The 112,529-nt window shown below is 62.4% G+C and carries 116 protein-coding genes and 2 pseudogenes (2 of these 118 only partly in view); 91 read left to right on the top strand and 27 right to left on the bottom strand.

Annotated elements, in window-relative coordinates; genetic code table 11:
* The 30 genes from LPA36_RS14570 to LPA36_RS14715 form a co-directional block, all read left to right on the top strand.
* Window positions 1-118: the end of a hypothetical protein gene (locus LPA36_RS14570; RefSeq protein ID WP_228877680.1), read on the top strand. 350 nt of this gene lie to the left of the window's left edge; only the last 118 of its 468 coding nucleotides appear in the window; its start codon lies off the left edge, out of view; the stop codon is at window positions 116-118.
* 7 nt (window positions 119-125) lie between these two features.
* The gene (locus tag LPA36_RS14575; protein ID WP_228877681.1) at window positions 126-449 is read left to right on the top strand and encodes a hypothetical protein; all 324 of its coding nucleotides are present in this window, start codon (window positions 126-128) and stop codon (window positions 447-449) included.
* A 77-nt stretch (window positions 450-526) separates the two neighbouring features.
* Complete coding sequence (locus tag LPA36_RS14580; protein WP_228877683.1) at window positions 527-700, top strand: hypothetical protein; 174 nt, start codon at window positions 527-529, stop codon at window positions 698-700.
* Complete coding sequence (locus LPA36_RS14585) at window positions 697-909, top strand: hypothetical protein (RefSeq protein WP_228877684.1); 213 nt, start codon at window positions 697-699, stop codon at window positions 907-909. Before LPA36_RS14580 ends, LPA36_RS14585 begins: the two co-directional genes overlap by 4 nt.
* Window positions 906-1,370 carry a hypothetical protein gene (locus tag LPA36_RS14590; RefSeq protein ID WP_228877685.1) on the top strand — a complete coding sequence of 155 codons (465 nt, stop codon included), beginning with the start codon at window positions 906-908 and terminating at the stop codon, window positions 1,368-1,370. Before LPA36_RS14585 ends, LPA36_RS14590 begins: the two co-directional genes overlap by 4 nt.
* Window positions 1,370-1,555 carry a hypothetical protein gene (locus LPA36_RS14595; RefSeq protein ID WP_228877686.1) on the top strand — a complete coding sequence of 62 codons (186 nt, stop codon included), beginning with the start codon at window positions 1,370-1,372 and terminating at the stop codon, window positions 1,553-1,555. Before LPA36_RS14590 ends, LPA36_RS14595 begins: the two co-directional genes overlap by 1 nt.
* Complete coding sequence (locus LPA36_RS14600) at window positions 1,555-1,929, top strand: helix-turn-helix domain-containing protein (protein WP_228877689.1); 375 nt, start codon at window positions 1,555-1,557, stop codon at window positions 1,927-1,929. Before LPA36_RS14595 ends, LPA36_RS14600 begins: the two co-directional genes overlap by 1 nt.
* A complete protein-coding gene (locus LPA36_RS14605) occupies window positions 1,907-3,244 on the top strand; it encodes a hypothetical protein (RefSeq protein WP_228877691.1) in 1,338 nt (445 codons plus the stop codon). The genes LPA36_RS14600 and LPA36_RS14605 overlap by 23 nt, the downstream gene beginning before the upstream one ends.
* Window positions 3,245-3,247: 3 nt before the next feature.
* Window positions 3,248-5,434: a portal protein gene (locus tag LPA36_RS14610; protein ID WP_228877693.1), complete on the top strand. Its 2,187-nt coding sequence runs from the start codon at window positions 3,248-3,250 to the stop codon at window positions 5,432-5,434.
* Between the two features lie 12 nt (window positions 5,435-5,446).
* Complete coding sequence (locus tag LPA36_RS14615) at window positions 5,447-6,163, top strand: hypothetical protein (protein ID WP_228877695.1); 717 nt, start codon at window positions 5,447-5,449, stop codon at window positions 6,161-6,163.
* 177 nt (window positions 6,164-6,340) lie between these two features.
* Window positions 6,341-7,543, top strand: a complete 1,203-nt coding sequence (locus LPA36_RS14620; RefSeq protein ID WP_228877697.1) for a P22 phage major capsid protein family protein — start codon at window positions 6,341-6,343, stop codon at window positions 7,541-7,543.
* 64 nt (window positions 7,544-7,607) lie between these two features.
* A complete protein-coding gene (locus LPA36_RS14625) occupies window positions 7,608-7,877 on the top strand; it encodes a hypothetical protein (RefSeq protein ID WP_228877699.1) in 270 nt (89 codons plus the stop codon).
* Window positions 7,878-7,890: 13 nt separating this feature from the next.
* Window positions 7,891-8,292 carry a hypothetical protein gene (locus tag LPA36_RS14630; RefSeq protein ID WP_228877700.1) on the top strand — a complete coding sequence of 134 codons (402 nt, stop codon included), beginning with the start codon at window positions 7,891-7,893 and terminating at the stop codon, window positions 8,290-8,292.
* A 1-nt stretch (window position 8,293) separates the two neighbouring features.
* Window positions 8,294-9,040 carry a hypothetical protein gene (locus tag LPA36_RS14635; protein ID WP_228877702.1) on the top strand — a complete coding sequence of 249 codons (747 nt, stop codon included), beginning with the start codon at window positions 8,294-8,296 and terminating at the stop codon, window positions 9,038-9,040.
* Window positions 9,037-10,464, top strand: coding sequence for a hypothetical protein (locus tag LPA36_RS14640; protein ID WP_228877703.1), 1,428 nt, complete (start codon window positions 9,037-9,039; stop codon window positions 10,462-10,464). Before LPA36_RS14635 ends, LPA36_RS14640 begins: the two co-directional genes overlap by 4 nt.
* Before the next feature lie 2 nt (window positions 10,465-10,466).
* The gene (locus tag LPA36_RS14645) at window positions 10,467-10,991 is read left to right on the top strand and encodes a hypothetical protein (RefSeq protein WP_228877705.1); all 525 of its coding nucleotides are present in this window, start codon (window positions 10,467-10,469) and stop codon (window positions 10,989-10,991) included.
* 3 nt (window positions 10,992-10,994) lie between these two features.
* Entirely contained in the window at window positions 10,995-11,336 is a 342-nt protein-coding gene (locus LPA36_RS14650; RefSeq protein WP_228877707.1) for a hypothetical protein, read from the top strand.
* Between the two features lie 3 nt (window positions 11,337-11,339).
* Window positions 11,340-11,681: a hypothetical protein gene (locus LPA36_RS14655; protein WP_228877708.1), complete on the top strand. Its 342-nt coding sequence runs from the start codon at window positions 11,340-11,342 to the stop codon at window positions 11,679-11,681.
* Window positions 11,681-12,241 (top strand): aspartyl/asparaginyl beta-hydroxylase domain-containing protein, encoded by a 561-nt coding sequence (locus tag LPA36_RS14660; RefSeq protein WP_228877710.1) that lies wholly within the window; start codon window positions 11,681-11,683, stop codon window positions 12,239-12,241. The genes LPA36_RS14655 and LPA36_RS14660 overlap by 1 nt, the downstream gene beginning before the upstream one ends.
* On the top strand, window positions 12,238-12,765 hold the full coding sequence (locus LPA36_RS14665; RefSeq protein ID WP_228877712.1) for a hypothetical protein: 528 nt from the start codon (window positions 12,238-12,240) through the stop codon (window positions 12,763-12,765). Before LPA36_RS14660 ends, LPA36_RS14665 begins: the two co-directional genes overlap by 4 nt.
* Before the next feature lie 3 nt (window positions 12,766-12,768).
* Complete coding sequence (locus tag LPA36_RS14670; protein ID WP_228877714.1) at window positions 12,769-13,536, top strand: hypothetical protein; 768 nt, start codon at window positions 12,769-12,771, stop codon at window positions 13,534-13,536.
* Between the two features lie 117 nt (window positions 13,537-13,653).
* Complete coding sequence (locus LPA36_RS14675; RefSeq protein WP_228877715.1) at window positions 13,654-15,105, top strand: hypothetical protein; 1,452 nt, start codon at window positions 13,654-13,656, stop codon at window positions 15,103-15,105.
* Entirely contained in the window at window positions 15,102-17,501 is a 2,400-nt protein-coding gene (locus LPA36_RS14680) for a lytic transglycosylase domain-containing protein (RefSeq protein WP_228877717.1), read from the top strand. The genes LPA36_RS14675 and LPA36_RS14680 overlap by 4 nt, the downstream gene beginning before the upstream one ends.
* A gap of 194 nt (window positions 17,502-17,695) precedes the next feature.
* A complete protein-coding gene (locus LPA36_RS14685) occupies window positions 17,696-19,687 on the top strand; it encodes a glycosyl hydrolase family 28-related protein (RefSeq protein WP_228877719.1) in 1,992 nt (663 codons plus the stop codon).
* A gap of 20 nt (window positions 19,688-19,707) precedes the next feature.
* Window positions 19,708-19,896 carry a hypothetical protein gene (locus tag LPA36_RS14690; RefSeq protein ID WP_228877720.1) on the top strand — a complete coding sequence of 63 codons (189 nt, stop codon included), beginning with the start codon at window positions 19,708-19,710 and terminating at the stop codon, window positions 19,894-19,896.
* On the top strand, window positions 19,889-20,371 hold the full coding sequence (locus LPA36_RS14695) for a glycoside hydrolase family 108 protein (protein WP_228877722.1): 483 nt from the start codon (window positions 19,889-19,891) through the stop codon (window positions 20,369-20,371). Before LPA36_RS14690 ends, LPA36_RS14695 begins: the two co-directional genes overlap by 8 nt.
* Entirely contained in the window at window positions 20,368-20,943 is a 576-nt protein-coding gene (locus LPA36_RS14700; protein WP_228877724.1) for a hypothetical protein, read from the top strand. Before LPA36_RS14695 ends, LPA36_RS14700 begins: the two co-directional genes overlap by 4 nt.
* Window positions 20,940-21,164, top strand: coding sequence for a hypothetical protein (locus LPA36_RS14705; RefSeq protein WP_228877726.1), 225 nt, complete (start codon window positions 20,940-20,942; stop codon window positions 21,162-21,164). The genes LPA36_RS14700 and LPA36_RS14705 overlap by 4 nt, the downstream gene beginning before the upstream one ends.
* 2 nt (window positions 21,165-21,166) lie before the next feature.
* Window positions 21,167-21,853, top strand: a complete 687-nt coding sequence (locus LPA36_RS14710; RefSeq protein ID WP_228877727.1) for a hypothetical protein — start codon at window positions 21,167-21,169, stop codon at window positions 21,851-21,853.
* Between the two features lie 37 nt (window positions 21,854-21,890).
* On the top strand, window positions 21,891-23,714 hold the full coding sequence (locus LPA36_RS14715) for a hypothetical protein (RefSeq protein WP_228877730.1): 1,824 nt from the start codon (window positions 21,891-21,893) through the stop codon (window positions 23,712-23,714).
* A 3-nt stretch (window positions 23,715-23,717) separates the two neighbouring features.
* Here the strand turns inward: LPA36_RS14715 and LPA36_RS14720 are convergent, their stop codons facing one another.
* Window positions 23,718-23,855: a hypothetical protein gene (locus tag LPA36_RS14720; protein ID WP_228877732.1), complete on the bottom strand. Its 138-nt coding sequence runs from the start codon at window positions 23,853-23,855 to the stop codon at window positions 23,718-23,720.
* A 317-nt stretch (window positions 23,856-24,172) separates the two neighbouring features.
* Here LPA36_RS14720 and LPA36_RS14725 point away from each other — a divergent pair, with 317 nt between their 5' ends.
* The 12 genes from LPA36_RS14725 (at window position 24,173) to LPA36_RS14780 (ending at window position 33,734) form a co-directional block, all read left to right on the top strand.
* Window positions 24,173-25,420: a tyrosine-type recombinase/integrase gene (locus LPA36_RS14725; RefSeq protein ID WP_228877734.1), complete on the top strand. Its 1,248-nt coding sequence runs from the start codon at window positions 24,173-24,175 to the stop codon at window positions 25,418-25,420.
* The gene (locus LPA36_RS14730) at window positions 25,417-26,040 is read left to right on the top strand and encodes a hypothetical protein (RefSeq protein WP_228877739.1); all 624 of its coding nucleotides are present in this window, start codon (window positions 25,417-25,419) and stop codon (window positions 26,038-26,040) included. The genes LPA36_RS14725 and LPA36_RS14730 overlap by 4 nt, the downstream gene beginning before the upstream one ends.
* Before the next feature lie 147 nt (window positions 26,041-26,187).
* On the top strand, window positions 26,188-26,460 hold the full coding sequence (locus tag LPA36_RS14735) for a hypothetical protein (protein ID WP_228877742.1): 273 nt from the start codon (window positions 26,188-26,190) through the stop codon (window positions 26,458-26,460).
* A 42-nt stretch (window positions 26,461-26,502) separates the two neighbouring features.
* Window positions 26,503-27,267, top strand: coding sequence for a helix-turn-helix domain-containing protein (locus tag LPA36_RS14740; RefSeq protein WP_228877744.1), 765 nt, complete (start codon window positions 26,503-26,505; stop codon window positions 27,265-27,267).
* Window positions 27,264-27,608: a hypothetical protein gene (locus tag LPA36_RS14745; protein WP_228877745.1), complete on the top strand. Its 345-nt coding sequence runs from the start codon at window positions 27,264-27,266 to the stop codon at window positions 27,606-27,608. The genes LPA36_RS14740 and LPA36_RS14745 overlap by 4 nt, the downstream gene beginning before the upstream one ends.
* 12 nt (window positions 27,609-27,620) lie before the next feature.
* A complete protein-coding gene (locus tag LPA36_RS14750; protein ID WP_228877746.1) occupies window positions 27,621-28,223 on the top strand; it encodes a hypothetical protein in 603 nt (200 codons plus the stop codon).
* A gap of 62 nt (window positions 28,224-28,285) precedes the next feature.
* Window positions 28,286-28,534 carry a hypothetical protein gene (locus LPA36_RS14755; protein WP_228877747.1) on the top strand — a complete coding sequence of 83 codons (249 nt, stop codon included), beginning with the start codon at window positions 28,286-28,288 and terminating at the stop codon, window positions 28,532-28,534.
* Between the two features lie 40 nt (window positions 28,535-28,574).
* Window positions 28,575-30,788, top strand: a complete 2,214-nt coding sequence (locus tag LPA36_RS14760; protein ID WP_228877750.1) for a tape measure protein — start codon at window positions 28,575-28,577, stop codon at window positions 30,786-30,788.
* A complete protein-coding gene (locus LPA36_RS14765) occupies window positions 30,785-31,153 on the top strand; it encodes a hypothetical protein (RefSeq protein WP_228877753.1) in 369 nt (122 codons plus the stop codon). Before LPA36_RS14760 ends, LPA36_RS14765 begins: the two co-directional genes overlap by 4 nt.
* A 116-nt stretch (window positions 31,154-31,269) precedes the next feature.
* Window positions 31,270-31,500, top strand: a complete 231-nt coding sequence (locus tag LPA36_RS14770; protein ID WP_228877756.1) for a hypothetical protein — start codon at window positions 31,270-31,272, stop codon at window positions 31,498-31,500.
* Entirely contained in the window at window positions 31,494-32,843 is a 1,350-nt protein-coding gene (locus tag LPA36_RS14775; protein WP_228877759.1) for a phage major capsid family protein, read from the top strand. The genes LPA36_RS14770 and LPA36_RS14775 overlap by 7 nt, the downstream gene beginning before the upstream one ends.
* Before the next feature lie 468 nt (window positions 32,844-33,311).
* The gene (locus LPA36_RS14780; RefSeq protein ID WP_228877762.1) at window positions 33,312-33,734 is read left to right on the top strand and encodes a hypothetical protein; all 423 of its coding nucleotides are present in this window, start codon (window positions 33,312-33,314) and stop codon (window positions 33,732-33,734) included.
* A 136-nt stretch (window positions 33,735-33,870) separates the two neighbouring features.
* Here the strand turns inward: LPA36_RS14780 and LPA36_RS29600 are convergent, their stop codons facing one another.
* The gene (locus LPA36_RS29600; RefSeq protein ID WP_407674285.1) at window positions 33,871-34,101 is read right to left on the bottom strand and encodes a helix-turn-helix transcriptional regulator; all 231 of its coding nucleotides are present in this window, start codon (window positions 34,099-34,101) and stop codon (window positions 33,871-33,873) included.
* A gap of 427 nt (window positions 34,102-34,528) precedes the next feature.
* Complete coding sequence (locus LPA36_RS14785; protein ID WP_228877766.1) at window positions 34,529-35,323, bottom strand: TetR/AcrR family transcriptional regulator; 795 nt, start codon at window positions 35,321-35,323, stop codon at window positions 34,529-34,531.
* Here LPA36_RS14785 and LPA36_RS14790 point away from each other — a divergent pair.
* From LPA36_RS14790 to fabI, 14 genes are all read left to right on the top strand, one after another.
* Entirely contained in the window at window positions 35,322-36,233 is a 912-nt protein-coding gene (locus tag LPA36_RS14790; RefSeq protein WP_228877769.1) for a TauD/TfdA dioxygenase family protein, read from the top strand. The two genes, LPA36_RS14785 and LPA36_RS14790, sit on opposite strands and share 2 nt — an antisense overlap.
* Window positions 36,234-36,268: 35 nt before the next feature.
* On the top strand, window positions 36,269-37,702 hold the full coding sequence (locus tag LPA36_RS14795) for a coniferyl aldehyde dehydrogenase (RefSeq protein ID WP_324250941.1): 1,434 nt from the start codon (window positions 36,269-36,271) through the stop codon (window positions 37,700-37,702).
* 63 nt (window positions 37,703-37,765) lie between these two features.
* Window positions 37,766-39,052 carry an MFS transporter gene (locus LPA36_RS14800; protein ID WP_228877772.1) on the top strand — a complete coding sequence of 429 codons (1,287 nt, stop codon included), beginning with the start codon at window positions 37,766-37,768 and terminating at the stop codon, window positions 39,050-39,052.
* 84 nt (window positions 39,053-39,136) lie between these two features.
* Window positions 39,137-40,279, top strand: coding sequence for a porin (locus tag LPA36_RS14805; protein ID WP_228877773.1), 1,143 nt, complete (start codon window positions 39,137-39,139; stop codon window positions 40,277-40,279).
* 56 nt (window positions 40,280-40,335) lie between these two features.
* A complete protein-coding gene (locus LPA36_RS14810) occupies window positions 40,336-41,982 on the top strand; it encodes an acyl-CoA dehydrogenase family protein (protein ID WP_228877774.1) in 1,647 nt (548 codons plus the stop codon).
* Window positions 41,983-42,009: 27 nt separating this feature from the next.
* Window positions 42,010-43,527 (top strand): class I adenylate-forming enzyme family protein, encoded by a 1,518-nt coding sequence (locus LPA36_RS14815; RefSeq protein WP_228877775.1) that lies wholly within the window; start codon window positions 42,010-42,012, stop codon window positions 43,525-43,527.
* 347 nt (window positions 43,528-43,874) lie between these two features.
* Window positions 43,875-44,948: a PAS domain-containing sensor histidine kinase gene (locus LPA36_RS14820; protein WP_228877778.1), complete on the top strand. Its 1,074-nt coding sequence runs from the start codon at window positions 43,875-43,877 to the stop codon at window positions 44,946-44,948.
* Window positions 44,945-45,592 carry a response regulator gene (locus LPA36_RS14825; RefSeq protein ID WP_228877782.1) on the top strand — a complete coding sequence of 216 codons (648 nt, stop codon included), beginning with the start codon at window positions 44,945-44,947 and terminating at the stop codon, window positions 45,590-45,592. The genes LPA36_RS14820 and LPA36_RS14825 overlap by 4 nt, the downstream gene beginning before the upstream one ends.
* 209 nt (window positions 45,593-45,801) lie before the next feature.
* Complete coding sequence (locus tag LPA36_RS14830) at window positions 45,802-47,073, top strand: amidohydrolase family protein (protein ID WP_228877785.1); 1,272 nt, start codon at window positions 45,802-45,804, stop codon at window positions 47,071-47,073.
* 27 nt (window positions 47,074-47,100) lie between these two features.
* Complete coding sequence (locus LPA36_RS14835; protein ID WP_228877786.1) at window positions 47,101-47,640, top strand: DUF1097 domain-containing protein; 540 nt, start codon at window positions 47,101-47,103, stop codon at window positions 47,638-47,640.
* A 69-nt stretch (window positions 47,641-47,709) separates the two neighbouring features.
* The gene (gene ggt, locus LPA36_RS14840) at window positions 47,710-49,416 is read left to right on the top strand and encodes a gamma-glutamyltransferase (protein ID WP_228877788.1); all 1,707 of its coding nucleotides are present in this window, start codon (window positions 47,710-47,712) and stop codon (window positions 49,414-49,416) included.
* A gap of 648 nt (window positions 49,417-50,064) precedes the next feature.
* Entirely contained in the window at window positions 50,065-51,063 is a 999-nt protein-coding gene (locus LPA36_RS14845) for a phosphate acetyltransferase (RefSeq protein WP_267478607.1), read from the top strand.
* A gap of 4 nt (window positions 51,064-51,067) precedes the next feature.
* Window positions 51,068-52,258, top strand: a complete 1,191-nt coding sequence (locus LPA36_RS14850; protein ID WP_228877791.1) for an acetate/propionate family kinase — start codon at window positions 51,068-51,070, stop codon at window positions 52,256-52,258.
* A 60-nt stretch (window positions 52,259-52,318) separates the two neighbouring features.
* Complete coding sequence (gene fabI, locus LPA36_RS14855; RefSeq protein WP_228877794.1) at window positions 52,319-53,101, top strand: enoyl-ACP reductase FabI; 783 nt, start codon at window positions 52,319-52,321, stop codon at window positions 53,099-53,101.
* A 111-nt stretch (window positions 53,102-53,212) separates the two neighbouring features.
* Here fabI and aspT read toward each other — a convergent pair whose 3' ends face one another.
* On the bottom strand, window positions 53,213-54,904 hold the full coding sequence (gene aspT, locus LPA36_RS14860; protein WP_228877796.1) for an aspartate-alanine antiporter: 1,692 nt from the start codon (window positions 54,902-54,904) through the stop codon (window positions 53,213-53,215).
* 468 nt (window positions 54,905-55,372) lie between these two features.
* On the opposite strand from aspT, the gene LPA36_RS14865 reads away from it, so the two are divergent.
* Window positions 55,373-55,906, top strand: coding sequence for an RrF2 family transcriptional regulator (locus LPA36_RS14865; RefSeq protein WP_228877799.1), 534 nt, complete (start codon window positions 55,373-55,375; stop codon window positions 55,904-55,906).
* Between the two features lie 137 nt (window positions 55,907-56,043).
* Here LPA36_RS14865 and LPA36_RS14870 read toward each other — a convergent pair whose 3' ends face one another.
* The 3 genes from LPA36_RS14870 to LPA36_RS14880 all read right to left on the bottom strand — a co-directional run bounded on the left by LPA36_RS14870 (window position 56,044) and on the right by LPA36_RS14880 (window position 58,033).
* Window positions 56,044-56,529: a DUF3331 domain-containing protein gene (locus LPA36_RS14870; protein WP_228877800.1), complete on the bottom strand. Its 486-nt coding sequence runs from the start codon at window positions 56,527-56,529 to the stop codon at window positions 56,044-56,046.
* Window positions 56,530-56,766: 237 nt separating this feature from the next.
* Entirely contained in the window at window positions 56,767-57,141 is a 375-nt protein-coding gene (locus tag LPA36_RS14875; RefSeq protein ID WP_407674294.1) for a cupin domain-containing protein, read from the bottom strand.
* A 244-nt stretch (window positions 57,142-57,385) separates the two neighbouring features.
* Window positions 57,386-58,033, bottom strand: coding sequence for an FMN-dependent NADH-azoreductase (locus LPA36_RS14880; RefSeq protein ID WP_228877804.1), 648 nt, complete (start codon window positions 58,031-58,033; stop codon window positions 57,386-57,388).
* A 498-nt stretch (window positions 58,034-58,531) separates the two neighbouring features.
* Between LPA36_RS14880 and LPA36_RS14885 the strand changes: the two genes are divergently transcribed.
* The 5 genes from LPA36_RS14885 to LPA36_RS14905 all read left to right on the top strand — a co-directional run bounded on the left by LPA36_RS14885 (window position 58,532) and on the right by LPA36_RS14905 (window position 63,182).
* Window positions 58,532-59,782, top strand: a complete 1,251-nt coding sequence (locus LPA36_RS14885; RefSeq protein ID WP_228877825.1) for a YbfB/YjiJ family MFS transporter — start codon at window positions 58,532-58,534, stop codon at window positions 59,780-59,782.
* A gap of 225 nt (window positions 59,783-60,007) precedes the next feature.
* A complete protein-coding gene (locus LPA36_RS14890; protein ID WP_407674286.1) occupies window positions 60,008-60,436 on the top strand; it encodes a cupin domain-containing protein in 429 nt (142 codons plus the stop codon).
* A gap of 61 nt (window positions 60,437-60,497) precedes the next feature.
* Window positions 60,498-61,238: an NAD-dependent epimerase/dehydratase family protein gene (locus LPA36_RS14895; RefSeq protein WP_228877828.1), complete on the top strand. Its 741-nt coding sequence runs from the start codon at window positions 60,498-60,500 to the stop codon at window positions 61,236-61,238.
* Window positions 61,239-61,287: 49 nt separating this feature from the next.
* A complete protein-coding gene (locus LPA36_RS14900; RefSeq protein ID WP_228877831.1) occupies window positions 61,288-62,076 on the top strand; it encodes an SDR family NAD(P)-dependent oxidoreductase in 789 nt (262 codons plus the stop codon).
* 164 nt (window positions 62,077-62,240) lie between these two features.
* Window positions 62,241-63,182, top strand: a complete 942-nt coding sequence (locus LPA36_RS14905) for a recombination-associated protein RdgC (RefSeq protein ID WP_228877835.1) — start codon at window positions 62,241-62,243, stop codon at window positions 63,180-63,182.
* 47 nt (window positions 63,183-63,229) lie between these two features.
* Here LPA36_RS14905 and LPA36_RS14910 read toward each other — a convergent pair whose 3' ends face one another.
* Complete coding sequence (locus LPA36_RS14910) at window positions 63,230-64,210, bottom strand: aldo/keto reductase (RefSeq protein WP_407674288.1); 981 nt, start codon at window positions 64,208-64,210, stop codon at window positions 63,230-63,232.
* Window positions 64,211-64,634, bottom strand: a pseudogene (locus LPA36_RS14915) (cupin domain-containing protein).
* 268 nt (window positions 64,635-64,902) lie between these two features.
* On the opposite strand from LPA36_RS14915, the gene ahpC reads away from it, so the two are divergent.
* The gene (ahpC, locus tag LPA36_RS14920) at window positions 64,903-65,466 is read left to right on the top strand and encodes an alkyl hydroperoxide reductase subunit C (RefSeq protein WP_090533782.1); all 564 of its coding nucleotides are present in this window, start codon (window positions 64,903-64,905) and stop codon (window positions 65,464-65,466) included.
* 165 nt (window positions 65,467-65,631) lie between these two features.
* Entirely contained in the window at window positions 65,632-67,224 is a 1,593-nt protein-coding gene (ahpF, locus tag LPA36_RS14925) for an alkyl hydroperoxide reductase subunit F (protein WP_228877837.1), read from the top strand.
* A 163-nt stretch (window positions 67,225-67,387) separates the two neighbouring features.
* On the opposite strand, the gene LPA36_RS14930 is transcribed toward ahpF, so the two are convergent.
* The 3 genes from LPA36_RS14930 to LPA36_RS14940 all read right to left on the bottom strand — a co-directional run bounded on the left by LPA36_RS14930 (window position 67,388) and on the right by LPA36_RS14940 (window position 69,765).
* Window positions 67,388-67,630, bottom strand: coding sequence for a hypothetical protein (locus LPA36_RS14930; protein ID WP_228877839.1), 243 nt, complete (start codon window positions 67,628-67,630; stop codon window positions 67,388-67,390).
* Window positions 67,631-68,487: 857 nt separating this feature from the next.
* Window positions 68,488-68,691, bottom strand: coding sequence for a hypothetical protein (locus tag LPA36_RS14935; RefSeq protein ID WP_228877841.1), 204 nt, complete (start codon window positions 68,689-68,691; stop codon window positions 68,488-68,490).
* A 51-nt stretch (window positions 68,692-68,742) separates the two neighbouring features.
* On the bottom strand, window positions 68,743-69,765 hold the full coding sequence (locus LPA36_RS14940; protein ID WP_228877844.1) for a ParA family protein: 1,023 nt from the start codon (window positions 69,763-69,765) through the stop codon (window positions 68,743-68,745).
* A 678-nt stretch (window positions 69,766-70,443) separates the two neighbouring features.
* On the opposite strand from LPA36_RS14940, the gene LPA36_RS14950 reads away from it, so the two are divergent.
* The 5 genes from LPA36_RS14950 to LPA36_RS14970 all read left to right on the top strand — a co-directional run bounded on the left by LPA36_RS14950 (window position 70,444) and on the right by LPA36_RS14970 (window position 73,026).
* Window positions 70,444-70,644, top strand: a complete 201-nt coding sequence (locus LPA36_RS14950) for a BrnA antitoxin family protein (protein WP_228877846.1) — start codon at window positions 70,444-70,446, stop codon at window positions 70,642-70,644.
* Window positions 70,641-71,156, top strand: a complete 516-nt coding sequence (locus tag LPA36_RS14955; RefSeq protein WP_228877849.1) for a CC0125/CC1285 family lipoprotein — start codon at window positions 70,641-70,643, stop codon at window positions 71,154-71,156. Before LPA36_RS14950 ends, LPA36_RS14955 begins: the two co-directional genes overlap by 4 nt.
* Window positions 71,157-71,224: 68 nt before the next feature.
* Complete coding sequence (locus LPA36_RS14960) at window positions 71,225-71,482, top strand: hypothetical protein (RefSeq protein WP_228877851.1); 258 nt, start codon at window positions 71,225-71,227, stop codon at window positions 71,480-71,482.
* Window positions 71,483-71,605: 123 nt separating this feature from the next.
* Window positions 71,606-71,908 (top strand): hypothetical protein, encoded by a 303-nt coding sequence (locus tag LPA36_RS14965; RefSeq protein ID WP_228877853.1) that lies wholly within the window; start codon window positions 71,606-71,608, stop codon window positions 71,906-71,908.
* A 374-nt stretch (window positions 71,909-72,282) separates the two neighbouring features.
* A complete protein-coding gene (locus LPA36_RS14970) occupies window positions 72,283-73,026 on the top strand; it encodes an SDR family NAD(P)-dependent oxidoreductase (RefSeq protein ID WP_228877855.1) in 744 nt (247 codons plus the stop codon).
* Between the two features lie 223 nt (window positions 73,027-73,249).
* On the opposite strand, the gene LPA36_RS14975 is transcribed toward LPA36_RS14970, so the two are convergent.
* From LPA36_RS14975 to LPA36_RS14985, 3 genes are all read right to left on the bottom strand, one after another.
* Window positions 73,250-75,355: a 2Fe-2S iron-sulfur cluster-binding protein gene (locus LPA36_RS14975; RefSeq protein WP_228877858.1), complete on the bottom strand. Its 2,106-nt coding sequence runs from the start codon at window positions 75,353-75,355 to the stop codon at window positions 73,250-73,252.
* Window positions 75,356-75,418: 63 nt separating this feature from the next.
* A complete protein-coding gene (locus tag LPA36_RS14980) occupies window positions 75,419-76,039 on the bottom strand; it encodes a glutathione S-transferase family protein (protein ID WP_228877860.1) in 621 nt (206 codons plus the stop codon).
* Between the two features lie 172 nt (window positions 76,040-76,211).
* Entirely contained in the window at window positions 76,212-77,114 is a 903-nt protein-coding gene (locus tag LPA36_RS14985; protein WP_228877862.1) for a LysR family transcriptional regulator, read from the bottom strand.
* Between the two features lie 191 nt (window positions 77,115-77,305).
* Between LPA36_RS14985 and LPA36_RS14990 the strand changes: the two genes are divergently transcribed.
* The 3 genes from LPA36_RS14990 to LPA36_RS15000 all read left to right on the top strand — a co-directional run bounded on the left by LPA36_RS14990 (window position 77,306) and on the right by LPA36_RS15000 (window position 78,524).
* On the top strand, window positions 77,306-77,698 hold the full coding sequence (locus LPA36_RS14990) for a hypothetical protein (protein ID WP_228877864.1): 393 nt from the start codon (window positions 77,306-77,308) through the stop codon (window positions 77,696-77,698).
* A gap of 46 nt (window positions 77,699-77,744) precedes the next feature.
* On the top strand, window positions 77,745-78,125 hold the full coding sequence (locus LPA36_RS14995) for a DUF5594 family protein (RefSeq protein ID WP_228877866.1): 381 nt from the start codon (window positions 77,745-77,747) through the stop codon (window positions 78,123-78,125).
* Window positions 78,126-78,215: 90 nt separating this feature from the next.
* Entirely contained in the window at window positions 78,216-78,524 is a 309-nt protein-coding gene (locus LPA36_RS15000) for a hypothetical protein (RefSeq protein WP_228877871.1), read from the top strand.
* A 140-nt stretch (window positions 78,525-78,664) separates the two neighbouring features.
* Here the strand turns inward: LPA36_RS15000 and LPA36_RS15005 are convergent, their stop codons facing one another.
* The 3 genes and pseudogenes from LPA36_RS15005 to LPA36_RS29605 form a co-directional block, all read right to left on the bottom strand.
* The gene (locus tag LPA36_RS15005) at window positions 78,665-79,420 is read right to left on the bottom strand and encodes an SDR family oxidoreductase (protein ID WP_228877872.1); all 756 of its coding nucleotides are present in this window, start codon (window positions 79,418-79,420) and stop codon (window positions 78,665-78,667) included.
* Window positions 79,417-81,594, bottom strand: a complete 2,178-nt coding sequence (locus LPA36_RS15010; protein WP_228877873.1) for a malate synthase G — start codon at window positions 81,592-81,594, stop codon at window positions 79,417-79,419. Before LPA36_RS15010 ends, LPA36_RS15005 begins: the two co-directional genes overlap by 4 nt.
* Window positions 81,591-81,800, bottom strand: a pseudogene (locus LPA36_RS29605) (hypothetical protein); the annotation flags it as partial. The pseudogene LPA36_RS29605 and the gene LPA36_RS15010, both read right to left, overlap by 4 nt.
* A gap of 302 nt (window positions 81,801-82,102) precedes the next feature.
* Between LPA36_RS29605 and LPA36_RS15020 the strand changes: the two are divergent.
* The 3 genes from LPA36_RS15020 (at window position 82,103) to mctP (ending at window position 84,484) form a co-directional block, all read left to right on the top strand.
* A complete protein-coding gene (locus tag LPA36_RS15020; protein WP_228877875.1) occupies window positions 82,103-82,564 on the top strand; it encodes a DUF4126 domain-containing protein in 462 nt (153 codons plus the stop codon).
* A 232-nt stretch (window positions 82,565-82,796) separates the two neighbouring features.
* On the top strand, window positions 82,797-82,994 hold the full coding sequence (locus LPA36_RS15025) for a DUF3311 domain-containing protein (protein ID WP_228877876.1): 198 nt from the start codon (window positions 82,797-82,799) through the stop codon (window positions 82,992-82,994).
* Window positions 82,991-84,484 (top strand): monocarboxylate uptake permease MctP, encoded by a 1,494-nt coding sequence (gene mctP / locus LPA36_RS15030; protein ID WP_228877878.1) that lies wholly within the window; start codon window positions 82,991-82,993, stop codon window positions 84,482-84,484. Before LPA36_RS15025 ends, mctP begins: the two co-directional genes overlap by 4 nt.
* Before the next feature lie 87 nt (window positions 84,485-84,571).
* On the opposite strand, the gene LPA36_RS15035 is transcribed toward mctP, so the two are convergent.
* Entirely contained in the window at window positions 84,572-84,958 is a 387-nt protein-coding gene (locus LPA36_RS15035) for a YybH family protein (protein ID WP_228877881.1), read from the bottom strand.
* Between the two features lie 350 nt (window positions 84,959-85,308).
* On the opposite strand from LPA36_RS15035, the gene LPA36_RS15040 reads away from it, so the two are divergent.
* Complete coding sequence (locus LPA36_RS15040) at window positions 85,309-85,509, top strand: hypothetical protein (protein ID WP_228877884.1); 201 nt, start codon at window positions 85,309-85,311, stop codon at window positions 85,507-85,509.
* A 281-nt stretch (window positions 85,510-85,790) separates the two neighbouring features.
* On the opposite strand, the gene LPA36_RS15045 is transcribed toward LPA36_RS15040, so the two are convergent.
* The 3 genes from LPA36_RS15045 to LPA36_RS15055 form a co-directional block, all read right to left on the bottom strand.
* Window positions 85,791-85,952 (bottom strand): DUF1328 family protein, encoded by a 162-nt coding sequence (locus tag LPA36_RS15045; protein WP_074284759.1) that lies wholly within the window; start codon window positions 85,950-85,952, stop codon window positions 85,791-85,793.
* Between the two features lie 230 nt (window positions 85,953-86,182).
* On the bottom strand, window positions 86,183-87,541 hold the full coding sequence (locus LPA36_RS15050) for a sensor domain-containing diguanylate cyclase (protein ID WP_228877886.1): 1,359 nt from the start codon (window positions 87,539-87,541) through the stop codon (window positions 86,183-86,185).
* Window positions 87,542-87,626: 85 nt separating this feature from the next.
* On the bottom strand, window positions 87,627-88,040 hold the full coding sequence (locus LPA36_RS15055; RefSeq protein WP_228877889.1) for a diacylglycerol kinase: 414 nt from the start codon (window positions 88,038-88,040) through the stop codon (window positions 87,627-87,629).
* A 379-nt stretch (window positions 88,041-88,419) separates the two neighbouring features.
* Between LPA36_RS15055 and bcsB the strand changes: the two genes are divergently transcribed.
* From bcsB to LPA36_RS15100, 9 genes are read left to right on the top strand one after another with little or no spacing between them, the layout of a single operon-like run.
* Window positions 88,420-90,759: a cellulose biosynthesis cyclic di-GMP-binding regulatory protein BcsB gene (gene bcsB / locus LPA36_RS15060; protein WP_228877892.1), complete on the top strand. Its 2,340-nt coding sequence runs from the start codon at window positions 88,420-88,422 to the stop codon at window positions 90,757-90,759.
* Window positions 90,760-90,762: 3 nt separating this feature from the next.
* A complete protein-coding gene (gene bcsZ / locus LPA36_RS15065; protein WP_228877894.1) occupies window positions 90,763-91,992 on the top strand; it encodes a cellulose synthase complex periplasmic endoglucanase BcsZ in 1,230 nt (409 codons plus the stop codon).
* Entirely contained in the window at window positions 91,989-95,885 is a 3,897-nt protein-coding gene (locus LPA36_RS15070; RefSeq protein ID WP_228877895.1) for a cellulose synthase subunit BcsC-related outer membrane protein, read from the top strand. The genes bcsZ and LPA36_RS15070 overlap by 4 nt, the downstream gene beginning before the upstream one ends.
* A 53-nt stretch (window positions 95,886-95,938) precedes the next feature.
* Window positions 95,939-97,861: a cellulose biosynthesis protein BcsE gene (gene bcsE, locus LPA36_RS15075; RefSeq protein WP_228877896.1), complete on the top strand. Its 1,923-nt coding sequence runs from the start codon at window positions 95,939-95,941 to the stop codon at window positions 97,859-97,861.
* Window positions 97,861-98,067: a hypothetical protein gene (locus tag LPA36_RS15080; protein WP_407674289.1), complete on the top strand. Its 207-nt coding sequence runs from the start codon at window positions 97,861-97,863 to the stop codon at window positions 98,065-98,067. Before bcsE ends, LPA36_RS15080 begins: the two co-directional genes overlap by 1 nt.
* Entirely contained in the window at window positions 98,064-98,846 is a 783-nt protein-coding gene (gene bcsQ, locus LPA36_RS15085) for a cellulose biosynthesis protein BcsQ (RefSeq protein ID WP_228877902.1), read from the top strand. The genes LPA36_RS15080 and bcsQ overlap by 4 nt, the downstream gene beginning before the upstream one ends.
* Window positions 98,843-101,398, top strand: a complete 2,556-nt coding sequence (bcsA, locus tag LPA36_RS15090) for a UDP-forming cellulose synthase catalytic subunit (protein ID WP_228877906.1) — start codon at window positions 98,843-98,845, stop codon at window positions 101,396-101,398. The genes bcsQ and bcsA overlap by 4 nt, the downstream gene beginning before the upstream one ends.
* A 53-nt stretch (window positions 101,399-101,451) precedes the next feature.
* A complete protein-coding gene (bcsG, locus tag LPA36_RS15095) occupies window positions 101,452-103,002 on the top strand; it encodes a cellulose biosynthesis protein BcsG (protein WP_228877910.1) in 1,551 nt (516 codons plus the stop codon).
* Window positions 102,999-103,226, top strand: coding sequence for a hypothetical protein (locus tag LPA36_RS15100; RefSeq protein WP_228878883.1), 228 nt, complete (start codon window positions 102,999-103,001; stop codon window positions 103,224-103,226). The genes bcsG and LPA36_RS15100 overlap by 4 nt, the downstream gene beginning before the upstream one ends.
* 16 nt (window positions 103,227-103,242) lie before the next feature.
* Here LPA36_RS15100 and LPA36_RS15105 read toward each other — a convergent pair whose 3' ends face one another.
* Window positions 103,243-103,863, bottom strand: coding sequence for a LysE/ArgO family amino acid transporter (locus LPA36_RS15105; protein ID WP_228877914.1), 621 nt, complete (start codon window positions 103,861-103,863; stop codon window positions 103,243-103,245).
* 98 nt (window positions 103,864-103,961) lie between these two features.
* On the opposite strand from LPA36_RS15105, the gene LPA36_RS15110 reads away from it, so the two are divergent.
* Window positions 103,962-104,855, top strand: a complete 894-nt coding sequence (locus LPA36_RS15110; RefSeq protein ID WP_228877917.1) for a LysR family transcriptional regulator ArgP — start codon at window positions 103,962-103,964, stop codon at window positions 104,853-104,855.
* A 48-nt stretch (window positions 104,856-104,903) separates the two neighbouring features.
* Here LPA36_RS15110 and LPA36_RS15115 read toward each other — a convergent pair whose 3' ends face one another.
* Both LPA36_RS15115 and LPA36_RS15120 read right to left on the bottom strand, forming a co-directional pair.
* Window positions 104,904-106,148 carry an MFS transporter gene (locus LPA36_RS15115; RefSeq protein WP_228877920.1) on the bottom strand — a complete coding sequence of 415 codons (1,245 nt, stop codon included), beginning with the start codon at window positions 106,146-106,148 and terminating at the stop codon, window positions 104,904-104,906.
* Window positions 106,145-107,197 (bottom strand): PRC-barrel domain-containing protein, encoded by a 1,053-nt coding sequence (locus LPA36_RS15120; protein ID WP_228877922.1) that lies wholly within the window; start codon window positions 107,195-107,197, stop codon window positions 106,145-106,147. Before LPA36_RS15120 ends, LPA36_RS15115 begins: the two co-directional genes overlap by 4 nt.
* A 553-nt stretch (window positions 107,198-107,750) precedes the next feature.
* Between LPA36_RS15120 and LPA36_RS15125 the strand changes: the two genes are divergently transcribed.
* The 4 genes from LPA36_RS15125 (at window position 107,751) to LPA36_RS15140 (ending at window position 110,844) form a co-directional block, all read left to right on the top strand.
* Window positions 107,751-109,133, top strand: a complete 1,383-nt coding sequence (locus tag LPA36_RS15125; RefSeq protein WP_228877925.1) for an NCS2 family permease — start codon at window positions 107,751-107,753, stop codon at window positions 109,131-109,133.
* A gap of 155 nt (window positions 109,134-109,288) precedes the next feature.
* A complete protein-coding gene (locus tag LPA36_RS15130) occupies window positions 109,289-109,708 on the top strand; it encodes an ArsR/SmtB family transcription factor (protein WP_228877928.1) in 420 nt (139 codons plus the stop codon).
* Complete coding sequence (locus LPA36_RS15135; protein WP_228877931.1) at window positions 109,618-110,046, top strand: SRPBCC family protein; 429 nt, start codon at window positions 109,618-109,620, stop codon at window positions 110,044-110,046. The genes LPA36_RS15130 and LPA36_RS15135 overlap by 91 nt, the downstream gene beginning before the upstream one ends.
* Window positions 110,047-110,073: 27 nt before the next feature.
* Window positions 110,074-110,844, top strand: a complete 771-nt coding sequence (locus LPA36_RS15140; RefSeq protein WP_228877937.1) for a DUF899 domain-containing protein — start codon at window positions 110,074-110,076, stop codon at window positions 110,842-110,844.
* Between the two features lie 68 nt (window positions 110,845-110,912).
* Here LPA36_RS15140 and LPA36_RS15145 read toward each other — a convergent pair whose 3' ends face one another.
* Together LPA36_RS15145 and LPA36_RS15150 are read right to left on the bottom strand one after the other, a co-directional pair.
* The gene (locus tag LPA36_RS15145) at window positions 110,913-111,095 is read right to left on the bottom strand and encodes a hypothetical protein (protein WP_228877939.1); all 183 of its coding nucleotides are present in this window, start codon (window positions 111,093-111,095) and stop codon (window positions 110,913-110,915) included.
* 135 nt (window positions 111,096-111,230) lie between these two features.
* Window positions 111,231-112,133 carry an NAD-dependent epimerase/dehydratase family protein gene (locus tag LPA36_RS15150; protein WP_228877941.1) on the bottom strand — a complete coding sequence of 301 codons (903 nt, stop codon included), beginning with the start codon at window positions 112,131-112,133 and terminating at the stop codon, window positions 111,231-111,233.
* A 373-nt stretch (window positions 112,134-112,506) separates the two neighbouring features.
* Between LPA36_RS15150 and hutH the strand changes: the two genes are divergently transcribed.
* Window positions 112,507-112,529, top strand: the start of a protein-coding gene (hutH, locus tag LPA36_RS15155) for a histidine ammonia-lyase (protein WP_228878838.1). The gene runs 1,501 nt beyond the window's last position; the window shows 23 of its 1,524 coding nt (coding positions 1-23); the start codon lies at window positions 112,507-112,509; its stop codon lies off the right edge, out of view.

Here is a 112,529-nt window from a genome sequence, read left to right on the forward strand (position 1 = left end):
GGCTGAGCATCCCCACACCACCATCCTGCGCCGCCTCACCACCACGCTACGCCGTAAGTGGAACATGTTCGACGGCGAGCTTGAGGCGATCATCAAGGACGCGGAAAGCCATCTCTGAGGTCACCATGCGCGCCCGCAAAGTCAAACTGCCTCTCACTCTCGACACCCTGCGATTCCTGCTGGGTGGCAAGCGTCCGTACACGTTGGGCGAACTCGGTCTTTCATTCGGTGAGGATTTGCAGGAGGTGGAAGAGCTTTTGCGGGCGGGCGTGGCGCTGGGTGCTTTGACGTACTACCCGGCGTCACGCAAGAGCGAGGCGCGCTACGCGGCGAACGTCTGGTATCGCGAAGAGCGCGCAGCTCGACGCGAGCCGATTCAACCCGAAGGCGAACTGCGATACGACCTGTTTGTGCACGCGCGCCTCGCTCGATTCGCACGTCGCAGTTGATGCTATTTACTCCGGGCATAGCATCGCCCGTAACCGCCAATCGGCGGATTTCTTCTTTTTCCCCTTGGAGAGCAGCTATGTCCGGCTTGAAAGACGGTTCGAACATGAAAGTCGCGACGGGCTGCGCCCATGCATCGCGTACGGCCAAGGCAGGCAGTTTCCACGGTGGCAAGCCCCCCTCAGGCCCGAAGACAGAGCCGACGCTGACGAATGGCATCCGCACGCCGAAAGAGCGCGGAACGTCGAAGTGAGCAAGCTCACGACCAAGGCGCGCAAGAGCATGCCGAAGTCGGAGTTCGGCGAACCGGGCAAGCGCGCTTATCCGATGCCCGATAAGAGTCACGCACGTAATGCCAAATCCCGCGCAAGCGAGATGGAGCATAAAGGCAAGCTCTCTGCGTCATCCAAGGCGAAGATTGATCGAAAAGCGGACAGCATTCTCGGGAAGAAAAAGAAATGAGCCAAGGCGCGTCGTTCCAGTTCGTCGATCCCACGGGATTCGCTCGGCAATTGCAGGGGCAGTTCATAGCTGGGAAATACGCGGCGGTCACTCTCAATTCCGCATCCGGAACGACGCCTCAGACCGTTTTGACAGTGCCAGCAGGAAAGTACGGATTCATCTGGGGTGTCCAAATCACGACCGACCCCATCGCGACGATTTCTTCTGCGGGGATGTTGAACACGGCGCTTAACACCGTGAATGGTGGAGAAACGGTTGCACTTCTCCGAGGCTATTTCCCGTCTACGCCTGCATCTCCCACTCAGCCTACTGTCCTGCGCCAGACGAGCGCCCCCGGTGCTTTCTTCGCATGCGCACAACCCGGCGACACGATCCAGTGCGCCAACAGCGTAGCGCTCACGGCCGGCTCGATTCGCGTGAGCTTCAACTACGGCTTCTCTAACGTTCCGATTGGCAACTGATGAAGCAAAACAGCCTCGAACATCGCGTACGCCGTCGTTCGGAGATCAGCGAGTTCATGGGCGCTGATCTCGATACGCTGCTCGAGCAGGAAGCCAAACAGGCTGCCGCGCGCATGGCCTGCAATGCCATTCTCTGGCACGTGGTGAAGAACCGGGCAAGCGCTGGCGACATCCGGGGGCGGTGATGGCCGGCCGCCCGTCCAAGTTCAAGCCCGAATACGTTGAGCAGGCGCGCAATTACTGCCTCCTCGGGGCGACGGACGACGATCTCGCCAAGTTCTTCGGCGTCTCCCGAGCGACCATCAGCACTTGGAAAACCGAATACCCGGAATTTACCGCGGCGCTCGCGCACGGTAAGGACGCGGCGGACGCCAGGGTGATCGGCTCGCTCTACGACAACGCACTGGGCGGCAATGTGACCGCGCAGATCTTCTGGCTGAAGAACCGGCGTTCGTGGAAGGACCGGATAGACGCGGAAGTGAGCGGCAAGGATGGCGCGCCATTCATCGTTGAAATCGTCAAATTCGGGGGCAGCGATGGCAAAGATCCGTCTGCCTAACGAATGGCAACCGCGCCCATATCAGCGCGCCGCTTGGGATTACCTTGAACGCGGCGGCAAGCATGCGGAATTGATCTGGTGTCGTCGAGCCGGAAAAGACGAAACGGCGTTGCATAGAACGGCCGTGGCGTCCTTCGAGCGCATCGGAACCTACTGGCATATGCTTCCGATGGCCGCACAGGCGCGCAAGGCGATCTGGAACGCCGTGAACCCACGTACCGGAAAGAAACGGATTGACGAAGCCTTCCCGGAAGCGATCCGACGCAAGAAGAACGATCAGGAGATGTACATCGAGTTCGTCAATGGCTCGACGTGGCAGGTTCTCGGGTCGGACAACTACAACGCGATGGTGGGTGCGCCTCCGGTGGGCATCGTCTATTCCGAATGGGCGCTGTCGAATCCTGCATCGAAGGCATACCTTCGCCCGATCATTGCCGAGAACAACGGCTGGCAGATCTTCATCACCACGCCGCGTGGCAAGAACCACGCGCACACCACCTATCAGGGCGCCAAGAGCGATCCCGATGCGTTCGCACAGATCCTCACGGCCGTCGACACAGGCCAGTATGACGCCGAGAAGTTGATCAAGCTGCGTGCCGAGTACGTGCGCGATTTCGGCGAAGCAATGGGCAATGCGCTGTTCGATCAGGAATTCATGTGCTCGTTCGAGTCGCCGATTCTGGGCGCCGTCTATGCACGCGAGATCCGCGACGCGGCACAACGCGTTATGCGCGTGCCGTACGACCCAAGCAAGCCGGTTCATATATTCTGGGACTTGGGGCGCGCCGACAAGACAGCGATCTGGTTCGCGCAGCTCGGGCCGTTCGAATACCGCGTCATCGACTATCTGGAAGGCGTAGGTAAGCATATCGGCGAATACATCCCGGATTTGCAGGCGAAGCGCTATGTCTTCGGCGATTGCTGGCTGCCGCACGATGCGAATAACGAATTGCTGGCGTCTCAGCGCACGGTGGCGCAGCAACTGCGCGATGCCGGGTTCAAGGTGCGGACCGTGCCGAAAACATCGATCGATACGCGAATCGAGGCCGCACGCCTCATGTTCCCGCTGATCTATTTCGACGAACAGAAGTGTGCCGTGGGGCTCGACGCGCTCAATAACTATCGCTATGCGGTCGACGAAGAGACGAAGCAGTTCAGCACGGAACCGTTGCATGACTGGGCATCTCACGCAGCAGATGCTTTCGGGTACATGGCGATTGCGTTGCGCGAACCCAAGCCGCAGAAGCTTCAGCAGCCGAAGAATCCTCGAACAATGATCAATCCGGGAAGAATCGCCCCGGGCTACTGGATGTGAGCCATGGCCGAACGAAAACAAGAGATCATCAAGCGCGCGCACGACCGGTTCAAAAGTTGCATCTCGTGGGAATCCGATGCGCGAGGCCGTTTCAAGGACGATATCCGCTTCCTGTACGCCGATCCTGACAATCAGGAGCAGTGGCCGGCGCAGACGCGCGCGCAACGCCAGTTGTCCGGTCAGCCGATGGTGACGATCAACAAGACGCACACGCACTGGCTGCATGTGGTCAATTACGGCAAGGAAAACAAGCCGTCGATCCAGATCACTGCGACCGGCGAGGAATCGACCTACGAATCCGCGCAGATCTTCAGCCAGGTCGTGCGTCGCATCGAGTACATTTCGAACGCGCAGGCTGCTTACAAGAAAGCGATGGAGTTTCAGGTCGGCGGCGGCATTGGCTACTGGCGCATCGTGTCCGATTACGTCGACGACGATAGCTTCGATCAGGATCTTTTCATCCGAGAAGTGCAGGATCCGCTCTCGATCTACATGGATCCGCACATGAAGAAGACGGACGGGTCTGATGCCCGTTTTGCCTTCATCTTCGACGACATGCCGAAGGATCAGGCCGAAAAGAAATATGGCAAGTCGGTCACAACCGGCGCAATGAGCGAAGGTGAGCTGTCGTGGACACGTAAGGACAGCGTGCGCGTCGCCGAGTACTACGAGCGTGACGAATCGCGCGAATGGCTCTATGCGATCGAGGGCGATGACGGCAGTACGACGCTTACGCGCGAGTCTGCGATCCCACCGGAGGGCCGTGGGTTGCTCGATCAGGCGATGGCCGAAGGCAAAGCGCAGCGCCGCAAGGTGCCGAAGTGGAACGTCAAGTGGTATTTGATCGTCGGTGACGAGATCGTCGACAAGTCTATCTGGCTCGGCAAGTACATCCCGATCATCCGCGTGCCGGGCGAAGAAGTCGTCATCGAAGGCCGCATGGATCGGAAGGGCCTCGTGCGCTATATGAAGGATTCTCAGCGCGCTTACAACTACAACGCGTCGGCCGCACTGGAATTCGGGGCATTGCAGAGCAAATCGCCCTACATTGCGCCAGTCGAAGCTATCGAGGGGCTCGAGAACTATTGGGCGACGGCCAATACGCAAAACCACGCCTATCTGCCGTACAACAATGCCGACGAAAACGGCAATCCGATCACCCAACCGCAGCGCCAGCAGCCGCCAGCGAGTGCGCCCGTCTACATGGAAGGCATGCAGGCGTCCGAGCATCAGATGATGATGGCCTCGGGCCAGTACGAATCGACATTCAGCGAGCAGGGCAACGAGGTCAGCGGCATTTCGATCGAGCAGCGCCAGAAGCAAGGACAGCGCGTCACATTCAACTATCAGGACGCCATGGCGGATGCGATCCGGTTCACGGGCGTGCAGTTGATCGACCTGATCCCGAAGTATTACGACACGCGCCGTGTGTTGTTGATCATGGATGAGGAATCGGGCGAAGAGCACGAGATCCACATCGATCCGGACGCGAAGAAAGCGGTCCAGCAGAAGGAAGACGCCGGCGAAGCGAAGGTCGCGGCGATTTTCAACCCAGCGGTTGGCCGCTACAACGTCCAGGCCAAATGCGGGCCGAACTTCGACACACGCCGCGAGCAGGCATTCGACGCGATGACGCAGCTTCTGGCCGCGCAGCCAGCGCTCGCGCAGGTCATTGGCGACTTGTACATGGGCACCGCGGACTTTCCGGCTGCCGACAAGCTGCAAGAGCGCATGCGCAACTGGATTCCGAAAGAAATCCTCGGCGAAGGCCCGAGCAAGGAAGAACAGCAGCTCCAGCAGCAGCTCCAGCAAGCAATGCAATTGCTCCAGACGCAGCATCAGATGCTCAACGACAAGAGCATCGAGCAGCAGCTTCAGGCAAAGCGCGTCGACATGGATGCACTGAATCACCTCGCATTGCGCATGGAGAACGACAACAAAGCGATTCTCGACGCGTTCAAAGCTGAAACCGACCGTCTGAAGACGCTCGCGCCGGCCATGGGAGAGGGGGCACTGGAGCCGATCATCCGCAAGGCGCTTGCCGAGATCCTTGGTGCTCCGAACCCCGACGCTGGAATTTCGCCTGACAACGCCGACCCGGCCAACCTCTATGCCGCGCAGATACAGAGCGTTCTTGCACCGCCCGAACCCGCAGCACCCGCAACGCCACAACAACAGCAACCTGCCTGACCGGAGAGAACCATGAGCGACATCCAAGCAGACCCGCAAGTACAGGAATCGCAAACGCCGCCCGCTGATCCGGTGGTCGCCGAGCCCGAAGTCAAAGCGCAGCCCGATACGTCGTGGGTGCCGAAACGCATCAGCGAGATCACCGCGGCGCGCCGTGCGGCAGAGCAACGCGCGGAACAGGCGGAAGATGAACTGGCGCGGTTGCGCGCCGGGCAGCAGATGCCCGTCGAAGGACAGCAGACGCCACAGCAGAACCAGAGCGTCGACCAGCTCGCGCGCGCGTACGCCGAACGCATGGTGCGCGACCAGCGCGAGCAGGACAACATGACGACGCGCATCGCCGCGATCAACGAGGCCGGCACGAAAGAATTCGGTGACGACTTCGACAAGTCGGTGCAAAACCTGAACATGGCTGGCATCGGGGGACCTGAGTTCCTGCGTGTGCTGACCAATGTCCCGAACGCTGAGAAGGTCGTCACGTGGCTGGGAAAGGACGGGAACATCAACGAAGCCATGCGCATCGCGTCGATGGACCCGATCCAGATGGGGATCGAGATGACGAAGCTATCGAGCCGCGCGACGAAGGAACTGGCCAAGCAGATCAGCAAGGTTCCGCCCCCGCCCACTCCGGTTGATGGCGGAAGCGGAGGTGACGGATCCGCCCCAGATCCAAAGGACACGAAAGCATGGATCGAGTATCGCAACAAAACGGCGCGTAAGAAGCGCTAGACGCGTTTTACTCCCGGCTTACCCTCTCAATCACCGAAAGGGGCGCATCGCGCCCTGATCGGGCCACCAGGCCAAGGCGAGCCGTAATCGCCGGATGAGCCCGTAAAAGTTGGTCTCCGCAGGGCAGAGACAAGTCGCCAGCAATGGCTCCTTCGTTTTTGCCTCTGGAGATCAAACATGAGCAATTCCCTGCTCACAATCAACATGATTACGAATGAGGCGGTGCGTCTGTTCTCGCAGACGAACGCCTTCCTTCGCACGGTCAACCGTCAATACGACGACCAGTTCGCGCGCTCGGGCGCCAAGATCGGCAACACGCTGCGTATCCGCCTGCCGAACGACTATGTCGTGAACAACGGCCCGGCCATCACGCCGCAAGGCACGAACGAGCAGAACACCACGCTCACTGTTGCCACGCAGAAGAACGTCCCGATTTCCTTCGGCACCGCAGAAAAGACGATGTCGCTCGACGATTTCAGCGAGCGCATTCTTGCGCCGGCTATCAACCGTCTGGCGGCTTCGGTCGCTGGCGACCTGATGACCGTTGCGAACTCGGCTGCGAACATCTCGTTCAAGACCGATGGCTCGGGCAACCTGATCACGCCGGATGCCGGCACGTGGCTGAACGCGGGTGCGCAGCTCGATTACAACCTGTCGCCGAAGATGGATCGGAAGATCATCCTCGACCCGTTGACGCAGGCGCGCACGGTTACGTCACTCGCTGGCCTGTTCAATCCGCAGCGCAAGGTCTCCGACCAGTACGAAACCGGCATGTTGACGACTGACACGTTGGGCTTCGACTGGATGAGCGACCAGACGACCCAGACGCACACGGTCGGCACGTTCTCGGCAGGCACGGTTTCGACCGCCGGCCAGACGGGCAACACGCTCGTGACGAACGCCATCACCGGCACGCTGAACGCCGGCGACATCATCACGATTCAGGGCGTCAACGCCATCAACCGCCTGACCGGCAAGGATCAGGGCCAGCTTCGCCAGTTCGTCGTCACGGCAAATGTGCTGACGGGCGCGACGTCGATCCCGATCTATCCGGCCATCGTCCCGGCGCCGGCCGCGTTCAACACGGTCACGGCTTCGCCTGGCACGAGCGCCCCGATCTCGCTGGTTCTGCCGGCCAGCTCGACCTATCGCCAGAACCTCGCGTACTACCCCGAAGCGTTCACCCTCGCCACGGCTGACCTTGAAATGCCGACGAGCGGTGTTGTGGAAGCGGCGCGCGCGGAATTCGACGGCGTAGCGATGCGTCTGATCACGGCGTACGACGTCATGAGCGACAACCTCGTGACGCGTATCGACATCTTGTACGGCTTCACAGCAATCCGGCCGGAATGGGCGTCGATCGTCGCGGACGTTCTCTAAAGAAGTCTCCTCCGGGTGGTCCTTGGGCCGGGGGAGATCCCCGGCTCCTTTTTAGGAGCAGCAGATGAAAATCGTCACAGGCCCGCGCAACTTCACGGCTCCCTACGTTCCGCAGGAGTTTCCGAAGTGGGTGACGCTGGCCGATGGTTCGATGCTGATCGTGAATGACAAGGACGAAGAAGCTGCGGCAATCGGCGAGGAATGCGCCGATACAGGAACCGTCGAGAGCCTGCGCGACGCCCTGATGACCGAAGCAAAAGCACTCGGATTGAAGCCCCATCACAAGACAGGCATCGAGAAGCTTCAGCAACTCATCAACGACGCCAAATCCTGAAAGGAGTTCTTCCGTGAAAAAGATTCTCTTGTCCGTGCTCGCGCTGTTCTGTGCGATCGCAACCATGTCGGCTCATGCTCAGTTCAACCCGAGCAATGGTTTTCAGACCATCAACAATACCTGCGGCACGTTCTTCCTGCAGGGCAGCACGTATTACAACGGCCAGGGTGTCAGCGTCGGCTCGACCCTTCCGGTTTGTATTGCGCCGTTCAGCATCCAGAACAGCAGCGCCATGCTTGCGATCCCGGCGAAGTACACCAATGCATCTCTTCCGGCATGCAGCGCAGCCACGACCGGCCTTATCGCTATCGAGACGGACGGAGCAGCCACGCCGGTTTATAACGCGACCGCCACGGGAAGCGGTTCTGTGGTAGTCGAGGTGATGTGCAACGGCACCAATTGGACGAATCACTGACATGACCGTCCCGACTCCGCAGACGCCGTCTGACATCATCAATCTTGCGCTGAAGACGGCAAACGTCTTGGGCGTGGGGCAGGTGGCGTCTGCGGAGGATATGAACGACTCGTTCAACCTTCTGAACATGATGCTTGCGCAGTGGCAGCGCCGGCGTTACATGATTTATCAGCTCATCACTGTCTCGAAGCAGGCGAGCGGGGCAATTTCATATACCGTTGGACCCGGCGGGGACTTCAACATCGCACGCCCCGCGAAGCTCGAATTCGCATACTTCCGGCAGAACGCGAACACACCGCTGCCGGTCAGCTATCCACTTGAAATCCTGCGTGCGCGCGAGGATTACGACCGGATCTCCATCAAGGATCTGAACGCTTTCCCGCGGTACGCCTTTTACGACGCTGGCTACCCATTGGCGAATCTGTTCGTGTGGCCGATCCCGAACAATCAGTACGAGATCGACATCACGGTCATGCAGCAGCTTCAGCAGTTCCAGACAATCAATGACCAGATCGTGCTGCCGCCGGAGTACGCTGCGGCGATGATGTGGAATCTGACGCTGGAACTCTACGCGCTGTACGGTCTTCCGATCAGTCCCGTAGTGGAGAAGAAGGCTGAAGCGTCCATGCGCATTATCGAAGAATCGAATGCGCAGATTCCGCTGCTCCAGATGCCGACCGCACTGCGCGGCCAGAACAGCGGCACATATAACATCTACGGTGACTTCGTGATCGGGAGTTCGCCTTGAAGTTCCCGCTGATCACCGGCGCGTATCAAGCGAAGTCGCTCGTCGCGAATGCGCAGCGCTGTGTGAATTTGTACGCGGAAAAGAACACACAGGATTCGCCGTTCCCATTCACGTTTTATCAGACGCCCGGCCTGACATTGCTCGCGACAGCCGCGCCGACGACTGGAAGCGGCTGGCGCGGGCTCTACACGGCCTCGAATGGCACGCTGTACGGGGTCTGCGGATCGTCGGTCTACGCGATCTCATCATCGTGGCAACTGACCAACCTGGGCGACATTGCATCGTCGAGCGGACAGGTGCACATGATCGACAACGGCACTGATCTCGTGATCGTCGATGGATCGGAAAACGGCTGGACGGTCGCGCTGGCAGACAACACATTCTCCGGCATCACGGATTCTGGTTTCATCGGCTCGCCGACGGTCAATTTCGTTGATGGCTTTCTGGTCTTCAATTCGGTGAGCATGAACGAGTGGTACATCTCGCTTGTCAATGAGGTGGCGTTCGATCCGACCGATTTCGCATCGAAGACCGGCTTCTCGGACAAACTGGTTGGCATCGGCGTGACGAAGCGCTACGTCTACCTGTTCGGCGCGCAGACCACGGAAGTCTGGTTCGATGCTGGCGACACGCCATTTCCGTTCGAACGCCTGCCGGGCGTTTTCATGCAATACGGATGCGCCGCAGTCAACTCGATCGCGCAGATGGATGGCGATCTCTACTGGCTCGCGCAGTCGCAGCAGGGTGTTGCGATCGTCTGCCGCTCCCAGCAATTCAATGCATCCCAGATTTCGACCTTCGCACTCGACAACGAGATCGCGACATACACCGATCTTGATCAGGCAATTGGCTTCACATACCAGATCGAAGGGCACTTTTTCTATGTGCTGACGTTCCCACAGTCAGACAAGACATGGCAGTACGACCTGAGCACTCAGCAATGGAACGAACTCAACTGGGTCGACGAGAACGGCAACCTGCATCGTCATCGCGCGAACTGCTATGCGTCGGCTTATGGTTCTCCGATCGTCGGCGACTGGGAGAACGGGAATCTGTACCTGTGGGACGTGAACAATTTCACGGATAACGGCAACCCGATTCCGCGCATCCGCTCGTTCATGCACAGCGTCGATGACAACTCCGATCGCATGCGATACCGCGAATTCATCGCGAACATGGAAGTCGGTAATGGAACGGGCAGTTATGCGCCGGTGCCGGTCTATTTACGCTGGAGCGACACGCGCGGCAAGTCGTGGGGGAATGCGATCAGTGTCAGCCTCGGCATGGAAGGCGAATACCTGACGTCACTGCAATTCCAGCGCCTGGGCATGGCGCGCGATCGCGTCTTCGAACTGTCATGGTCCGCGCCTACGAAGACCGCGCTGCTCGGCGCGTGGGTGCAGGCGGAATCGAACAATCAGTGACCATGGCGAACCTTCAAACCAACGTCCCGCTGATCAACACCGCTTTCGTCGACAAGAACGGAAACGTGACTGAGGCATGGTTCCTTTTTCTGATTCAGCTCTGGCGGCGTACGGGCGGTTCAGGTGGTGATACGGGTGGCATCACGCTCGATGATGTGCTGTCGCTGGAAAGTACGTTCGGCGTGTCGGTTTCGGATACGGGCAGTCCGTTGACCGCTGAAGTGACGTTCACAAGACCTCAAGCGGAATCGAATCTGGCGGAAATGATCTTCGCGCCGGTGAATGGGTCATCGGCGGCCGGCGGTGGAATTGTCGATCAGACGTTTTCAAGCGGTACGGGATTTACGCCTGGCGTAACGACGTCGCTGACACTGAGCAATTCGTTCGCGAATGCTTCGCAACTTTGGGTCTTCTTCGACGGCACGTTTCAAGGCGACGACCAGTATTCGTTGAGCGGCACAACTCTGACATTCACGAGCGCGATTCCTGTGGGCGTGAGCAAGGTCTATGTCAAAGGACTGAGGTAAAGCATGCAACGCGTACCGAAAAGCATCACTCCCGCGCAGCTCACGACTGGAGCGCTTCCGTACTACTCGGCCGGCGCTGGCATCACGGCGACAGTGAATAACCTGTCGTTGACCAACACGTCGGGCTCGCCTGTTCCGGTCACGCTCTACAACGTGCCTTCTGCAGGTTCGCCGGGCGCCGCGAATGAGTTCCTCGCCGCATTCTCGTTGTCCGCTGGTCAGACCTATGTTCCGCCGCAAGCCATCGGCCTTCAGCTTGCGCCCGGCTCAACTCTTCAAGCCTTGGCCGGAACCGCAACCGCCGTGACGATCATGGGCGGCGTTTACGAAACTTCAGGGAGCTAAAGCATGACTGCATATCTTGGCGTTGCAACGGACGAACCGATCGTTCAGTCGATCAGCTTCAAGGCCGCGCCTGCGGACAAGATCACCTCGATCTATCACCTGGCGTTGACGATTTCGCCGGTTTCGGTAGCGGCTAACACCACGGCGGAACAGACGTTCGCGCTGGCCGGCCTCGCCGTCGGCGACGTGGTCTATGTGTCGAAGCCGACTTCGCAGGCCGGCCTCGGCATCGTCAATGCGCGCGTGAGCGCTGCAAACACGTTGGCGATCACGTTCTCGAACAACACGGCATCGCCGATCGTGCCGACGGCTGCTGAGGTCTATCAAGTGGGCGGTCTTCGCTGATGCGAAATTTTCTCAAAATAGCTGAGGGCGTCGACGTGATTCCGTTACTTGCGGAGCTCGCGAGAAGTCCGCAACTCTGGGATCAGAACACTCTCCGCACCACGCATCCGCAGACGCCGCATAAGCAGGTTTCGGATATCTGGTTGCGCTTCAATGACCTTTCGCTCTATGAGAAAGATGGAGATGCGAAGCATGTAATTGACGAACATGAATCGATCAACTATCCGGCCTTTAGCCAACTTCCGGCGGCTCGCGCTCTTATTTTCGCATTGATGGCGAGAGTTCAGGGGGAACGTCTTGGACGCTGTTTGATTACCCGATTGGCTCCGGGCCGAAAGATAGACGCGCATGTTGATGGCGGTTTTCATGCGGCATATTACGATCGTTATCACATCGCTTTGCAATCACTGCCGGGCAGCACATTTCGCGCCGGGGATGAAACCGTATGCATGCGTCCAGGAGAGGTCTGGTGGTTCGATAATGCCCAAGAGCATGAAGTTTTCAATAACAGCGCAGATGATCGGATTCACCTGATCATGGACATCAAGGCCAGCAGATGATCACCTTTTCCATCGAATCGTTTTCGTCCGTGTACGCCGAGTTGCTACCGCTCTTCGAGGAGCACTACGGCGAGATTTCGACGCACAAGGATCACGACATCCCGCTTGATCCTCTCGTCGAGGTCTATCGCGCGCGGGAAGCAGACGGGACTTTGATGATGGTGATCGGCCGCGAAGCAGGGAAGATCGCGGCGTACTTCGTGTGCTTCATTGCGCCGGGTCTCCATTACCGGTCATGCCTGACGTGCTCGCCAGACATTTTCTATGTCGATCCTGCGCGTCGCGCGGGTATAGCCGGCGTGCGCATGTTCCGTTTCGTCGAGAAGGAATTGAAACGCCGCGGCGTACAGCGCTGGGCGGTGGGCAGCAAGGTCAAACACGATGCTTCTGCGCTGTTTCGGTTCCTCGATTTTGAACCGGTCGAGACAATTCATGAAAAGTGGATTGGTGTTCCGATGACGGTCGAGCGGCGAAAGATCAAGAACATGCCGTCAGAACTCGACGGATACGAGTCTGGGAGTTAAAAAATGGTGGCAATCGCTGGTGGTGCAATCGCTGCTGCTGGGGCTCTCGGCGGCGCTGCTATTAGTGCGAGTGGATCAAAAAGTGCAGCTGGAACGCAGGCTGACGCCGCGAACAATGCCGCGCAACTTCAATGGCAGCAGTTCCAGCAGCTTCAGCAGAATCTGCAGCCGTATATGCAATTGGGGCAGAACTCGATTCCGGGTCTGCAATCCCAGCTCGGCACGTTGGGTGGCATGAATTTCTCGTTCAATCCAACCGAGGCGCAGCTCGAACAGACGCCGGGTTATCAGTTCACGCTTCAGCAGGGCATGAAGAACACGAATAACGCGCTCGCTGCGAAGGGACTGAATCTATCCGGCGCGCAGGCAAAGGGTTTGTCGAGCTTCACGACTGGCCTCGCCGATCAAACGTATCAGCAGCAGTATCAGAACGCGCTCCAGAACTTCCAGACGAACTACGGCATGCAGTCCGATCAATACAACCGCCTATCGGGTCTCGTCGGTCTCGGGCAGAACGCAGCGGCCGGCGTCGGGAACGCGGGCCTTCAGACGGCGAATACCGCTGGCAATTTCCTGACCTCGGGCGCAAACGCGCAGGCGGCCGGCACGATCGGGGCTTCGAATGCTGCAAGTAGTGCTCTTGGATCCCTTGGTCAACAAGGGCTTCTATATTCGTTATTGAATCAAAATTCTCCGACTTCCTTCTATGGCAATTCAAGCGCATCAGGAACAAGCACGCCTCAGGATCTAATCGCCGGATATACGGGGTAAAAGATGCCAATCGATCCTTCGATTCCTCTTCAAGCGCAAGCGCCTCAAATTGGACTTCAGTCACTTCAGCAGCCCATTCAGACGGCGCAGGGGTTGCTCGCGTTACGGCAGAACTCGATGCAGTTGAACGCTAATCAGGCGATTTCTCAGGCGTATGCGCAGTCTGTCGATCCCGCAACGGGCCAAGTCGATTTCAATAAGCTCCAGACGCTCGCGAGCCAGAACGGCGCGGGCGCGTTTCTGCCTCAGTTCATGGGTCAGATCGCGCAGCAGCGCAATTCGCAGTTGCAGTACGACACCGGCAAGCTCGAGCTCGCGCTCAAGCAGCAGCAAGGCATTCGCGGGATGATCGGATCTCTCGCGGTCGATCCGGACATGGGAAAAGCCGACATGTCGACGAAGATCGCGGGCCAGATTTCGGATGCGGTGAACGCGGGACTGCTGCCGCTCGATCAAGGTATCCGCGAAATCAAATCGATTCCCGGCGATGCGCAGGGGCAGGCTTCGTGGATCCAGAACCACCTCATCAATTCGCTTTCGGGCGAGGCAAAAATTCAGGCGTTGATGCCGAAGCTTTCGGCGGTGAACACCGGCGGACAGACGCAACTCGTCGCGCAGAATCCGCTCACCGGCGCGCCGTCGGTCGCGGGCACCCTGAACAACACGCTGACGCCAGAAGCGGCGGCTTCGCGTATCTCGGCTGTCGGTCCCAATGGCGAACCCGGGACCGTGCCGCTCGGTTCGACTGTGGGTCAGGGCGGTGGCCAAGGCTATACGGGACGCATGAACCCGCAGGGCGGTGCGCAAGGTACGCCCGGCGCTCCTGGCGGCTTCCTTGCAACCGGTCTCACGCCGGCCGCATCTGCTGCACAAAGCGCGCAAGGCTCAACGTCTAACGCGGCCGCTCAGCAGCTGCACGATGCCGCAGCCGATGTGCCGATGCGTCTCAACCTGCTCGAACAGGCGCGCGATGCACTGTCCGGCATCAACACCGGCCCCGGAACTGACTGGCGCAACCAGGCGAAGTCGTTCTTCAATGCACTCGCGCCAGATGTGGCCAAGCAGATTGGCTTTACCGGCGACGTCCAGAACTATGACGAGTTCAAGAAGATCCTGACGAACTACGCGTCGTCGGTCTCCGGCTCGCTTGGCACCGGTACGGACGCGCGGCTGAATGCGGCTGTCACCGGAAACGCCAATCCGGGCATTTCGAAGCTGGCGAATGAAGACATTCTTGCGAAGACGATGGCCGCCGAGAAGATGCGCGCGGCGCAGGACTATGCATTCCAGAACTCGGGCCTCACGACCGACAAATTTAACCAGTGGCAGTCGCAGTGGAACAAGGCGGTGAATCCCGATGCGTTCGCGTTCACGTCAATGAGCCCTGCACAGCAGCAGGCGTTCATCGCACGCCAGTCGCCGACGCAACTCACGAAGTTCAAGTCGGACCTCGGTAATCTCGTGCGCAGCGGTGTGATTGAAATGCCGCAACCGGCTTCGGCTGCTCCGGGCCCGGCGGTGCAGCCCGCAATGGCCGCGCCTCTGCCCGCTTCGGGGGTGCCGCGGTGAGCAAATACGACGACATCATTCAGGCAGCGGCGAAGCAGTACAACGTCGACCCCGCGCTGATCCGCGGCGTAATCGCGACGGAATCGAGCGGCAAGCCAAACGCGCAATCCGGCGTCGGCGCGACTGGCCTCATGCAGATCATGCCGTCGAATTACAAGTCGCTCGGCATCACTGACCCGACCGATCCGAAACAGAACATCTACGGTGGCGCGCAGTTGCTCTCCCAACTGCTCGACCGATTCGGCGATGTTCCGACGGCTCTCACCCATTACGTCGGTGGAGACGATCCGAAGCAATGGGGGCCGCAAACGGCAGCGTACCCGGGGAAGGTGCTTGCCGCTGCCGGAATCGGTGCACAGCAGGCTCCCGCCGCACCGGCCACACTTCCGGGTATCCCGACTGCGCAAGCCGCTGGGGCGCCGCAGAGCGACGACGCGATTTTCCAGCAGTTCGCCAAGGGCGGTGCAACGGTGCCCGGTCAACAGGATCCGCAATCGGATGATGCAATCTTGTCCGCATTCACGAAGAGCGCCGCGCCCGCGGCAGTTGCACCGAAAGCGCAGGCCGCGCCGGTTCAAGTTGCCGGAGAACAGCCGGGCGGTGCAATGTCGTTTCTGGCCGGCATGGGCCGCGGCGTGCAGGAAACCGCACTCGGCGCACAACAGTTGCTCGGCCACGGTGCGCAAGCGGTCGGCTTGAATGGGATGGGCGATTGGCTCGTGAATGATGCCAATCAGGGGCTCACGCACGGCGCGCAGGAAGTGGCACCGTACTCGGCCGCACATCCGATTGCTACTGGCGCCGGCAACATCGCCGGCTCAATGGCGGCCACTGCGCCGCTGATGATCGCTGCGCCCGCTGGCACCGGAATGCTTGGCCTCGCCACGCGCGGCGCGGTCAGCGGCGGCCTAATGGGTGCGACCGCGCCGGTTTCGCCGGATAGCCAGAATTACGGAGCAGATAAGCTTCAGCAGGTCGGCATCGGCTCGTTGCTAGGCATCGCCTCTCCTTTTGCGGTGGCGGGTGCAGTCGGCGCAGGGAAATACGCAGGCAATGCTCTCGGCTCACTGGTGCGCCCATTTACTCAGAACGGTCAGCAGGCTATCGCGCGAGACATCGTTTTTCAAGCCGCGCGCGGGGGTCCATCCGGGCTCGATCTGTCGCAGATCGTTCCGGGGTCTTCCCCAACGCTTGCGGAAGCCACTGCCAATCCCGGTATCGCAACGCTTCAACGAACCATTCGCGATCTGAACCCGTCGCCTTTCGTCGCACAGGAGCAGCAGAACGCGGCGGCTCGCCTTTCCGCACTCGGTGGAATTTCCGGCACACCGGAAGAACTCTCCGCAGCCCGACTAGCCCGCACCCAGGATGCGGCCGACAACTATCTGGCGACGAATGTTGGCATCCCGACGACGAACACTGCCTATGCGGCATTGAAACAGACGCCCGCGTTTAACAAGGCCTTCGCTGAAGCGCAACAGATGGCGAAAAACCAGGGCATTTCGTCAATCGAGACCGTTACGCAGAACCGCGCGAACGCGAATATGGGCGGTCAGGCCGGAACCCCGCAGATCTATGTTTCCGGTCAGGGCCTTCAGTACGTCAAGCAGTCCCTTGATGACCAGATCGATTCCGCCATGCGCGCTGGCGAATCAGGAAAGGCTCGAAACGTCCTTGGTGTGAAGGATCAGTTGCTCCAGATGATGGACGACAACATCGACGGATACGCACAGGCGCGTTCTCAGTTCGCGCAGCAGTCGGGCCCAATCGACGCGATGCAGTATCTGCAATCTTTGAATCTGACGGACGCGCAGGGGAATGTGACGCTTGCCAAGGTGCAAAACGCTCTTTCCCAGATGCAGAAACTCCAGCAAAAGCCGGGTATCAATACCGCGAAATCGGTGACGCCGGATCAGATTACAGCGCTGCAAAGCATTCGCGATGATCTGCTTCGGGCTTCGAATGCCGGACTTGGCCGATCGGCCGGCTCGTCGACCGCCCAGAACCTCGCGACGCAACAGATGATGCGCAGTGTGTTGCCCGGGAAACTTGGCGCCCTTGCGGGGCAATTGCCGACAGGAACCGTTGGAGGAGCGCTAGGAGGCTTGGCTGGATATGGAGTAGCCGGCGCACCGGGTGCTGCGGTGGGCGGCGCTATTGGCGCGCGGCTCGGGTCGGGGTTGAGTGCGCTGATGAATACGCATAACGAGGCGATTCAGAGCGAGGTGGCAAGTCTTATGCTGAACCCATCAATGGCCGCGCCTGCGCTCAACGGTGCAGCCGGTCGAGCGCTCCCATTCGCGTCCAGTGCCGGTTTGCAGCGTCTCCTTTACCCAGCCATCGTCAATGGTGGAGTCAAGTCGCTGGGCGGCAACGGAAGGCCGCAGGGCCGCTAGAAATGCGTCCTTGAACGATTTGCAGAAGGCGATGCCGCATGCGAGTGCGATGAAGCCAAGTTGGGCGGAATGGTCCCGGATGATGATTGTGATCAGGGATTGCAGATAGTCAATCATGGTCTAGCCATCCTAAATGGCGGTAGGTGCCCGTTAAAGCGTCTCCCGAGGGCAGAGACAGGCAGGCGAAAGCCTGTTTGAACGGCGCATCGCGCCATCTGCTCGGGGTTCTAGCAATGACGGCCACAATTCTGCCGAATGCAAAATCGCAGTTCATCGACAGCAATGGTAAGCCATTGGCTGGCGGCACTGTTTATTTTTACATCCCGAACACTTCCACGCCGAAAGCCACATGGCAGGACCCGGCGCAAACGATCCTGAACACGCAGCCGATTGTGCTCGACGCTAGCGGTCAGGCGCTGATCTGGGGCTCTGGCGTCTATCGTCAGGTCGTCTTCGACCAGTTCAACAATCTCATCTGGGATCAGATCACCGAGGATGCCAACGCTGGCTTGACTGGCAACCTCGTCGACGACATCTTCGTTGCGGGAACGGATTTCACGCCCGGAACCACGACGCAACTGACGCTGACCGCTGGCGCTGGTTCGATCACCAACACATGGATTTTCTTCGATGGTACGTATCAAGCTGATCCAACCATCACTTCGCTCAATGGCACGACCCTGACATTCAACTCGCCGATTCCGGTCGGCGTCACAACAGTTACGGTCAAAATCGGGACGACGGTTACTGTCGGCATTCCTGCCAATGGCTCAGTCACTGACGCGACCGTAGCGGCCGGCGCGAACATCGACAGCAGCAAACTGTCATTCCTGCAGGCTGGCGCGGCGGCAGTGCGGCGCACGGTGCAAAGCAAACTGCGCGACGTCGTGAGCGTCAAGGACTTCGGCGCGAAGGGTGATGGTGCGACCGACGACACGGCCGCCATGCAGGCCGCGCATACCACCGGCAATCTGATTTACTACCCGGCTGGCACGTACAAATTCAGCACGTTGACGATCCCGCTCGGCGGTATTGTCGGCGACGGCCCGAGCAAGACGGTGCTGACCTCGACCGATACGGCCAATGGCGACACCATTCTGCTGACCGCACAAGGGCAGGTTCCGGTTCCGGGCGGCTATCTCTTCAGAGACTTCCTGCTGATCAGCGCAGCCGGAAAAACGGCCGGCAATGGCATGAACGTCAATCCGGCGACGTTCGAAAATCAGGGTTCGACGTGGGAAAACGTCTGGTTCTCCGGTCACCCGACCGCGCTGATGTTCTCCCGGGCGAGCCTCTGGTCGATCATGAATTGCAAGTTCCTTGGCTACACGGTCCAGGGCGTCTACGTCAACAATAATAACGTCGCCGATTCGGGCGATTCCTCGATCGGTGGCGGCACACACTTCAATACAGGGGCACCGGGCGCGATCGCCGTCTATCAGGCTGCGTCCGGCGGCCTGAAGCTGAACAACTTCAAGATGAATGGCGGAGGTTTCGGCTATTTCCTTGGGCTCAATGACAACGGGTCAACTGGCGATCTGATCATCAGCAACGGCTCTATCGAGAACATGACCAGTTCAGCGATTGGTCTTTCTCGCGCGTCAGGTACACAAAGCTTCCAAAACATCGCCATTTCCGATCTTCAGATGGCGATTGTTGGTAGCGGCATCACGACGGACACAAATGCTTTCCTCTCGAACGTCACAATAGGCGACGTGGTTATTTCGCTTGCACCGGGTTCGGGCGCGGGCATTCTCCTAAGCGCGGTTTCGAATTTCGCCATTGGCGCCACAACGATTATTGGCAATGGCGGTTCGCCTGTCGGTCTGGCATTTGGTGCGGCTTGCGCTAACGGCAAATATGCCCTCCCCACTACAGCCGGCATTTCTCTTCCGGTATCGAATTCCAGCACATCCGTCTTCCAGTCGGATGGCCTGCAGTCAGGATCGGCGAGCGTAACGACGTCGACCGGCTATGGATCGAGCTTCCTCGGCACTCAGGCGGTCACGTTCCCGACTCCCTATAAAACCGTTCCCCGTGTTTCATGCAAGCCGAATTCATCGGCAGGGGGCGGCATCGCGGGATTCGCGTCAGGTGTATCGCTCACCGGTTTCACGCTGAACGCAGTGGGCACGACGAATGGCGGAGCCGCAGCCATGACGTGGGAAGCGACCGGAAACATATAGACCATAGAACGGGAAAAACAATGCACAAGGAAATCGTCGGGGCCAGCACAAACGGGGCTATCAGCGCGACAGGCATCGGCAGCTCGTGGTGGCTTTGGGTCACTGATCCGAACTCAGCTCATATCGTCACGATTCTCACCGTGGCGCTGATCATCTCGCAGCTGATATGGGGATGGCGGAAGTTCTTCAAGGAGAAGCGGAATGTCTAATTTCGATGATGCCTTCACTGCCTTGATCGGCAATGAGGGCGGCTATTCCGACAATCCGGCCGATCCCGGCGGTGAAACGATGTGGGGTATCACGGCCCGCGTCGCGCACGGATGGGGCTTTACCGGCGATATGAAAGACCTGTCGCTCGATACCGCGAAGGCGATCGCGAAGAAGTTCTACTGGGATCCGTATCAGTGCGATCAGTTCGACCCGCGAATCGGATTTCAGATCTTCGATGCGGCCTATAACGGCGGCCATCCGGCGCAGTGGCTCCAGCAGGCTGCAGGTGTCACTGCTGACGGGGTGATCGGCTCCATCACGATTGCAGCGGTGCGCGCGGCTGATCCGCTGAAGATCATCATGCGTTTCGATGCGTACCGGCTGCAATATCTCGGCAATCTTCCCACCTGGCCCACCTTCGGTCATGGCTGGGCCAACCGCATTGCAAATAACCTGATTCGAGGTGCGTCATGAGCGGCTGGACAAGTGCATTGAACGTCGTCAAGACGCTGGCACCGACGATTGGCACTGCGTTGGGCGGCCCACTAGTAGGCGGGGCAATCATGGCGCTCGAAAGCGTCTTCGGGATCACAGCGAAACCGGATGCATCTACTGACGATCGGCAGGCCGATCTCGCCGCGGCGATCAGCGGCGCGACTCCAGAGCAACTCGCCGCAATGCGAAAGGCAGATCAGGATTATGCCGTCGCGATGGCAACCGCAGGCTTCAAGGATACCGAGACGCTGGCGAGTCTGACGGTTCAGGACCGGGTGAGCGCTCGCGATATGCAGGTCAGCACCAAGAGCATGATGGCGCCCATTCTCGCGAGCTTGATCATCGGCGGCAGTCTGTTCGCAGCGGGCGCGATCCTGATGGGGAAGGTCAGCTATGCCAACACTACCGAAGCGACGATGGTCGGCACCGTTATGGGCTACCTGTTCAGCGAAGCGAAGGCCGTCCTGTCGTTCTACTTCGGTTCGACCAGCGATACGGGACAGGTGAACGACCTGTTGGCGAAATCCACTCCGCCAGGAGGGCAGCAATGAAACAGTACCTCTGGAATTTCCTGATCCTGCTCGACGAGTTCGGCAATACGCTGACTGGCGGCGATCCGGGCGAAACGATTTCCAGCCGGGCCGGCAAAGCCATGAACGAGGGAAAGACGTGGGGCTGCGTGCTGTGTCGTTTCCTCAATCTCTTCCAGAAGAACCACTGCCAGTTGTCGATCGATGCGGCAGAGGGAAAACGCGCTGTCATCAAGGACTGAAAATGAAACGACTTCTCTCTATCGCGCTGCTCGCGCTTTCCTCGATCGCTTTTGGCGCGACGCTCAATCCGATCCAGTTGCTCAATCCCGCAGGCTCGACGTCCGGGCAGGCAATCGTCTCGACTGGCGCATCGTCGGCGCCGGCATGGGGCGGCATTGCTGTTTCCTCGTTGACCGGACTTGGGACTGGCGTCGGAACGGCTCTAGGCGCTACGGTCACTGGCTCGGGCGGTATCGTGCTGGGGACGGCGCCGACGATCACGACGCCGAATATCACAGGCGTGGCGACGAACAGCAATGCGGCGGCCGGCAGCGTCGGGGAGTTTGTGACGGCGACCGGCACGGCCGTACCTCTGACTGGCAGCGTAGCCGCCACGATCACGAGCATCAGTTTGACTGCGGGGGATTGGGACGTATCGGGAAACATTTACTATACGCCGGCAGGAACTACTGTGGTTTCGCAAACCGCCGGGGGCATCAATACAACGGCAGCCACGTTACCGGCAATTCCTTTTTATACGCTAAGCCCTTCTGTGAATAATGTGGCGGGAAATGCGCCGTCTGCCGTGACGCCTACCACGCGCATAAGCATTGCATCTACGACGACCGTTTATCTGGTCGGATTCGCTGCATTCTCGGTCAGTACCTGTACCGCTACCGGATACATAGCGGCCAGACGCCGACGGTAGCGCTATACTCCGGCGACCGAGATAACTCAAATAAATCATGGTCGCTTGGTCATTGCCGTATCTTTTGAATCCCGCCGCGCTGCTTCCGTATTTTTCGAATCCCACAGCGCTCATCGCCTTGATCGTCAAACTGGCCGCCGTCACGATGCTGTCGACGGTGGCAAGTCGAAGGATCCCGGATCGTCTTTCCGTATGGCTGCATACGTGGCTTGCGGTTCAGATCGCTCAGACCGTTCTCATCATGATCCTGTCATTATTCGGGGCGCTGTCAAAGCACGCGATCTGGAGTTACCTCCTGTCGCTGTTCGGGCTCGGGGTAGTCGGCGATTTCACGCGCCGCATCCGGTTCAAGTGGCCCGCACCCTCGACCGTGCTTATCGCTGTCGTGCTCGCGATCCCGCTGATCCTGTGGGCTATACGCTGCATGTTGCTGTTCGATTTCTCGCTTGACGCGCAGACCTACGGCAGTGTGCGCATTGGCCTATGGATGAACTATCGATCCGTGTTCGTGCATATGCCGACACTCATGGTCAACATCTTCGCCAGTGAATGGAACGGCGAACTGAATGCCCTGGTGTACGCGCTTTCGACGAACACGCTGCAGGGCGCATTGATGGGTAATGCCGAGATTCTAGTCGTCGCGACGCTCGCTTCGATGTGGGCATCTCGACAGTTCGGCGCCGGCCAGTTTGGTTCTGCGATGGCCGGCCTGCTGATGGCAACGTCGCCTGCGTTTCTCGGGCTCGCCGCGGTGACCAAGGGCGACCTGCTGTCCTGCGTTGGCGTCATCATGGCGATCGGCATGATTCAGCGCCGCACGGTCCTATCGCTGAGTGTAGCGGCCGTGTGGTTCGCACTGGCAGCAGGCGCGAAAATATCCGTGCTTCCGGGCGCGGCGATTGTGATGGTGGTCATGGTGACGTGGAAGCTTCGCACACGCCGGGCAGCCGCATTTATGGCGCTGTCTCTCGTGCCCGCTGCGATCCTTCTCGCACGTTACATCGCCAACTTCTTTATGTTCGGTCACCCTTTTGCGCGGGTCAGCACCGAGGCGCCGGATCCGGGCATCAATACGTTGCTTATGAATATCTCCATTATCGGCGAGCGGTCCGTTGGCTTTTTCTTCTTCCCTCCGAACAGCGGTGTACTGCTCAGCTCGTCGCTCACCGCGGGCCTCGGCGTCGCCGGGTGGCTGTCTGTGGTGGGGTTGCTTTCGGGCCGTCTAACGTTGACAGGACGGCAGATGGCCGTCGTGCTACTCAGCATCGTCTCGATCATCGCAGCGGCCTATGTCATCCCGGCACGGGTGTGGGGCTTCCGCTATTTCCTGCCCTTCGTGAGCATTCTCGCGATCGTTGGCCTTGTCGCCCTGGCGGATGCGCTTTTATGTCTGCCGCTCCCCGCTCGGGTGCTGGCGTGTCTGGTCGTGGCCAGTGCGGCGGCTTTCGACTTCTACATGTGCTTTACGCCGGGCGACTTGAACGCGCCTGACAGGTTCGAATATGCTCTGGACAGAGCGATTACCTATGAACCGCTGGACAGGATGATGCAGAATTTCCCGGGTATCGCAGCCGAGGTCGCACCGCTTAAGCTCGACCTCGATTCGAAGACGCCAAAGACCATCGGGATATTCAACGAGATCAACAGACCGATTGTCATCTTCGAGGGCGCATCGGCGCAGAACAGGCTCTATCTGGCGGACAGTTATCGCGGGCTGGCGGATGTCGCCGAACGTCGGCATCCGGATTTGCTGGTCATTGCGAAGCGGTACCCGACCGATCGATGTCCGTTTGAGATACCGGGCTATCGGTGGATCGCCGAGGGTGCGACGTACGATATCGCTATCAGAAATCCGGTCTGACGATTATCTCTGCGCGGTCGGGCAAGGAACCGCAACCGTGCTGATGCACTGACTGTCATGGGGCAATTTCAAGGCGACGCAGAAGAGCGCGATGTAGATGGCGATTCCGATTGCTGCGGCGGCGACCTTGAGCTGTTTCATGGGTCTCTCCGGTTTACGGGTGGGATATTACAACAGGGGCGACGGCCGTCCCGAAAACTACCCCTCCTGGAATGACAGGTTTCTGCCAGCACGGCGCGTGAGAGCCTTTGTATACGGTCTGTTTGGCGGGGTTCGAATCCCCGTCTCTCCGCCAGGCCCTCATTCCGCAGTGCCCCGCCAGTCAAGGCGGACACCCCTGAAACCCGCACCAGTCAAGGCTGTGCGGGTTTTTCGCTTTCTATCATCTACTATCACGTTCTGGCATATAATACCCCTCAGATTGTGGGCTGAATTGGATCGGCCCGAGGGGGCACAAAATGGCAGGCGGCAGACTCACGGATTACAAGATTCAGACGGCGAAGGCCGGTCGTCACGGCGATGGCCGCAACCTGTATCTCCAGGTGCGCGGGCCGATGGCGAAGTCCTGGATTTTCCGATATCGCGATGCAGCCGGATTCGACCGGGCCGTGGGGCTCGGGCCGTGGCCGGTCGTCAGTCTCGAAGAGGCCCGCGCCGCTGCGCTCGAAATCGCCCGGATGCGCCGGGAAGGGCGCGATCCGCTGGCTGAAAAGCTCGCGCGCAATGCCCGGCTCGAAGTGATTCACGCGATTACGTTTCGCGACGCAGCGGCGAAGGTCATCACCATGCGGGCGGCAGAATGGAAAAGCCCGAAACACAAACAGCAATGGGAAAACACGCTCACGACCTATGTCTATCCGCGCCTGGGTGACGTCGACGTGAAGCTGATCGATTCAAATCACGTTGTTGACGTGCTCGCGCCGATCTGGACAACCAAGATCGAAACCGCTTCCCGACTGCGCGAGCGGATCGCCGCTGTGCTTGCGTGGTGCGCGGCGAAGGGCTTCCGCGAAGGCGCGAATCCGGCGGACATGGAGCGCCTGAAGAACCTGCTGCCAAGCCAGAAGAAGGTGAAGGAAAGTGACCCCTCCAAACAGGTTCAGCATCATGCGGCGCTTGCCTATACGGGCATGCACGACTTTATGGCGCGGGTACGCGAACGGCCCGCAACGGCTGCGCGCTGTCTTGAACTCTGCGTGCTGACCGGTGCGCGTACCGCGAACGCCATCGGAATGAGATGGGATCACGTCGACCTCGATCACGCGGTCTGGAAAATTCCCGCTGCCGAAATGAAGATTTCCGGCAATGGAGAACATGCGGTGCCGCTATCGCGCCAGGTCGTCACTCTTTTGAAAGCGCAGCAAGGCCGGGACAAAACGTATGTGTTTCCATCGCAGACGCCCGAAAAGCCACTATCGAACATGGCGATGCTGCAACTCATTGACCGGATGGGGCACAAGGGTGAGGTGACGGCGCACGGCTTCCGAAGCACGTTGACCGATTGGGCGCGCGAAGAAACCACGCATGAACCGGATACGGTCCGTCTGCAACTCGCCCATGCGATCGATTCGAAGGTCGACGCGGCCTACCGGCGCGGGGACCTGTATCGCAAGCGTGCGGCGCTAATGCAGGATTGGGCAGACTACATCGATACCGAACCTCCCCAGGCTGTGGTGACGCCCATCCACGCGAAGCGGGGCGCATGATGGCACACCCGGAAAAAGGCTTCCCGCTGACCTTTCTGGGCGTCGAGTGCCAAAGCATTGGCGAACTGCAACGCGTGCTGGAACTGCATCGTGATGCTGTCGACGGCATGCCGCCGCCTGGATTCGAACTTACGGGCATATCGCCTGGAATGTTTGAACTGGTCCGCTATCTGCGCGCCGCACCGGCGCAAGCCGCGATTGCTGGTGATCCGCAAGCCGTCCAACTGGCGCAACGGCTCGCCAATGAAGTCGAACAGGCACTCGCGCACTACGCGCAAACAGCCGGACAGGTGATGGAACAGCGGGAAGCGGTTGCCGAAGTGGGCGCGCACCGCAAACGATCCTCAAAGGGCGGACATGCGCCGAAGCTGACGCAGGAACAGATTGATGAAGGCGGGCGGTTGTGGCACAGATGGCAACGCTCGATCAATCTATATGCCAGTCTCGAAGAATTTTATGCAGCGCTGGCGGCGGTAAAAATCACGCGACGCCGGGAGACCGCGCTTAAGCTGGCGCTCCGTTATGCCGCCGTGGAAACCACGAAACCCTGGCGAAAACGTTTTGGAGAAAGGCTTACGGCGAAAGGATGGCTCGCCGTGAAAGCGACCTGGAAAGACTGACCGCCAAGCCGCTTGGCGGTATATCGGTTTCCGGTGTTCGGATACCGGCAAGCCGCTTGCCGTCCGTTGTTTTCATCGTTTGCATGAACTTCAATCTCCCATATCAACCTTGAACCTTCTATCAGGTTCGGACATGGGGGAATCAAAATGGCCGCACGTATCAAAGTCAAAACCGACGTTGACCCGCTTGCCAATTTTCGCAGCGTCGACCGTGGTGGACTTGCCATCTTTCTGAACCGGAGCATTCCGGCAACCTATCGCATCCAGAAAACGGAAGGTTTTCCGCAACCGTTCTATGTCAACGGTGAACCGCGCTGGCTCGTCACCGAACTGGCGCAATGGGTGCAATCACTCGCAGATGCGCGTCCGGCTGCGCGCCGGAAAGCGGCGAAGCTGAAAGTCGAACCCGCCACCACGTAACCCGTCCCCCTCGCTGGATTCGCTCACCCTTTCGGAGGGGACATGATGATGGCTGATAGACACGTCATCGCCGCCGCCTGCATGGTATGGACGGGCGAATCCCATCCTGTCCTGATGCAGATGGCAGAAATGGCAAACGACGAGACTGAACTTGCGTTTCCCACTATCGAAACCCTGATGATCCGCACCAACGCCACGCGCCGTGTGGTGTTGCGGGCGGTCGCGATGCTGCGCGATTGGGGTTATCTGGTCGATACGGGCAAACGTTGTGGTTACACAAACCGGACCATTGTCTATCGCGTGGCCATTCCGCCGAGAAAAGCTACGCGCGCCGCAATGGAAATTTTTGTGAAGAATCGGCACGCGGAATTGATGCAGCGCAAGAACGGTTTGGACAGCGAAGATGAAAGCGAAAACGATGCGCCCGCGAACAAAACAGATGGTCATTCCGCAGACTCCGTTCAACCCGGCGAAACAGGTGCAGATTCGACACCATTCAACCGGCCTAATGGGTGCAATTTTGATGCGGAAACAGGTGCAAAAACAGGGGGTGAAATAGGTGCAGATTTGCACCTCAGAACAAAAGAAGGGAAAAATATAAAAGAAAAAGTAGTCGTCAACGGCACGCCTCACCACTTATCACGCACGCGCGCGGACGCGCGCTACGCGCCTACCGTAACTGCCGGTGACGAAGAAAAAAACGATGAATTTGAAATCGGCAAAACCCCGCAACCGGTCGCATCAAAAGAGGCTATCGCGTTGATGCGCGCCGCAGTGCAACACACCGCCCGAAAGGTGAAACCGTGACCGTCGCCTTCTGCGCGACGTGCACACGCGCCTTCGAACGTGAGCGCCCGTGGATGACGCGTTGCGTGCCGTGCTGGCGCGCTGAACAGCTTGCAAAGGCATGGGACCAAAGCCCGGAAAAGGCACGGCTTGTGGAGCGTATCCGCGAACTCGAACGCGAGCGCGAAGCGTTGCGCGCGCAGCTTGCGAACGTGACGGCGCTGCTGCCTGACGATCGCACGTTGCGTCGCCTGATCCAGTGTGCACACCCGGACCGGCATCAGAACAGCGAAGCGTCGAAGCTCGCGATGCAGTGGCTTAACCAAGTGCGCCGGTTGACTGACCGGCGCGTCACGACCTGAAGGAGAACGGACATGAGTGAAACGAATTCCGCATCCGCACCAATGACCACCAAGGAACGCGACACACTGCGCGAAGCGGTGCGACTGCGTGCCCGAGTCGCGAAAGCGGACATTGACAAGCGGGCCGCGATGCTGCGTGCTGAAACGGAGGCGCAGCTATCTGCGAGATACAAGGCCGACGACGATCGCTGGGCGAAACTGGTCGATCACGCTGCGCGAGTCGGGCGGGAGGCCGACGCCGAACTGCTGCGCATCTGCAAGGCCGAAGGCATCCCGCTTGAAAACCGGCCGTCTTTCAGGTCCGGATTTGTTGATCGCGGCGACTACTCGCTTCCTGCGCGTCGTGCCGAACTGCGCAAGCTGGCCGCATCGAAAATTGACCTTGCCGTGAAAGACGCGAAACTGAGCGTCGAACGCTGGCAGGCGCAGACACAAACCGAGTTACTGGCGGGACTGCTCGGGACCGACGACGCCAAAGCCTTTCTGGCCGCGCTGCCGTCGCCCGAAGCGCTGCTGCCCGGCATGACGGCGAAGCAGATTGACGGTCTGCTTGAAAGCAATAGCAGCGTATTGCGGCTTGTCATGAATGACAGCACCGGCACCGACGACGAATGACTGCGATGCGCAGGATCATGCTCGATATTCTGATCACCGCCGCCGATGATCCGGAGCGCTTCGTGATCACCGCGCGCTTCGACGCGGGGCAGGGCGCGCATGCACGCGGCGAATACACGCGGGAATACGGCGACCCCAATGAGGCGCGGCACGACGCGCATGAACTGGCTTCCCGCTTCGCGGACTATGTGTCCCGCGATACCTTCATGACGCGTATCCACACCGACCCGGCGCAGAAATCGCCGCCGCGTCTCGATGAAATTGTCGCCGTGTTCAAGTGTGGTGATGAAAATGACAGTCAGGAAAACTGAGTAAAAGCGTATTGTTTCGACATGAAACCGGGAGTGGATCATGGCAGATGACGCAGAACGGATATACAAGCTGACCGTTTCAGCGGATCAGGCACTCGCTGAACTGAACAAGATCAGTCAGTCCGCGAAGAACACGCAAAACTCCATGGCGTCGTTCGGAAAGGAATTCAGTGGCGCGGTCAGTGCAATCAAGGGCGTGGCCGCCGGGCTCGCCGCCGCCTATGCGTCGATCAAAAGCGTGGGCGCGATTGTGGAAGCGTCAGACAAGATCCGCCAGCTTGACGGATCGTTTAAGGCTTTGCTCGGTTCCGCAGAACGTGCTGGCGACATGATGCAGCAAACCTTCGATATCGTGCGCAGCACGGGCGCGAACCTCGATCAGACCGCCAGTGCGATTCAAAAGCTGTCCATCGGCATGACCGAAATGGGCGGATCGAATGATCAGATCGCGCAACTCGCTGAAAACTTTATCAAGCTGGGCACCGTGTCCGGTGCGTCGATGGATGAAACATCACGCGCGCTTGTGCAATTCTCGCAGGGCCTCGCGAAAGGCAAATTGCAGGGCCAGGACTTCAAATCGATCCTGGAATCCGTGCCACTCGTGGCGAAGGAAATCGCTAAACAGATGCACGTGTCGGTCGGTGAACTGATCGAGATGACCTCGCAGGGCAAGGTCACTTCAAAGGTGATGGCTGAATCGCTGCTGAAGGCAACCCAGGATATCAATGCACAGTTCGCTGAAATCCCGATGACGTTTGAGCGATCGCTCAACATCATGGAAGCGGACATGACGGATTTTCTTTCGTCATTCGACAAGGCAACCGGCATCAGCAAGACGCTGGCCGAAGGGATGCAGGATATTTCGAAACTGATTGCGTTCTGGAAAACGGGACTGGACGACGCCAGTCTCGCCATGTCCGTGCTGAAGGGAACCGTGACGGTGCTGGGCGCCGCGTTCAAGGGCGTGGTCGATATCGTGGCGGGCTTCTCCGCGATTCTTCAGGCGGCGCTCTCTTCCGTGGGCGCGCTCGCGAAAGCGGCCTATGCGATCGTCACCGGCAACTTCAGTTCCGTCACCGGCATATTCACGCAATGGAAAGGCGAAGTCGCCGGCATCGACGCGAACTACAAAAAATTTGAATCGACGCTATATGACAACACCGCAACCACCACGAAGGCCGCGACTGCCGGCCGTCAACTGTCCGGCACGCTGAAGGATATCAGCACGAATCAGGACAAGGCCGCGAAGAAAACGAAGGATCACACGAAGGCACTGAAGGAACAGCTCGACGTGTTCGATCAGTGGAATAAGGACATTTTCAAAACGGCGGAAGCATCCGATCAGGCCGCGACAAAGATGGCCTATTTCGAAAAGACACTGCAGGACCTGGCCGCTGCCGGTCAGGAAGGCACCACGCTTTTCAAAACCTATTCCGATGAACTGGAAAAGCTGCGCGCCGCCGCTGATCCATTCGAAGCATTCCGGCAATCTGCGATTGCCACGCAAACGGAACTCGATCAAATCCCGCGCAAGCTTGAAATTCTGTTCGATCTGCTCGCACAGGGAAAAATCAACGGTGATGCATTCGAACAACTCGCATCCGGCCTGGACAAGGCGAACAAGACCGCGAAGGAAGGCGGAGCCGATCTGCAAAAGTGGCAACAGGCGATGATCGACGCGGGCAACGGCTTCATCAGTGATTTCGTGAACAACATTGTCGACGGCAGTTCCGCCGCATCGAAATCGTTTGCCGACATGGCTGAATCGATGCTGAAAACGATGGCAAAGATGATGCTGTCCGATGTTTTTCAACGGTTTGCGCGCGCGATGCTGTCCGCGCTACCGGGATGGAATTCGACAACTCCGGCCACGCCCCAGGCGCTGGGCGGCGTATGGCAACGCGGGGTGCAGACCTATGCGAAGGGAACCATCATCACACGCCCCACGGTGTTTCCGATGGCACGCGGAATCGGCCTGATGGGTGAAGCGGGACCGGAAGCGGTGATGCCGCTCACACGCACCACAAGCGGAAGCCTGGGCGTGAATGCGGTCATGGCTGCTTCGCCCGTGGAAATCATCATCAACAACAACAACGCGGATCAAACTGCCGTGACCACCACCACAAAAGACAACACGGACGGCTCGCGCACGATCGAAGTTTTGATGGAGCGGAAGGTAAAAACGATGATGAGCGACGGCACGATGGACAAGACCATGCGCAACACCTACGGGCTCACCCGGCAGGGGCATTGAACGTACTGGAAAATTTCTGTGAAGATCATTCAACGGCACGGCGACGCGGCGTAGCATGGCGTCATGCAAATTATGCATACGAGGCTGATATGTCCGCTATGCCGCTGCCCCCGCACGCCGCGCCGGTACCTTGTTATAACTGCACCGCTGTGGCCCGACTCGATGCGATGGCGATACGCGACGGTGAAGTGCTGCACCGCTGCCCGCACATGAATGTGAAAATCCTGATCGTGAAGCGCGACGGTGTGATCGTCGCGCAGTCCTATTCCAAACCCTGGACCCAGGCGGATCATGACGCGGCGGTAACCGCAGCCGCAGCAGACGAGTCGCAGCACGCTGAACACACGAAACTGAAATTCCGATGAATGGATGCGGGCTGCAACCGCCGTTGCCGAAAAGCCCGCACCGTTCGCTTCTTTCAACCCCTGGCCGCTGCCAACAACCGGAATCAACGTTTTCACATCAAACAGGGAGACAAACCATGTCGACCACTCTTACCCGCATTCCGGCGACCGGCGGCGCGCTTGCGCCGGTCAGTCCAAATCCCCCCGCCAGTGTGCAGCCGTCGCTTTCCAAATCACTTGCGGAAGCTGTTCGTGCTGTCACTACTGCCGGACACGGCCGTCATGTGCGGCTCGATGTATCGGTTGAGCCCAACGGTGCGGCGCGCCTGATTCTCGAAAGCCACGTTCAGGGAGATGGATCATGCTGACACGATCAGTGCTTACTTTGCGCGGACGCCAACTCGAAAGCGGTGTCGCACGAATTACCTTGGGCGATCCCACCGACGCGCAGCTTGAACAACTCGAATTGATTACACGCACAGTCAATTCAATGGTTGACGCATACGAGGCGCAACAGCGCATGGGCGATCTGCAACGCTCATTCACGGATAATGCCGATCCGGGCTCGTCGGTCGTGCGTGAACTGCCACCGCTTTCCGCCGGATACGAAATGTTCTGGCGCGGCGCGACCGTCATCGCGCGCGGCGCGCTTTCCGGCAACGCGAACCCGAATGAAGTCTTTCGAGAACTGTTCGGACGAACGCCGGACGAACGCGAAGCCCGGTTCACTACTGCCGAAGGCGGGGCAAGCGTGTTGCGTGCGGTGCAATCGCCCGCCGGAACAACGACGGAAACGTGGGCTCAGGAACTCACGCAACAGATCACCGCAGGCTTTCACGCTGACTTGGCCGCCGCTTCAATTTTGGGCGCGCTGGATTGCCAGCGTTTCACTTTCGACACTGCATCGAAGATCGTCATCCCGTACCGTTCCCGCGGTGCCGGTGCAAAAAATCTCCAGGCGCTCTTTCGCAAGGAAGGCACGGCGATCGCGATTGGTGCGTTGTCGCTCGCGTCTGCCACGCTCAGGCCGTTCGTGGCGGGACGCATTGGCACCTACAGTGACGAACTCGCGCGGCACTCGAGTCCGAACGTTGTCAACGTGATCCGAAGCGGCCTGATTGGTGACACCGCCGAAGGACTCGATTCGGTCTTTCTTTCTGCAACCGCCGGGATCACCGATACGGCACCCGGCGGATTGCTGGCCGGACTGCCCGCCGCAAACCTGGTGCCGTCGAGTGGTGCCACGCCCGCCGCGATCCAGACCGATCTGAAAGGGGCAATTGCCCGCATGTTCGCCGCACGGTGTGGAGCGAAGCCGCAATGGATCATGCATCCGCAGAACGCAATCGCACTGTCCATGCTGATCACCGCAACGGGTCAACTCGCGTTCCCTTCGATGGCACAGAGCCGATTGATCAACTATCCGGTACGGCAAAGCGTCACCGTTCCGGTCGACCAGGTGTTGCTGATCGATGGCAATGAAGTAGCCGTGGCGATCGGTGCACCGGCGATTGATCCATCATCATCGGCCACGCTGGTGGAACTCGACACGCCGCCCGTGCCGCCCGTCACCGATGGTGCTGGCGCACCAGGAGCCCCGACGCGCAGTCTGTTTCAGACTGCAACGTCGGCGCTGCGCCTGATCGTTGAAGCGGACTGGACACGGTTAGCTGACGGCGGCGTTCAGGGCATCACGGAGGTGACGTGGTGATCCGGTAATTCTTCCGGCAACCTTGTCAGGCCCGTGACGATGCTGGTCATTCTCAGGTGGCTGCTATGAACGTCACGTCAAGCTGGCGACCCGCTGGTCCGCTGGGTGACAGGTAGAGAAGATGCTGCAAGGTGAAGCGGTTTCAGCCTGACACCGCTTCTTTTTTGTCCGCACCGATCGATGGGGCGGGAAAATCGGGCCGGGGGGGATGCCTCCGAGGTCGGCACGGCGGCGCGGACCGGGCGGCGCTTCCCCGAAAGATAAAACCTCCAAAAGTCGCCCTAAATCGACCCAAACACCCGATAGCATCGCGCTATGATGTGGCTGCAACCCGCCGCAATCCCATTGTGACCGGCCCGCAAGTGGGCGCGAATATGCGTGCTCAAAATTGAGCGCACATGCGCCGCGCTACACCGTCCGCTTGAGCAGGAATTCTTGCTTGAGTGGGCCCGCTTCTGGAGACCCATCATGGCGACACGTCACGAAGCCAATGTCATCGTGCTGAAGAGGGACCGTGACCCGTGGGAGCCGCACCGCCGCCTTTCGAAGGACGCGAAAACGGTGTGGCGCGAAGTGATCGCCGCCACTACCGCCGATCATTGGGCCGAAGGTGACCGTGCAGCGCTGGAGACGTTCTGCGAAGCCGTGGCGCAACTACGCAAGCTCGTCGAGGCGCAAGTGGCGTTGCCCGCAATGCCGCCCGACGAGAACGCGGCACGCATGGCCCGCTCGCTCGCCCGCGAAATCTCCGGACTGCGGAACTGCGTGCTTGCCTTTTCGCGTTTGCTCCGGCTCGCGCCATCGACGCGCCGCGATCGTGTGGACCGCCGTATCGATGTGCCCACGCGTCCAGTGAAGCGGCGCGCGAAGGGCGACGACCTGCTCGCGTGAAATGCCGTTTCCCGCCCGCATCATCCGGCTGGAAACCGTCCGCGTGAAAAGCGAATGGTAGGGGAAGGGGCGAGGCAGCGAAAGGCTCTAATTTCGTTATTTGCCTATTTTTTAGGCAACACATGAGGGCGTTTTTCTATCGGGTAGCCGGCGGAAACTGCTTCCGTATGAACTCGCGAATGTCGTCTACGCGCCATAGCATCAGGCGATTACTGACGCGCCACGGTTGAGGAAACCGGTTCTCTTTCACCATGCGCGATATGGTGGACTTTGACACCGGGATGATCCTCACCACATCCGCCGTCCGCAACATCATTTCACCGGGCAATGTACTGATATCCAGTGGCGGTTTATCGTTGAGCATCATCGCGTTCTATCGGCATTTCATGCGGATAAGCATACCCCTTTGTGACCTATCATTTTCTATCGTGATTTCGATATCTGGCGCTGTTCAAGACGTCGAAAACAGACAACGTGAGACGGCGGAAAATTGGGTGCTAGATTGTGGGCTAAGGTCGCTGTAAAATGCGCAAAGCCTTTATAGATAGGCGGTTTGAGCCTTCAATTAGAATGACCGTCTCTCCGCCAGAAATGAATAAAAAGCCGTTGAATCTAAAAGAGATTCAACGGCTTTTTTGTTTTTTGACTCTCAAATCGGCTACAAAAAGGAGAGTCTCGTTGCAACGCGAACCGTTCATAGACAAGACCACGTGAGCGTCCTGGCGATCGCAGGGTGCCCACATCCCACGCCGCTCGAGGCGCAGACGCCTCACGGTCACCATCCGCAAATCCGCTCAACGCGTTGCGTCGAACGAGGGCCCTATGGCAAAGATCGCGAGCATCTGTGCGAGCGCTTCGGTCATCGCAGGGTCGTCGAGACGCAGCGGTCCCGGATCGTTCAGCGCCGCGTTGATCATCGTGGCAATGACGGTCTGAAACCCGATCTTCAGACGCGTCAGCACGTCCTTTTTGCCACGCAGTTCAGAAAGCCGCGTCATGCGCAGCGCAATATCGTCGACGAAGCCCTGCGCGTAGTCCTTGAATGGTCGCCAGCCATCGGTGGTGTGATCGCGGCGTTGGAGTGACGCGCGTATCACCCCGCAGTGCCGCAGGTGCCACAAACGCATCGACTCGACCACGCTGCGCGCAGCCTCAAGTGTCGACAGGCCGCCATCACGGCACTCCATCTCGCTCGCAAGCGCATCTTTTACCCGCGCGGCGTCGTCCAACGCCAGCTTTTGCAACGCAATGAAGAAAGCGTCCTTGCTTTCGAACCGACGATAGAAGGCCCCCTTCGTCAGATCTGCCTCGCTGCACAAATCGTTGATGGTCAGCGCTTCGTAGCTGATGTCGGCGAGCAACGCACGGCCCGCTTCCAGCAGCGCATCCGCCGAACGCTGACCGCTTCGGTAACGAGGTGCGACGAACCCATCCGTACTTTCGAGCGACGCCGATAACGGCGCCTTGACATGGTGTGACATGGGAAAACCCTCAGTTGACCCGCCGAATGGTACCCAATAGTATCTTTTAAAAGGATACCTCAAGGTATCAATTTGGTTTGACTGCTGGATCAATGTGGAGAAAGTCATGCAAGCAACCGGGCAAATCATTGCCGAAGCGCCGTCGACCGTGCGTTCGGCGGTCCTCAAACCGTCGTTCAGCGTCGAGCCGCTTTCACCCGCGATCGGCGTGGAGATCGGCAATCTCGATCTCACGGCGCCGCTCGATGACGACCAATATGCAGCGCTGCGCGCGGCGCTCCTCAAGCACAAGTTGCTTGTGTTCCGCGACCAGGACATCAGCCCGGCGCAGCAGGTTGCGCTTGCGCGTCGCTTCGGCGAACTGGAGACGCATCCCGTATTTCCGCATCACCCGGAGCATCCCGAACTCGTCATGCTCGGCGGCGACAGCAAGATTCCCGGTCGCGAAAACATCTATCACTCGGATGTGAGCTGGCGCGAGCGTCCGTCGATGGGGTCGATGCTGCGTTGCCTCGAATGCCCGAAGGTCGGCGGCGACACCGTCTGGGTCAATATGGCCGAGGCCTATGCCCGATTGCCCGAAGCGACCCGCAACGCGCTCGACGGTCTGCTCGCGGTGCACGATCTGCTGCCCGCATTCGGTACGCGCATGAGCGCGGAGGAACGTGAAGCGCGCCGCGTTGCGTATCCGCCCGCCACGCATCCGGTTGTGCGCACGCACCCGGAAACGGGTGAACGCGTGCTGTACGTGAATGAGGCATTCACGACCCACCTCGCGAACTACATCGAAAAGAATGACGTGAGATTCGGCTTCGATTTCCGACTCGCGGAAATGGACCTGCTGCAACACCTGTATCGCCAGGCGGCTGTGCCTGAATATCAGGTGCGCCTGAAGTGGCGGCCCAACACGATCGCGTTCTGGGACAACCGTTCGACCCAGCACTACGCCATTCAGGACTACTTCCCGGCACGCCGGCGCATGCTGCGCGCGACGATCATTGGCGACAAGCCGGTTTGAACTGTGTTGCGCCAGAGGCCGCGGAAGACCACAACATGAACCTGATCGATATGGAACGGCACGCGCAGACCGGTGCGACCGATTTTGTTGCCGAACGATTTGCGACGCTACGTAGCGCATTTGCCGCTGCGCCGTATCCCGGCTACATCGAGCGGCGCGACAAGCTGCGCCGGCTGCGCGAAGCGCTGCGTCGCCATGCGCCCGACTGCGCCAGCGCCGCCTCGGTTGATTTCGGCGTACGGGCGGCCGACGAGACGATGCTGGTGGATCTGCTTCCCTCGCTACTGCACATCGACCACCTGCTGCGGCATCTGCGGCGCTGGATGCGGCCATCGCGTCGCTCGCCGGAACTGCTCTTCAGCACCAACCGCGCGGCCGTGCAGTATCAGCCCAAAGGCGTGGTCGGCATTGTGGTGCCCTGGAACTTCCCGTTCTATCTGGCACTTGGGCCGCTCGCGACTGCGCTTGCGGCGGGCAATCGTTGCCTCATCAAAACGTCCGAGTACGCGCCGCACGCATCGCGTTCATTACGCGCCCTGCTTGCAGATGCATTCGATGAGGATGAGGTGTGCGTCGTCGAAGGCGATGCGGAGTGCGCGAAACGCTTCTGCGCGTTGCCCTTCGATCACCTCGTTTTCACGGGTTCGCCAGCGGTCGGGCGCGAGGTCATGCGAGCGGCCGCCGACAACCTCACGCCTGTCACGCTCGAGCTGGGCGGCAAATCTCCCGCGCTCGTTTCCCGCTCGGCGAACCTCGCGCGCGCCGCGCGGCGAATCGTGCATGGCAAGACGGTCAATGCGGGCCAGGTCTGCGTCGCGCCCGATTATGCGCTGGTACCGCGCGAGCAGGTCGATGCTTTTACGGCCGCTGCGGCACATGCGTTCGAACAGCTGGTGGGCGCCGGCGAGCGCTACACCTCGATGATCAATGCGCGCGCTCATCGTCGCATGCTCGATCTCGTCGACGATGCGCGTGCGCTCGGCGCGAAGGTGACGGTCTGCGGACCGGTCGACAACGAAGGCCGCCAGATACCGCTGCACATCATTACCGGCGTGAAGCCGCAGATGCGCATCGCGCGTGAGGAGATCTTCGGGCCGCTGCTCCCGGTGATCGGCTACGCAACATTCGACGAGGCGCTCGCGCATGTCCGCAGCGGCGAGCGGCCGCTGGCGCTGTACTGGTTCGGGACCGACAGCAGCGAGCGTACGCGCGTGCTGCGCGAAACCCACGCAGGCGGCGTCACGTTCAACGACTGGGGCTGGCATGCGATGAATCACTCACTGCCGTTCGGCGGAATCGGCATGTCGGGCATGGGCAACTACCACGGCGAAGAGGGCTTTCGCGAGCTCTCGCACGCAAAAGCGGTGTTCGCCGAGCATCGCTGGTTTCCGGTCGAACTGTTTCATCCACCGTATGGCCGCGCCGTGCAGCGCGCGGTATTGCGATGGTACTTCGGCTCGCGCGCCTGAGCCGGATCGTCGAACCAGCAACAGGCGCGACACCCTCGCACGTCTTACCTCGGAATCCATTGTATGCAACGCACTTATCGGCCCGCGCGTGCCTGGTTCATGGCGGCCATGTTGTTCCTGCTCGTCGCGATCAATTTCATCGACAAGGTGGTGCTCGGCCTCGTCGCCGCTCCACTGATGAAGGAACTCGGCCTGTCGCCGTCGCAGTATGGACTCCTTGCGGGCTGTTTCTTCTTCCTGTTCGCGCTGACCGGGGTGGCCGGCGGCTTCCTCTCGAACCGTTGGCCCACGCGCTGGCTGCTGCTTGCGATGGCCGTGCTGTGGTCCATCGTGCAGTTGCCGATCGCCTGCAGCTCGTCGCTTGCCATGCTGGTTGCGTGCCGCGTACTGCTCGGCGCGGGTGAAGGACCGGCCCAGCCCATCGCGATTCACGCCTGCTACAAGTGGTTCCCGGATGACAGGCGCAATCTGCCGGTCTCCGTATTCCAGATGGGCGGCGTCTTCGGCATGGTCGTCGCTGGCATTGCCGTGCCGTGGATCAATGCGACATGGGGCTGGCGCAGCAACTTCGTCGTGCTGGCTGTGCTGGGGCTGGCCTGGGCAATGCTGTGGCTCGTCGTCGGTCGCGAAGGCCCGCTCGATGCGCCCGCGGCGACACCCGCAGCAATGACAGATACGGCGGTCCCGGTTTCGCGCATGAGCTATCGAGCGCTGCTGACCGATCGAACCGTGGTCTGCATTATCGCGCTGCATTTCGCTGCCTTTCTGACGCTGGCGCTCGTGTTGACGTGGTTGCCTGCCTATCTGAATCAGGGAATGGGTTATACGCCGCGTCACGCGGGGCAGGTGTTTGCCGCGGTGCTTGTCGCCAGCGCGCCAGTGAGCCTTGTGCTCTCCGCGTGGTCGCAGCGCATGATGAAGCGCGGCATACCGTCTCGCATCGCACGTGGCGCTTTCGTGTGCGGTTGCCTTGCCGTCGGCGGCGTGCTGCTCATAGCCATTGCGGTATGCAACATCGGTCCCACCGTGAAGGTTGTCCTGATCGCCCTGGCGGTCGCGACCACGCCGATCATCTATTCGCTCGGACCCGCGATGATCGCGCAGATCGCGCCGCCCGCGCAGCGCGGTGCCGCGCTTGCGATCGAGTATTCAGTGGCGTGGATTGCCGGCATTGTGGCGCCGCCTGTGGTCGGCTGGATGATCCAGAACGCTCACGGCAACGTCGCGGCCGGCTTCGAGAAAGGACTTCTGCTGACCGGCGCGTTGCTCGTGGTACTCGCCGCAGGCGGTTTCAAGGTGCTGAACCCGGAACGGTCGCTGGAGCGGCTCGCACGCCGCCTCGTCGCGTGACGGGCAGGCGCATACGCAGGATGCAGCCATCAGCTATTCCAACAGGCTGCTGCCGATAGTTTGACAATCATGACGGGGGAGACAATGAAGCAAAGCGGTAAAACTTTGCGCACGCGTGGCGCGAAGACACGTGTAGCACTTGCGCTGGCAATGGGGGGACTGGGAGGCGTTGCACACGCCCAGTCGTCAGTCACGCTATACGGTCTGGTGGATACGGCAGTTCGTTATACGACCCACGCCAATGCTGCGGGGGACGACAAGGTACAACTCGCCAACGGCGGCGTCAGCGAAAGCCATTGGGGTCTGCGCGGCGCGGAAGATCTGGGCGGCGGCAACAAGGTCGTGTTCCAGCTTGAGGATCGTTTTTTCGCTAACAGCGGCGTATCCGATCCGGCCTATCCGTTCTTCAACACGGCGTTCGTGGGGCTTCAGTCCTCCACGCTCGGCCGGCTGACGCTCGGACGGCAGACCAATCCGCTTGCGGATGCTGTGCTCCAGACGTACGTGAGCGCCCCCTGGTTGCCGACGGTGTATCAATTCCGTCCCGAAGTCGGGATGGCCCAGGGTGTGTGGACCAGCAACATGGCGAAGTACGCGGCCAGCTGGCACGACGTGAGGCTCGAACTGTCCTACGCGTTCGGCGGCACGGCGGGTTCGTTCGGTGCGGGCAGCCAGATTGGCGCATCGCTCGCGTATGTGCCACAAGGTCCGCTGCGTCTTGCCGCCGCCTATCTCGACGCACGCGATGCCGTCAACGCGGGCGCGCATTTCAAGGCGTGGACGGCCGGTGCGGCTTATTCGTTCGGCAATACGAGTGTCAACTTCGGTTGGGCACAGAACCGCGAAGACAGCGGCTTTGTCGGCAACTTTCCGAATGGACCGTTTTCCGTCGCGCAGCTCACTGCCCTCAAGTTCAATACGTTCTCGTCGCGTGAGATGTTCTTCGGCGGCATTTCGCAGAGCGTCGGCCATGCGACGCACCTGTCGGCGAACGTCTGGCGCACGCTGCAGGATGGCAAGACCCAGAGCGGCGACGGCAATGCGACCCAGTTTCAACTGCTGGCGGACTACAACCTGTCGAAGCAGACGGACGTCTATCTGGAGGGCGACTACTCGCTATATCGCGGTGGACTGATTGGCGCGCAACTGCAGGGCTTTTGCGGAGTGAGCGCAGCGGCGGGTTCGACGCAGCTGGGCATGATGGCGGGGCTGCGCCACCTGTTCTGATTGGGCACGACACGGGCACGCCCGTGTCGGCAATGCGGCAAAAAGGAATGAGCGGAATGGAATGGAAAACTCACGACGTCACGAACGTCGTGCCTGAGTTGCGGGACTACAACCTCTACACGAGCGACATCGCGCTTCAGGAAGCGGTGCGGCGCGCCGGCGGCGGCGCGCACGAACCGGAGCTGAGCCGGTACGGCGAACAACTGGGTCTCGCAACGACGTTGCACACGGCCGAGCTGGCAAATCGCTGCAAGCCGGAGTTGCAGACCTTCGATCGTCAGGGTCAGCGGATCGATCGCGTGGAGTTTCATCCGGCGTGGCACACGATGATGAAGATGCTGCGCGAACAGAATCTCGTTGCGCAACCGTTCTCGGATTCGCGCGCGGGGGCATGGGCGGCCTACGCCGCAGGCTTTTCGATGCATGGTCAGATCGAAGCGGGTTCGCAGTGCCCGACGTCGATGACCTTTGCCAGCATTCCGGTGCTGAGGAAGGACGCGGAGGTATTCAGGGAGCTGTCCGCGAAGCTCTACTCGACCACCTACGACGCACGCGACGTTCCGATCGCGCAGAAGGCATCGATTCTGGTCGGCATGGGGATGACCGAAAAACAGGGTGGCTCCGACGTGCGCGCGAACACGACCCTCGCCACGCCGCTTGCAGGAAGTGCAGGCGGGCGTGAGTATTCGCTCGTCGGGCATAAATGGTTTTTCTCGGCACCGATGTGCGACGCGCATCTCGTGCTTGCGCGGACGGCGAGCGGTATGTCGTGCTTCTTCGTGCCCCGCTTCCGGCCTGACGGCAGCAAAAATGCGGTTCATATTCAGCGGCTCAAGGACAAGGTGGGCAACCGCTCGAACGCGAGCAGCGAAGTCGAATTCCTCGGCGCTTGGGGGCGCATGATCGGGGAAGAAGGGCGCGGCGTTCCCACCATTATCGAAATGGCGACCCATACGCGGCTGAACTGCGTGATGGGCAGCACGGGCATGATGCGTCAGGCGCTGGTGCAGGCGGTTCATCACGCGCGCGGGCGTTCGGTGTTCGGCAGAACCCTCGTGCAACAGCCGCTCATGCAGAACGTGCTCGCCGATCTCGCGCTCGAAAGCGAAGCTGCCACCCATCTGATGATGCGGCTTGCCGAATCGTTCTCGCATGCCGGCGATGATCCATTGCAACGCGCGTACAGGCGCATCGTGACGCCCGCTGCAAAGTACTGGGTGGCCAAGCGCGCGATCGAACACGCCGCCGAAGCGATGGAGGTGATCGGTGGTAACGGCTACATGGACGACAGTCCAACGGGGCGCCTTTTTCGCGAGGCACCGGTCATCTCGATCTGGGAAGGTTCGGGAAACGTGATGGCGCTCGACATGATGCGCGCGATCCAGCGCGAACCGGACGCGGTGGCGGCGCTGGTCGAAGATCTGCGTTCTTTCTGTCACGCGGACGCGCTATTGCGCCGCCACCTCGATGCATTCGTCAACGCGCTGAAACTGGACGACGCCTCTTTCGAGCGGCAGTCGCGGCGCGAAGCGCAGCGGCTCATCTTGCTGGTTCAGGCACGCCTTGCTGGCGACCATGCGCCTCAGGCCGTGAGCGACGCGTTTATCACGAGCCGCTTCGACGCCGAGTGGGGACGCACCTTTGGCCTTTTGCCGCGCGATACGCCGTGCGCCTCGATCATCGAACGCGCATGGCCAATCTGAAAACTTTCGCCTGAGAACGATCCAGTCATGAACATCATTTCGCTTTTCGACGACCACGTCCGGCAGCAGCCGGACAAACCTTTTCTGCGCTACGCAGGCCGCACTTACACCTATGCACAGGTCGACGATCTGTCGCGCCGCGCGGCCACTGTCCTGATTCAGCATGGTGTCGGGACGGGCGACCGGTTTGCATTGATGTGCCTGAATACGCCGGGCTTCATGATTGCGATGCTCGGAGCGTGGCGTATCGGTGCGGCCGTGGTGCCCATCAATCACAAACTGCAGGCACCCGAGGTTGACTACATCCTCTCGCACGCGCGCGTCAAACTCGCGCTCTTCGACGGCGCACTCGCGCCCGTGGTCGAGCGGCTCACACATTCGGTCCACAGGCTCGGTACCGAAAGCGAATTGCCGGGACATCCGTCGTTCGACGCGCTTCTCGAACACGCAGCGGCATTCGACGGGCCGCCGCCGGCCGATGAGTCGATTGCCGAGGTGCTCTATACCTCGGGCACGACGGGCCGTCCGAAGGGCTGCCTGCATAGTCACCGCAGCGCGTGTCATGCCGGCGAAACCGCCGTGCGCGCCGCATCGATGGAGCAGAACGAGCGCACGTTGATCGCCATGCCGCTCTGGCACTCGTCGCCGTTGAACAACTGGATGCTGGGGACACTTTACGTCGGTGGCACGATTGTGCTGCTGCGTGAATATCATCCTGAGGCATTCCTGCGGACGGTTCAGGACGAGCGTGTGACGTTGTATTTCGGTGCGCCGGTCTCGTATCTGCTGCCGCTGCAGATGGGACTGAACGTCGCCGATTTCGACCTGGGCTCCGTGCGCGCGTGGATTTATGGCGGCGGCCCAATCGGCGCCGAAACGGCGCGACGACTGATGAACGCTTATCGCAGCGAGCGCTTCTATCAGATGTTCGGCATGACTGAAACCGGACCGGCGGGGACGGTTCTTTATCCGGAGGAACAGATCGCGAAAGCCGGGTCGATTGGGCGTGTGACAACACCGGGTGCGGAAATGAAGATCATCGGCAAGGACGGTCGCGAAGCGAAGGCGGGCGAGGTTGGCGAAATCTGGCTCAGATGCAGTTCGTTGATGCAGCGCTATCTCGACGCGCCCGATGCAACTGCCGAAGCCATCGTGGACGGATGGTACCGGAGCGGCGATCTGGTACGCGTAGACGAGGACGGCTATCTGTTTGTCGTCGACCGCAGCAAGGACATGATCGTGACCGGCGGAGAGAACGTGTATTCGAAAGAAGTCGAGGATGTCCTGATCGAACACCCCGCCGTGCGCGATGTGGCGGTCGTAGGGCGCCCGCACCCCGAGTGGGGCGAAACCGTCGTCGCCTTCATCGTGCCCAATCCCGATGCGACGGTCGATCGCGACGCGATCAATGCATGGCTCGCGCCGCGGCTGGCGAAGTACAAGATTCCGCGCGAATACCTTGTTAGGGAATCGCTGCCGCGTACTCCGACCGGCAAGCTGACGAAGGCGTCCCTGCGCGCGTGCGAGGCGTGGGATCCGTTGTAAGCGGTCTGGTCCGTTTCCTTGACTTCAACGTCCGTTACCGGTGGCCGTACGGACGTTGGTTCGATTCTGTCGAGCGTCTCTTCAGGGCGGAGAACTGAGCCAGTCAACCCTAAACTGGAACGACGACCATGAGGCCATGAGCGAAACGCATGAATCGCTGCGGTGCCTGAATATGCGGGAAAACTAGAGGCGCGCATTCTTGCGAGTCTGGATATATTGAATGCCACGGGGTAATCGCGTGGCGAGAGGCATCTTCCTGCAAGTCCCCATCTGTGGCGCATCGACCCGCGTGTGAGACACGGCCCCTGGTGTCGGCGACACGAACATCGTTGCGAGGAGAAGCGGTGGTGACCTATGGCGAACTGCACCGGGCCATTCTGAACAACATCCCGGACCAGGCGTGGCTAAAGGACACCGAGTCGCGCTACATCCTCGTCAACGACGCTTTCATTGTTGCGTGCGGGCGCGCCGAGAAGGAGATCATCGGTAGCACGCCCGACAAGGTCTGGTCGTCCGAATGGGGGCGGGTGTATCTGTCGACAGATCGCGCCGTGCTCGCAAGCGGCGAGCGGCGACGCTACGAGGAAAGTCGCAACGGCCCCGACGGCACACCGCGCTGGTTCGATACCGTCAAAATGCCGATCCGTGGTGCCGACGGAAGCATCGTTGGCACGGTCGGCATTTCGCGCGAAATCAGCGATCTCAAGCGCTCGGAAATGGAGCTGCGCGATTCACGTTCCCAGTTGCGGCAACTTTCAGCTTATCTCCAGTCAGTACGCGAAGCTGAACGTACGCGTATTTCGCGCGAACTGCATGACGAGCTGGGTCAATTGCTGAGCGGACTGAGGCTCGGCCTGAACTACCTGCAAACGCAGGTGGAGGAGGCAGCGTCCGGTCAGGCCGATCAGGTGCGAATGCTGAAGGATCTGGTCGACGTCACCATGGATGCAGTGCACCGTATCGCGTCCGACCTGCGTCCGGCTGTGCTCGACGAGTTGGGGCTGCACGCTGCGCTCGAATGGCTCACGGAATCGTTCGCGCAACACAACGGTCTGCCGTGCGAACTCCGGCGGGAAATGTCGGAGGAGCTCATGCACGGTCTCGATGCTGAGCGGAGCACCACGATCTTCCGCATCGTCCAGGAGGCGCTCACCAATGCAAGCCGGCATGGGCATGCCTCGCGAGTGGTCGTTGAGATCGAGGCGCGCGACGGCGACTGCCATCTGGCGATCGCCGACGACGGCTGCGGTATGGACACCGCCCGGGTTGCAGGCAGCCGCAGCCTCGGTCTGCTGGGCATGCGCGAGCGCGCGCTGATGCTCGGCGGACAATTGAGCGTGGAAAGTCGCCCCGGGCACGGCACGCGCGTGGCCGCCCGCATTCCGCTGCGCGCCGTAACGAACGAAGGCGCAGTCTCATGATGCGGGTCATGATCGCCGACGACCACGCTATCATTCGTGATGGTCTGAAAAAGATCATCTCCACCGCGCAGGATATGTCTGTGGTCGCCGAAGCGATTGACGGCGCAGACGTCGTCGACAGGCTTCGCAGCACATCCGTCGATGTGCTGCTGCTCGACATGTCGATGCCGGGCAAGAGCGGTATCGCGCTGATCCAGCAGATCAAGGCGAACCATCCGTCACTGCCGGTACTGGTCCTGAGCATGTATCGCGAATCGCAATACGCGGTGCATGCGATGCGGGCGGGCGCGTCCGGCTACCTCACCAAGAATGTCGAATCCGGGCAGCTGATCGGCGCGATCCGCAAGGTGGGTCGAGGCGGCACAATTGTCTCGCCACTGGTAGCCGAAAAGCTCATCCAGCAGTTGCACCGGCCTGCCAGTTCGTTCCCGCATACGCTCCTCACGGCTCGCGAATTTCAGGTTTTCCAGATGCTTGTCGAGGGCGCCGGCATCAACGAGATCGCGCACCGCCTGTCGCTGTCGGCCAAAACGGTCAGTACCCACAAGTCGAACATCCTCACCAAGATGGACATCCCGTCGACCGCCGGGCTCGTTCACTATGCCATCCAGCACGGGCTGATCGTTGCCGGCGCCGACGCCTGAGTCCCGTTCGCGTTGTGCAGTGCGTCTCGGGAAATTCCTGGACGAAAACCAGCGAATCCCGATGCCCTGCGTGGACGGGCGCGCTTAATCTTTTCTCACCGCGGTCGTCGCCGCGAGCCGGAAAAGGTCGCTCCCGACATGCGCGCGATGTTCGCCGGCTCGCCAGAAAACACCCTTCCAGTCGATCCATCAATCAAGGAGACCACACCATGCATGTGGACCTGCTGATCAATAGTGTATGCATTCGCGACGACGACCCGCTCGTCGACATCGCCATCCGTGATGGACGTATCGTGGCGCTGGAGCAGGGGATCGACGCATCGTCCGATGAGGTCATCGACGCCGGCGGCCGCGCCGCGATCCCTGGTCTGATCGAAGCGCATCTGCATCTGGACAAGGCACTGCTCCATCGCCGGCTGCCAGCGCGTTTCGGCACGCTCGATGAAGCCATCCGCGTAACCGGCATCCTCAAGAGCAGGCAGGAACGCGAGGACGTGCTCGACCGTTCCCGCCAGGTGCTGGACATGGCCGTGAAGAATGGCACGGTCGCGGTGCGCGCGCATCCTGACGTCGACCTGATCCAGGGTTTGATCGGTGTGGAGACGCTTCTTGCACTGAGATCCGAATACGAGACCCTGCTCGACCTGCAGATCGTGGCATTCCCGCAGGAGGGCATACTCAAGTCGCAGGGCACGCACGAGCTGATGATCGAAGCATTGAACATGGGCGCGGACGTGGTCGGCGGCTGCCCGTATAACGAACTTAACCCGGAAGACACGAAGCGCCACATCGACGTGGTGTTCGAACTGGCGCAGCGCTATGGCGCGCCGATCGACATGCATGCGGACTTCGCCGACGACACGAGTGACCCGCGCTTCGCAGCGATTTCATATATCGCGCAGAAGACCATCGAGACGGGATACCAGGGACGCGTGGCGCTCGGGCATGTCACGAGCCTCGGCGCGCTCGATCCCGATTCGCTGAAGCCCGTTATCGAGCAGATTCGCGAGGCGGGCATCAGCATTGTGACGTTGCCCGCCACGGACCTCTATCTGGGCGGGCGCAAGGATCAACAGAACCAGCGGCGCGGCCTCACGCCTGTCAAGGCATTGCATCACGCGGGCGTGAACGTCGCCTATTCGTCGAACAACGTGCGTAACGCATTCACGCCGTTTGGCAAGGCCGACATGCTGCAGATCGGCAATCTGCTCGCGCACGTCGCGCAGTTCGGTGTGCCCGAGCATCAGCAGGCCATCCTCGATATGGGCACGCACAACGCCGCGCGTGCAATCGGGCTCGAACGGAACTACGGCATCGCTGTGGGCAAGCAGGCCGATCTCGTCATTCTCGATACGTTCAGGGTCGCCGATGCGTTGCTCGATATTCCGCCTCGGCTGTGGGTGGTCAAGCGGGGGCGCATCACCGTCGTGACCCACCACCACTGCGAAATTCACCGGCATTCATGTTGTTGTGCGCAATGAAGTTCACCAAAACTCAAGGAGACAATCATGAAGAAGCTGCCTGCGGAAATTGTCGCATCGTTGCTGGCCGTTACGACCATTCCAATCGCCATGTTGCCGTTACATCTGCCGCCTTGGGCGATCTTCATCAGTTGGGCCGCGACGTTTGCGATGGGCGGCCCCACGGCGCAAAATCTCAGGCGCATCTGGCCGACGTTGCCGGTAGGATCGTGTTTCGCGTTTCTCATCGTGCTCGGTTTCGAGCAGGCGGCCAGACAGTTCAGCGGGAACTCGCTGGTCCTCGCGCAAATGGTGATTCTCTTCACGCTGAACGGGACGATGATGGCGCTCGCGAGACTCTTTGTCGCGCTCAACTTCATCCCGGGGATGTTCTTTGGTTTTGCGACTTACTTTGGCACCCTCTTCGGCGGCTTTGGCCCGGTCGCGCATGACCCGGTCACTGCACTGGGCGCGGCCATCGCAATGAATGCGCTGGGGCCGGCCTACGCCTGGGTGAAGGAACGCTACTCCGCGCCGGAAGCGACCGCTCATCGCTGGTGGAAGGGCTGGAAGCCGGAAGCCCGGTGACGGGTTGAGAGGACGGTCGCGGCGCGTGGATCGCTGCGACCCAGACGATATATACAAGGTGGAGGCAGCATGACGTTCGTAGCCGAAGCGCAATCGGGAAGCAATGTGACGACGCAGCCGGAGCGCCTCGCAGGCGCGGCTGCGCCGGCCGGCAGCGCGGCATTCGGAGGCGCTGCCGGTAAAGGCAGCGTGGCCGATGCGACCGGGCTGGCGCAATCGACGCGCGGCATGGTCACCAGTCCGCACGGGCTGGCGAGCGAAGCGGGCCTCGAGGTGCTGCGCGCAGGCGGCAACGCCATCGAGGCCGCCATCGCCATCGGCGCGGCATTGAGCGTGACGTACCCGCATTTCACGGGCCTCGGGGGCGACGCGTTCATGGTGATCAGCGACCGCGCCGGTAACGTCCGCACACTCTCGGGGATCGGCCAGGCCGCCGCGCGGGTGCCCGACTATCAGGGCGCCATCCCGGTGCGCGGGCCCGCCGCGGCGCTGACGACGGCGGCCACCGTTGCCGTCTGGGACAAGGCTTACGCATTCAGCCGTGCGGCGTGGGGCGGCAATCAGGGATGGTCGTCATTGTTCTCCCGCGCGATCGGGTATGCCGCCAACGGCTTTCCGGTCACGCCGTCCCAACATTTCTGGCAGGCGTTCCGCGCGAACGAGCTCTCGAACTGGCACGGCTTCGCGCAGGTCTTCATGCCGGATGGACGTGCCCCGCAGGCCGGGGAGCGATTCTTCCAGCCTGCGCTGGCGCGTAGCCTCGATGCCATTGCGACACATGGCGGTCGCGAGTTCTACGAGGGCGATCTCGCAGCACGGATTGCCGCAGGCCTTAAGCAGGCAGGTTCGCCGCTTACGCTGGACGATCTGGCACGTGCGCAGGCCCGCGAGGAAGTGCCGCTGCGCGTGGCCTATCGCGACGGTGAACTGCTTGGTTTGCGGCCGCCGACGCAAGGTGTGACCACGCTCGAAATCATGGGCATCCTTGAGCGCTTCGACTTCGCCGCCATTCCCGAAGGGAGCGCCGACTACTATCACGTACTCGTCGAAGCCATAAAACTGGCGTTTCTTGACCGCAACCGCTACGTCGCGGACCCGGACTTTGTCGACGTGCCTGTTGACCGTATGCTGTCGGCTGCCACGCTCGATGCGCATGCACGTCGTATCCGCATGGATCGGGCCATGCCGTGGTCGCATACGTTCAAGACGGGCGACACGGTGTATATCGGCGTGGCGGATGGTGACGGCAATTGCGTGAGCATGCTGCAAACGGTGTACTTCGACTGGGGCAGCGGCGTCGTCGCTGGCGACACGGGCGTGTTGTGGCACAACCGGGGCGCGTCGTTCAGTCTCGATGCGGCGAGTCCCAACGCATTGCGCGGCGGCAAGCGGCCATTTCATACGCTTAACCCCGGCATGTATCTCAAGCAGGGGCGCCCTCATCTGCTATACGGCACGCAAGGCGCTGACGGACAGCCGCAAACGCTCGCGGCGGTGCTCACGCGTCTGATCGACTACGACATGGATCCACATACGGCGCTCGGCCGGCCGCGGTTTCTGCTGGGCAAAACGTTCTCGGACAGCCGTGACAGCCTGAAGCTCGAAGAGGACGCCGGCGAACCCGTCTTCTGCGAACTGGCTGCCCGGGGGCACCAGCTGAGTCCGATTCCCGCACAAAGCCAGTTGGCCGGACATCCCGGCGCGATCCGCATCGATGCGCAAGGGCTGACGGGCGCACACGATCCGCGCAGCGACGGGCGAGCGCTCGGCCTGTAAGACATCGCCGTGCAGGACGCGCGCGAAAAAGAGGGCCCACGGTGCGCGCACGGAACAAAGCCCGTTTGCGTGACGGACGCCGCCTGCGCTCTCGTGTGCTTGACGCTTAGATCGCCGACGACAGTCGAGCGTCGCGCGAACACTATGGCCTTCTGAATCTCCCCGTCGATGGATCGATGAGATGCGCGAAGGCAACGAGGGCGGCAATTGCCAGCGGCGCCGCGATCAGGACAATGGTGAGCATGCGAATCCCCGTGCTGGTCGTTTCTATTTATATGATTCATTCTGCGCCGGCGTCGGCGATGCTTCACTACGGGCTTACCCATGCGGGAACGTTTGCGGGCTCTGAAAATCGGGGGGTACGCCTGACTTTGGGTGCCAGGGGCGAGGCCTGGACCAGTAAACGAGTTTCCTCGAGGTAACGGAATCATGGTCCCGATCTCCCGACAGCGCAGGTATCCAGGACCTGACCCGCTCCCGCAGCCACGCATGGGCCGGACCGCCGTCGAACTTCCATCGGCAAATTCGGCGCCGTCCACGCGAACGATGGACCGCATCCGGCCTCGCCACCCCCACAGTTTGATTTGCGGCCCTGCACGCCATTGCCTAATATGACTTGTGCGCCGCACAACCGGCGCGCCGGGTTCAATGAACGTGGCACCGGCCGTGGGACGCGCCAATCCCGCGGCTGGCAAACCGGGACGCGATATGAACGGAAAGCACGCCAAATACCAGCGCCTGATCGATTTCTGCCGCACGCTCGCGCCTACGCCGACGGCCGTCGTGCATCCATGCGACGTTACCTCGCTGGAGGGCGCAATCGAGGCGGCCCGCCTCGGGCTCATTACACCGGTTCTCATTGGCCCACGCCAGCGGATCGAAGATATCGCGCGCGAGCACGGTATCGAAATCGCGGGCGTGCAGATCGTCGATGCGCCGTTCAGCCACGCGGCTGCCGCACTGGGCGTGCAGATGGTACTGGAAGGCAAGGCCGAGGCGTTGATGAAAGGCAGCCTGCACACCGACGAACTGATGGGCGCGGTCGTGCGGCGCGAGGGCGGCCTGCGTACCGCGCGCCGTGTCAGTCACTGTTTTGTCATGGACGTGCCCGGCCACGAGGAGGCGTTGATCATCACGGATGCCGCCGTCAACATCACGCCGACGCTCGAAGAAAAAGCCGACATCCTGCAAAACGCCATCGATCTCGCGCATGCGCTGAATGTGGATGAAGTACGTGTCGCGATCCTCTCGGCGATGGAGACCGTCAATCCGAAGGTGCCTTCCACCGTCGAGGCGGCCGCGCTGTGCAAGATGGTCGACCGGCGGCAGATTACCGGCGCGCTCGTCGACGGGCCGCTCGCGCTCGACAACGCGATCGATATGGAAGCGGCGCGCATCAAGAACATCGCTTCGCCGGTGGCGGGGCGCGCGAACGTGCTGCTCGTGCCCGACCTCGAAGCGGGCAACATGCTCGCCAAGAGCCTCTCGTTTCTTGCAGGCGCTGACGCTGCGGGCATCGTTCTTGGCGCTCGCGTGCCAATCATCCTGACGAGCCGCGCCGATTCGCTGATGACCCGTCTCGCGTCCTGCGCCGTCGCCGCGCTGGTCGCGAAAGCCCGCCGCGAAAGCGGCAACGTGCTGGGGTGATGCCGTGGCCGATCTGATCCTTGTCCTGAACGCGGGTTCGTCAAGCATCAAGTTCAGCGTCTTCGAAGCGGACGCACGCAGTCTTCCATTGCTGCTGTCCGGCCAGATCGAAGGCCTTTTCACGGCGCCGCATTTCATGGCGCACGATGCGCACGGCGAGGACGCGGGCTCGAACACCTGGCCGGAGCATACGAAACTGGGCCACGACGGCGCGATCGCCTACCTCATCGACTATCTCCGCGCGCATCGCGACAATCACCGGCTTGTCGCGGTGGGGCATCGGGTCGTGCACGGCGGAATGCGCTTTGATAAGGCCGCGCTCGTCACGCCGGACGTCATCGCCGCGCTCGAGAGCCTGTGTCCGCTTGCGCCGCTGCACCAGCCTCACAATCTCTCGCCGGTCCGGAGCTTTGCCGCGCTGCGGCCGGACCTGCCGCAGGTCGTGTGCTTCGATACCGCGTTTCATCGCGCGCAGCCCGAACTGGCGCAGGCATTCGCGCTGCCGCCTTCGATCACCGGTCTCGGCGTGCGACGTTACGGCTTTCACGGGCTCTCGTACGAATACATCGCGGGCGTCCTCGGCGAATACGATCCGCAGGCTGCCACCGGGCGCACCGTCGTCGCGCATCTTGGCAACGGCTGCAGCATGTGCGCGATCGCGGGTGGCCGCAGCGTTGCGAGCACGATGGGTTTTACCGCCGTGGACGGATTGCCGATGGGCACGCGCTGCGGCAGTCTCGATCCGGGCGTGATCCTGTATCTGGTCGACGAACTCGGCATGGACGCGCGCGGGATCGAAGACCTCATCTACAGGAAGTCCGGGCTGCTGGGCGTATCCGGTGTATCGAGCGACATGCGCGCGCTGCTTGCGAGCGACGAGCCGCGCGCGCAATTCGCGGTCGACCTGTTCGTCTATCGCATCGGCCGGGAACTGGGTGCGCTCGCCGCCGCGCTGAACGGGCTCGATGCGCTCGTCTTTACTGCCGGCATTGGCGAACACGCCGCGGTGATCCGCGAGCGCGTGTGCCGCGACGCGCAGTGGCTCGGCGTCACGCTCGATCCGCGGGCCAACGCGGCGGGCGGTCCATGCATCAGCACAGCGGACAGCAGAACCCGCGCGTGGGTGATCCCCACGAACGAGGAAGCGATGATTGCGCGTCATACGCTCGAAACCGTCGGCGCCACGCATCGCTGAAGAGAGCGGGGCGCGTGCGCCGCCGCCAGCCTGAATCTCCACCGTGACTGGAGTTTGACGATGACCGACGCTACTGTTCGCCCGATCCTCGAAGGCACGAAGGTGCTGGTGTGCGGCATGGCCAACGAGCATTCGATTGCATACGGTTGTGCGAAGGCATTTCGCGAACTCGGCGCAAGCATCGCGATCACCTACGCCGACGAAAAGACGCGCGGTTATGTCGAGCCGCTCGCGCAGCAGCTCGAAGCGCCCATCTTCATGCCGCTGGACGTCTCGAAGCCGGGCGATCTCGAAGCCGTATTCGCCGGGATCGAGTCGGTGTGGGGCAAGCTCGACGTGCTCGTGCACTCGATCGCATGGGCGCCGAAGGACGACCTGCAGGGCGGCCTCCTGAACTGCTCGGCGGAAGGTTTTGCGAAGGCGATGGATATTTCGTGCCATTCGTTCATCCGCATGGCGCGCATGGCCGCGCCGCTCATGAAGGACGGCGGCACGATGTTCACGATGAGTTACTACGGCGCGAACAAGGTCGTGCCGAACTACAACGTGATGGGTCCGGTAAAGGCCGCGCTCGAAGCGTCGGCCCGCTATCTGGCATACGAACTGGGGCCGCAGGGCATCCGCGTGCATCCGGTTTCGCCGGGACCCTTGAAGACACGCGCCGCTTCGGGCCTGAAGGATTTCGACCTGCTGCTGAACGAGGCTGCCCAGCGCGCGCCGCTTGGCGCGCTCGTCGATATCATGGATGTCGGCTTTGCCTGCGCGTTCCTCGCGACGCCGTACGCGCGGCGGCTTTCGGGAGAAACGCTTTACGTCGATGGCGGCGTGCACATCATGGCGTGAGCCGCGCCGTAGGGCTGCCCGGCAATCCGGGGTTACGCGTCGCCTGAAACGAATGTCCCGGCAGGGCGCCGGGACATTGGACTCCATTTCATCAACCGGATTTTGCGGCGGTCATGTCAGCAGCATGACGATGACCATCCCCCAGATCGTCAGTAGCGTGTTGCCGACCGCGTAGGTGACCGTGTAGCCGAGGCCTGGCACCTGGCTTTTCGCGGCGTCGCAGATCATGCCGAGCGCGGCGGTGGTCGTCCGTGACCCCGCGCAGATGCCGAGCAGCAGCGCCGGATGGAACTTGAAGACGTATTTCGCGATGTACATGCCGATGATGAGCGGCACGGTGGTCGCGACAATCCCCCAAACAAAGAGGCTGGCGCCCAGTTGCTGCAGGCCTTTCACGAAGCCGGGCCCGGCGGTGATGCCGACCACCGCGATGAACACGTTCAGCCCGACGGAGTTCATGAACCAGATCGTCGGCTCCGGAATGCGGCCGAACGTCGGGTGGATCGCCCGGAACCAGCCGAAGATGATGCCGGCGATCAGTGCGCCGCCTGCCGTCGACAGCGTGATCGGCACCGCGCCGATCTTGATGACGATTGCGCCGATCAGCGCGCCGGCTGTGATGGCGAGACTCATGAGCGCGATGTCCGCGGCGGTGGTCGGGCGGTCCAGCACGCCGAGCGTTTTCGCGGCCGCCGTGGTGTCCTGCGTGCGCCCGATGAGCGTCACCGTGTCGCCGCGATGCAGCTTCGTATTGGGAAGCACGGGGATCTGCGTTTCCGTGGCGCCGCGCTTGATCTTGCGCAGAAAGACGCCGCGCGCAGCGGGGAGTCGCGCGAGTTCGGTGAGCGTCTTGCCGTCCACTTCCTTCGATGTGATGTACACATCGACGCCTTCGGCCGGCACCGCGAGCAGTTCGGGATCGTCCACTTCGGCGCCGCGCGGCCCGAGCACCTGCACGAGCTGCTCGCGGCGCCCGGCGATCGCGACGATGTCGCCCGCCTGCAGCACGTCGTCCACCTTCGCCTCCTGTACGACCCCGCCGCGCCGGATACGCTCGATGTAAAGCCGCGTGCCTTCGGGTGCGCTCGCCTCCGCCTTGCCGACCGTCAGGCCGACGACCGGACCGCCTTCCGGGATGCGATAGGCGCGCCACTCGAACATGTGCCACGCCTGACTCAGGCCGCCCAGCTCTTTCTCGCCGGCGAACTGCGCCTCATATTCCTTGCACGCCGCTTCCAGATTGATGCCGAGCAGCTTCGGACCGAGCATCGCGAGAATCAGCGCCGAGCCGATCGTCCCGAATATGTACGTGACTGCATATGCAGTTGGCATCGCGTCCAGCAGTTCCTTCGTCTGGTCGGGAGCGAGGCCCATGCGGTTGATGGCGTCGGTAGCAAGACCCATCGACGCCGAGATCGTCTGCGAACCGGCGAGCAACCCCGCGGCGGACCCGACCGTATAGCCCGCGATCTTGGCCGCAGCGAAGGGTGCCGCGAGACACAGCACGCACTGAACGACCGAGAAGATGGCCTGTGGCAGCCCGTCTTTGGCGATGCCCCGGACGAACTGCGGTCCCACGCCATAGCCGACGGCGAACAGGAACATCAGGAAGAACACTGATTTGACGTTGGACGAGACCGTGATGCCCAGTTGTCCAATTGCGATGGCGGCGAGCAGTGTCGCCGTGACCGCGCCGAGGCTAAACCCGCGATAACTCTTGCCCCCGACCCAATATCCGACGCCCAGTGAAAGAAAGATGGCGATTTCCGGATAACTGCGCAATGTTGCGGTGAACCAGGACATACGCACTCCTTATCGGCATTGAACGATGTAAGAGGAATATTAAAAGCGCGTTACGGCTCTGGCGAAAGCATCCCGTCGCCCTCGGTGCGACGGCCAGTTGAGACAAAATCGCTGTAAACGGGAAAAGCGATTTTCGCTATCAGTCTAGGATATACAACGCAAAAAGCCATTGCTTTTGAAACGCCCGTTACATACTCCGGGGCGGCACTCGAATTTTCGGGCGGTGATCCCTTTTTATTCCGATTTCCTTATCAGAATTTCCGATTCTGCAACCAGTACGGCTTCTGATTCATTTTCCGGTTCGGGTCTCGGGTGGCAAGCGCATCCGTCAACACGCCGTGCCATGTCGGCGCGACTCGCGCGCGCCGCCACGTTGCATCGCAATCGAGGCCGCATGCCCGCCCTCGCGTTGATAAACACACCAAAACCGCGTACCCTTAACTCCGATACGATATGTCGGAGTGGAGTATGTCTCACATCAGCACGGGCGTCGAATACGGCCTGCATTGCCTGATCTATTTGACGGAGCCAGCGCCTGGCGTTCCCGAAGCGAGCGTTCGCGATCTGGCCGAGCTGCAGGGCGTGCCCGCGGACTACGTCGCGAAACTTTTCACGAAGCTGCACAAGGCGGGTCTCGTGGTCGCGACCGAAGGCGCGCGGGGCGGCTTTGCGCTTGCTCGCCCGGCCGAAAAGATATCGGTGCTCGACGTTGTGATCGCTATCGATGGCGACAAGGCGCTGTTCGATTGCCGCGAAATACGCGGCCGTTGTGCCGTATTCGAAGACGAGCCGCCCGCGTGGGCGACAAACGGTGTGTGTTCGATTCACGCCGTGATGCAAAGTGCGGAGCGGCACATGCGCGAAACGCTGGCCGGTCACACGCTCAGGGACCTTGCGATGCGTACGGCAGCCAAAGCGCCGCGCAGTTATGGCACGCACGTCGTGCGATGGCTCGATGACCGGGCTGCGAACCGCCGGCGTGACCGGAGCAGCGCGGAGTAGACGCGGCGTGGAGGGCTGCCTCGCGCCTGCGGCATGAGCAGGCCCGCTTCATCCGCAGCAAGGAAAAAGCCGGCCTCGCAAGGCCGGCGTTCAACGCGAAAACAGACTCAAACGCGAAGGCAAGGGCGGCGCACGCTTCACGCCAGCGCGCCGGCTTCTTCCTCTTCGGATTCGTGTTCTCGTTCGGGGGACCAGGCCGGCACGGCCGCAGCAAGAATCATGCGGTCGCGGTTTGCCGGACAGTGGATGTCGCATGAGCGTGGACGGAATACGGCGTCGCCGTACCGGATCGGGCGGCCCGACAGCACGCAGAACGAAGCCTGTCGCGCGAGGCCGATGCGCCAGATCTGGTCGCCGTAGTAGCCCGACGTCGGGTCGCTCCAGCAGACGCTCAACGTCTTCGACGAAGGCTGGTCGAGAATCGTCACATGGGCGCGCAGCGCTTCCGGCGGCAACGCTTCATCAGGCAGAGCGTTGTTGTCCGAGAGCAGCCGTTTTGTCAGTCGAAACTTCTTCTTCCTCACCGCCCGCACCTTTTGCGTGCGTTCGCCTTCGTCGTGCGCCGGTGCCGAAAGCCATGCGAGCGTCCACTGAAAAACATCGGGTTCGAGATTGCGCGTCATGTTCCACCTTCGTTAGATGATTGGCGAAGTCGGACAGGTGCTGACGCAATCACGATGCGGCGTGTCAGGAGTCGCAACTTTCCGTGCTTTCATCTTTGTCGTTACAGGAGCCCGAAACAAGTTAAGCGTTGTTAACGCCCGTCTTTAATCCGGCTTTTGTTCCGTCAGACGCTGGATATATCTGGGGCCGCCGTCGCACAGACGCCGGCGGCTTTGTTTTCGTGTAGCGCGCGACGCTTAATGCTTGTCCCACGTGACGAGATCCTTGTCGCTGTCGTCGGCGACGAAGATCGCGAGCAGCTTCGCGGGCTCGGTCGTGCTCGCGTTTTCGCTGACCGTGTGATGCACGCCCGGCACCTCGGTCCAGCTTTCGCCTGCGTGATACACGCGGCTTTCGCCATCGTTCAGCTGGCTGCGGATCGCCCCCGACAGCACGTAGCCCACGACAAACGCCTGGCCGTGTCGATGCGACGGCGACTTCTGGCCCGGCTTGTAATCGACCACGATCGCCGTCATCGTCTTGCCCGGCACATTTGCGATCACGGTCCGGAAGGCTGGCGTGATGTTGTCGCGGCCGTCGTCGGTGCCGTGCGCGTGAACAAGCGGCGGCATCACCGACGTGGCAAGCGCGACAACGGTGGAAGCCAGGATCATTTTCAAGGTGCTCATGCTGTTTCTCCAGTCAGAAAAAGGGTGCAACGGTCCAGACGGCATCGGGTGGACGTCCGCCGTTTCCTGTCAGTCACAGGTGTGTTGATCGAATCGCCCGGCTCGCGCGAACCGGGCAGAAAGGCCTGCGCGTTTGCGTGGGGGCACGGATCCACGGATCGCATGCTTTGCAGGCCTCACAAATCGCTCAGGCAGCGACGGTCTCATGAACGGCCCACTGCACCGCGACTTCCGACAGCTCGGTTTTCGCACGCGCGAGCGCGGCCGCGCGGGCCTCCTGATCGGAGAACTGCAGCGGCTGTGCGTCGACGAAAGTGGGCTCGGCCACGCCGATAAAACCGAAGGCCGCCTTGAGCGCGGGCGTCAATGCATCCATCGAGGCGAACATGCCGCCGGGACGCAGATCCGCGCCGCGCGTGGTGATGAAAAGCGTCTTCTGACGATTGAGCTGACCGACGATGCGGCCGTCCGGCTGTGCGAGATACGTGAGGCCGGGGCGCGTCACGCTGTCGACGAATGCCTTGAAGACCGATGGCATCGACCAGTTGTACATCGGCATCGCGAATACAAACGCGTCGGCTTCGAAGAGGCGCTTGCACAGCGCGTCGGATGCGGCGAGCGTGATCTTCATTTCAGCCGTGCGCTCTTCGGCGGGGCGGTACGTCGCAATCGCAAACGCTTCGTCGACATGACGCGGCGTATTGACCGTCAGATCCAGATAGTCCACTTCGACATCGACACCCTGCGCGCGCAGTTCATCGATGAAGTGTCGGGCGAGCGCCCGTGAGTTCGACGTTTCGCGTTTCGCGCTCGAATCGACATGCATCACCTTCATTTCTGCTCTCCATATCAAATGTGTGTGTGGCTCCGCAGATCGAACGAGGTTCTCTGGCGAGCCTGAAGCGACTGGATCGGCACACATGCCGCCTGCGCAGGCAGCCCGGAAGCATGTGTCTGATGAATCGTCTCAACTACGACTCAACATATCGTAGTTAAAGAATAAACACTTTTGCGCAGCGTTGCAAGGCAGGGGCGTCGCAGGCGGCGGTAGCAGGACGCGTTCAGACAGCGGGCAAGGAAACAGCGGAATACGCGCAACGCCTTGTACGGCGGGCGCTTCGGGTTAGCAGGCAAGACGCGTGAAGACGTGCGAATCAACTCACTTGCGTGTTTTGGTCAACACAGTGTTCGCAAATCAATCATTGACACGAATGTCAATGATTAATAGCATCCGAATATTGTCATTCGTGTCAAGAATCGGGACGCGGTGACGTCCCGTCTTTTTTTGAATGCGTCTGCATGTCGTGAAGTCTTTTTGCGGAGAACCCGAAGCATGTCCAGTCCAACCCTCGAAGCGCCGTCCGCGGCAAGTAACGCCGCGATCTGGCGGCATATTTTTGCGGGCCTGAGTGCGAGTCTCATCAGCATCGGCCTTGCGCGGTTCGCGTACACCCCTTTGATTCCTTCGCTGATCCAGGCGCACTGGTTCTCAGCGTCTGATGTCGTCTACCTCGGTGCGGCGAATCTCGCCGGCTATCTGGTCGGCGCGCTGATCGGGCGGCCGTTGGGAAGCCGCGTGTCGAACGCCCATACGCTGCGCGGCATGAAGGTGCTGGTCACGCTGGCGTTTCTGGCGTGTGCGTTTCCGGTTTCGGTGGGCTGGTTTTTCGCGTGGCGTCTGATGTCCGGGATCGCGGGCGGCGCGATCATGGTGCTCGTCGCGGCCACCGTGTTGCCGCACGTGCCGGGCGACCGCAAGGGTCTCGCGAGTGGCGCGGTGTTCCTCGGGCTTGGGCTTGGCATTGCTGCGTCGGGCACGCTTGTGCCGCTGCTGCTGAAGCTCGGCCTGCGCGACGCGTGGATCGGCCTCGCGGTGGTATCCGCCGTGCTGACTGCCGCCAGCTGGACGGGCTGGCCGACGACGGAAGCGCCCGCTGCAAAGCCCGCTCAGGCGGCCGCATCCGGCGCCGCGTCTGTCGCGTCCGGTGCACAGATCAAGGCGCTGTACGCCGAATATGCGTTGATGGCGATCGGCCTCGTACCGACGATGGTGTTTCTCGTCGACTTCATCGCCAGAGGGCTCGGTGCAGGGGCGCGCGTCGGGTCGCTGTTCTGGATCCTGTATGGCGTTGGTGCGATCTTCGGGCCGCCCGCGTATGGCGTTTTCGCGGACCGCCTCGGTTCACGTCCCGCGCTGCGCGTGCTCGTGCTCGTGCAGGCCGTTGCGGTAGCGTGGCTTGCGCTCTCGAGCAATCACGTGGTGATCGCTCTGATGACGGTCGTGATCGGCACGTTCCCGCCGGGCATCGTTCCGCTCGTGCTGGCCCGTGTGCATGAAACAGTGCCGGGCGACGCCGCGAAGCAGAACGTGATCTGGAGTCGCGCGACGACCGCGTTCGCCGCGTTCCAGGCGCTCGCCGGCTACGCGTACTCGGCGATTTTCAACGGCAGCGGCGGCAACCATCGTCTGCTGTTTGTGATGGGTGCGGTTGCGCTTGTGATCGCGCTCGGCGTCGATTTCGTCGTGCCGTTTTTTGCGCGTCAGTCGCGTGATCAGGGCGCACGGGCGGGTGCATTGCAATAACGCCAACGATGGCGACGGCGTATTGACGCGTCGTTGCCACCCGTGGCGCAGGCTCATTCGCGGTTCGGTCCCGTATGTGCTGCATCGGCGCCAGGCGATTCCTGCAATGTGACCCCTACGTTGAAAACCCTGCGAGAGCGGTGTTAACCTGCGGCTCCCTGATGAACGTACCGGTCCGGCAGACAGGTCTTCGACGCTCATGCCGCGCCGCTAAAGGAACCCGCCATGAGCCTCCGTATGCCCCTTCGCATCGCAGCATTGCTGGCCCTGTCGATGCTTGCTGCAGCGCCCGCGGCGTTCGCCGCAGGCGAGGCGCCGCACGAAACGATTGCCCCCGCGTTCGCTTACGCGTTGCCGAACGTGCCCGGCAAGACCATCACTGCGCTCGTCGTCGACTACGCGCCGGGTGGCAAATCGGTGCCGCACCGCCACGGCAAGGCGTTCGTCGTCGGCTACGTGCTGGCGGGCGCGATCCGCAGCCAGGTGAACAACGGCGAATCGAAGGTGTATCACGCGGGCGAAACGTGGACCGAAGCCCCGGACGTTCATCACACGATCAGCGAAAACGCGAGCGATACTGAACCCGCAAAGCTGCTTGCCATTTTCATCGCGGATACGAAAGAGAAGAACCTCGTCCATTTCGACAAGAAGTGACGCCGCGGTTTCCGCGTCGAACGGCAGTCGCGCGGGCGAGCCTTCATTGCACGGGTGAATCATGAGCAAACGGATTTTTCTGGCGGGCGCAACGGGCGCGATTGGTCGATGCCTCGCTCCGATGCTGATTGCGGACGGCTGGCAGGTTGCCGGCACGACCCGCTCGGCGAGCAAGCAGCAGATGCTGGTGGACATGGGCGTCGAACCTGTGGTCGTCGATGTCTTCGATCGCGCGAAACTTGAAGCGGCCGTGATCGGGGCAGGCCCCGACGTCGTCATCCATCAACTGACCGATCTGCCGGCCGGGCTGGATCCGGACAGAATGGGCGAAGCGCTCGTGCGCAACGCACGGCTGCGCGACGAGGGCACGCGCAATCTCGTCGCGGCGGCGGTGAAGGCGGGCGCGCGCCGGCTTGTCGCGCAGAGCATCGCGTTCGTCTACGCGGCCGGCACGATGCCTTATCGCGAGGAAGATCCGCTCGCAGTGACAGGCGACGATGAATGGGCACTCACGGCGCGTGGCGTTGCGAGCCTGGAGACGCAGGTGCTGGCCGCGCCCGTCGAAGGTATCGTGCTGCGCTACGGTGGTCTGTACGGCCCCCGCACGGGCTTCGACATCGCGACGGGTCACGCGCCGCTGCACGTCGAAGCCGCAGCGCACGCAGCGTACCTTGCAGTGACGAGAGGCCCGCCAGGTATCTACAACGTGGCGGAAACCGATGGGACTGTCACGAGCGAAAAAGCGGCGGCAGCGTTAGGATGGGACCCCGACTGGCGCATGGCGCGCCTGATCCGCACATGATCTGTGCACCGCGCGAATGCGCCCGAATTTTTCTGGAGGAATTGTTTCGATGGATCTTCATCTCAAGGACAAACTCGCACTCGTTACCGGCTCAACCAAAGGTATCGGGTTTGCCATTGCTACCGGTCTCGCCCGCGAAGGCGCGCGTGTGATCGTCAACGGGCGCTCGCAGCAATCTGTGGACGAGGCGCTCGCAAAGCTGCGCGCCCAGGTTCCCGATGCGCATGGCGAAGGCTTCGCCGGCAATCTCGCCGACCCGAAGCAGATTGCGACGCTCGTCGAAAAGCATCCTGCCGTCGACGTGCTCGTGAACAACCTCGGCATCTTCGATCCGAAGCCGTTCGAGGAGATTCCCGACGAAGACTGGCAGCATTTCTTCGACACGAACGTGATGTCGGGCGTACGGCTCTCGCGTGCCTATCTGCCGAAGATGAAACAGAAGAACTGGGGACGCATTGTCTTTATCAGCAGCGAAAGCGGCGTCCAGATTCCGGTCGAGATGATTCACTACGGCGTGACGAAGACGGCCCAGCTCGGCCTCTCGCGCGGCATTGCGGAGAGTTGCGCGGGAACCGGCGTGACCGTGAACGCAGTGTTGCCGGGACCGACGAGTTCGGATGGTGTCACTGAATTCGCGACGAAGCTCGCGGCCGGAAAATCGCTCAAGGAGTTCGAGAAGGAATTCTTCGAAACCGGGCGTCCGACTTCGTTGCTCAAGCGTTTCACCACGCCGGAAGAAGTCGCGAACATGGTGGTGTATGTATGCTCGGAAGCATCCGCGGCGACGAATGGCGCGGCGCTGCGCGTCGATGGCGGTGTCGTGAGATCGGCGTTCTAGGCGATTGTTTTAGCTGCTGTTCGCGATACACGTCGTAACGAAATGGGCGCTCAAAAGAGCGCCCATTTTTGTTGAGACGCTGCAAACGGAGCTACGCCCGATGAGATTGACGCGTGAAGCGCACGCGCTCGTATAGAATCTTGCCCTTTGCCGGGCGCATCCACATGTGGTTCAAGAACCTTCAGCTTCACCGTCTTTCTTCCCCGTGGTCCATCACTGCTGAGCAACTCGAAGACGCGCTCGCGCCGCACGCGTTCCAGCCAGGCAGCAGCGTCGAGATGCAGCGCCACGGCTGGGCGCCTCCGCGCAGCACGGGCGACGGCGAGTCCGGTCCGCTCGTCTACGCGAATCATCGGCAGATGCTGCTCACGTTTCGTTCGGAAAAGAAGTTGCTGCCGGCGTCGGTCGTGAATCAGGTCACGAAGGCGCGTGCGCTCGAGATCGAGGAGCAGCAGGGCTACAAGCCAGGCCGCAAGCAGATGAAGGAGATCAAGGAGCAGGTCACGGACGAACTGCTACCGCGTGCCTTCAGCATCCGTCGCGATACGCGCGTGTGGATCGATACGGCCAACGGCTGGCTCGTCATCGACGCCGCCGCACAGGCGCTCGCCGACGACGTGCGCAGCCTGCTCGTCAAATCCATCGACGGATTGCCGCTCGCGAGCGTGCGCGTCACGCTTTCGCCGGTTGCGGCGATGACCGAATGGCTGCTGTCGGGCGACGCGCCCGGCGGCTTCACGGTCGACCAGGACGCCGAACTGCGCTCGACGGGCGAGGGCAACGCGACGGTGCGCTACGTTGGTCATGCGCTAGAAGCCGACGACATGCGTCGTCACATCGAGGCAGGCAAGCAGTGCATGCGTCTCGCGATGACGTGGAACGATCGCATTTCATTTGTGATGACGCCTTCGCTCGTAATCAAGCGCGTCACGCCGCTCGACGTCGTGAAGGAGGCATCGGACCCGACCGCGCCGAACGACGACGAACGCTTCGATTCCGACTTCGCGCTGATGACGGGCGAACTCGCGCAGATGTTCACGGACCTCACCGACGCGCTGGGCGGCGAACACAGCGACGCCGCAATGCTGCAGGCGGTCGCGGCCTGATTGAGCTGTGAAACCGGGCGCGTGATGGGGTCGCCCACGCCACGTTTTCACGCCGCCACAGCCGCGACGATCTGTTTGCGTAACGCTTCGTCCGGAAACGGCGCGAGCCCGGCATGTACGTTGTCGATCATGTATTCCGGGCGGCCCGTTCCGGGAATCACACAGGTCACCGCCGGGTTCGCCAGCACGAACTTGAGCAGCACCTGCGCCCACGACGTACAGCCGATCTCCGCGGCCCAGCCGGGTAACGCGCGACCACGCAGCCGGGCAAGCAGACTGCCGCCACCAAATGGCTGGTTGATCACGACGCCGACGCCACGCTCCGCCGCGAGCGGCAGCAGTCGCGTTTCGGCGCTGCGGTCGTCGGCGGAATAGTCGATCTGCACGAAGTCGATTTTCTCGGCCCGCAGAATCGCTTCCACCTCGTCGAACGCACTCGACGTGTAGTGCGTCACGCCGATATAGCGGATCCGGCCGCGCGCTTTCCAGTCACGCAGCGTCGCGAGCTGCGTTTTCCAGTCGACGAGATTGTGGATCTGCATGAGATCGATGCGCGGCTGCTGAAGGCGCCGCATCGATTCTTCCATCTGTTCGATGCCCGCTTCGCGGCCCGTGGTCCATACCTTGGTCGCGACGAACGCTTTCTGATGCGCGGACATGCGCGTCAGTAACGTGCCGGCGACCGCTTCGGACGAGCCATACATCGGCGACGAATCGATCACCGAGCCGCCCGCGTCGAACAGCACGCGCAACACGTCGGCAAGGCGTGTCTGCGCGGCGGCGTCGTCGCCGACGTCGAATGCGCGCCAGGTGCCGCATCCAACGACAGGCAGCAGTTCGCCCGTGCCGGGAATCGCGCGTTTCATCATGCGTTGCTGTGTCGAGGAGGTTTGCGCCCGCGCCATGACGGAGGAAAGCGGTGAAAGCGCCGCGAACCCGAGCGCCGCAGCGCTGCGCAGAACCGCCCGGCGCCCGGCGGGCGAAGCAGGGTCGGGAGCGGGCCGCGTCATCGGGTCAACCGGCCGCATTCAGCTATCGACCGAGGGATCGTACGGCACAACCTGCTCCGCTTCGTCGGCGAGCGTGCGCGCGACGATCGCTCGCGCGGGCGCCGTCCCGCTCAGGTTGAACGGCTGATGCGGCACGCCCGGGGGGAATGAACAGGAAATCGCCGGCTTCGGTAATCACCGATTCGCGCAGCCCCGGGCCGTAGCGCGTTTCGACGGTTCCTTCCAGCACGTAGATGCCCGTCTCGTAGCCGCGATGCGAATGCGGTTCCGCGTGGCCGCCGGGCGGCACCGCGATGAGATACATCGACAGCCCGCGCGTGCCGGCTGACTGCGCCGAAAGTCCTACGAAGTAGGGAAGGCGCTGCTGTGTCGCGATTTCCCGATCGGGCGTGACCTTGACGACGGACTGTGACCGGATCGTGCCCTGAATGGCGTCGCTCATGTGCGCTCCTGCTGGAATTGGCGTTCCGGGCGCGTTTCCGGGTTGTGTCGCACCCGCACGGCCGGCCAGAGCGTGCCCAACCGGGGAAAACGCCCCACCGACGCACGTTCCAGCGAGAAATTCTACGCCCGGCGCCGGGTTGGCCCATGTCTGACCTGTGCAATAGCAAATATAAATCGCATGAATACATACAATCAACTTTAACTATGTATCCACTCCAGGCACAATGAACTCACTTTCTCCACCACGCAAACAAAAGGACGCAACGATGCCTATCATCAACAGCCAGGTTAAACCGTTCAAAGCAACCGCCTATCACAAGGGCGAATTCGTCCCGGTGACGGAAGAATCGTTCAAGGGCAAGTGGTCCGTCGTGGTCTTCTACCCGGCCGACTTCACGTTTGTCTGCCCGACCGAACTGGGCGATCTGGCCGATCGTTACGCCGAATTCCAGAAGCTCGGCGTCGAAATCTACAGCGTGTCGACCGATACGCACTTCACGCACAAGGCATGGCACGACACGTCGGACACGATCGAAAAGATCAACTATCCGATGATCGCCGATCCGACGCTCGCGATCTCGCGCAACTTCGACGTGCTGATCGAAGAAGAGGGCCTGGCCCTGCGCGGCACGTTCGTGATCAACCCGGAAGGCGAGATCAAGCTGTGCGAAATCCATGACAACGGCATTGGCCGCGACGCAGGCGAACTGCTGCGCAAGGTGCAGGCTGCGCAGTACATCGCGGCGCATCCGGGTGAAGTCTGCCCCGCCAAGTGGACGCCGGGCGCAGAAACGCTGACGCCGTCGCTCGATCTGATCGGCAAGATCTAAAGCCCATGTTGTATCGCAGGACGCGCCATACGCGATATGGCGCGAGTCTGCGCGGGCCGTTGCGTGTCCACGCGCGCAGCGGCCCGGTTATCTTCGCTCGCTGTGAGCCGCGCTCGCCGCCTACAGTTTGCCGCCCGCCATCTTCGTCACGGAAACCGCAAGACCATGCTCGACGCCAATCTCAAGACCCAGTTGAAAACCTACCTCGAAAAGGTCAGCCGGCCGATCGAGATCATCGCTTCGCTCGACGACAGCGCGAAATCGCAGGAACTGATCGCGCTCCTGAACGACATCGCATCGCTGTCGGATCGCGTGTCGGTAACGGAGCATCGCGGCGACGCGGAGCGCAAGCCGTCGTTTTCGATCGGCGAGCCTGGCAAGGACACCGGTATCCGCTTCGCGGGCATTCCGATGGGCCACGAATTCACGTCGCTGGTGCTGGCGCTGCTGCAGGTCGGCGGCCATCCGGTGAAGCTCGACGAGCCTGTGATCGAACAGATCCGGAACCTGGAGGGCGACTATCAGTTTGAAACGTACTTTTCGCTGTCATGCCAGAACTGCCCGGAAGTCGTGCAGGCGCTGAACGTGATGGCGTTGATCAATCCGCGTATCCGTCACGTCGCGATCGACGGCGCGCTGTTCCAGAACGAAGTTGAAGCGCGTCAGATCATGGCAGTGCCGACGATGTTCATGAACGGCGAAGTATTCGGCCAGGGCCGTAGCGGCGTGAAGGAAATTCTCGCGAAGCTCGACAGCGGTGCAGGCGCACGCGCGGCGAAGGAACTGGAGAAGAAGCCCGTATTCGATACGCTGATCGTTGGCGGCGGCCCCGCGGGCGCAGCCGCGGCGATCTACTCGGCGCGCAAGGGCATCGTGACGGGCGTTGTTGCGGAACGGTTCGGTGGTCAGGTGCTCGATACACTTGCGATCGAGAATTTCGTTTCGGTGAAGGAAACGGAAGGACCGCAGTTCGCTACGGCGCTCGAACAGCACGTGAAGAGCTACGAAGTCGACATCATGGACGTACAGCGTGCCGAAGCGCTCGTTCCGGGACGCATTCACGAGGTGCGTCTTGCGAACGGTGCGGTGTTGAAAGCGAAGACGATCGTGCTTGCGACCGGTGCGCGGTGGCGCGAAATCAACGTGCCGGGTGAGCGCGAGTACCGCAATCACGGCGTGGCGTACTGCCCGCATTGCGACGGGCCGCTCTTCAAGGGCAAGCGCGTCGCGGTGATCGGCGGCGGCAACTCGGGCGTCGAAGCGGCGATCGATCTGGCCGGCATCGTGCGCGAAGTCACGTTGATCGAGTTCGGCGCGCAACTGCGCGCTGATGAAGTGCTGCAACGCAAGCTGCGCAGCCTCAGGAACGTGACGATCGTGACGCAGGCCCAGACCACCGACATCACCGGCGACGGCAAGAAGGTCAATGGCCTCGTCTACAACGACCTGCGTTCGGGCGAACCGAAGCGTGTGGAACTCGAAGGCGTATTCGTGCAGATTGGCCTCGTGCCGAACACCGAATGGCTGAAGGGCACGGTCGAGTTGTCGAAGCACGGCGAGATCGTGGTCGACGCGAAGGGCGCGACGTCGGTGCCAGGCGTCTTCGCAGCCGGTGACGTGACGACCGTGCCGTTCAAGCAGATCGTGATCGCGGTGGGCGAGGGCGCGAAGGCATCGCTCGGCGCGTTCGATCATCTAATCCGCAGTTCGGTCGAAGAAGGAGCGGTAATCGATAGCGAGGAAGCCGCGCTCGCCTGATGACGGCGTAGCACGCACGGCACGCGGCAGGTTTCGGTCTGCCGCCGTGCCGCCAAAGCCGCTGGCTGACGCTGTCGCGTCGCCAGCGGCTTTTTACAGGCTTTTCGTGGATTTCCGGGGAGGGCGCTTGCCGACCCGTTTTGCGTTGTTCAGAAGCTCGTGCTTACCGTCCGCTTCCGCGGAAGCATGAGTCGCTCGCCGACGACCCATCGGCACTGCACTCCTTCGCGGGAACGCCGGCGACAACGCCTTCCACTAGCGAAAAAGACTCTGTTTCGACAGGCTCGATAGCAGCGGTGAGACCGGTCGCGAGCCTGGCATGGCGTTCGAACAGCGCCTTCAGTTCAGGGCGCAGTCCATCGCCGCGTTGGGCTGCGAGCGCATGAAGCGAGAGAAATGGCAGCATGGTTGGACTCCAGTCAATGAAGGTCAGGCGAGCCCTACGCCGACAAGCAGATTGACGATCGGGCGCTCGCAAGATACATGTGATTCGAACGCACCATTCTTCGTCCGTCGACCTCGTCTACTGTGCGATCGCATGGAGAAGATATGGCAGCGGTTCGGCGCGGACACTCCGATTCTTGCTGTCTAATTGCTGCGGACCAGATTGATACTTAACGCAAGCGGCTATACCTTCTTGTCGTCCTGGCTTACCCCGGCGTGATTCAGCCCAACTGAAACAGCACGCGTAGTGACCATCGTCGCCATAAGCCGCGTGTCGGTCTTGTCGAGTATTGCAGCAAGAAACGGGGGCGGCGGCGTAACCGCGCTGCAACACCTTGGACTCGTCAACGCAGTCTGATCGAAGGCGGAGCGCTTTCGCAGGCTTCACAGAGGGGGCGTTCGAAACGGCAACGTTGACCGTCGATTCCTGGCCGAATCCGGAAGTAAAAGATCAGCGCAGTAATTCGCCGCATCCGACCAGCGCCGAACTTCCGTAGGCGACCCGTTGGTGCCCTTCCGCAAATTTTTGCGAATGTCATTATCACGCTCCAAAGCGGCCACTTTGACTAATACAGGCCGATCGGTGTGACTGAAGACCCCGATCTGAGGTCATTGTCTGGTCGACGCTCACAGGTTTTACGTCAAACGAGGCGCTCATCGCATCTGTCGCCGCGTTGCCTGCAAGTGACGGAGTCCGCCAACTGACTGAATACATCAGCGGCGGACAGGCCCAATGGATTAGAGCTTTCTATCGACCTCTGCCGAGTTCTTGCCAGGTCTGAGGGCGAATAGAAGGAATGCCACCATTGCTCAAACAGCTCAGACCTTACGCCAGTGGTCGGGAATTCGTTTGTCATTCAGATGCCGGACGCGAGCAACATGCAGCGGGCTTGCCGGGTGATTTTTCTTTGCCCAAGCAATCGCCTCCGCCTGTGTCTTGCAAGTCGCGAGCGGCACGCTGGTATGTGCCGGCTCGACGGTAAACCCTGAAGTTTTTTCGTTTATGAACAGACTGTTACTCATATCACCTGCCTCCTGGCTTGCTGGCAAACGGCCAGCACGTTGCGTCACACGTTAAAGACGCGACACGAGCTCATCCATTGCTACCTTGGCGTTTTCTAGGTATTCGTCTTTAACCTGTACGCGGTGGCCGTTGATGGTCTGCTTCCCGACTTGCAGTTTTGAAAACGGAAGTCCCTTTGCGAATGCGACGACGCCTGTCGTCTGGAAGTCACGGACTTCGACAAACCCTTTGGGTATCGTTTTGAAGCCGAAAATTTCAGGATTCGACTTCAGTAATTTTGTGATGTCCGTCTCGATTGCGGACAGCACGGCGGCGTAGGCAGATGCGGCTCCCATGTACTGCGTGATGCGATTTTTTACGATCAGATGCACCTTGGGAAGCGGTCGACCCGCAGCCTTGAGTTTCGTGGCAAAAGCGTAAGCCGCGTAGATTTCTGACGGTAGCTTCAGTCCATAGATAAGAGAAAAAGCATTCTGGATCGCGCGTCGCGAAGAATCGTCCGCCATCACCGGCAAGATGATGCGGTCGGCCGCCGCAAGTGCGATCTGGGTGTAGAGAGAAAAGCTGGGGTTGCAATCGAGGAACACGGTGTCATAGTCATCTTCGACCTGGGCCAGGAAGTCCTTCAGCCAGTCAACAACCGCAATCCAGGGATTCGTGCCGGGAATCTGGTTGTTGGCGAGAGTGTTGACCGCATTCGCCTGCAGCTCGAGCAGCGGATCGCCACAGACTAGGTGAATGTTATTCGTAACCCCCTTGTTGTACTCATGCGGGAGGGTGATGAAGTCTTGAGCGTCAAAGACGGGCGGCGAATACGGTGATGGCAGCCGGAGCTGGAAATACCCCCCCACACTGCAGCGAGGGACCAGACCTTGCCGTTCCAGTAGCTTTTCGCTGCCCTTGCTGTTCAGACCGCCAAGCATCAGTTCTGACAGGTTTGCTTGGGGACACACGTCGATGGCTAACACCCTTTTTTTCGGGTATTTCTCCGCATAGCGCACGATTGACTGGAAAGCCAGGCTGGTTTTCCCGGTGCCTCCCTTGTTGTTCCAAAAAGCATACCGGATTTCCATACCGAAGGTCCTTTCGCGTTGTCGAAGTAAGACGTTACTTTGTCCATTTAGGACACTATATCGTCAAAATTTGACAGCATCAAGTCCTGTTTGCAAATCCGCCTCTGCGACTTGGTATGCGCCCAACGTTGCGGGCGACGGGCATCGCCGCGTACCTCAAGAACGGCGGTACCCTCGAGAACGCCGCAACGATGGCCAACGTCAACGCGCACAACGCAACGCAACAACCAATATTCGAGAGCGGTCCAGTTTGAAGGGATCGAGCGGATTTTTTATAGGACATGGACAGATATTCAGCGTCGAATCTACGCTGAACTTCGGCCATTCGATCATGTAAACCGAATGCCTCTTGATGGCCGCGAGCGGTTCGATGGGGCAACTGAGGTCACCTGCCGGTTTGACGCGTCGCATGTGGCGTTTCGCCTCGCCTCCCCATTCGAGAGGGGCGGCACAGCATGGCATTCCCTACACTTTGCTTGCAATTGGTCAGGGCGGGCTTTAGCAGGATTTCGAGGCGACAAGCGTCTCACGCGTCGGCAATGAGCGGATCACATAGCCGCCGACCTTGCTCGAGGTCCGCGCGATTCTGAAGTTCTCTTCCACTGCGACATTCTGTCAGATTACAAAAATCTTTCGCGTGCCCGCAATAAATGCTGGAAAACAAGTGGGCAAACGAGCATGAACGAACCGCAGCAAAAGCCGCGCGGCAGACCCAAAGCAGATTCCACAAAAGTCCGGATTGGCATTCGCGTCTCACCCGAAGTGATCGAATTCTTTCGGGCCGATGGAGCGGGGTGGCAAACACGAGTCGATGACGTGCTGCGCGCATACGTCAGGCGGCGTTCAAAGGATGCGCGTACAAAAGGAAGCTTGAAATGAACGCGGCATCTTTAGTGGCCTCCCTCTCAATCGTTGGGCTGCTCGCTGGTTGTGCGACTGGATATCAACCCAGCGGAATGAACGGCGGTTTCAGCGAGACACAACTCGATACCAACGTGTTCAGGGTATCTTTCAAGGGCAACGGATATACATCGCGCGACAAGGTCGAAGATTTTGTTCTGCTGCGTAGCGCCGACCTTACTCTTTCTCACGGCTTTACCCACTTTGCGATAGTCGATGGAAAGTCGTACGAGAACAAGTCGTACATCTCCATGCCCACGCAGAGTTACACAACTGGCACCGCCACGGTCTCTGGACATACAGCATACGGCTCTGCCTACACAACTACCTATGGTGGGCAGGTTATTGCGGTAACCGCGCCCAGTATGGTCAATACGATCGTTGCTTTCCAGGGTAAGCCGAACATCCAGGCGATGGTCTATGACGCCCGATTCATCTGCGAGTCGCTCGGAACAAAGTACGAGGTCACGTGCGGTCGCGGCCAGAAGTAGGCGTAGAGCGATCACCTTCGCGCGTCGCCTCGGGTGGCGCGCCGACCATAAGCTGGAAGGAAAAGGTTATGAAACAAGCAGCATTTTTCGCAATCGCATTCACGCTGGCGGGTGGGGCTGTTGCATGCGAGTCGGGGCACTGGGTCAGCAAGGTTGCTGGCGACGGCGAATTTGTCGTACTCGAAAACAATTCAGTGTGGCAAATAAACGCGGTGGACCAGATCGACACATCGCTCTGGCTTCCGACTACAAGCATCGTTGCATGCGACGACAAACTCGTGAACACAGATGATGGCGAAGTAGCTGAGGCGTTTCGCATCCGTTGATTTCGGGTAGCGCATACCACGAGAAGAGAACGCATGTGGATGCCCACTCGCGTGTGCGGCCCTCCAGGAACAGGGGCTTGCGACTCCCTTCAAAGACAATCCCGACCAGCAAAAATAATTCGAATGATTCCTTTCTACGAACACCCCGAATGGGCTCCGTGCCCGCGCATGCCGATTACGCTAAACAACCAATTGTGCTTCGCTTACGACACAACGCCAAAGGGCGAAAGCTGGCAACGCGTGAGAGGGCAGGTGCAGCGCGCGGGGATGCTCGATGGCAGAGCATATGAATTTATGCTGACCCACGGTCAGGGTCGGGGTGTTGTGCAGCGGTACTACCTTTATTTTAGGTATGACGGCAGGCTGTATTTCGTCTTCACGGGCGATAGCTGGCCGGGCAGTATCGACATCAGGACGGCGGTGTAACACGTCTGCGTCTAAACCTTCACTACGATGTTGTCGTCTGTCTGGGTAATGGCATTGTCCCACGACGGCTTGAAGCTGCCGACCGTTCGCTTCAGGCGGAAGCGAACGGCCCTGGTCGACCCGTTGCTGGCATTCGGGTCATCAAGTTGGCGATGGCCGCTTCCAGGTTCCAGACGGACATCCGTCCGCACCACCTCTCGACATGTTTGCGTGTCCGTGAATGAGTTGAACAGCTTCGCGACATATCCTGGCGTCCAATTATGCATCGACGCCTATACTGCCCCAGGCGCGTTCTGCGCACATTCCCTTTCATCCACAGATGCCTGAGCGTCGCATCGTCTGCGCGGGCGTCATCGAAAGTCACGGGGCACAGCATGGTTCAAACGGATAACAGGCCGCGCGTCGCATGGATCGCCGGTGTGGGCGCGAGCGCGGGTCTTGGTGCGGCGCTCGGACGCCGGTTCGCGCGCGAAGGGTTCACGGTCGCGCTGACCGGGCGCACGCGCGAGCGCATCGAAGCGGTCGTCGACGAAATCCGCCGGACGGGCGGCGACGCGCTCGCGCTGCCGGGCGATGTAACGAGCGAAAGCGAAATGGCCGTGATCGCGGCACAGATCGCGCAGGCGGGCGCGCTCGAAGCGGCCGTCTTCAACGCGGGCAATTCGAGCAGTGCGCGTCTGCTGGATCTTGGCGCTGCCCAGTTCGAAAGCGTGTGGCGGGCGGGCACGCTCGGCGGTCTGATCTTCGGCAAGGAGGCCGTGCGCGCGATGCTCGCGGCGGCCGGCGGCTCGCTGCTTTTCACGGGTGCGACCGCTTCGCTGCGCGGGCGTCCGCCGTTTGCCGCGTTCGCGGCTTCGAAGGCGGCGTTGCGCTCACTGAGCCAGAGTTTCGCCCGCGAATTCGGGCCGCAGGGTGTGCATGTGGCGCACGTGATTATCGATGGCGGTATCGACGGCGAGCGACTGCGTCAGGCGGCGCCGCAACGTATCGAGGCAAGCGGCGGCGACGGCCTGCTGCAACCCGACGAGATCGCCGATGCGTACTGGCGTCTGCATCAGCAGCCGCGCAGCGCGTGGTCGCAGGAAATCGACCTGCGGCCGTACAACGAGTCGTTCTGACGGGCAACCGGCGCGTTATTCAGAAGGACGGCGGCGATGTCGGCACGATAGGGCCGTGATGGCATCGCGTCGCCGCCCTCTGGCACGTGTTGTTGTCGACTCAAAAACGCAACTAACTGCCTGATCCGGCAACCGACCGCCTTCTGGCGAATCCGGCCAGGGCAGTGGTTAATCGACATCCACCGCCACGTTCACTCAAAACCCGTTCGCCAGAGCCCTGGCGTCACAGATCCAGTTGAAGGGTAGCCGCCTCTTGCGCGCCCGGCTCAGCCGCAGCGGGCATGGCGCAGCAGATCAAGGCTTCGTCGGCGGCCACTTCGGCGGCAGGCGGGACCGGATACGCCACCGCGCCTTGCAGGATCTTCGTCCGGCAGGTGCCGCAACTGCCGCCGCGGCAGCTGAATTCCGGCGCGAGGCCGCGCGCTTCCGCGAGTTCGAGCAGTGTCCCGGATTCAGGCGTCCAGCGCGCTTCCTTACCCGACTTCGTGAACACGACCGGCACGGCAGACTGCGCGGGCTGCGCCGCCGGCCTGGCCGTGCCCGCACCCGCATCTGCATCCAGCTTGCGAATCAGCGACGCGGGCCCGAACGCCTCCGCGTGAATGCGTGCGTTGCCGATGTTCAGGCCGCGCAGCCCGTCATAGATGCTCTGCATGAACGGCACCGGTCCACAGAGATAGAAGTCGTAGTCATTGAACGGAAGTCTGCGGCTCAACATCGCCATGTCGATGCGGCCGGCTTCGTCGTAATCCTGCGATTCAAGCGCGCCGTCAGTCTGGCCCAGTATGCGGATCACGCGCACCGCACCGCCCGCGGCCTCTTCGAGCGCGGCAATCTCGCGATCGAACGCGCGCTCCGCCTTCGAATGCGCCGCATAAAAAAGGTACGTCGTGCGAATGCGGTGCTTGCGAAAGCCTTCATAGACGATATGCCGCAACATCGCGAGCATCGGCGTAATGCCGACGCCCGCAGCCAGCAGCACGGCCGGACGGCGCTCGGCCGCGTCGATCGTGAAGCTGCCAGCGGGGCTGCGCGTCTCGATCACGTCGCCCACGGCAAGCGCGTCGTGCAGATACGACGACACGCGTCCTTCGCGTTTCACGCTGATCCGGTGGAGACCATCGGAAGGCGCAACGGAAAGCGTATAGGTGCGAATCACCGGCCGGGTTTCACCGGGCAGCGTCACGCGGATCGGCAGATGCTGACCGGCGGCATGTGCCACGAGGCCGGCGTCGTCCATCGGCTCCAGATGGAACGAGCGGATCGTCGCGCTTTCGTCGACGATGTGCGTGATCTTCATCGGCCGCCACGCATGCGCAAGCGTTGCGGCCTTCAGCCGGCTCGCCGCTTCGTGCCAGTCGCCCGTGAGCAGCGCACTCGGCGAGACGCTGTCGCGGCGCTTCGTCCAGCGCAGCGGCAACGCGCCGCTGCGGTAGACCGCGCGGCGCGTCGTGAAACGCCAGAGCCGTTCGGCACCCTGAAACGCCGCGATCTCCGGCGAATCGAGAGCGACTTCCGCTTCGCCGGTGAGCTGCAGCAGATCGCCGGTTTCGAAATCGGGGAACACGAGTCCGGCTTTCGAATTGACCAGAATATTGCCGAGCGTGTTGAAAAACAGGTTGCCGGCGAAATCGGGAATCGTCAGCACGCCGTCTTCGCCGATGCGAACGAAGCCGGGCTTGCCGCCGCGATGCGAGACGTCCACCTGGCGTTGCGTCACGCCGTCTTCGTCGCGATCCACGTACGAGGCGACGAAAAACGCGTCGGCGAAACGGATCAGTTCGCGGGCACGCTCGTCGAGATGATCGGTGTACTGCGGCGCTGCGCTTGCGGGCGCGGCTGCGTCACGCACGAATTCGTAGTCGCGCAACGTGATGTATTGCGGACAGTTGCCGTAGCTCATGCCGACGTGCAGATCGAACCCGCCCGCGTTCTCGCGATGCACTGTGCCGTTCAGCCGGTTGCGCCGCCGTGTCATGAGATCGATGCCGAGGAGGGCGACTGCGTTGCTGTCTTCCATGCCGCTGTCGGCGGGGTCCATTGCATCGCGGGCCGTGCCGACATGCAGCGTCAGCGCATCCGGCGAATACAGGAAACCGGGCTGGCCCGCGCGCACGGTTGCCCAGACGTCGCCGGCTGGATCGACCGCGCCGAGCATGACGTACGGCAGGAGCGGATAGAACGCGCGATGCTGTTCCGGCAGGAAGTCGCGCATCACGCGGCGACCGACTTCGGTCATGCGTTTGTCGACGCCGGCCTTGCGCTGGATTGCCAGTTCGCCTTCGTGCCACGGCGAGCGTGCAATCGTTTCAGGTGCATCAGTCATCATGGCAACTCCCGGCAAGGCAGGCATTGCGGGGACGCAGTGCGCCCACGCTGAAAGGTCCAGCGCTCAGGCGGCTTTCGCGGCGAGGCCGACGGGCGACTGGACGAACGGCACGAATCCCGGCAACGCTTCGACGCGGGCGAGCCACGCCGCCACGTTTGGATACGCGCTGAGGTCGACGTTGCCTTCCGGCGCACGGGCGACGTAGCTGTACAGCGCAACGTCGGCAATCGACGGATGCGCAAGCGCGATCCATTCGCGTCCCGTCAGTTGTGTTTCGATGCGCGAGAGCACGCTGTGCGCGCGGGCGATGACTTCATCCGCATGGAGCTTCGCGCCGAACAGCGTGATGAGACGCGCGGCGGCGGGACCGTACGCGAGTTCGCCGGCGGCGACCGACAGCCAGCGCTGCACGGCGGCCGCCTGCTGCGGTTCGACCGGCAGCCAGTCCGTTTTGCCGAAGCGGCCCGCGAGATAGATCAGGATCGCGTTCGAGTCGGCAACCACCGTATCGCCATCCACCAGCACCGGCACCTGGCCAAACGCGTTCAGCTTCAGGAATTCCGGCGACTTGTGCATGCCTTTCGTCAGGTCCACTTCCACCAGTTCATGGTCGATGCCGAGCAGCGAAAGAAACAGACGGGCGCGGTGCGAATGACCGGATAGCGGGTGGTAGTGAAGCTTCATTGTGGTTCTCCTCGGACGAATTCAGACTGGATGTGTGTGACAGCGATTGCAGTCTAGGCTGCGTCGTCACGGGTTTGAATCCGTCGCGCGAAGAATTGACCGTTCGCGAAACGAGAAGAATGCGGGAAGCGCGGCTGAACGGAGCGTTTCAGGCCGGCGCGCGGCGACGCCGTCAGGGATTCAGCGAGTCATTCGCGCGTAGCGTCTCGATTGCGAGGTCGACGAACGTGCGGACCTTGCGCGTGACGTGGCGTCCTTCGCGATGCATCACGTGGATCGGCAGCGGCGGCGGCTCGAACGCTTCCATCACGATCTGCAGCGAACCTTCGCGCAGCTGCTGCGCGACCTGGTACGACAAAAGCTGCGTGAGCCCGAGGCCCGCGACGACCGCGCTGATCGCCGAATCGTTGGTCGTCGTGGTCATCCGCGGCTTGACGCGCACCGCCTGACGCCGCTCGTCGCTGCCAAAACGCCACTCGGACAGCGTCGACAGGCCACTGGCCGACACGATCGCGCGTCCGGCCAGGTCCTCGGGATTGCGCGGAGCGCCATGCTGCGCCAGATAATCGGGCGAGGCGCACACCACGCGTCGCACCTGCCCGACGCGCACCGCCTGCATCGACGAATCCGGCAGGTCGCCGAGGCGTATCGCGATGTCGATCCCTTCGTCGACGATATTCACGATGCGATCGAGAAACCAGCAGCTGACGTCGACTTCCGGATACCGGCCGAGATACTCGATGACGATGGGCGTCACGTAGTACTTGCCGAACAGCATCGACGACGTGATCGACAGCAGGCCGCGGGTCGTGCCGTGCATGCTGGTGGCGGACTGCTCGGCTTCCTCGATGTCGGCAAGAATGCGCCGGCACCGGTCGGCATAGTCGGCGCCGGTGTCGGTCATGCGCACCATGCGCGTTGTGCGGGTGAGGAGCCGCACGCCCATCGCGTCTTCGAGTTCACCCACCATGCGCGTCACCACGGAGGGCGACACCTTCAGCTTGCGTGCCGCCGACGCAAACCCGCCGGTATCGACCACGGTCAGAAAGGCAGTCATGGCTTGCAGACGGTCCATACGGTTCCTGTCGGGGCGCGCTAAGAGATAAACGAGGTCAGGGCTGGTGCGACCCCACAAAGGATATCCCAGCCTGGGCATGTTCCGCATTGGCGCGGCTCATCGCGCGAGCGCCAGCGTCACCATGAAACCGCGGCAGACACGCCATGCTACGATTTCGGCACCATCGCGCAGCGCGCCGGAGGGCCGTCGTGACGAAAGAGGACATGTGGAAACAGTGGGACGCGGAAGGCGCGCCTGCCGTGCGCGCGCACATCGAATCGGCCGCGGCCAGCCCCGAATCGCGCGACTGGGCCCGCGAGTGGATGTACCGCAAGGCCGAGGTGCAGCAGCATGCAACGGAAAGTGAACAACGCGAACTGTCGTTCCGCTCGCTCGCCGCGTCCGAGCATTCCAGCGAAGCGGCGAAGCAGTCCGCGCTCGCGTCCCATTCGGCCGCCGAGGCGTCGCGCCGGTCCGCCGCCGTCGCGCGCCGGTCCGCGTTCTGGACGATGATCGCGGCGCTCGCGTCGCTCCTCGGCATCCTTGTCAATGCCGCGCTCAATCTCGGCTGGCTCGACTGGGCGAAGCACGTTGCGCACTGAGCGGCGATCAACGACACTGCCATCCAGACCTCATCGGTGAGCGATCATGAACCAGGAGACAGCGCAGCGCTTCGAACGTGAATTCGTGCCGCGTATCACCACCGCGCTCGCCCGCATTTTCAGCGAACGCGTACACCTCGCCGTGATTCCCTATGCCGGCCCGATGCATCCCACCCAGGTACGCATTTCCGCCGACATCCTGCCGGCCGGCCACGGCTACACCCATTCGCTCAACGTTTTGCTGACGTGGGACAGCGATGCGATTCATGGCCTGCTGGAAGCGGGCGGCGAGGCGCGCTTCGCGCGCTACCTCGACGCGCTGTCGTGCAAGCTCGATAACTGGCAGGGCGGCCGCGCGATCGATTTCGGCTCGCGCTCGCAGGCGGAACCGTCGATCCTCATCGGCGGACTCGATTTCGAGTCATGACGTCGGGACTTGAAACACGGCGGCGCCGCGCCGTCTTGTGTGGTGTGGCCGTCATGCTACGATCTGGCGGTCAGGACGATGGAGGTGGCTATGGCTACGTACGCTGTTGATGCTGTACGCATCAATCCTGCTAACGACCGCGTCACGCATGTGCGCTGGGCGCTCATCAATCCGAAGACTCACGAGTGGCTCTCGCAGCATGAAATCGTCGAAGTGGACGAAGTCGTCAACGTGATCCGTGCGGGCAACCTGGTCTGGTCGCTTTACACGCTGGGCGGCATGCGGCTGCTGGGGCCGAAGATCAAGACCGTCTCGCACACGGACGGCCACGATGGCATCGATACGGATGTGCCCGGCGGTCACGTCGAAAAATCGATCGACGATCTGCCTCGCGTCTGACTTTCGCGTTTCCGCGGTTTTCTCGCGTTTCAAAAAAAGTGCCGGTCGCAGGCGTTGTGCGCCCGCGGCCGGCACTTTGCTCGCTTGACCGCTTGCTTAGCCGCTTGTTTGGCCGCTCGCTTGCCGGTTTAAGGCGGTAATCAAAGCTCGCGGATATCGGCGGTCGGTTCCTGCCCGAACGCGTCGCTCAACACATAGTCGACCAGCTTCGCCGCCGATGCTTCCGGCGAGGCAAGCTGCCCGTTGCGTTTGAGGTCCTCGAACTTGCCGCGCGACGGAAACTGCGCCGTGCTGACATCGCGGATTTCCGCCTGCATGCCCGTATCGACGACGCCCGGCGCCAGACTGCAGATGCGCAACGCACGGTTTTCGTCGAGCGCAACGGCGCGCGCGTGATGATCGAGCGCCGCCTTCGTCGCGCAGTAGATGCTCCAGCCTGCATACGCATTGCGCGCGGCGCCGCTGGAAATGTGCACGATGCGACGGTCGGTTGCGTCCCCGCTCGCAGTGGCGAACGCGGCGGCCATCATCAGCGGCGTTGCCACATTCAGGCTGACCGCGCCCGCAATCGTGGCCACGTCCTGCATCCCGAGTGGACCGATCGGCTGCACCATGCCCGCGTTGTTGATCAGCACGACGCGCGCCGCGCCCGCGACGAAACCGCGTAGTGCATCGCTGCCGAGCCACTGCGCGACCTGTGCGGTATCGGCGAGATCGAGTTCGACCTCGGTGAGCGCCTCAGGATAGCGTCGCGCGAGCGATGCGTTCAAGGAACGCGAAACGCCCAGCACTTCGACGCCGCGTTCGAGCAGCGCCGCGGCGAGCGCGTCGCCGAGGCCACGCGTGTGGCCTGTGACGACCGCGCGCGTCGCCACTTGCGTTGCCGGATCTGTCATGCGCGGGCCTTCTTCACTTCGAGACGGAACTTGTGCAGGAGCGGCTCGGTGTAGCCGGACGGCTGCTCGCGGCCTTCGAAGACGAGCGCGCACGCAGCCTTGAACGCGAGCGATGTTTCGAAGTCCGGCGCCATCGGTTGATAGTGCGGATCGGCGGCGTTCTGCTTGTCGACGACCTTTGCCATCCGCTGCATCGCCTGCGTCACGAACTCAGGCGTTACGACGCCGTGACGCAGCCAGTTCGCGATGTGCTGGCTGGAAATGCGCAGCGTCGCGCGGTCTTCCATCAGCCCGACGTCGTGAATGTCCGGCACTTTCGAGCAACCGACGCCCTGATCGATCCAGCGCACCACATAACCCAGAATGCCCTGCGCGTTGTTCTCGACTTCGCTGCGGATTTCTTCGTCCGACCACTGCGCCTTTTCGACGACCGGAATCGTGAGGAGGCCCTTCAGCAGCGCGTCGCGTTCGTTCGTGTAAGCGGTGCGTTCCATGTCTTCCTGCACAGCCTGCACCTCGACCTTGTGATAGTGGAGCGCGTGCAGCGTGGCCGCGGTCGGCGAGGGTACCCATGCGGTGTTCGCGCCGGCCTTCGGATGCGCGATCTTCTGTTCGAGCATCGCGTGCATCAGGTCGGGCATCGCCCACATGCCCTTGCCGATCTGCGCGCGCCCGCGCAGGCCTGCGTCGAGACCAGCGAGGACATTATTGCGCTCGTACGACGTGATCCAGCTCGACGATTTCATGTCGCCCTTGCGCATCATCGCGCCGGCTTCCATCGCCGAATGCATCTCGTCGCCGGTGCGGTCGAGAAAGCCCGTGTTGATGAACGCGACACGTTCAGCGGCTGCGGCGATACACGCCTGCAGGTTTACGCTGGTGCGGCGTTCCTCATCCATGATGCCCATCTTGATCGTGTTGTGCGGCAGGCCGAGCAGCTTCTCGACGCGCGCGAACAGTTCGGCGGCGAACGCGACTTCGGCGGGGCCGTGCATCTTCGGCTTCACGATGTAGATCGAGCCGGTGCGCGAATTCAGCCTGTTCTGCAGGTCGTGGATCGCGCAGAGCGTCGTGACGACCGCGTCGAGAATGCCTTCGGGAATCTCGTTGCCGTCGCGATCGGTGATGGCCGGGTTCGTCATCAGGTGCCCGACGTTGCGCACGAACAGCAGCGAGCGGCCATGCAGCTTCACCGTCGAGCCGTCAGCGCGACGGTATTCGCGATCGGCGTTCAGTTTGCGCGTGAACGTCTTGCCGTTTTTCGTGACTTCTTCGGTGAGCGTGCCTTTCATCAGGCCGATCCAGTTGCGGTACAGCTGGACCTTGTCGTCGGCATCGACGGCGGCGACCGAATCTTCGCAATCGATGATCGTGCTCACTGCGGCTTCCATCAGCACGTCCTTGACATGCGCGGAATCGGTCTTGCCAATCGAATCGTTCGCGTCGATCTGGATTTCGAAGTGCAGACCGTTGTGCTTCAGGAGGATCGCTGACGGGGCCTTCGCTTCGCCCTGGAAGCCGATGAACTGCGCCGGTGTCTTCAACGCCGTGGCGCCGTTCTTCAGCACGACAACCAGTTCGTTACCTTCGATGCTGTAACGCGTGGCGTCCGCATGCGAGCCGCTTGCGAGTGGTGCGGCTTCGTCGAGGAACGCGCGCGCGAACGCGATTACGCGTGCGCCGCGCACCGGATTGAACGCCTTCTGCTTTTCGGCGCCATCGGTCTCGGGAATCGCATCGGTGCCATAGAGCGCGTCATACAGGCTGCCCCAGCGCGCGTTCGCGGCGTTGAGCGCATAGCGCTGGTTCGACAGCGGCACGACGAGTTGCGGGCCGGCCTGCGTGGAGATTTCGCTGTCCACATTCGTGGTCGTCGCCTTGAACGCCGCCGGCGCGGGCACGATATAGCCGATGCCTTCGAGGAACGTGCGATACGCCGCGAGATCGCGCACCGGGCCCGGGTTCGCGCGATGCCACGTGTCGAGTTCCGTTTGCAGGCGGTCACGTTCGGCGAGCAGCGCGCGGTTTTTGGGCGCGAGCTCATGCACGAGGGTATCGAAGCCTGCCCAGAACTGGGTGGCATCGACACCGGTGCCGGGCAGGGCTTCGCTGTCGATAAACTGTTTGAGTCCGGCTGCAATGCGCAGGCCGCCTTGGTCGGTCATCTGGGTCATGAACTGCTCCGTCTGTCTGTATGGGCCTGTTGCCCGTTCAAGCGTTGAAACTGTGAGCGCCGGCACGCGCCACGTGGGCATTCTGGTCCGCCTTCCATCTTTACACCCGACGCGCCGACGCCGCCGGCCACAAGGCCGTCGACCGCCACTGGCACGCCGCCTTCGAGGGTACCGGAAAGCGGTGCGCCGGGGAAAGCCGTGCGTCCCCGCGCGATCGCCGCACCTTCCCGGTGCGCGGGCTGGCGCAACGGCGAAGGGCGATATTGGACCACACTCGCTACACACCTGGGCCGCACGCGACATTGAGGCGGCACACGGACGCGTGAATGCATCACTCCGGAGTGTGCAGTGTCACACCGGTATCGTCCAGAAACCAGAAATGCGGAGTGCGTGATCGCCTTGCCCGCTGAGATGACCGCTCCCAGGACATGAAAGATGCAATCGGTTATCGTGACGCGCTGTTCGTGCCTCGCGACGTGCCGTGTCGCACTCCACCCTGGAGGTGTCCATGTCGATCTACCTGCTTGCGCTCTTCATCGGAATCATCGCTGGCCTGCGTGCATTCACGGCGCCCGCGGCCATCAGCTGGGCCGCACATGCGGGCGTGCTGAACCTGCAGGGCACGCCGCTCGCGTTCATGGGCGCAGCTGTCACGCCGTGGATCTTCACGGTGCTCGCTGTGGTGGAACTGGTCACGGATCAACTTCCCAAAACCCCCAGCCGCAAGGTGCCGATGCAGTTCGGCACGCGCATCGTCAGCGGCGCGCTGTGCGGTGCGTGTATCGGCGCACCGGCGGGCGCGCTCGTCGCCGGGCTCGTGGCGGGTGTGATCGGTGCGGTCATCGGCACGCTGGGCGGTGCCTCGGCGCGCGGCGCACTCGCGCGCGCGTTCGGCCGTGATCTGCCGGCGGCGCTGATCGAGGACGTCGTCGCGGTGGGCGGCGCGATCCTCATCTACACGGCGCTCTGAGCGGCGGGCGGTCCTCGCCCGGTTGCTGTTTGCGTCGATGCGGGCCCTGCGGGCTGCACTGCAAACCTTTCAATAATCGCCCATAATTCCGACCGCGACAGTACCGGAAGACGTGCCGTCGCGCAGGAACCTTCATATCCATTTCCTGGCGACACGGTGCCACAAGCAGCGTGCGGCGGCGTCCCGTTGTGCTGCGCCCGGAAGTTCCTTTCAGTTTGACAACATAACTATCATGACCTCATCCGACCAATCAAGTCGATCCTGGACCAGGATTCTCCTGGTGATCCCCTACATCGCGTTGCTCTGGCTGCCGTTCTATAACGACGTACGGCCGTCGCTGCTCGGTTTTCCGTTCTTCTACTGGTATCAGCTGCTATGGGTGCCGGTGACGTCGCTCCTGCTGTACGTCGTCTACAGGAGCTTCAAATGAGCGATATCAAACCGGTGGATGGCGTGGCGATGGGCGTATTCATCGCGTTCTTCGCGCTGGTGACGGTGCTCGGCTTCGTGGCCGCGCGCTGGAAGCGGGGCGACCTGACGCAGTTGCACGAGTGGGGTCTGGGTGGCCGTCAGTTCGGGACCGTGATTTCGTGGTTCCTCGTCGGCGGTGACTTCTATACGGCGTACACCGTGATCGCGGTGCCGGCGCTGGTGTATTCGGTGGGCGCCTATGGCTTCTTCGCGCTGCCGTACACGATCATCGTCTATCCGTTCGTGTTCGCCGTGATGCCGAAGCTCTGGCAGATCGCGAAAACGAAAAACCACATCACTGCGGCCGACTTCGTGCACGGCGAATACGGCGGCAAGCTGCTGCCCGCCGCTGTCGCGCTGACAGGCATCGTGGCGACGATGCCGTATATCGCGCTGCAGCTGGTCGGCATGCAGGTCGTGATCAAGGGTCTCGGCGTGGAAGGCGAACTGCCGCTCATCGTGGCGTTCGTGATTCTCGCGGTGTACACGTATTCGAGCGGCCTGCGCGCGCCGGCGATGATCGCGTTCGTGAAGGACATCATGATCTATATCGTCGTGATCGCGGCGGTGTGGCTGATCCCGGCGAAGCTCGGCGGTTACGGCGCGGTGTTCGATTCGGCCGACAAGTTCTTCCAGGCGAAGGGCGGCGCAACCGGCATCATCCTGAAGCCATCGCAGTTCACCGCATATGCATCGCTTGCGCTCGGCTCGGCGCTCGCCGCGTTCATGTATCCGCATACGATGACGGCGGTGCTGTCCTCGTCGTCGGCGAAGACGGTGCGCAAGAACGCGATCTTCCTGCCGGCGTACACGCTGCTGCTGGGTCTCATCGCGCTGCTCGGCTATATGGCGATTGCAGCGGGCATTCACGTGAAGTCGGCTTCGGACGTCGTGCCGGTGCTCTTCGGCACGATCTTCCCGTCGTGGTTCGTGGGCTTCGCGGCCGCCGCGATTGCGATCAGCGCGCTGGTGCCGGCGGCCATCATGTCGATCGGCGCGGCGAACCTGTTCACGCGAAACCTGTGGCGTCCGCTCGTGAATCCGGACATCACGCCGGCGAAGGAAGCATCGACTGCGAAGATGGTGTCGCTCGTCGTGAAGTTCGGCGCGCTGCTTTTCATCGTGTTCCTGCCGACGCAGTACGCGATCGATCTTCAACTGCTGGGCGGCGTGTGGATTCTGCAGATCTTCCCGGCGATCGTGTTCACGCTCTACACGCGACGCATGTCGACGGTGGGGCTGCTCGCGGGCTGGCTGGTCGGTCTCGTGACCGGGACGAGCCTCGCGATCGTGCAGGGGCTGAAGCCTGTGTATCCGCTGCATGTCGGCGGCACGACGTGGCCGCTGTACATCGGCCTGATCGCGCTCGTCGTGAATATCGTCGTCACGTTTATCGTGTCGGCGGTTTCACCGAAGCGTGCACCGGTTGGCGCGGTCGCGGGCAGCTGATGCATGGATGATCAGGGGCGGGCCATGATGGGCGCCCCGTGTTTGACGGAGAAGCCGGCCCTGTGCCGGCTTTTCTGCTTTTCACATTCAGACTTTTGGGGCGACGAGATTCGCGTCCCGCGAGAGTCGCCATCGTCCGCTCGCGTCCTTGCGCAGGATCGTCAGCGTGTAGCCGGCGTAATGGACGGGCGCGGCCTCGCCGGGCGGCCGGATGGTGATGTTCAGATGATTGCGCACGAAGGCCCAGTCGCCTGCGACCTGAAGCTCCTCGATTTCCGCCGTGCCTTCCATCTGGACGTTCTGCATCTGCGCGGACATCGCCGCAAACGCCACCTTCCCAAAAGGCGGACGGCCCGGCGTCATGAAGACCACGTCGTCGGTCATGAGGTCCAGCACGACGGCTGTGTCGCCGCGCCGGCTCGCGGACATCCACGTATCGATCAGCGTGCGGATTGCCTGTTCGTCGTTACTCATGTCAGCGCTCCTCGAGTGGAAGGGTGAGTCATGGATGATCTCCGAAATGGCCGCAATCAGCATGCCGAGCCGCATGCATACGTGCGCTCGCAGCCCTTTCCTGTGAAGATTTGGCGGCCGTCGCCGGGCTCGCGCCTACCGCAAACACGAGGGCGGGCGTGCACCAGGACAGGGCGTTCTGAGGATTCCTCGGAAACCGGTGGGCTCGCTTGCCTGGTGTTTTCCCTTGGTGTCATATTGGTTCTCCACCGCGGCGTCATTCCGCCGTTCGCGCCATGGTGAACTAACCAGAGAGACCACAAACCGTGACGCGCGTCGCCACCAGGCGCCGCGCGACGCCGGGGAAAGCAATGGATCACCATCAGCTTGAGAAAGACATCCTCCATCTGGAGCAGATCGTGACGCGCATCTCGCCGGACGACCGCATTCCGCTGTCGTACTGGCAGAACCGGGTGCAGACAATATCATCCGCGGTTGTTGTTCCCACGCAACGCGGTCGCCTGAAACGGCTCATCGATGCACTCGATCTACTCGAGGCCCGTTCGAAGTAGGGACGGTACACGCGCTACCTTGGCAAGACCGCCGCAGGGCGGTTGGCCGGCAGCAGGCGGCAATTCTTGCAAGCCGACAGGCAATTTCTGCAACCCGCGATCAGCCAGAGCGCCATGGCGGTCGACTTTTACCGGTCCACAGCCAGTCTGGCGAAGCCCCTGAGCGGGTCGCCCCGCACCCCACAAAACAGATCGCGCGACACTGCGAAGACAGTGGCGCGCGAATCCGCTTTCAGGAGGGGTTCGCCGTGGGCGAACCGGGAGACCTCGAGCGCGTCTCTCTATCGCCTGATGACGCCCATCAACAGGGTTACGAGGAAGATCACGAGGAAGATGAAGAACAGAACCTTCGCGATTTCAGCCGCACCAGCGGCGATCCCACCGAAACCGAAGACGGCGGCGATGATGGCGATGATGAAAAATATTGCAGCATAACGAAGCATGAAGGCCTCCCACCGTTGAATGGCCGGATTGATTGACGTCGCTGGATGGCGTCGTTCCGCAGGCCGGCGAAATCGCCGCCGCATGGCAAACAGCAACACCCGTGCCCAGTCGCGGCACGCGAGCACGGGGTGATGCGCCTGAATGGATGCGACCGGGCCGGCCGCGTGTTTGCCGTAGCGTCAGCGGGTCGATATGAAGAGGACGGGTTCGACGATGAGCCGGGCCGCGCTCAGGCAGCCACGCGGTTGCGGCCTTCGCGCTTCGCGCGGTAGAGCGCCGCATCGGCCTCGGCGAGCAGGGTCGCCGGTATCGTGCGGTCCGTGCCGCACGATGCGGCGAGGCCGATCGAGACGGTCACGTGGCCGGCTTCCGTGAAATGCGCTTCGATGCCGAGCGCCTCAATGCCGTCGCGCAGCGTTTCGGCGATCTGCCCGGCCATCTTCTGGTTGCACTCCGGCAGCACGATCACGAATTCCTCACCGCCGTAGCGCGCCACGAAGTCGCCGGTTCGCCGCAGGCAGCCTTTCAACGCGTGCGCGACGGCGATCAGACATTCATCGCCGCGCTGGTGGCCGTAGTGGTCGTTGAAGCTCTTGAAGCGGTCGATGTCGACCATCAGCACCGCCAGTGGCCGGCCGGTTTCGTTTGCCTGGCGCAGTGCGGCCGGATAGCGCTGGTCGAAATAGCGGCGGTTGAAAATGCCGGTCAGGCCGTCGAGCACCGCGTACTCGCCCAGTTTGATGTTGGCCGCGTGCAGCGCACGGTAGAGATTCGCGATTTCCCAGATCAGCACACCAAGCAGCGCGCTCGACGCCATCACCGAGGCCAGTCGCCCAACGTACCAGCCGACGCTGAAGCGCTCGCTCGCCGCCATTGTCAATGAGACGTCCGCGAGCGAAGCGACCAGCGCGACCGCAATCCACAGTTGCAGCAGCGTGCGCAGACGCGTCGTGATCGCGAACCAGGCGAGCGCGAGCGCACTGATCGTGGCGACCGAAATACCGGCGGGCCCCAAAACCACCTCACGGTACGACCGGCCGACGACGATATCCGGCAGCATGCCCTGCGCGTGAATCGCGAGGAAGCCGGTGAAGAGCGACAGGCACACCGGCGTACCCAGCAGTAAACACCCCGCGCGAACGAACGCGCCGTTCTTGAGCGGGCCGGGCAGCATACGGTAGACGACGAGCGAGCCGGCCACGAAAAGCGGAAAGCCGGCGTGCCAGAACACCCAGATCCAGGCAGCGGTTTGCGGGCCCGCGCCAAGGAGTCCGGTGGGTGAGAACACGCCTGGAAAAACGAAGATCTGGACCACGACCGTGACGGCCGTATAGATGTACGCGCCGGCCAGCGCCGCCAGAAACGGCTGGCGCGTGATCATGAACTGCGTCCACAGCAGATAGGCCGTGAGGCCATCGGCGGCGAACACGGCCATGGCGAACATCGGCATGAACGGGGCGATGTACGGGGCGGAAGCGGAAGCCATCGGCAGCACGATGGCGAGCACGCACAGCATGAATCCCGCGACGATGCCGGCCGCAATCCGGTGACGGCCCGTGGCCGCAAGACTCATGATGTTGCTTTGCATGCGGAGGATCGATGATGAAGGAGGGCGACGCGAGGCGATTCTATCTTCGATCCTGATGCGCGGGCGTGACGGTGCGCGCCCGAACCTACGCGCGCAACCAGCGCATGAGAAGCGGGCCGCACAGCACGCCCCATGTCACCGCGCAGATCAGCAGCGAAACCGTGACGGCGGCGCTGCCGCAGTCTTTCGCGCGCCGCGACAGCTCGTGCCGTTCGAGCGAGATCCGGTCGATCGCGGCCTCGATGCTCGAATTCAGCAATTCGACCAGCAGCACGAGCAGCACCGGCACGATCAGGAGCACGCGTTCGACCGGGCTGAGCGGCAACAGCATTGCGACAGGCAGCAGGATCGCCGCGAGGGCGACTTCCTGACGAAACGCGCTTTCAACCCGGAATGTCGTGACGATGCCATCCCAGGAATGACGAAGCGCGAACAGCGCGCGCAGCGGGCCGCTGCGCTTGGGCGGCACGCCCGCCGGGGATTCAGTGGAAGGGTTCATGGGCAAAACCGTGTCGGGAAGGAGACAGCATGCCCGATCGGTTACAAAATGTCACAAAAACGTGATATCCTGGCGCCCGCGATACGCGGGACCGCCGGCGCGATCAGGCAAAAAACAAAGAAAGAGAGCAGTCCGCTCCGCGGGCTGGCAGGACAAACACGTCGCGCGTCAGTCTTCCTCAATGCCTTCCCGTACGGGGCATCCCTTCGCTCAATGATTTCCGTAGATGGCCGTAAACAGCGGTAAGGGCTGCATTCGCGGTTCTGCCACGTCGCCTGTATTTCCCTGTACGCCGCATCCCGATGCGGTGGGCCGGATTCACGAAGATGCCACTGGCAACGACGCGATAGACGGCCAGTGTTCCTGAACTGATCCGTCAATGAAACCAGTCGCATCGTTTTGTCTCTCCGTGGTGGCTGCCGCCTGCGCGCTTTACAGCGCGGTGTTGCCGGCCGCGCAAAACGTTACACCTCGCCAGGCCGCCGCTGTCGCGGCTTCTTCCGCGCCCGGCGGCGCGGCGGCGCTGCCGCTCGCGCCTGCACCCGATGCGGCTGCGGCGCCCGGCGGCGCGGGTGCGCCCGGTCTCGCGCAGACATCGACGGTGCACGTTCCGTTCTCCGCGCTGGGCGCTTACCTGCCGTTGAACCTGCGCGGTCTCGAAGACGCGCGCACGGTCAACGTCGGCGTGCGGCTCGACCACATCGTCACTGGCGCTCGCCTGCGCCTGCGCTACACGTATTCGCCCGCACTGGTGTTCCCGATCTCGCACATCAAGGTGTCGGTCAACAACGAGGTGGTCGCGACGGTGCCGTTCGCCGCCGATCACGCCGGACAGATGGTCACGCAGGACATCCCGCTCGATCCGCGCTTTTTCACGGACTACAACCAGTTCGACCTGCGCCTGATTGCGCATTACACGCTCGATCACTGCGAAGACCCGAACAGCTCCGCGCTGTGGGCCGACATCAGCCCGACGAGCGAATTCATCCTCGATACCGCGCCGATCCGTCTGCCGAACGATCTCGCGCTGCTGCCCGCTCCGTTTTTCGACCGTCGCGACGTGAGCCGGCTGCGGTTGCCCTTCGTGATGTCGGCGGCGCCGGATAACGCCACGCTCAAAAGCGCCAGCGTGCTCGCATCGTGGTTCGGTGCACTCGCCGATTACCGTCAGGCGCGTTTCCCCGTGATGTCGACGCTACCGGCCGATGACGAGGCCATCGTCGTCGGCACCGTTGCCGATCTCCAGCAACTGCATCTGCCGGCGAACCTGCAACTGCCGCCCGTCAACGGTCCGACGTTGATCGTCGCGGACAATCCCGCTTCGGCGGGTCGCAAGCTGCTGGTTGTCACCGGGCGCACAGGCGCCGAAGTCGACGATGCAGCCTACGCGCTCGTGCTCGGCAAAGCCGCGATGTCGGGTGCTTCCGCGCAGGTCTCGCACGTCGACATCGGCGTGCCGCGCAAGCCCTACGATGCGCCGCGCTGGTTGCCGGTGGACCGGCCGGTCGCGTTCAGGGAACTCGTCGACAATCCGAACCAGTTGCAGGTGAGCGGCAGTTCGCCCGATGCGATCCGTCTGAACCTGCGCGTACCGGCGGACCTGTATTCGTGGAACGGGGCAGGGGTGCCGCTCAACCTGCGTTACCGGTATACGGCGCCCACCGTCGCGAACAATTCCGCGCTCGCCGTCCAGATCAACGAGCAGCTGGTGAAGTCGTACCGTCTGCAGCCGGCCGGTGCCGAAGAGTCGCAGGGTCGTCTGCAATTGCCGCTGCTGTCGGGCACGGGCAGCCGTTCGACGAGCGCGCTCGATATTCCCGCATTCCGCGTCGGCAGTTCGAACCAGCTGCAGTTGCGCTTCAATCTCGATTCGCAGAAGACGGGTCTGTGCGCCGCCGTTGCGTCGAATCCGGCGCAGGCCGCGGTCGATCCCGACTCGACGATCGACTTTTCGAATTTCGTTCACTACGCGCAGATGCCGAATCTCGCGTACTTCGCCAATAGCGGTTTCCCGTTCACGCGTTATGCCGATCTCGCGCAGACCGCGGTCGTGATCGCCGATCGTCCGTCGCCCGAGGAACTCGAAGCGATGCTGACGATGATGGGCCACATGGGACAGTGGACCGGTTTCCCCGCGCTGCGCGTCCAGGTCGCGCGGCCGTCAGAAGTGCCGCAACTCGCGAACCGGGATCTGCTGGTCATCGGCGGCGCGTCGGGCGCGGCGGTGCCCGATGGCTGGCTGCGCGCGCTGCCGCTCTCGATCGGCGCCGCCGACGGCATCACGCACGCGTCGTTTTCGGTGAAGGAGCGCTGGCGGAACGGCGCGAAACTGACCGATGGCAGCGCGCGGCTCGACGAGAGCGGGCCGCTCGCCGCGCTGCTCGGCTTCCAGTTGCCGGGCAGCCCGGGGCGCAGTGTGGTCGCGCTCGCCGCGACGGACCGTCACCGGCTCACCGATGTCCTCGACATGCTCGAGAAGGCCGATCTGGTTGCGCAGGTTCAGGGCGACGTCACGCTCGTGCGACATGACGAAGTCGAGAGCATGCGGGTCGGCGATCCGTATCTCGTCGGCTATGTGCCGTGGTATGCGCGTATCTGGAGCAAGGCGATCCGGCATCCCGTGCTGCTTGGCGTGCTCGGCACGCTGGCTGGCCTGCTGCTCGCGATCGGTGCGTTCACTGCGTTGCAGGAGCTTGCCGCACGCCGTCGGGGGATCTGACGGATGGCGGCAGCGAACCGGACTGCGCGCACGCGCATGCTCGGCTGGGCGTTGTGCGCGATGCTGGCGGGCGGCGTGACGCCGGCATCGGGCGCATCGACGGCGATGCCTGCGAATCCGGCGTCCGGCGCTGACCGGGCCGGTGCGTGCACGCCTGCGCGACCGGTTGTGTGGCCGCGCTGGGAACAGTTCAAGCGTGATTTCATTTCGCAGGAAGGACGGGTGATCGACGTCGGTTCCAGCGATGCGCGCACCGTCTCCGAAGGGCAGTCGTACGGACTTTTTCTCGCGCTCGTCGCGAACGATCGCCCGGCCTTCGATGCCATCCTTCGGTGGACCGAGAATGCGCTCGCACGCGGCGATCTGACGTCGCATCTGCCGGCCTGGCTGTGGGGACGCAGCGAAAGCGGGCAGTGGGGCGTGCTCGATGCCAACTCAGCTTCCGATGCCGACTTGTGGATCGCCTACGCGCTGCTCGAAGCGGGCCATGCGTGGGGCGAACGCAGCTACACCGCGCGCGGCGCACTGCTCGCGCGCCGTGTGCTCGACGAGGAAAGTGCGACCGTGCCCGGCGTCGGCCTCCTGTTGCTGCCCGGGCCGAGCGGTTTTCATCCCGCGCCGGACACGTGGCGCGTGAACCCCAGCTATTCGCCGCCGCAGGTGATTCGCGGCATCGCGACACATCTGCCTGAGGACGCGCGCTGGGCGCGTCTTCACGCATCGACGCTGCGCGTGCTGACTGACACCGCGCCGCGCGGTTTCGCACCGGACTGGGCGCGCTATCGGCCAGCGCCGGGTTTCGTGCCCGACGCCGAAACAAACGCCACGAGCGCCTACAACGCGATCCGCGTTTACCTGTGGGTCGGCATGCTGAATGCGCAGGATCCGGACGCCGCCACGTTGCTGTCGTACTTCGCGCCGTTTGCCGGGTTCATCGCCGCGCACGGCGCGCCACCCGAAACCGTCGATACGACGACCGGCGTTGCCGGTCCGAACATGGGCAACGCGGGCTTTTCCGCAGCGGCGGTCCCTTTTCTCGACGCACGCGGAGAGACGCCGCTTGCCGACGCGCAGGTCGCGCGCGTCGCGGAGCTCGATAGCCGGAACGCGCCGGGTTACTACACGAGCGTGCTCACGCTCTTTGGCCTCGGCTGGCGCGATGGCCACTACCGCTTCGCCGCCGACGGCACACTCAACCTGCCCTGGAGTCCGTCGTGTTCCGCGGCGCCATGAAACGACGCGCGCCACGCGGCCTGACGTCGCTTGCACTCAGTGCGGCGTCGTGGGCTTCGTTCGCGTTGCTGATGCCGCCGCAAGGCGCTTATGCAGCCAGCGCAGCGCACGGCGCGCCGACTGTCGTGAGCGCGTCCACGGTGGTGACGATGCCGCCGCAGGATGCAGCCGCACGCCGGCTCTACGACACCGCGCGCACGTGGTCGACGAAACATCGTGACGATCTCGCGTTGCAGGCAATCCAGAAGGCGCTGCTGATCGCGCCCGACGATCCGGTGTTGCTCGCGAGCCTCGTGCGCATCCAGCTGGGACTCGGTCAGGCGCAGGCCGCGCAGGCGACGCTGACACGCCTTCAGGCGAGAGCGCCCGGCACACTCGCGACGCAACAGATCGAAGACGAATATCGCGTCGCCACGAGCGGCCGCCAGGAAATGGCGACGGTCCGTCTGCTTGCGCGCAGCGGCCAGTCGGCGGAAGCATCGCGCCGGCTTGCCGTGCTGTTTCCGCACGGTGCACCGGCGGGCTCGCTCGGCGCGGAGTACTACCAGATCCTCGCGGGCACGCCTGAAAGTCGCGGCGAAGCGATCAACGCGCTGCACCGGCGGATCGCCGCCGATCCGGGCGACGTCAGTTCGGCGCTCGTGCTCGCGGGCCTCCTGAACGCGCGCGGCGAAACGCGTGCGGAGGCAAACCGCCTCGCCTGGAATCTGGCGACGCGTCCCGATGCGGACCACGGCGCTTCGATGGACCAGTGGCGTCACGTGCTGCAATCGGCGGGCGCGGACCCTGCGTATCTCGATGCATTGCGCGCATATCTGGTGTTCGTACCCGACGACACGGAGTTCAGGGAGCGTGTCGGCGTCATCGAGGCGCAGCTCGACGCGCAGCGCAAACTCGAACGCGATCCCGACTACATCGCGCGGCAACGGGGTTTGCAGGCGCTGGCGCGTAACGACGTCGCTGCGGCCGAACCGTTGCTCGTGCGCGCGGTGCAGGCGCGTCCTGATGACCCTGACGCCGTGGGCGCGCTCGGTGTGGTGCGCATGCGCGAAGGGCGGCGCGACGAAGCGCGTGCGCTGTTCCAGCGCGCGGCCGCGCTCGCGCCCGACAATCGCGGCAAGTGGGACAGCCTCGCGCGCACGGCGCAGTTCTGGGGCACGCTCGCTGAGGGCCGCGACGCGGCAGCCGCCGGTCGTCCGCAGGATGCCGAGCGCGCCGCACGTGCCGCCCTCGCGATGGAGCCCGCCAATGCCGATGCGAAGCTGCTGCTCGCCGACGCGCTCCTCGCGCAGCACAACTGGAGCGCGGCCGAACCGTTGCTGCGCGAGCTGACGAATGCGCGCGAGCCGAACCTGTCGGCCGTGCGCAGCACGCAGACGCTGCTCGAGAACACCGGCCGCGCCGATCAGGTCGGACCGCTTCTCGATGCACTGCAAAGCCGCTTCACCGCTGCACAGGACCGCCAGGATCTCGCGCAGATTCGCGCCGGCATTCTGGTGGCGCAGGCGGAGCAACTCGCCGCCGCCGGCAGGAACGGTCCCGCTGCGCAACGCTACGAAGCGGCATTGCGTCTCGCGCCCGATGCGCCGTGGACGCGTTTCGCGCTGGCGCGTCTGTACCGCGATCTGGGCCTGCCGCAGATGGGCCGCGTGGTGATGGACGATGGCCTCGCTGCGTCTGCATCGCCGGAAATGCGTTACGCGACGGCGCTCTATCGCAACTCGATCGACGACGTCGCGGGCGCGCAGCAGGTGCTCGACGCAATCGCGCAGCACGATCAGACCGACAGCATACGCACACTCGCGCGCAACCTGGCTGCGCAGCAATCGCTCGCACAGGCACGCGATGCGTTCGCGCGCGGCGACGCGGCGGGTGCTTCGGCAGCGCTCGAAGCCGCGCGCACGCAGGGCCCGGACGATCCGAACATCCTCGCTTCGACGGGCGCGTTGTGGATCGACCACGGACAACCGGAGCGCGGACTTGCATTGCTGCAGGACTGGATCGCAACGCACCCGCAACAGACCGACGCCGACGTGCGTTTGCGCTACGGCGATCTGCTTGGCGGTGCGCGTCGCGACGCGGAACTCGATCACTGGCTCGCTGCGCTGCGTCGCGAACACGATCTGACGCCGCGTCAGACGGCACGTCTCGAAGACCAGTCGCTGCGCCTTATCCTGCGCGAAACCGACGATGCGCTCGACCAGCAGGATTACGCACAGGCGCGGCGGCTCCTCGATCACGTCAGCGCGGCGGGGCGGCGTGACACGCGTTATGCGCTCGAACTCGCCGATCTCGAACGCCTGCAGGGACACTACGCGGCGGCACGCGCCGTGCTCGCGCCGGTCATCGCGCGCGCGCCCGACGATGCCGACGCACAGCTCGCGCTCGCGCGGGTGCTCGAACAGAGCGGCGAGCGTCGCGAGGCGCTCGCGATCGTGCATCAGGTGCTCGACACGACGCCGCCCGATGCCGTCGACGCGCGTCTCTCCGCGGCGCGCCGGCTCGCGGCGTTGCGACGTCTCGACGACGCCGCGCAGGTGACGTCGGCGTTGCGCGTCGCGTATCCCGCGCGGCCCGACGTGACCGTGCAGGCCGGCCGCATCGCCGAAGACCGTGGCGAATACGAGAACGCGGCTTCGCTCTATCGTCTGTCGTTGATCCAGGAAAGCGCGGCGGGCATCACGCCGGGTCCGGCCGGCACGCCCGCGCAATCCGCGCTCGACGATCTCGAACAGCGTCGCGATCCGGAAATCGAAAGCGCGTGGATTCCCGCCTACAAATCGGGCGATGCGGGCGCGTCGGACTATCACGCTCAGCAGGTGCCGGTGTACGTGCAGATTCCGTATCGCTACAACGGTCACTTCTTCGTGCATGTCGACGCGGTGCATCTCGACGCCGGCACGCTCGACCTGAGCCCGTCGAATGCGTTTGTCGTGAAGACGTTCGGCACGTTCTCCGCATTTGCCGATCCGGGCCCGCAGTCGCACGGCGATCTGCATCAGTCCGCAACGGGTGTCGCGCTCGGGACCGGATTCACTTCGGACGCGTGGCGTTTCGACATCGGCACGACGCCGCTCGGCTTTCCGGTGCATTACCTCGTGGGTGGCGTGCGGTATCGCTTCGATGCCGGCCCGGCGAGTTTTTCCGTCAACGCGTCGCGGCGGCCCGAGACGGGCAGCGAGCTCTCATATGCAGGGTTGCGCGATCCGTGGACCAACGCGGTCTGGGGCGGCGTGCGGCGCGACGGTATCGATCTTCATTCCGCGGTCGACGTGGGACGTACCAGCGTTTTTGCCGACATCGGCGTGGGTGAGCTGACCGGGCGCAACGTCGCGAGCAACCAAGAATTTCTGCTGCGCACCGGCTTTACCGTGCCGGTCTATGAGCGGGCCAGTACGCGCGTGAGCACGGGGCTCGTCGGCAACGCATGGCATTACACGGACAACCTGCGCTACTACACGTTCGGACAGGGCGGCTATTACAGCCCGCAGCGCTATCTGTCGATCGGCGTGCCGGTCGAATGGGCGGGGCGCCGCGACAGACTGACGTGGGATCTGACGGCGACGGTTGGCGTATCGAATGCGTACGAAAAGGATTCGCCGTATTTCCCCAATGGCGTGCCGACCGTGGCCAATCCCGCGACCGCGCAGCAGATGGCCGGCAACGTGTTCGCCGGCAGTTCGACACGCGGTGTCAGCTTTTCGTATGGCGTCGCAGGCATCGTCCAGTACCGCTTCAACCCGAAGCTCGTCGCGGGCGCGCGGATCAACATCGACCGCTCGCACGACTACGCGCCGAGTTCGGCGATGGTCTACGTCCGCTATGCGTTCGATGGCCGCAAGCCCGACACCGATATCACGCCGACGCCTGTGCGTCTCTATTCGAGCTATTGAGCGGCCAGGCGCCAGGACAAACGACAAATGGAACCCTTTCAGGACAACGACGCGTGAGCACCGAATCCAACCGAACCAGCGCCACACCGGCCGCCTCCGGGCTGAGCAGGTGGCTGCGCGTCGCTGGCTGGCCAGGCTCCGGCGGCCGGCAGCGGCAACCGGAGCGGCTTGCCGTCGATGGCCTGCCCGACGAATGGGCAACGCTCGCGCCGGGCAGCCTGTACGCGATCTACATGACGGCGGCCACGCCGGCGAGCGACGCGTTGATCTGGACCAGCGCGCGTGAAGCGCAGTCGAGCAATGTCACGGTGGTGCTGGCGCGGCCGCGTTCCGCCATCGCGGCGTCGATGCGTGAACTCGGCTTCAGCGGCGATCGTCCCGCGCGCGGCTGGCCGCGTGGACTGAACGTGCTGACGATGCCGGACTTCGCTCAACCCGAAGCCGATGCGCGCGGACCGGTCGCCTTCGCGAAGCTGTATGGCGCGCTGCGTGCATTGAAGCGGTTTGGTTTTCGTTCGGGCGCGCTGTATTTCGTCGAAGGTGCGGAGCGCTGGTTCAGCTGGTCCGATCCGGTCGCACTCGCGCGCGAAGGGCGCATGCTGGCCGACTGGTGCGCCTCGCGCAACATCACGCTGGTGCTGTTGCTGGGCCCCGCATCGCACGGTGACGATCCCGACAGCGACGACGCATTGTTCGCAGACGAAACGCTCAATCACGAAGCTGTACCTTCGGGCCGGCTCGAATTTCACGGCGCCTGTGCGGGCGTCGCGCGCGTGCAGCGCACGCATGGCGAGCTGCTGTGGCACGTCGATTTCTGGCGCACTGGCCGCGCGCTCGTGACGGGCGCCGTGCGTTCGCTGCGCTTTACCGATAGCGGCCGGCTGACGGTTGCGCCCGATTCACCCGACACCTCGACGTCCCGTACCGGCGCACACCTCGCGCGCGACGAAGAGCGCGTCGTTGCATGCCGCAGCGTGGTCGGCGATGAAGCATGGGTGCCGCGCGACTGGGATATCGTCGCCGATCAGGCTGCCGCGCTCGTCGCGTGCGAAGGCGCGCAGGCCGCGACCGTTCTGCTCGAATATCTGGGCGGCGCGCAACTCGAAGCGCTGTGCGCCGCGATTCACACGCTGCGCCGTCGATGTGGCCGCGCGTTGAAGATTGTCGTTGTCGAGCGTGGCGAAGTGCTGCGGCATCAATACGAACTGCTGGTGCTAAGCCTCGGCGCGAATCTCGTAATCGGACGGCAACTGCCGTTTTCACGCATCCAGTCGCTGCTGCAATCGTTGCGGGGACAACTGCATACGCGGCCCGTCGCCGACGATTACCGCACGGCACTCGCCGCCGCGCTGAGCGACGATATCCTGGGTTATCTGCCGGTCGGCACGTTCAGCGCACGCCTGCGCGGCGTGCTCGAACGCAGCGCCGCGCTGCGCCTGCCGCATGTGCTGGTGAAAATCGCCTTGCTGCCGTCGCTGTCGCATGTCGATGCGTTGCGGCATTGCACGCCGCGTCGTGCGGGCGATGTCTTCACGGCCGACGCGTCGCATCTCTACGTGTTCCTGTTTGCCTGCCGTCTCGCGGATGCCGGCGCGGCGCTCGCGCATTTCTTCGATGTACCTGTCGCGGGGCTGTCGGAGCGCACGGTGTACCTCGCGGAGGAGGGCATCGCCGCCGAACTGGACGCGCTCGATGCCGCGCATCGTCGTATCCCGGTTGCCGACTTTAGCGACCTGTTCCCGGCAACCGTCGCCGGCGCGCAGCCCAGACCCGCCGAAACGCCAGCAGAGACATCAAAGGCGACGGACGCGTTGTCCGCAATCGCCGCCGCCGCGCAACTCGAAGCGGTCGAGCGCGCGTTGTCGGACGCACGCAACGAAGCGGCGCGCGCTGGCTCAGCCGAAGCGGGCGGGAGCGCGCGAACGCGCCACGCAGAACCCTGCGCGATGCCGCTGCGCGCAACGGAGAACCCGTGATGGAATTCCTTCTGACCTGCTTTATCGCCGGACTGGTGCTTGCGATTCCTGCCTGGATCATCGCGCAGCGTAGCGGCGCGCGACGCGGCTTCGTCGCGGCACGCCACTTCGATCCGGACGATGCGGTGACGTGCGATATCGAACCAGTCGCATTACGGGCGCGGTTGCTGCCGGACCCGGCGCCATCGCACGAGGTGTCGCCATGACAACCATCGCGCTCGTATCGACCGCAGGCGGCGCGGGGCGCACGACGCTGACGGCATCGCTCGCGGTGCTGCTGGCGCGTCGCCGGCGCGCGGTCGTCGCGCTCGACTTCGATCCGCAGAATCTGCTCGGCGCGCATCTCGGCCTCGACGCGCTTTCACCATCGGGAATCGCGAGCGCGCTCGTGGAGGGCAACGACGCCTGGTATGCCAGCACCTGGCGCAATAGCGAGGGCGTGCTGTTCGTGCCGCACGGACAGTTGACGTTGCCGCAACTCGCGGCGGCCGAAAGCCGTCTCGCGGGCTCGCAGCAATGGCTCGCCGCCGCGGTTGCCCAGATCGACCTGCCGGAAAGCGGCGTGGTGCTGATCGACACGGCACGCTATCCCTCGCAGCAGGCCGATCACGCAGTGCGTTGCGCGGATCTCGTGCTGTGCGTGACGCCGCCGGAACCCGCGGCGTGCGCAACGCTGGTCGCACGCCTTGGCGCGCTGCGCGCCGCGTGCGCGAACGTCGAGGTGGTCGTCAACCGCCTGAACCCGGCGCGCGACATGCAGCGCGATGCGCTCGCGATGCTGCGCGCGGCGGTGGGCGGATCGGTGTCGCTCGCGCAGCGTGTCCACCTCGATGCCGCGTTGCCCGAGTCGCTCGCACGCGGCACCTGGTTCTTCGACGACGCGCCGCAGTCGCAGGCCGCGCACGATCTGCAGGGGCTTGCGAACTGGCTCGACGCGTGGCTCGGCGCAAGTCATGCGCCGCGTCGCACAGGTGAACACGTATGACACAGCCCGAACGCGCCCACACCGACAGCGGCCGGCGAAGGACGCTGCGCGAACGCGCCGTCGACTGGCTCGCGCGCGGTCTCGGTCTGCCCGCGCGGCGCTCGGCGCTCGACTGGTGGGTCCGGCTCTTCTTCCAGCCGCCACGGGCCGGCAAACGCGATTACGCGCGCGAATGGATCCGTGCGGCCATCTTGCATCTGGCCGCGCAGTGGGGCGTGCTCGAACCGCACAGCGCGCGCGAGTGGCTATGGCGCGCGTTCGTGAGAGCGCCGCGTGCCGACGCGCGACGCGGCGCCGCCCGTGCACGCGAGGCGTTTGCCTGGGTGGACCGCTGGCTCGTGCCGGTCGCGCGCGTCGTGCAACGTTCGATGCGACGTCTCGACGTGATGATCGCGAAGCTGCCGTGGGTGCGCTGGGGCGAGCGGATCGAACGCGGCACGAACCGTGTCGGAGATATGCGCCTGCTCCTGCCGTTTCTCGTCGTGACCGGCGCGGTGCTGTGGCTGATGGTGGGCACGTCGCCGCTGTCGTCGAACGGCCAGTTCGAATTCTTTGCCGTGCTGGTTGTGGCTGCGCTTGTGATCCGGCGCTTCCCGGGCCGCCTGCCGGTGCTCGTTCTGGCGACGCTTTCGCTTCTCGCGATGGTGCGCTACGTCTGGTGGCGCACCACGCAGACGCTCGATTTCCGCACGCCCGCCGAAGGCATCGTGGGCTATGGATTGTTCGCGGCCGAAGCCTATACGTGGCTCATCCTGCTGCTCGGCTTCGTGCAGACCGCGTGGCCGCTCAACCGCACGGTTGCCGATCTGCCTGACAATCCCACGTCCTGGCCCACGGTCGATATCTACATCCCGACGTACAACGAGGCACTGTCCGTCGTAAGACCGACGGTATTCGCCGCCCAGGGTGTCGACTGGCCTGCCGAGAAACTGCGTGTCTATCTGCTCGACGACGGCCGGCGGCCCGAATTCGAAGCCTTCGCGCGAGAGGCTGGCATCGGCTACCTCACGCGCGACGACAACGCGCACGCGAAGGCCGGCAACATCAATCGCGCGCTCGCCTCGACGCAGGGCGAATACATCGCGATCTTCGACTGCGATCACGTGCCGGTGCGCTCGTTCCTGCAGACGACCATGGGCACGTTCCTGCGCGACGCCCGTTGTGCGATGGTGCAGACGCCGCATCATTTCTTCTCGCCCGATCCGTTCGAGCGCAACCTGAACACGTTCGGGCGCGTGCCGAACGAAGGCAACCTGTTCTACGGTCTCGTGCAGTCGGGCAACGATCTATGGAACGCGTCGTTCTTCTGCGGTTCGTGCGCGATCATCAAGCGCGCGCCGCTGGAGGAGATCGGCGGCGTAGCGGTCGAGACCGTCACGGAAGACGCGCACACCGCGCTCAGGCTCCATCGCCGCGGCTACACGACGGCGTATCTGCCGACCGTGCAGGCGGCCGGTCTCGCGACGGAGAGCCTCGCGAGCCACATCCGTCAGCGCACCCGCTGGGCGCGCGGCATGGCGCAGATTTTCCGCGTCGACAATCCGTTTCTCGGGCGCGGCCTCGGGTTCTTCCAGCGCCTGTGTTACGGCAACGCGATGCTGCATTTCTTCTACGGCATTCCGCGCCTCATCTTCCTGACGATGCCGATGGCGTACCTGTTTTTCCAGCTGTATTTCATCAACGCGTCGGCGACGACCATCGCCGGATTCGTGCTGCCGTATCTCGTGCTGGCCAGCATCGCGAACTCGCGGATGCAGGGCAAGTACCGCCATTCGTTCTGGGCCGAAGTCTATGAATCGGTGCTCGCGTGGTACATCGCGCTGCCGACCACGCTGGCCTTTTTCAGCCCGAAGCACGGCAAGTTCAACGTGACGGACAAGGGTGGCAAGACCGACGAAAGCCATCTCGACTGGGCCATTTCGAAGCCCTATATTGTGCTGCTCGTGCTCAACGCGCTCGCCATGCTGACCGGTATCTACCGGCTCGTGTTCACGGGCGGCGACGAGGCACCGACGATCCTGATGAACGTGTTCTGGACGTTCTACAACCTCGTGATGCTGGGCGCCGCCGTGAGCGTCGCCCGCGAGGCGAAGCAGGTGCGTGTCACGCATCGCATCGCGATGGAAATGCCCGCGACGCTGCTGCTCGCCGATGGCACCACCGTCGCCTGTCATACGGGGGACTATTCGACGGGCGGCCTCGGTCTCGATGTCGAACCCAACCTCGATCTGGCGGCGGGCGACACGCTCGGCGTCGTCGTGAGCCGTGGCGACCGTCAGTTTCATTTTCCCGTGCGCGTGACCCGTCTGGCGGGCCGGCATCTCGGCGTGCAGTTCGACGGCCTCACGCTGGAGCAGGAGCGGCAGCTCGTGCAGTGCACGTTCGGTCGCGCGGATGCATGGCTCAAATGGGGCGAGCGCACCGTCGAAGACGCACCGTTGCGTGGCCTGAAGGACGTCCTCGCGACGGGCGTCGAAGGCTATTCGCGCATGTTGAAGGGCGCATCGCGATCGTTGCAGGCGTTCATCGCACCAGACCGGACACGCTATTGAATGCCGGATAAGGCCGGCCGCGCGGCACGCCGCGCAATAAGGAACTATCGTTCATGACACTCTGGAATCTGTACTTCATCGCCAAGCTCTATCTGTTCGTAGCGGGGCACCTGAAGCCGCTCTGGACAGCGAATATCGCGTTCGCCGTGGCGCTCGCGGCAAGCTCGACGCTGCGCCATCGCGGGCTGCGCGCGTTGCGCCTTGTGGCCGGACTCGCGATCGGCCTGCCGCTCATGTACTACGAAGCGAACGTGCCGCCATTTGCACGGCTCGTCGAGGAGGCTGGCAATCTCAGTACATTCAGCTTCGGGTACTGGCTCGAACTCGCGCAGCGTTTCGTGCCGCCGATGCTGCTCCTCGTCGCCGTGGGAGCGCTCATCGCATATCGGGTGGTGAACCGCTGGCTGCGCGTCGCGACGTTCGTGATGATCGCGCTGATTGCATTGCCGGTGTGGCAGGCGGGCAGTGCGGTGCTCGCGCGCGTCGAAACGGGCACGCCGGCGGCCGCGACGGCTGACACGGTCGTCGCGCAGCCGCAGGACCACAACGCCGCGCTGGCAGCGTTTCGTACGCAGGAGTCGCAACGCCAGGTCACGTTCGGCCACCTTGCTTCCGATGCAAGCCAGCAGTTCGACGTGATCGTGCTGCATATCTGTTCATTGTCGTGGGACGATCTCGATGTGGCGAAGGCGCGCAATCATCCGATGCTGAGCCACTTCGACTATCTGTTCACCAATTTCAGCACCGCTGCGAGCTACAGCGGGCCCGCCGCGATTCGTGTCCTGCGGGCGACGTGTGGTCAGGAAGCTCACTCCGATCTGTACAAGGACGCGCCGCAGCAGTGTCACCTGATGGCAGATCTCGCGCAGGCGGGTTACACGCCGCAGACGATGCTCAACCACGACGGCCACTTCGACAACTTCCTGCAGCTCATCAAGGACAACGTCGGCGTGCCGAATGTGCCGATGATTTCGAACACGGCCGCGCCGGTTGCGATGCACGCGTTCGACGGCTCGGTGATTCACGACGATTACGCAACGCTGGCGGGCTGGTTCGCGCAGCGCGCACAGACACCGGGGCCCGTCGCGCTGTACTACAACACGATCAGCCTGCATGACGGCAACCGTCTGCCGGACAGCAAGCTGTCGAGTCTCGATTCGTATCCGTTGCGGGTCAACAAGCTGATGAGCGACTTCGACCGCTTTGCCGACCTGATCCAGGCGTCGGGGCGTCGCGCGGTGATCATCTTCGTGCCGGAGCACGGCGCCGCATTGCGCGGCGACAGCAACCAGGTCGCGGGCCTGCGCGAAATTCCGACGCCGAGTGTCGTGCACGGGCCGGTCGGCGTGCGTCTTGTCGGCTTCCAGGGCAATCACGGTCCGACGACGGTGATCGACAGCCCGACAAGCTTTCTCGCGGTGTCGCAGTTGTTGTCGAACCTCGTTTCCAACAGCCCGTTCAAGCCGGGCGTCACGCTCTCGCAATACGCGGCGAACCTGCCGCAAACGCAGATGGTGGGCGAAAACGAAGGCACGGTCACGATGCGCACCGCAGGTGGCTATGTCGTCAAGACGCCGGACGGCGTCTGGGTGGACGAAAAATGACGACGTCGAACATCGGGTCGGGTGGCTGGCCGGTCAACGATATCAACGGCCTTGCGCGCCGTTTGCCGGAAATGGACCCGACAACCTATTACGACGGCCAGGCGAACGAAGCGTATGAAGCCGCGCTGGTGAAGTGGCCGGTGCTGGCAAGACTGATGGGCCTCGCGTCGACGTCGACGCCGGCGCCGACGCCGACGCCGACGCCGGCGCCGACGCAAACCTGAGGCCCGCGTCGCGCGCCTAACGCAACTGCGCGAACGCGATAAAGAGCACCATCCCGCCAATCGCGCCATCGAGCACGCGCCACGCGGTGGCACGTTTGAAGAGCGGCGCGAGCGCGCGGGCGCCATATCCCAGCAGCACGAACCAGACCGCGCTCACGGCCATCGCGCCGAGCGCAAACGGCATGCGTCCGGACGGCACCTCACGCGCGCCCGCCGTGCCGATCAGCAGGAACGTGTCCAGATAGACGTGCGGATTCAGCCACGTCAATGCAAGCGTCATCAGCAAAACCGGCAGCGCGCGTTGCTGCAGGGGCGCCGCGACGCCGCCGGCGGTATCCAGCACCGCGTGCCCGGGTTTGAGCGCGCGCCGCAGCGCGCCGATGCCGAACCACACGAGATACGCGAGCCCCACATACAGCATCGCGTGCACGAACGTCGGATAGCGTTCGACGAGCGCGGATGCACCGCCCACACCCGCCGCGATCAGGATGAAATCCGACAGCATGCACAGCACGACGATTTTTCCGACGTGCGAGCGCATGATGCCCTGACGCAGAACGAACGCGTTCTGCGCGCCGATGGTCACGATCAATGATGCGCACAACGCGGCGCCGTGCGAAAAAGCGAGCCAGTCCATAGCCTGATCCAGTAGAGGGTTGAAACGATTGACGCCAGTCTGCGGGATGGATAATCATAAGAGAAGCTAATTCACGTAATGGGGATTAAGGAACGCTAATGCTGGACTATGCCTTGCTGGATGCGCTCGCGGCTGTCGTGCGCCACGGCTCGTTCGACCGCGCCGCGAACGCGCTCAACGTCACGCCTTCCGCGGTGTCGCAGCGCGTGAAGCTGCTGGAAGAGCGCGTCGGCAGTGTGCTGGTGAAACGCGGCCAGCCATGCGTCGCGACCACCTCCGGCGCGCTGCTGTGCCGCCACACCGAGCGCGTGCAACTGCTCGAAGCCGAACTGGGCGGACGGCTGCCTACACTGCCGGGCGCGCTCGTCGAATCGTGGCCCACGCTGCGCGTCGCGGTGAACGACGACAGCGTCGGCACGTGGTTTATCGACGCCGTCGCCGATTTTTGCGTCGAGCGCGAAATGCTGCTCGATCTCGTGATCGACGACCAGGATCACACCGCGCAACGTATCCGCGACGGCAGCGTGCAGGGCGCGGTGACGACGCAGGCGGAACCCGTGCAGGGTTGCCGCTCGACACGCCTCGGCCGCATGCGTTATCTGGCGGTCTGCGCGCCACGCTATTTCGAGCGGCATTTCACCGAAGGTGTTACGCGCGAGACGCTGCGCAACGCGCCGTGTGTCGACTTCAACCCGAAAGATCAACTGCAGAAGCGCTTCATGCGCCGCGTGACGCGCGCGGAACTCGATCCGCCGCTGCACTGGATTCCGCACGTCGCCGGTTTTCTGCGCGCGTGCGTGACGGGGATGGGGTGGGGCATGTGCCCGGAGCGGATGGTTGCGCGCCATCTGGCGAGCGGCGAACTCGTCGAGATGACGCCCGGCAAGCATCTCGACATCGATCTTTACTGGCAGAGCTGGCGTCTTTCGATCGGCTGGCTCGACGATTTCAGCGCGGTGTTGCGGAACCGGGCCACCGAGTTTCTGGACTAGACCGGGCGCGGCGAAACGAGGGTTTCGCCGCGCCCGGCTCCGCAGGCGTCAATGCACTTCCGGCACACCCGCCGTTTCATCGCGCGGTTCGCTGTCGCGCGTTTCGGGCATCGCGACCCAGACGAGCAGCACGGCCAGCGCGCCCGCCGCAGCGAGACCGAAGAAGCTGAACGCATTGCCGAAGTGGTCGGCGACAAAGCCCGCCACTGCGGTGCTCAGCGTCGCGCCAATCCCCGCCGCGAGCCCGAAGAGCCCGATACACAGGTTGTAGCGTCCCTTGCCGCCGGCGACGTCGGCGGCGATCAGCGGCAGCATCACGCCGAATACGGCGGCGCTCAGGCCATCGAGCATCTGCACCGGCACCAGCAGATAAGGGCTGCTCACGCCCGCAAACAGCAGCGCGCGTAGCGGCAGCGCCGAGAAACCGAGCAGCAGGATCGGCCGGCGTCCCCAGCGTTCGGCCGAGCGTCCGACCCACGGCGAGAGCATCGCGACAATCGCCTGCGGCACGATGATGCAGGCCGCGATCACGAGCTGCACGTTGTCGCCCATGCCGGCGGTCACTTCGCCCGCGGCGAGGTTGAGCATCGCTGCATTCGACAGGTGGAACAGCACCACGCACGCCGCGAAAATCAGCATGCGTTTGTCGCGCAGCAGTTCGCGCAACGACTCGCGTTCTTCCTTCTCCGGCTTGGGCGTGTGTTTTACCGCGACCGGCGTCGGGTTCGGATTCGTATGAATCATGCTGAGCGCGAAGAGCGCGGGCAGGGCGAGTGCGCCGGTGAGCCAGAAGACCGCGCGCGGCGAATAGTATTCGCCGAAGAGTCCCATCAGGCCCGCTGCCACCGCGCTGCCAATCGAGGCCCAGCGTGCGTTCCGGCCGAGCCGGTCGCCGAGATCGTGGCGACCCACGAGCGTGATCGAGATCGCCGCCATCGCCGGCACGAGCATGCAGCTCGCGAAACCGTGGAAGACCTCGGCGACCATCACGGGCAGCACGGTCGGACGGCTGGCGAGCAGGAGCGCACTCGCGATGATTGCGATGATCGCCCAGGCAGCCGCGCCCTTCTTGTTGCGTAGCGCGTCGACGGCGGCGCCGCCTGGCACCTGGCTCACCATTGCGCTGATCGTGCCGACCGAGAGCGCGAGACCGATTTCGCCTTGCGTCCACTTGTGCGACGCGAGGTACGAAGCGATAAACGGACCGAATCCCGTCTGCACATTCGCGACGAAAAAATTCAGCCAGTCGAGGGCGCGCAGACTGCGCGCGTCAACCTTGAGTCGATCTGTCATCGGGCAGGCTTCACAGAAGAGGCCGTAGCCGTGGATGACGATGCACCTGCGCCTGCCTGGGCGGCCGCGGGTGCCGGAGCGGGAGGTGCGGCGGGCGCCGGAGATGCAGCTGGAGCTGGAGCCGGAGGCGGCGCGGGCGAAACCGCGCGGATCGGCCCGTCCGACGTATACGACGGCGAGGCCTTGATCTGCGCGTCGTTGAGCTCGATGAGCGGCGTCAGCGCCTTGTTCTTCGTGACGAAGCGCAGCGCCGACCAGTTGGCCGCGATCGTGCGCCGGTCAGGGCTGATGATGCCGCTCACGTCGAGCACGACCGCCTGCGGCTGCGCGCCCCCGTCGATCAGCACATCGATGATGCGTCCCACCTTGCCGCCGTTCGCGCGTTCGACGTCCGTGTCGAGCAGTTGCAACTGTCCCGGACTCACGGGCGTCGGCGACGTGCCGGCGAGCGGCCCCGCGAGCTTCGGCCGGATCGAGAACGGCAGCTTGCCCTGCGGCATGTTGATCGTGATCGGCGCGCCTTTGGCTGCGGGCGCGAAGCGGAACGCGTTCCACGGGAAGTTCGCCTTGCGGTCGCCGATGCCAAGAAAGCCCTGCAGGTTCACGACCATCTCGCGCGGCGTGCCGCTCGCGTCGGTGATCAGATCGACCGCGCGGCCGACGACCTTGCCGTCGGGCCGCTGCACTTCGCTGTCGAGCAGGCCGTGCGCGCTGTTACGGTCGATCGTACGCGTCGTGATGACCGGCGGGGGCGGTGGGGGCGGCGGCGGAGGGGGCGGCGCGGGCGGCGGCGGTTCCTCGACCTTGTGCGGCTTCACGACCGGACGCTTCGGTTTGCTCGGCACCCGGTGGCCGGTGGCGTCGGTCTGCTCGGGCTCGTTGTCCTCGGCGACGGGCGGCTGCGGTTCGGGAACGACCGGGATCGCTTCGGCGTCGCGGATCGGCGCGGGCGCCTGCAGTTGCAGCAGGCTGCAGCCCGACAGGAACCACGCCACAAGGACGAGCAGGATCGCGAGACGGAAGGCTGGACGTGGGAAACCGCCACTCATCTAGAAGGACTCCATGGGCGCAGGCGGACGGGTAAGCGTCCGCCATCGATACAGTTGGTCGCGTGTCAGGCCGAGAGTTTAACCCGCGCGGCGTGCCACGCCCCCGATGCAGCGCCTCGCAATCCTGAAGCACGCCTCCGGGATGCGTTGAAGCCGCGCGCCCGATCGCTGCTGGAAGCGTCCCCTCGTACGTTTCGACGCACTGAAAACCGTAGGTGTAAACACGCGGCCCGGTGTGCTATCCGTCCGGCCCCACAACGACATAAGGACCGTGACATATCCTTCATGCCGCGCATGCGATAGGAGATATGTGTGTGTTCCCCTACATTTCGGGACAGCACAAGAAGAACAGAGCATTGCGCGGAATGGCGAGTTGCAGGCAGATCGTCAGCAAGAGTCTGGCCGCGCGGCGGGCCCGCACAACGGATACGCGTTCGACCTCTGCAAAAAGAGGCCTCTGGCAAGCCAGCGGGCACATAAAACGTAACGAGACAAACCTGATGACGGCCGGCACATCGACCGTTTCAGCATGCTGATAAAGGAGTCGCTTACCATGATGGAACCTCAGGCCCAGCCGATTAGCGAAGTCGGCGCCCAGTCTTTCGACTCGAAGGGCATCCTCGACCGGTACTTTGAAATCACCTCGCGTGGCAGCACGCAGCGCCAGGAAATCATCGCCGGCATCACGACGTTTCTCGCAATGGTCTATTCGGTGTTCGTTGTGCCGGGCATGTTCGGCAAGGCGGGTTTCGACACGAGCGCGGTGTTCGTCGCCGTGTGTCTGACCACGGCGTTCGGCTCGCTCCTGATGGGCGTCTGGGCGAAGCTGCCGATCGCCATCGGCTGCGCGATCTCGCTCACCGCGTTCACCGCGTTCGGCCTCGTGCTCGGCAAAGGCCTGCATCCGACGGTCGCACTCGGCGCAGTTTTCCTGATGGGCCTCGTGTTCACCGGCATCTCGGTGACAGGCGTGCGTTCGTGGATCCTGCGCAACCTGCCGTCGGGCATCGCACACGGCACGGGCATCGGCATTGGCCTCTTCCTGCTGCTGATCGCCGCAAACGACGTCGGTCTTGTCGTCAAGAATCCGGGACCGGGACTGCCGGTGCAACTCGGGCACATCACGTCGTTGCCGGTAATCATGTCGGTGGCCGGGCTTGCAGCGATCTTCGGTCTGGTGCGCCGTCGCGTGCCGGGTTCGATCCTGCTCGTGATCGTCGCGATTTCCGCGATTGCGCTGATGATCGATCCGGCTGTCGCGTTTCACGGCTTCTTTGCCGTGCCTTCGCTGTCGGCACCGGGACACGCATCGCTCATCGGCTCGATGGACATCAAGGGCGCACTGTCGCTGGCCGTGCTGCCGAGCGTGCTCGCACTCGTGATGACGGCCGTGTTCGACGCGACCGGCACGATTCGCGCCGTGGCAGGGCAGGCAGGGCAGCTGGACGCGAACGGCCGCATCATCAACGGCGGCCGCGCACTGACGGCCGATTCGCTCAGCTCGATCTTCTCCGGCTTCATGGGCGGCGCACCGGCTGCCGCGTATATCGAATCGACGGTGGGCGTCGCCGCCGGTGCGAAGACGGGTCTCGCTGCCGCTGTGGTGGGTCTCGCGTTTCTCGTCGTGATGTTCTTCTCGCCGCTCGCGGGCCTCGTGCCTTCGTACGCCACGGCACCGGCACTGATGTACGTCGGTCTGCTGATGCTGAGCAGCGTCAGCAAGCTCGACATGAACGACATGATCGACTCGATGTCCGGCCTCGTGTGTGCGGTATTTATCGTGCTCACGGCGAACATCGTCACGGGCATCATGCTCGGCTTCTGCACGCTCGTGATCGGTCGCGTGGTGAGCGGCGAGTTCCGCAAGCTCAACGTCGGCACGGTAGCGATCGCACTGGTGCTCGCCGTGTTCTACCTCGGCGGCTGGGCAATCTGATGCGCGCATGATGCGCAGGGTCTGAATCCGCGTCACATCGCGTTTCGAGGCTGTAAATAAGGCGCTTCATGGCATTTCGCCATGAAGCGCCTTGTGCTTTCAGGTACCCCATGTGCTGCCTTGACACACGGCTATCATCGTCTCAACTTAACTTCATGGTTAAGTATATGGACGCGGCGCTCGACCGCACGTTTTCCGCGCTCTCGGACCCTACGCGGCGTGCGATGCTTGCGCGCCTTTCTGGCCAGCACGACCTGTCGGTGAGCGAACTCGCCGCGCCGTTCGAGATGTCGCTGCCGGCGGTCATGAAGCATCTCGACGTGCTGTCCGAAGCGGGACTCGTCACGCGCACGAAGACCGGACGCACCGTTGCGTGCCGGCTCGCGCCCGCGCCCATGGAGGAAGCGATGGAATGGCTCACCCGCTACCAGCGCTTCTGGACGGATCAGCTCGATCGACTTGCCGCCTTTGTGGAGAAAGACGCATGCTCACCCGACCCAGCCTCACGATCCAGCGTCGTATCAACGCCGCGCCCGAAAAAGTCTGGCGCGCCTGGACTGACCCGGCGCAAGTAGCGATGTGGTGGACTCCGATGGGCAACAAGGTCACGCACGCCGAAATGGACGTGCGCGTGGGTGGCCGGTTCCGCGTGATCATGCACGCGCCGGATGGCGGCACGAACGACGTCAGTGGCGAATATCGCGAGGTCGTGCCGGGCTCGAAACTGGTGTTCACCTGGGTGTGGATCACGACACCCGAACGCGAATCACTCGTCACTGTCGTGCTGAGGCGCGACGGCGACGCAACCCTTCTCACGCTCACGCACGAGCAGTTCGCCGACGAAGCCGCGCGTGACAGTCACCGTTCCGGCTGGACGGACGTGATCGACGCGCTCGAACACCTGTTTGCCTGACCCGGACCCGCTAAGGAGGAAACCCGGATGGAACCGCACAGAATCGTCTCAAGGGAAGAATGGATCGCCGCGCAGCGCGCGCATCTCGCCCATGAAAAGGCCTGTACGCGCGCACGCGACGAGCTGAACCGCCAACGTCTTGCATTGCCCTGGGTGAAGGTCGACAAGACCTATACGTTCGATACGCAGCAGGGTTCGCAGACGCTCGCTGAACTCTTCGATGGACGCAGCCAGCTGCTTGTCTATCACTTCATGTTCGGGCCCGACTGGGAAGAGGGCTGCCCGGGCTGCTCGTTCGGCATGGATCACACCGATGGCGCGTTACAGCATCTCGAACATCACGATGTGTCGTTCGTGGCCGTTTCGCGTGCGCCGCTCGCGAAACTCGAAGCGTTCAGGAAGAGAATGGGCTGGAAATTTCGCTGGGTCTCGTCGGCACAAAGCGATTTCAATTACGACTACAACGTGTCGTATACCGACGAACAGATGAAGGCAGGCAAGGTCTTCTACAACTTCGACGTGCAGGATTTCGAATGCGACGAAATGCACGGATTGAGCGCGTTCTACAAGGATGAAAACGGCACCGTCTATCACACGTTCTCGCGGTATGCGCGCGGCGGCGAGCCGATGATCGGCACCTACGCGTTCCTCGATGTCGCGCCGAAAGGGCGTAACGAAACGAACAACATGATGGACTGGATGCGCCATCACGACCGCTACGAAGACGACGGGCGGCAGCAGAAAGCCTCCGCGCCCGAAGGGGGATCGTGTTGTTCGGAGATGTCGCGCGGAAAGTGAATGCGCGAGGAAGGAAGTAGAAACAGGCGCGGCGCGCGATGGCGCGTCGCGTTGCGGAACCCCGCGACTTACAGCGACATTTCGAAGGCGGGCTGCAGGAAAAACTCGATCGCCATCACGATGAGCCCCATCGCCGCGGCCGACAGCGTCAGCGTGCCGTATTCATCGTGGCGGGCGTCATGAAGACACGCCACGATGAAAAGGATCGCGAGCAGGTTGGTCAGCCAGTCGAAATTGAGTGCGATAAACATCGTGGATCCGTGCCCGGCGACACAACGTGCCAGATAATGAGCGCGATTCTATCGAGTCGAGCTTACGGATCCGCTACATCAACGTGCGGTGTTGCGCACTTGTCACTATTTCCTGCACTTGACCACGCCTAAAGCTCAAGCCGTGCGCAGCATCTCCTGACGGATCCAGTCGATCACCGACGTACGCTGCGGCTTCCAGCCCAGCAGCGTGCGTGCGCGCTGACCGCGTACGCGGCTGTTCGAGCCGAGGCCGTACGACGCCATCTCGTAGCCCCATTCCTGTTTCGCTTCTTCGAGCGGCCAGTCCTGCGGCTTGCCGAGCCTGAGCGCTTCGGCCATCGCTGACGTCATGTCGCGGAACATGGCTTCGCCGCTTTCGACGAAATAGAACGTGCCCGCCGGCGATTTTTCGAGCGCGAGACGATACAGCTCGACGACGTCGTCGATGTGCACGTTCGACCAGATGTTGCCGCCGCTGCCCACGTGACGCACCACGCCGCTTTTCTGCGCCTGACGCAGGAGGCGCGGCAGCTGCACGCTTTCTGCGCCCGGTACCGCGCCGTGACCGTAAATCAGCGTGTTGCACAGCACGCTCGCGCGGATACCCTTTGTCGCGGCGTCGAGCACGAGGGTGTCGATCGCGACGCGCGGCGCCTTGTCGGCGGTCGGTTCGGGCAGGCGGTCTTCGTGATAGACCGCATCCGTGCCTTCGCCGCCGGACGCATCGCCGACGACGCTGGAGCCGCTCGTATGCAGAAACGGCTTGCCGGAGCCGGCGAGGCCCTCGATCAGCGCTTCGACTGCGCCACGGTGGTCGCTGCTGGCGGCGTTGATGACGCCGTCGGCGGCCTGTGCCTGCGCGATCAGCAACGCGCGGTCGTCGAGATCGCCCATGACGGGTTCGATACCGAGGCGCTTGAGCGCTTCGGCCTGTTCGGGGCGGCGCACGAGTCCCGCGACCTGATGCCCGGCGCGCACGAGGCCCGCCGCAATCGAACCGCCGATAAAGCCCGCTGCGCCTGTGACGAAAACTTTCATGACCTGACTCCTGCTGGTTGACTCGCGATGAGAGGCGTCCAGTATCCGTCCGGCGGACTTTTTCAAAAAGTAGCCGTTTCTCAAATGAATCTTGATTTTGAGTCAACGAATGCACGGGTTTCGCGCTGGGTACGCGCCGTTCTTTTTGTCCGGGTTGCTGGCCGCCACGACGGGGGTGTATATACAAGTTATGGCGCCGAAGGCTGACAACAGCAGCCGGCGCGAGGTGCGTCCGCTTCAGGCGGGGACGGCCGGCGAGGCAGGGATACTCTGCTTCTACTGGAAACCCCTGGTCCCAATCTCACAAAAACAAGTTGTATAGACAAGACCGCGACGCTACACTTCAAACTCAATTGTATAGACAGGATTTCTCATCATGATTCTTACGCCCGGCAG

Source organism: Paraburkholderia saeva, assembly GCF_907164555.1.
In the GTDB taxonomy this organism is placed as follows: domain Bacteria; phylum Pseudomonadota; class Gammaproteobacteria; order Burkholderiales; family Burkholderiaceae; genus Paraburkholderia; species Paraburkholderia saeva.

Excerpts from the sequence above, each read along its gene's own strand:
- LPA36_RS14705 (WP_228877726.1), top strand. The coding sequence starts at position 20,940 with ATGAAACAGTACCTCTGGAATTTCCTGATCCTGCTCGACGAGTTCGGC.
- LPA36_RS14740 (WP_228877744.1), top strand. The coding sequence starts at position 26,503 with ATGATGATGGCTGATAGACACGTCATCGCCGCCGCCTGCATGGTATGG.
- LPA36_RS15120 (WP_228877922.1), bottom strand. The coding sequence starts at position 107,197 with ATGAGTGGCGGTTTCCCACGTCCAGCCTTCCGTCTCGCGATCCTGCTC.
- ggt (WP_228877788.1), top strand. The coding sequence starts at position 47,710 with ATGACGTTCGTAGCCGAAGCGCAATCGGGAAGCAATGTGACGACGCAG.
- LPA36_RS14815 (WP_228877775.1), top strand. The coding sequence starts at position 42,010 with ATGAACATCATTTCGCTTTTCGACGACCACGTCCGGCAGCAGCCGGAC.
- LPA36_RS14730 (WP_228877739.1), top strand. The coding sequence starts at position 25,417 with ATGATGGCACACCCGGAAAAAGGCTTCCCGCTGACCTTTCTGGGCGTC.
- LPA36_RS14775 (WP_228877759.1), top strand. The coding sequence starts at position 31,494 with ATGCTGACACGATCAGTGCTTACTTTGCGCGGACGCCAACTCGAAAGC.
- LPA36_RS14735 (WP_228877742.1), top strand. The coding sequence starts at position 26,188 with ATGGCCGCACGTATCAAAGTCAAAACCGACGTTGACCCGCTTGCCAAT.
- LPA36_RS14780 (WP_228877762.1), top strand. The coding sequence starts at position 33,312 with ATGGCGACACGTCACGAAGCCAATGTCATCGTGCTGAAGAGGGACCGT.
- LPA36_RS14955 (WP_228877849.1), top strand. The coding sequence starts at position 70,641 with ATGAACGCGGCATCTTTAGTGGCCTCCCTCTCAATCGTTGGGCTGCTC.
- LPA36_RS15070 (WP_228877895.1), top strand. The coding sequence starts at position 91,989 with ATGAAACGACGCGCGCCACGCGGCCTGACGTCGCTTGCACTCAGTGCG.
- LPA36_RS15080 (WP_407674289.1), top strand. The coding sequence starts at position 97,861 with ATGGAATTCCTTCTGACCTGCTTTATCGCCGGACTGGTGCTTGCGATT.
- LPA36_RS14930 (WP_228877839.1), bottom strand. The coding sequence starts at position 67,630 with ATGCTGCCATTTCTCTCGCTTCATGCGCTCGCAGCCCAACGCGGCGAT.
- LPA36_RS14670 (WP_228877714.1), top strand. The coding sequence starts at position 12,769 with ATGGTGGCAATCGCTGGTGGTGCAATCGCTGCTGCTGGGGCTCTCGGC.
- LPA36_RS15050 (WP_228877886.1), bottom strand. The coding sequence starts at position 87,541 with ATGCAAAGCAACATCATGAGTCTTGCGGCCACGGGCCGTCACCGGATT.
- LPA36_RS15150 (WP_228877941.1), bottom strand. The coding sequence starts at position 112,133 with ATGAAAGTTTTCGTCACAGGCGCAGCGGGCTTTATCGGCGGTTCGATT.
- LPA36_RS14895 (WP_228877828.1), top strand. The coding sequence starts at position 60,498 with ATGAGCAAACGGATTTTTCTGGCGGGCGCAACGGGCGCGATTGGTCGA.
- LPA36_RS14790 (WP_228877769.1), top strand. The coding sequence starts at position 35,322 with ATGCAAGCAACCGGGCAAATCATTGCCGAAGCGCCGTCGACCGTGCGT.
- LPA36_RS14700 (WP_228877724.1), top strand. The coding sequence starts at position 20,368 with ATGAGCGGCTGGACAAGTGCATTGAACGTCGTCAAGACGCTGGCACCG.
- bcsB (WP_228877892.1), top strand. The coding sequence starts at position 88,420 with ATGAAACCAGTCGCATCGTTTTGTCTCTCCGTGGTGGCTGCCGCCTGC.
- LPA36_RS14835 (WP_228877786.1), top strand. The coding sequence starts at position 47,101 with ATGAAGAAGCTGCCTGCGGAAATTGTCGCATCGTTGCTGGCCGTTACG.
- LPA36_RS15125 (WP_228877925.1), top strand. The coding sequence starts at position 107,751 with ATGATGGAACCTCAGGCCCAGCCGATTAGCGAAGTCGGCGCCCAGTCT.
- LPA36_RS14625 (WP_228877699.1), top strand. The coding sequence starts at position 7,608 with ATGAAAATCGTCACAGGCCCGCGCAACTTCACGGCTCCCTACGTTCCG.
- ahpC (WP_090533782.1), top strand. The coding sequence starts at position 64,903 with ATGCCTATCATCAACAGCCAGGTTAAACCGTTCAAAGCAACCGCCTAT.
- bcsQ (WP_228877902.1), top strand. The coding sequence starts at position 98,064 with ATGACAACCATCGCGCTCGTATCGACCGCAGGCGGCGCGGGGCGCACG.
- LPA36_RS14800 (WP_228877772.1), top strand. The coding sequence starts at position 37,766 with ATGCAACGCACTTATCGGCCCGCGCGTGCCTGGTTCATGGCGGCCATG.
- LPA36_RS14660 (WP_228877710.1), top strand. The coding sequence starts at position 11,681 with ATGCGAAATTTTCTCAAAATAGCTGAGGGCGTCGACGTGATTCCGTTA.
- LPA36_RS14935 (WP_228877841.1), bottom strand. The coding sequence starts at position 68,691 with ATGAGTAACAGTCTGTTCATAAACGAAAAAACTTCAGGGTTTACCGTC.
- LPA36_RS14770 (WP_228877756.1), top strand. The coding sequence starts at position 31,270 with ATGTCGACCACTCTTACCCGCATTCCGGCGACCGGCGGCGCGCTTGCG.
- LPA36_RS14635 (WP_228877702.1), top strand. The coding sequence starts at position 8,294 with ATGACCGTCCCGACTCCGCAGACGCCGTCTGACATCATCAATCTTGCG.
- bcsA (WP_228877906.1), top strand. The coding sequence starts at position 98,843 with ATGACACAGCCCGAACGCGCCCACACCGACAGCGGCCGGCGAAGGACG.
- LPA36_RS14995 (WP_228877866.1), top strand. The coding sequence starts at position 77,745 with ATGAACCAGGAGACAGCGCAGCGCTTCGAACGTGAATTCGTGCCGCGT.
- LPA36_RS14715 (WP_228877730.1), top strand. The coding sequence starts at position 21,891 with ATGGTCGCTTGGTCATTGCCGTATCTTTTGAATCCCGCCGCGCTGCTT.
- LPA36_RS14650 (WP_228877707.1), top strand. The coding sequence starts at position 10,995 with ATGCAACGCGTACCGAAAAGCATCACTCCCGCGCAGCTCACGACTGGA.
- LPA36_RS14985 (WP_228877862.1), bottom strand. The coding sequence starts at position 77,114 with ATGGACCGTCTGCAAGCCATGACTGCCTTTCTGACCGTGGTCGATACC.
- LPA36_RS14590 (WP_228877685.1), top strand. The coding sequence starts at position 906 with ATGAGCCAAGGCGCGTCGTTCCAGTTCGTCGATCCCACGGGATTCGCT.
- LPA36_RS14760 (WP_228877750.1), top strand. The coding sequence starts at position 28,575 with ATGGCAGATGACGCAGAACGGATATACAAGCTGACCGTTTCAGCGGAT.
- LPA36_RS14595 (WP_228877686.1), top strand. The coding sequence starts at position 1,370 with ATGAAGCAAAACAGCCTCGAACATCGCGTACGCCGTCGTTCGGAGATC.
- LPA36_RS15135 (WP_228877931.1), top strand. The coding sequence starts at position 109,618 with ATGCTCACCCGACCCAGCCTCACGATCCAGCGTCGTATCAACGCCGCG.
- mctP (WP_228877878.1), top strand. The coding sequence starts at position 82,991 with ATGAGCGATATCAAACCGGTGGATGGCGTGGCGATGGGCGTATTCATC.
- LPA36_RS14710 (WP_228877727.1), top strand. The coding sequence starts at position 21,167 with ATGAAACGACTTCTCTCTATCGCGCTGCTCGCGCTTTCCTCGATCGCT.
- LPA36_RS15055 (WP_228877889.1), bottom strand. The coding sequence starts at position 88,040 with ATGAACCCTTCCACTGAATCCCCGGCGGGCGTGCCGCCCAAGCGCAGC.
- LPA36_RS14845 (WP_267478607.1), top strand. The coding sequence starts at position 50,065 with ATGAACGTGGCACCGGCCGTGGGACGCGCCAATCCCGCGGCTGGCAAA.
- bcsZ (WP_228877894.1), top strand. The coding sequence starts at position 90,763 with ATGGCGGCAGCGAACCGGACTGCGCGCACGCGCATGCTCGGCTGGGCG.
- LPA36_RS14885 (WP_228877825.1), top strand. The coding sequence starts at position 58,532 with ATGTCCAGTCCAACCCTCGAAGCGCCGTCCGCGGCAAGTAACGCCGCG.
- LPA36_RS15110 (WP_228877917.1), top strand. The coding sequence starts at position 103,962 with ATGCTGGACTATGCCTTGCTGGATGCGCTCGCGGCTGTCGTGCGCCAC.
- LPA36_RS14900 (WP_228877831.1), top strand. The coding sequence starts at position 61,288 with ATGGATCTTCATCTCAAGGACAAACTCGCACTCGTTACCGGCTCAACC.
- LPA36_RS15130 (WP_228877928.1), top strand. The coding sequence starts at position 109,289 with ATGGTTAAGTATATGGACGCGGCGCTCGACCGCACGTTTTCCGCGCTC.
- LPA36_RS14965 (WP_228877853.1), top strand. The coding sequence starts at position 71,606 with ATGATTCCTTTCTACGAACACCCCGAATGGGCTCCGTGCCCGCGCATG.
- fabI (WP_228877794.1), top strand. The coding sequence starts at position 52,319 with ATGACCGACGCTACTGTTCGCCCGATCCTCGAAGGCACGAAGGTGCTG.
- LPA36_RS15035 (WP_228877881.1), bottom strand. The coding sequence starts at position 84,958 with ATGAGTAACGACGAACAGGCAATCCGCACGCTGATCGATACGTGGATG.
- LPA36_RS14675 (WP_228877715.1), top strand. The coding sequence starts at position 13,654 with ATGCAGTTGAACGCTAATCAGGCGATTTCTCAGGCGTATGCGCAGTCT.
- ahpF (WP_228877837.1), top strand. The coding sequence starts at position 65,632 with ATGCTCGACGCCAATCTCAAGACCCAGTTGAAAACCTACCTCGAAAAG.
- LPA36_RS14690 (WP_228877720.1), top strand. The coding sequence starts at position 19,708 with ATGCACAAGGAAATCGTCGGGGCCAGCACAAACGGGGCTATCAGCGCG.
- LPA36_RS14750 (WP_228877746.1), top strand. The coding sequence starts at position 27,621 with ATGAGTGAAACGAATTCCGCATCCGCACCAATGACCACCAAGGAACGC.
- LPA36_RS14805 (WP_228877773.1), top strand. The coding sequence starts at position 39,137 with ATGAAGCAAAGCGGTAAAACTTTGCGCACGCGTGGCGCGAAGACACGT.
- LPA36_RS15025 (WP_228877876.1), top strand. The coding sequence starts at position 82,797 with ATGACCTCATCCGACCAATCAAGTCGATCCTGGACCAGGATTCTCCTG.
- LPA36_RS15000 (WP_228877871.1), top strand. The coding sequence starts at position 78,216 with ATGGCTACGTACGCTGTTGATGCTGTACGCATCAATCCTGCTAACGAC.
- LPA36_RS14875 (WP_407674294.1), bottom strand. The coding sequence starts at position 57,141 with ATGCCGCCGCTTGTTCACGCGCACGGCACCGACGACGGCCGCGACAAC.
- LPA36_RS15105 (WP_228877914.1), bottom strand. The coding sequence starts at position 103,863 with ATGGACTGGCTCGCTTTTTCGCACGGCGCCGCGTTGTGCGCATCATTG.
- LPA36_RS14600 (WP_228877689.1), top strand. The coding sequence starts at position 1,555 with ATGGCCGGCCGCCCGTCCAAGTTCAAGCCCGAATACGTTGAGCAGGCG.
- aspT (WP_228877796.1), bottom strand. The coding sequence starts at position 54,904 with ATGTCCTGGTTCACCGCAACATTGCGCAGTTATCCGGAAATCGCCATC.
- LPA36_RS14880 (WP_228877804.1), bottom strand. The coding sequence starts at position 58,033 with ATGAAGGTGATGCATGTCGATTCGAGCGCGAAACGCGAAACGTCGAAC.
- LPA36_RS14645 (WP_228877705.1), top strand. The coding sequence starts at position 10,467 with ATGGCGAACCTTCAAACCAACGTCCCGCTGATCAACACCGCTTTCGTC.
- LPA36_RS15140 (WP_228877937.1), top strand. The coding sequence starts at position 110,074 with ATGGAACCGCACAGAATCGTCTCAAGGGAAGAATGGATCGCCGCGCAG.
- LPA36_RS14665 (WP_228877712.1), top strand. The coding sequence starts at position 12,238 with ATGATCACCTTTTCCATCGAATCGTTTTCGTCCGTGTACGCCGAGTTG.
- LPA36_RS14865 (WP_228877799.1), top strand. The coding sequence starts at position 55,373 with ATGTCTCACATCAGCACGGGCGTCGAATACGGCCTGCATTGCCTGATC.
- LPA36_RS14720 (WP_228877732.1), bottom strand. The coding sequence starts at position 23,855 with ATGAAACAGCTCAAGGTCGCCGCCGCAGCAATCGGAATCGCCATCTAC.
- LPA36_RS15040 (WP_228877884.1), top strand. The coding sequence starts at position 85,309 with ATGGATCACCATCAGCTTGAGAAAGACATCCTCCATCTGGAGCAGATC.
- LPA36_RS14970 (WP_228877855.1), top strand. The coding sequence starts at position 72,283 with ATGGTTCAAACGGATAACAGGCCGCGCGTCGCATGGATCGCCGGTGTG.
- LPA36_RS14795 (WP_324250941.1), top strand. The coding sequence starts at position 36,269 with ATGAACCTGATCGATATGGAACGGCACGCGCAGACCGGTGCGACCGAT.
- LPA36_RS15145 (WP_228877939.1), bottom strand. The coding sequence starts at position 111,095 with ATGTTTATCGCACTCAATTTCGACTGGCTGACCAACCTGCTCGCGATC.
- LPA36_RS15010 (WP_228877873.1), bottom strand. The coding sequence starts at position 81,594 with ATGACCCAGATGACCGACCAAGGCGGCCTGCGCATTGCAGCCGGACTC.
- LPA36_RS14605 (WP_228877691.1), top strand. The coding sequence starts at position 1,907 with ATGGCAAAGATCCGTCTGCCTAACGAATGGCAACCGCGCCCATATCAG.
- LPA36_RS14785 (WP_228877766.1), bottom strand. The coding sequence starts at position 35,323 with ATGACTTTCTCCACATTGATCCAGCAGTCAAACCAAATTGATACCTTG.
- LPA36_RS14870 (WP_228877800.1), bottom strand. The coding sequence starts at position 56,529 with ATGACGCGCAATCTCGAACCCGATGTTTTTCAGTGGACGCTCGCATGG.
- LPA36_RS14960 (WP_228877851.1), top strand. The coding sequence starts at position 71,225 with ATGAAACAAGCAGCATTTTTCGCAATCGCATTCACGCTGGCGGGTGGG.
- LPA36_RS29600 (WP_407674285.1), bottom strand. The coding sequence starts at position 34,101 with ATGATGCTCAACGATAAACCGCCACTGGATATCAGTACATTGCCCGGT.
- LPA36_RS14580 (WP_228877683.1), top strand. The coding sequence starts at position 527 with ATGTCCGGCTTGAAAGACGGTTCGAACATGAAAGTCGCGACGGGCTGC.
- LPA36_RS15045 (WP_074284759.1), bottom strand. The coding sequence starts at position 85,952 with ATGCTTCGTTATGCTGCAATATTTTTCATCATCGCCATCATCGCCGCC.
- LPA36_RS14890 (WP_407674286.1), top strand. The coding sequence starts at position 60,008 with ATGAGCCTCCGTATGCCCCTTCGCATCGCAGCATTGCTGGCCCTGTCG.
- LPA36_RS14980 (WP_228877860.1), bottom strand. The coding sequence starts at position 76,039 with ATGAAGCTTCACTACCACCCGCTATCCGGTCATTCGCACCGCGCCCGT.
- LPA36_RS14655 (WP_228877708.1), top strand. The coding sequence starts at position 11,340 with ATGACTGCATATCTTGGCGTTGCAACGGACGAACCGATCGTTCAGTCG.
- LPA36_RS14910 (WP_407674288.1), bottom strand. The coding sequence starts at position 64,210 with ATGCGGCCGGTTGACCCGATGACGCGGCCCGCTCCCGACCCTGCTTCG.
- LPA36_RS14810 (WP_228877774.1), top strand. The coding sequence starts at position 40,336 with ATGGAATGGAAAACTCACGACGTCACGAACGTCGTGCCTGAGTTGCGG.
- LPA36_RS14940 (WP_228877844.1), bottom strand. The coding sequence starts at position 69,765 with ATGGAAATCCGGTATGCTTTTTGGAACAACAAGGGAGGCACCGGGAAA.
- LPA36_RS14975 (WP_228877858.1), bottom strand. The coding sequence starts at position 75,355 with ATGATGACTGATGCACCTGAAACGATTGCACGCTCGCCGTGGCACGAA.
- LPA36_RS14830 (WP_228877785.1), top strand. The coding sequence starts at position 45,802 with ATGCATGTGGACCTGCTGATCAATAGTGTATGCATTCGCGACGACGAC.
- LPA36_RS14825 (WP_228877782.1), top strand. The coding sequence starts at position 44,945 with ATGATGCGGGTCATGATCGCCGACGACCACGCTATCATTCGTGATGGT.
- LPA36_RS15100 (WP_228878883.1), top strand. The coding sequence starts at position 102,999 with ATGACGACGTCGAACATCGGGTCGGGTGGCTGGCCGGTCAACGATATC.
- LPA36_RS14575 (WP_228877681.1), top strand. The coding sequence starts at position 126 with ATGCGCGCCCGCAAAGTCAAACTGCCTCTCACTCTCGACACCCTGCGA.
- bcsG (WP_228877910.1), top strand. The coding sequence starts at position 101,452 with ATGACACTCTGGAATCTGTACTTCATCGCCAAGCTCTATCTGTTCGTA.
- LPA36_RS14695 (WP_228877722.1), top strand. The coding sequence starts at position 19,889 with ATGTCTAATTTCGATGATGCCTTCACTGCCTTGATCGGCAATGAGGGC.
- LPA36_RS14620 (WP_228877697.1), top strand. The coding sequence starts at position 6,341 with ATGAGCAATTCCCTGCTCACAATCAACATGATTACGAATGAGGCGGTG.
- LPA36_RS15115 (WP_228877920.1), bottom strand. The coding sequence starts at position 106,148 with ATGACAGATCGACTCAAGGTTGACGCGCGCAGTCTGCGCGCCCTCGAC.
- LPA36_RS15005 (WP_228877872.1), bottom strand. The coding sequence starts at position 79,420 with ATGACAGATCCGGCAACGCAAGTGGCGACGCGCGCGGTCGTCACAGGC.
- LPA36_RS14610 (WP_228877693.1), top strand. The coding sequence starts at position 3,248 with ATGGCCGAACGAAAACAAGAGATCATCAAGCGCGCGCACGACCGGTTC.
- LPA36_RS14905 (WP_228877835.1), top strand. The coding sequence starts at position 62,241 with ATGTGGTTCAAGAACCTTCAGCTTCACCGTCTTTCTTCCCCGTGGTCC.
- LPA36_RS14615 (WP_228877695.1), top strand. The coding sequence starts at position 5,447 with ATGAGCGACATCCAAGCAGACCCGCAAGTACAGGAATCGCAAACGCCG.
- LPA36_RS14950 (WP_228877846.1), top strand. The coding sequence starts at position 70,444 with ATGAACGAACCGCAGCAAAAGCCGCGCGGCAGACCCAAAGCAGATTCC.
- LPA36_RS14725 (WP_228877734.1), top strand. The coding sequence starts at position 24,173 with ATGGCAGGCGGCAGACTCACGGATTACAAGATTCAGACGGCGAAGGCC.
- LPA36_RS15020 (WP_228877875.1), top strand. The coding sequence starts at position 82,103 with ATGTCGATCTACCTGCTTGCGCTCTTCATCGGAATCATCGCTGGCCTG.